Raw genomic sequence first — 115,343 nt, 5'->3', positions numbered from 1 at the left:
ACCGACTCGCGCGTCTACCGGACCGACGACGGCGGCGCGCACTGGCGCCAGACCTTCCAGAACACCGACGCCGCGGCGTTCTTCGACTGCCTGGCGTTCTTCGACCCGTGGCGCGGGCTCGCGATGAGCGACCCGGTCGACGGGCGGTTCCGCGTCCAGGCCACCTTCGACGGCGGCCGGAGCTGGCGGCAGGTCCCCGACAGCGGCTTCCCACCCGCGTTGCCCGGTGAGGCCGGGTTCGCGGCCAGCGGGCAGTGCCTCACCACGGCCGGGCCGTTCGACGCGTGGCTCGCGACCGGCGGCGGCGCGACCGCCCGCGTCCTGCACTCCGGAGACGGCGGCCGCCACTGGAGCGTCTCCGACACGCCGTTGCCGAGCAGCCCGTCGGCCGGCGTGTTCGCCCTCGCGTTCCGGGACCCGCGCCACGGCGTCGCGATCGGCGGCGACTTCGCGAACCCCACGGCGCCCGGCCCGGCCGTCGCGCTGACCGGCGACGCCGGCCGGACCTGGCGCACCCCGGAGCGGTACCCGGCCGGGTACCGCTCCGGGGTGGCCTGGCGCGGCGGGACGCTGCTCGCCGTCGGTCCGGGCGGCAGCGACTACAGCCCGGACGGTGGCCGGCACTGGACGTCGTTCGACACCGGCAGCTTCGACAGCGTCGACTGCGCCGGGGCGAGCTGCTGGGCGAGCGGTGCCCAGGGCCGCGTGGGCCGGCTTCGCTAGAGCCCCTGGCCGGTCGGGCGGACCATGATCTCGTTGACGTCCACCGAGGGTGGCTGCGACAGCGCGTAGAGCACCGCGCGGGCGATGTCGTCCGGTTCGAGGTGCGGCTTCTCGCGCTGCTCGTCGGTGAGGATGTCGGTGTCGGTGATGCCGGGGTTGATCAGCGTGACGCGCACACCGGTGCCGACGGCCTCCTCGCGGATCGCGCCGGCCATTCCGGTGACGGCCCACTTCGTCACCGAGTACAGGCTGGCGTTGCGGATGTAGCGGCCGGCGACCGACCCGGTGATCAGCAGGTGCCCGGCCGACTCCCGCAGGGCGGGCAGCGCGGCGCGGGCGGTGTAGGCCGCGCCGAGGACGTTCGTGCGGACCATCGCCTCCCAGGCCCGCGGGTCGGGGTCGTCGTCGCCGAAGAACGACGTCCCGATGCCGATCCCGGCGTTGGCGAAGGCCGCGTCGAGCCGGCCGAACCGCTCGACGGCCCGCTCGACGGCACCGGAGATGGCCGGCCAGTCGCCGACGTCGGCGCCGAGCGCGAGGGCGTTGTCCTCGCCGAGTTCGGCGGCGAGAGAGGCGACGGACTCGGCCTGGCGAGCCACGAGAGCGACTTTGAACCCGGAGGCGGCGGCCAGCCGCGCCGTGGCGGCGCCCAGGCCGCGCGAGGCACCGGTGACGAGAAGTACGCGATCATCCATGGCTCCAGGCTAGGGAGTCAGGACGAGCCTGCCGCGCAGCCCGCCCGCGGCCAGCCGTTCGTGCGCGGCCGCGGCCTCCGGCAACGGCAGCACGCCGGCCACCCGCGGCGGAAGGAGGCGGGCCAGCTCGGCGAGCCGGTCGCCGTCGGCGCGGATCCACACGTTCCGCACGCGGATCCCGCGCAGGGGGATCGGCGCGGCGCCGGCGGCGAAGGCGACGAACTCGCCGCCGCCCCGGACCGCGTCGAGCGCGTCGAGGCCGAGGAGCGCGGTGTCGAGGGCGGCGTCCACGCCACCCGGGACGAGCGCGCGGACCCGGTCGCCCAGCGCCGGGCCGCGGGGCAGGAACTCGTCCGCGCCGAAGCCGCGGACGAGGGTCTCGTCGGCCGCGGAGGCGACGGCGACCACGCGGAGCCGCCGCGCGCGGGCGAGGGTGACCGCGTAGCCGCCGACCGCGCCCGCCGCGCCGGTGACCAGGACGGTCCCGCCGGTTTCGACGAGGTCGAGCGCCTGGGCGGCGGTGAGGGCGTTGAGGGGGAGGGTGGCCGCTTCGACGGGGGACATGCCGACGGGCGCAAGCGCGACCGCCGACGCGTCGAGGACGATCTGCTCGGCGTAGGCGCCGAGGGGGAGGGCGATGCGGTCGCGCAGCCCGAGTACGGCATCCCCGACGCGGAAGGGCGCCCTCTCGCCAGGCCGGTCGCCGGTCCCGCTCGCCCCGCCGACCGCATCGACCACCCCGGCCACATCCCACCCCAGCCCGAGCACCTCCCGCGGCGGGATCACCCCGGTCGCCGTCAGCAGCCCCGCCCGGGTCGCCAGGTCCACCGGGTTCACCGCGGCCGCCGCCACCCGGATCCGCACCTGTCCCGGACCGGGCTCCGGCACCGGGACCTCCACCGGCTCCAGCACCTCGGGCCCCCCGAACCGCCGGACCACGATCGCGCGCATCGAACTCCCCTTCACCGACCGGAACCTTCCCGGCGAACGTAGGGGGAGCTACTCTCCAACGGGAAGTACGCACTCGCAGGTTCCCCCCTCACCAGGAGGTTCGCCCGGTGCCCACGCGCACGGCGGAACAGCGGCGCCAAGCCGAAAAGGCCGCCTACGACGCCTATCTGGCCGCCTGTCCCACCCGGAAGCTGCTCGACGAGATCGCCGGCAAGTGGGTCAGCCTGATCCTCGTCGCGCTCGGTGACGGGCCGCAGCGCTACAGCGACCTTTCGCGGCGCATCGCCGGGGTCAGCCAGAAGATGCTCACCCAGACGCTTCGGGTGCTCGAACGCGACGGGCTCGTCCGCCGCGAAGTGACCCCGTCGGTGCCCGTCCGCGTCGACTATTCCCTTACGCCGCTTGGCGAAAGCCTCCGCGCGCTGATGGCGGGCTTCAAGGACTGGGCCGAGGCGAACTTCGACGCCGTCAGCACCGCCCGCGCCGATTACGACGCGCGCACCCCGGACCTCACGATCGGGCCGGGCGGCGCGGGCTAGGCTCTACCGGGTGTCCACCGCACGCGCCGAACGGCTGGTCAATCTGGTACTGGCCCTCCTGTCCACCCGGCAGTACCTCACTGCCGAGCGGATCCGCGGCATCGTGCCCGGGTACGGCGACGCGGCCAGCGACGACGCCTTCTTCCGGACGTTCGAACGGGACAAGACCGAGCTGCGCGAGCTCGGCATCCCCCTGGAGACCGGCCGGAACTCCGCCTTCGACGCCATCGAGGGCTACCGCATCGCCCGCCGCGACTACGAACTCGGCGAAATCGACCTCGCGCCCGACGAAGCCGCCGCCGTCGCGCTCGCGTCCCGGCTGTGGGACTCGCCGGAGCTGACCGGGCAGGCCCAGGGCGCCCTCGTGAAGCTGCGCGCCGCCGGCCTGGAGGTCGACGACCAGGCGCCCACCGTCGTCGAGCCGCGGGTGCGCGCCGAACCGGCGTTCGGGCCGCTGCTGGCGGCGGTGCAGAACGGCCAGGCCGTCCGCTTCGAATACCGCCGCAGCGGCTCGCCCGAACGCATCATGCGCACCCTCGAACCCTGGGGCGTGGTGTCGTGGCGGGCCCGCTGGTACGTCGTCGGGCACGACCGCGACCGCGGCGCCACCCGCTGCTTCCGCCTCTCCCGCGTCACCGGCCAGGTCCGCACCGTCGGCAAGCCCGGCGAGGTGCAGCGCCCGGAGGGCGTGAACCTGCTCAAGCTCGTGTCGGTGACGGGGGAGTCCGAACCGGCCCCGGTGACCACCGCGCGGCTGTGGGTCGCCGACGGCCGCGCTGCCGGGGTCCGCCGGCGCGGGACCGTCGTCGGCCGGTCCGTGCTCGACGGCGAGGAGGGCGACCTCGTCGAGATCGGGCTCTACTTCCCCGAGTCGGCGGCCGACTGGATCACCGCGCAGGGCCCGGACGTCGTCGTGCTCGAACCCGACGTGCTGGCCAAGACCGTCCAGGACCGGCTCGAAGCCGTCGTGGCCCGGCAGGGGAGCGGCCGGTGAGCGGGTCCACCGACCGGATGCCGAGGCTGCTCGCGCTGGTGCCCTACCTGCTCGCGCGCCCCGGCGTCCGCGTCGACGACGCGGCGCAGGACTTCGACGTCACGCCCAAGCAGCTGCGCAAGGACCTCGAGCTGCTGTGGATGTGCGGGCTGCCCGGGTACGGGCCCGGCGACCTGATCGACCTGTCCTTCGAGGGCGACACGATCGTCGTCACCCACGACGCCGGGATGAACCGCCCGCTGCGGCTCACCGGCGGAGAGGCGACCGCGCTGCTGGTCGCGTTGCGGGCACTGGCCGAGACGCCGGGGGTGCTCGACGGCGACGCCGTCCGCCGCTCCATCGCCAAGATCGAGGCCGCCGCCGGGCAGGCCCAGCCGGCCGGCGTGGTCGTCGGCGGCGGGGTGCGCGAAGGCAAGAAGACCGCGCGGACCCGCGAGGAGGTCGCCCGGGCCCTGCAGGACGGGCGGGCGCTGCGGATCCGCTACTACACCGCGTCCAAGGACCAGATCACCGAGCGCACGGTCGACCCGATGCGGCTGCTGATCGTCCAGGCGGTCGGCTACCTCGAGGCCTGGTGCCGCCGCGCCGAGGGGGTCCGGCTGTTCCGGCTCGACCGCATCGACGACCTGGCGATCCTCGACGAGCCCTCGCGCCCGCCCGCGCACGCCCACCCCACCGACATCTCCGAAGGTGTCTTCCGCGAGCGTCCCGACCAACGGGAGGCGGTGCTCGTCCTCGACCCGGACGCACGCTGGGTAGCCGAGTACTACCCGTGCGAGGAGCTCGACGAGCTCGACGGCGGCCGGCTGCGGATCCGGATGCGCTACGCCGACCAGTCCTGGATGGTGCGCCTGGTGCTGGGCCTCGGCGGAGAAGCGCTGGTGGAGAGCCCGGCCGACCTCGCTTCGGACGTCGGACGCCGCGCGGCCGACGCCGTGGCCCGAGCCCGTCACCTTCCGTCAACCTGCGACCACTAGGGTGATCGACGTGCCGTACCTGCCCACCGTCGTGCTCACCGCCCTCGGCCTGCTGGTGCTCGTGGTCCTGCTGGTGCGGACCGTCAAGGTCTTGCGTGGTTTCAAGCAGACCGCAAGCATGGTGGCTACGAACACCCAGGACCGGGCCGGATTGCTCCGCGCGCGGTCGGCCGCGCTGTGCGTCGCCTTCGCGGAGCGCCGCCGGAAACCGGAAAACCAGTAACATCCCTACCAGACGCAGATAGGAGGCCATCTTGTTCGCCAACGGATTGCAAGGATGGCATTTGATCATCTTGGTGCTGCTCGTCGTGCTGCTGTTCGGGGCCAAGCGGCTTCCGGATGCGGCTCGGTCGATCGGCAAGTCCATGAAGATCTTCAAGGCCGAGACCAAGGACCTCGCGGGCGACAAGAGCACCTCGCACGAGGACGCCGAGCCGGTCGAGACGAAGCAGATCCCGGCCACGCCCGCTCCCGCGGCCCCCGCCGGCGCGACCGACCAGCAGGTCGCCGACCTGCAGCGGCAGCTCGACGAGCTGAAGAAGCAGCAGGCGGCCGACCAGCCGCAGAAGAACGCCAGCTGACGGCTGGGCCACACCCGGTCCCTGGTCCACGGAGCGCGCCGGTCCGGCGCGCTCCGGCGGACTCCGACGAGAACGGAACACCCCGTGGCGGAACCCGCCTCCGGAAACGGCACCAGCCGCCGGTCGAAGCGGCGCAAGCGCAGCCGTCGCACGAACCCCGACGGCACGATGACGCTCATCGAGCACATCTACGAGTTCCGCCGCCGGCTCGGCTTCGCGATGCTCGCCGTGGTCGTCGGCGGCATCGTCGGGTTCTTCTGGTTCAGCACCAAGGTGGGCGTGATCCCGTCGCTGGGCGAGATCATCAAGGACCCCTACTGCGCCATCCCGCCGGACCGCCGGCTCAACGGCGCCCAGGGCTGCCAGCTGCTGCAGACCGTGCCGTTCGAAGCCTTCATGATCCAGCTCAAGGTCGGCCTCGCCGCCGGTGCGGTGCTGTTCTCGCCGGTGTGGCTGTACCAGATCTGGGCCTTCATCGCTCCGGGTCTGTACTCGAAGGAACGCAAGTACGCGCTGACGTTCGTCGGCTTCGCGTCGGTGCTGTTCGCCGCGGGCGCGGTGCTCGCCTACATCCTGTTCCCGCACGCGCTGCAGCTGCTCATGGGTTTCGGCCAGGGCGAGTTCATCACCGCCCTGACCGCGGACAAGTACATCTCGTTCATGCTGTCGCTGCTGATCATCTTCGGGATCAGCTTCGAGCTCCCGCTGCTGGTGGTGATGCTCAACCGCGTCGGCGTGGTCAAGTACCGGCAGCTGAAGAAGTGGCGCCGCGGCATCGTGTTCGCGCTGTTCGTCTTCGCCGCCTTCGTCACCCCCGGTTCGGACCCGTTCTCGATGCTCGGCCTGGCCGGCGCGCTGACGGTGCTGTTCGAGCTGTCCATCCAGCTCGCGCGCATCCACGACCGCAAGAAGGACCGGGAACGCGCCGACGAAGGCTGGGACCAGCTCGACGACGACGAAGCGGCGCCGTTCCACTACACGCCGAGCACGATCGACGACGAACCGTCCACGCCGACCGCGTCCGGCGGTCGCGCGTCCGGCACCGACGACATCACGTAGTGGGGCTCCACGCCGCGCTCGCCGTGCACCCGGCCTCGGGGCACGGCGCGGCCGCCCGGATCGCCGACACCGTCGCCGACCGGCTGCGCACCGCCGTCGACCGCCTCGACGTGCTGGTCGCCAATACGGTCGAGGAGTCCCGCGCGCTGATGCGGACCTCCCACGACGCCGGCCTCGACGTCCTGGTCGTCCTGGGCGGGGACGGCGCCGCCCACCAGGGCGTCCAGTTCTGCGCGAACCACGACGTCGCGCTCGGCCTGGTCCCGGCCGGCACCGGCAACGACTTCGCCCGCGCCCTCGGCGTCCCCGGCGAGCCCCTGCCCGCGGTCGACGCGCTGGTGGCGGCCTTGAAGTCGGGTGCTCGGCGGCGGATCGACCTCGGTCGCGTCGGCGACACCTGGTTCGCGACGGTCCTGTGCGCGGGCTTCGACGCGAGTGTCAACGAACGCGCCAACCGGATGCGCTGGCCGTCCGGTCCCCGCCGCTACGACGTCGCGATCCTCGCCGAGCTGGCCGCGTTCCGCTCCCGCCCGGTCGTGGTCGACACCGGCACCGAACGCCTGGAGCTCGACGCGACGCTGGTGGCGGTCGGCAACACCCGCTTCTACGGCGGCGGCGTCCCGGTCTGCCCGACCGCCGATCCCGAGGACGGCGTCTTCGATGTGACGGTCGTCGGAGCGATGACCCGCCGCGGCCTCGTCCGCATGCTCCCGGGCCTGCGCACCGGCAAGCACCTCACGCACCCGGCGGTCCGGACGCTGCGCGCCCGGTCGGTCTCGCTGACCGGCAACAGCTGGCCGGCCTACGCCGACGGCGAGCCGCAGGGGGCCGTGCCGGTGACGGTCAGCTGCGTCCCGGGCGCGCTGACCGTGCTGGCCTAACGGTCGTAGCCGCCGGCGCGCGCCACCAGCTGCCGGAAGTGCGCCGGCGTCAGCAGCCGTCCGGCGTCCGCGAAGTACACCCCGCCGCAGCGGTGGCAGAACCAGCCCTGCTCCCACACCTGCTGCGCCGCCGGTACTCCGCGCCGCTGACGCCGGTGGGCCCGCACCCGCCGGACGTACAGCCAGACCATCACACCCGCGGCGGCGTACACGCACAACGCCGGCAACGAGATCATCGCGATCCCCAGCGCCCCGCCCGGCGGCGGATCGTCCAGCGACGAGAGCGGCAACGCGAGGAAGCAGCTCCCGACCAGCGCCAGCGCGATCACCGCCGCCACTAGGCCGCCACCTCGGCGCGGGGGAGGGAAGGGGTCCAGCGACCGGGCCACCGCCGACACCGAAACCCCGCTGACCTGGCTGCTCGTGTAAACGAGCCCGTCCCCGGTGGGCACCGCCACCGTCGGCCCCTGCCCGCGGAAGAACGAGTGCCCGCCCTGGTAGACGGCGGGCACGTGCTGCACCTGGTCCAGCTGCCGGCAGCTCGGACACGGTTCGGTCATGCAGCCTCCGACGCCGACGCACCCACCCCGGTTCCCTGTGTATAACGACCTATACGGCGGCCGGCTGGTGTGACCACCGCGCCTCAGTGGTCACACCAAAACAAGCAAGGAGCGGGGACGGTCACGCGGCGTGCGAACTGTCGGGGGCATGTGGAACCCTGACGAGGTGGCCAGTAGCTCTCCGTCCCCGGCCGAGGCCTACGCGGCCTCCTCGCGCCGGGGAAAGAACCCCCAGCTGACCCGCTTCGCCGCGGAAGCGTCCTTCGAGTTCGACGAGTTCCAGATCCGCGGGTGCGAGGCCCTCGAGGGCGGTCACGGCGTGCTCGTCTGCGCGCCGACCGGGGCGGGGAAGACCGTCGTCGGGGAGTTCGCCGTGCACCTGGCGCTCGCCGAGGGGCGCAAGTGCTTCTACACCACGCCCATCAAGGCGCTGTCGAACCAGAAGTACGCCGACCTCGTCGCCCGCTACGGCACCGACGCGGTGGGCCTGCTCACCGGTGACACCTCGATCAACGGCGGCGCCCAGGTGGTCGTGATGACCACCGAGGTGCTGCGCAACATGCTCTACGCGGGCTCCTCGACCATCACCGACCTCGGCTACGTCGTCATGGACGAGGTGCACTACCTCGCCGACCGGTTCCGCGGCGCGGTCTGGGAAGAGGTGATCCTGCACCTGCCCGAGCACGTCCGCGTCGTCGGGCTGTCGGCCACGGTGAGCAACGCCGAGGAGTTCGGCGAGTGGCTGGTCGAGGTCCGCGGCGACACGACCGTCGTGGTCGACGAGCACCGGCCGGTGCCGCTGTGGCAGCACATGCTGGTCGGGAACCGGCTGCTCGACCTGTTCGCCGGGGAGGACACCCACCTGCCCGGTGCCGAGCTGCGGATCAACCCGACCCTGCTGCGCCGTACCGAGGAGATCGGCCGCCAGTACGCGCCGGCCGGGTTCCGCGGCCCGCGCGGCCGCCGGGGCGCGCCGCCGCGGATGCCGCGGTTCCGGCCGCCGTCGCGCGTCGACGTCGTCGAGCAGCTGGACCGGGCCGGGTTGCTGCCGGCGATCGTGTTCATCTTCTCCCGGGCCGGCTGCGACGCCGCGGTGGGCCAGTGCGTGCGCTCGGGGCTGCGGCTCAACGGGCCGGGCGAGGTCGAGGAGATCCGCCGGGTGATCGACGAGCGCACGGCGGACCTGCCGGAGGGCGATCTCGGCGTGCTCGGCTACTGGGAGTGGCGAGAGGCGCTGGAGCGCGGGATCGCCGGGCACCACGCGGGGTTGCTGCCGGCGTTCAAGGAGACCGTGGAGGAGCTGTTCGTCCGCGGCCTGGTGAAGGTCGTGTTCGCGACCGAGACCCTCGCGCTCGGGATCAACATGCCGGCCCGCACGGTCGTGCTGGAGCGGCTGGTCAAGTACAACGGCGAAGCGCACGTGGACCTGACGCCGGGGGAGTACACCCAGCTGACCGGCCGGGCCGGGCGGCGGGGGATCGACGTCGAGGGGCACGCCGTCGTGGCGTGGCAGCCGGGCGTCGACCCGAAGCAGGTCGCCGGGCTGGCCTCGACGCGGACCTACCCGCTGCGGTCGTCGTTCCGGCCCGGCTACAACATGGCGGTCAACCTGGTTGCCCAGGTCGGCGCGGCGGAGGCCCGCGAGCTGCTGGAACAGTCGTTCGCGCAGTTCCAGGCCGACCGGTCGGTGGTGGGCACGGCGCGGCGGATCGAGCGGAACAAGGAGGCCCTGAAGGGGTACTCGGCCGCGATCACCGGCGACTTCGACGAGATGCTCGAGTACGTGGAGCTGCGGGCGAAGATCTCGACGCGGGAGAAGGCGTTGTCGCGGCAGAACACCGCGACCCGGCGGGCCGGGACCGCCGAATCGCTGGAGAAGCTGCGCAAGGGTGACGTCATCGCCGTGCCCGCGGGGCGGCGGGCGGGGCTGGCCGTGGTCGTCGACCCGGGGCTCGACCCGATCCGCGAGCCGCGGCCGGTGGTGGTGACCGAGGACCGGTGGTCGGGGCCGTTGTCGGTGGCCGACTTCCCGGCGCCGGTGGAGGCGCTGGGGCGGATCAAGCTGCCCAAGCACATCGAGCTGCGGTCGCCGAAGACGCGCCGGGACATCGCCTCGACGCTGCGGAACGCCGGGATCTCGTTGCCCGGCAGGCAGAAGCGGCGGTCCGGGGCGAACGAGGACGGCGAGCTGGCGGCGTTGCGCCGGGCGTTGCGGGCGCACCCGTGCCACGGGCTGGCCGAGCGCGAGGCGAACCTCCGCTGGGTCGAGCGGTACCAGCGGCTCGCGGCGGAAACCCAGCAGCTGGAACGGAAGGTCGCCGCGACGACGCACTCGCTGGCGCGCGCGTTCGACCGGATCCTGGCTTTGCTGGGGGAACGCGGGTACTTGGGGCCGGAGTCGGCGGGGGACGGCGAGGACCGTGTCACCGAGCATGGCCGGCGGCTGACCCGGCTCTACAGCGAGTCCGACCTGCTGGCCGCGGAGTGCATCCGGCACGGGGTGTGGCGCAAGCTCGGGCCGGCCGAGCTGGCCGCGGTCGTCTCGACGCTGGTCTTCGAAGCGCGGCGGGACACCGCCGGTGAGGCGCGGCTGCCGGGTGGTGCGGTGCCGGAGGCGTGGCAGGAGACGGTGAAGCTGTGGGTGGACCTCACCGAGGACGAGCGGCGGCACCGGCTCGACCGCACCCGGGAGCCGGACGCGGGGTTCGCGTGGCCGGTTTACCGCTGGGCGCGCGGGGAGTCGCTGGAGAAGGTGCTCACCGCGGCGGAGGCCAACGGGCAGGAGCTGTCGGCGGGGGACTTCGTGCGCTGGTCGCGTCAGGTGATCGACCTGCTCGACCAGATCCGGGACGTGCTCGGCAAGGGCGACCCGGTGGGCGCGGCGGCCGCCGACGCGGTGAAGGCACTGCGGCGGGGTGTCGTGGCCGCGGGCGCTGCGTGAACTCCGTGTTAGGCGTGCTCCGGCCTGGAGCGTGGACACGTGTGCTCGGCTCCGACCTGTGGTTGGATCGCCAGCAACACCGTGCGTACGCGGCTTTACGGCGGTTTCGGGGTGGACAGCGAGATGAGCGAAGCAGGCGGAGGCAGACGATGAGCACGCCGTATGGCGGCAACGACCCACAGCAGCCCCAGTACGGGCAGCAGCCGGGCGGCGCGTACCCGCCGAGCGGCCCGCAGGAGCAGCCGCAGTGGGGGCAGCAGCAGCCGCCTTCGTACGACCCGAACCAGCAGCAGTGGGGCCAGCCGCAGCAGCCCCAGCAACCGCAGCAGTGGGGCCAGCAGCCCGGGGGGTACACGCCGCCGCAGCAGCCGCAGTGGGGTCAGCAGCCGCCGCCCTACGGCCAGCAGCCCGGCGGTAGTTACCCGCAGAGCGGCCCGCAGGCTCAGCCGCAGTACGGGCAGCAGCCGGGTGGGGCGTACCCGCAGAGCGGTCCTCAGCAGCAGCCGCAGTACGGCCAGCAGCAGCCCGGTCAGTACGACTACGGCCAGCAGCAGTTCCCCGGCCAGGGCGCGCCCGAGGGCGAGCAGCCGGCGAAGTCGAAGAAGGGCCTGCTGATCGGCGTCATCGTGCTGGTCGTGGTCGTCGCGGTGGTCGGCATCCTCGGCTTCGTGGCGCCCGGGTTCTTCAAGACGCAGGTCTTCAACAACACGCAGATGCAGACCGACGTGCAGAAGCTGTTGACCGAGACGTACAAGATCGAGGGCGTCACCGGGGTGACCTGCCCGGCCGAGCAGAAGGTCGAGGACGGCGCGAAGTTCGAGTGCACCGCGACCATCGCGGGCAAGCCGACGCAGATCCCGATCACGGTCAAGGGCGACGGCGGCAACTACGAGGTTTCCCCGCCCGCCACGAAGTAGCTTCGCCACGCCGATCCGGTCGCCGCGGAATTGCGGTGGCCGGATCGCGTCGTTTCCGGAGATGATCCGGGGATGAGCGACTTCGAGATCCGGACGCTGGACCCCGGCGAGCACCGCGCGGCGAGCAACCTCTTCCGCGCGAGCCTGCACGTTCCGCCGAGCGACGACCCGGACTGGGAGCGCGCGTCCCGCGCGTTCCAGCCGGGCGGGACGATCGGTGCGTTCGACCCGGACCTGATCGGCACGGCCCGTTCGTTCGACGCCGAGCTGACGGTCCCCGGCGGCGCGCGACGGCCGATGGCGGGGGTCACCGGGGTCGCGGTCCGGGCCGACCGGACCCGCCGCGGGGTGCTGCGGGCGATGATGGCCGCGCAGCTGGAGGACTTCGCCGGGCGTGGGGTCGTGTTCGCGAGCCTGCTGGCGTCCGAGGCGCCGATCTACGGCCGGTTCGGCTACGGCCTGGCCACCCGGTACCGCACCTACACCGTCGACCGGCACCGGGCGCGGTTGCACGCCGGCGCGCCGGCGACCGGCGAGGTCCAGCTGCTGGAGCTGGACGAGGCGCTGGAGGTCCTTCCGGGCGTGTACGAGGGCCTGGTGCGGCGGCCGGGGGCGATGTCCCGGCCGGAGGTGCTGTGGCGGCTGTACGAGGGCCAGGCCCGCCGCAACCCCCAGCCGATCAAGGCGATCGTGCACCACGGGCCGGACGGGCCCGACGGCTTCGCCACCTACTACGTCGACGGCCTGCAGGTGCACCCGTGGACGAAGAGCCTGCGCCTGGTGGACCTGTTCCCGGGCACGCCGGCCGCGTTCGGCGGGCTGTGGCGGTTCCTGCTGGGGGTCGACCTCGTCGACACGATCGTCGCCGAGGCCCGGCCGCTCGACGAGCCGGTCGAGCTGATCCTCGCCGACCACCGCCGGAGCACGGTCGACCGGATCGGGGACGAGCACTGGGTCCGCCTGGTCGACGTCCCGGAGGCCCTGTCGGCGCGGACGTACGGGCACGCCGAGCCGGTCGTGGTCGAGGTGACCGATCCGGTGCTGCCCGCCAACTCCGGGACCTACCGGATCGGCCCGGACGGCGCCGGGCGCACCGACGAGCCCGCGGCGCTGCGCCTCGACGTCACGACCCTCGCGATGGTGTACCTCGGGACGTGGCGGGCGTCGGCGCTGGCGGAGGCGGGCCGGATCGAGGTGCGGGACGCGGCGGCCCCGGCGGCCGCGGACGTGCTGTTCGGGACGCGGGTGGCGGCCTGGAGCGGCACGCACTTCTGACGCCGCCGCCGGAAATGGAGATGCCGCGGCCGGTGGCGGGCGGCAGGATCGGCGGCATGACCGACTTCGACGTCCGCCCCGTGGCCGAGGACGAGCGCCGCGCCACGTTCGACCTGCTGGGCCGCTCGCTGCACACCAACCGCGTCAGCGACGAGTCCTGGGCGCGGTACGGGCGATCCTGGCCCGCGGCGCACAAGTTCGGCGCGTTCGACGGGGCGGCGCCGATCGGGATCGCCAGTTCCTACGACACGGAGATCGCGGTGCCCGGCGGCGGCGTGCTGGCCCTGGGTGCGGTCGACGGCGTCGGCGTCCGCGCCGACCGCACCCGGCGCGGGGTGCTCACCGCGATGATGGCCGCGCAGCTGGAGGACTTCGCCGCGCGCGGGATTCCCCTGGCCGCCCTGCACGCGAGCGAGCCGACCATCTACGGCCGGTTCGGCTACGGGTCGGCCACGCTCGGCAAGACCCTGCGGGTGCCGCGGCCGGCGGCCCGGCTGCACGAGCGGGTGAAGGTGAGCGGGGACGTCCGGATCCTGACGCCCGACGAGGCCGTGCGGGAGATTCCCGCGCTGTACCGGCGGATCGGGTTGCACCGGGCGGGGATGATCGGCAGGCCGGCGCTGTGGTGGCCGATCGCGCACGACCGGCTCGCGGGCCCGAACGGCAACCACGTTGTCGCCGTCCACAGTGGACCGGACGGCGACGACGGGTACGTCGTGTACGACACCGTGGACCGCGGCACGCTGGATTCGCCGGACGAGGGGGCGGTGCTGAAGGTCCGCGAGCTCAACGCGGCGGACCCGGCCGCGCACGCGGCGCTCTGGCGGTTCCTGCTGTCGGTGGACCTCGTCTCCGGGATCAGCGCCCGCTTCCGCCCGGTCGACGAGCCGCTGGCCCCGATGCTGGCCGACCACCGCCACGCGCGGACCCGCGACGTCGAGGACGACCTGTGGCTGCGGCCGGTCGACGTCGCCGCCGCGCTGGCCGCCCGCACGTACCGGGCGGCGGATCCGGTGGTGCTCGCGGTGCGCGACCGGATGCTGCCGGCCAACACCGGCCACTACGAAGTCGGCCCGGACGGGGCCCACCGCACGGACGCGGCCGCGGACCTGGTCCTCGACGTCGACACGCTGGGCATGCTCTACCTCGGTCAGTGGACGGCGACCGCGCTGGCGCACGCGGGCTGCGTCGAGGTCGTGAACGCGGGTGCGGCCGCGCGCGCCGACGTGCTGTTCACCACGATCGCCGCGCCGTGGTGCGGCACGTACTTCTAGGCGCCCGGCAGGGCCTTGAGGAGGCGGTCGACCGAGTTGCCGAGGTTCCACCGCTCGGCCAGCTCGGCGACCCGGTCCGGATCGGCGGGGGTGGCGGGCACGGTGTCGGGGCGGGACTGCTCCACCGGCGCGTCGACGGCGACCCGGACCACGGTCGGGGCGACCGCGAGGTAGTCGGCGGCGTCGGAGAGCCGCAGGCGGGTCTTGAGGGGGACGCGGTTGTCGCCGGCGGACGAGGCCTTCAGGAGCTCGTCGAGGGACCCGAACTGCGTGATGAGCTTCGCCGCGGTCTTCTCGCCGATCCCGGCGACGCCGGGCAGCCCGTCGGAGGGGTCGCCGCGCATCACCGACATGTCCGCGTAGGCGGGGCCGGCGGTCTCGCGGGGGAGTGCGTAGCGCTCGGCGATCTCGGCCGGCCCGAGCACCTCGGCCTTCGCCCAGCCCTTGCCGACGTAGATGACCGACGTCGGCGTCGGCTCGGTGCGGACCAGCTGGAAGAGGTCGCGGTCGCCGGTGATCACCTCGACGGCGTCCTGCTTCTCCTTGGTGGCCAGCGCGCCGATGACGTCGTCGGCTTCGTAGCCGGCGGCTTCGGCGGTCGCGAACCCGAAGGCCTCGAGGAGGTCGAGGATGATCGGGACCTGCGGGGTGAGCGTGTCGGGGACCTCTTCGACGTCGGGGCTGCCGCCGCCGGTCTCCTCGGCCACCCGGTGCGCTTTGTAGCTGGGCAGCAGGTCGGTGCGGAACTTGGGCCGCCAGTCGGCGTCGAGGCAGCACACGAGCCGGGCGGGGTGCCGGTCGGTGAGGATCCGCGCGATGGTGTCGGCGAACCCGCGCACGGCGTTGACCTGCGTCCCGTCGGCGGCGCGCATCGAGTCGGGCAGGGCGAAGAACGAGCGGAAGTACAGGCTCGCGGAGTCGAGCAGGGCAAGTGGTCCGGTCACCCGCACAGCCTGCCACGCCCGGCGGGCGCGCAGGGGCAGGCCACGCGCACGTGAGCACCGGGGGAGATGCGCGGAGTCACCCGGCCCGGCATGTCGCGGGCCCACGCCGACCGGGCACCCCGGTGGCCCCACTAGGCTCGCCCTCATGTCGCGCCGTTCCCTCCACACGCCCGCCCCCGACGCCGCCGCCCTCCGGGCCCGTCTGGACCGCGCCCGCTCGGCCGCGGCCGCCGCGGACACCGACGCCCTGCTGATCGCGCCCGGGTCCGACCTGCGGTACCTCATCGGCCAGGCGGGCGGTTCGTTCGAGCGGCTCACCACCCTCGTCGTGCCGGCGGACGGCACGCCCGCGCTCGTGGTGCCGAAGCTGGAAGCGCCCGGCTACGCCGACGTCCCGACCGACGAGCTCGGCGTCGAGCTGCTCACCTGGGTGGACGGCGACGACCCCTACAAGCTCGTCGCGGACCGGCTCGGCAAGCCCGGGCGGGTCGCGGTCAGCGACTTCACCCCGGCCCTGCACGTCCTCGCCCTGCGCTCGGCGCTCGGGACCGCCGAGCAGACCCTGGCCGGCCCGGTCGTGCGCGAGCTGCGCATGCGCAAGGACGCCGCCGAGATCGCGTCGCTGCGCGACGCCGGCGCCGCCATCGACCGGGTGCACGCCCGCGTCCACGAATGGCTGCGGCCCGGCCGCACCGAGGCGGAGGTCGGCGCCGACATCGCCGCGGCCATCGTCGAGGAGGGCCACACCCAGGCCGACTTCGTGATCGTCGGGTCCGGCCCGAACGGCGCCAGCCCGCACCACGACGTCTCCGACCGCGTCATCGAGAAGGGTGACGTCGTGGTCGTCGACATCGGCGGCCCGCTGCCGGCCGGCTACAACTCCGATTCCACCCGGACCTACGCGGTCGGGACGCCCCGCGACGCCGACGTGGCCGAGACCTACGCGGTGCTGCAGCGCGCCCAGGCCGCCGCGGTGGCCGCGGTGAGGCCGGGCGTCACGGCCGAGGCCGTCGACGCGGCCGCGCGCGACGTCATCGCCGAGGCGGGTTTCGGCGAGTACTTCATCCACCGCACCGGCCACGGCATCGGCCTGGACGTGCACGAGGAGCCGTACATCATCGCCGGCAACGCGCTGCCGCTGGAGCCGGGCATGGCCTTCAGCGTCGAGCCGGGCATCTACCAGCCGGGCCGGTGGGGCGCCCGGATCGAGGACATCGTGATCGTCACCGCCGACGGCGTCGAGTCCGTCAACAACCAGCCGCACGAGCTCGTCGTGCTGGACGCATGACGCCCGGCGGCCTGGAGCCGCTGGACCAGGCGATCGTCCAGGAGCTCGCGGCCGACGGACGGCGCAGCTTCACCGACCTCGCCGAGCGGGTCGGGCTGTCGGTGTCGGCGGTGCACCAGCGGGTGCGCCGCCTCGAGCAGCGCGGGGTCATCCTGGGCTACACCGCGCGGCTCGACGGCGAGCAGATCGGCCTGCCGCTGACGGCGCTGATCTCGCTGACGCCGAACGATCCGGCCGCCCCGGACGACTACCCGCAGCGGATCCAGCACATCAAGGAGATCGAGTCCTGCTACTCGGTGGCCGGCGACGAGTCCTACATCCTGCTGGTGCGCGTCCAGTCGCCACTGGCGCTGGAGGACCTGCTGCGGCGGATCCGCGAGGCCGCGAAGGTGTCGACCCGCACGACGGTGGTGCTCTCTACGCCGTTCGAGGGACGTTCGCCGACGTTCTGACACCAGCGCCCCGTCCGGCGGCCGGGGCGCTGGTACGGTAAAAGGTATGGCAACACGTAAGGTCACTCTTTCGCTGGACAGCGGCGCGCTGGAATTCGCCGAACGAGCCGCGAAAGCCCACGGAATCTCGGTCTCGTCCTGGCTCTCGAAGGCGGCCAGGCGCGAGGCGGTACGCACGGGTTACACCCCGCAGAAGCCGGAACCGGCCGTCGCGGAATCGGACGAGGCCGAGCGCAGCGCGGCGGAAAAGGATCTGCGTGCGCAGGGGTGAAGTCTGGACGTACCACCCCCCGACCGAACCGGCCCGGCAGCGCACCGTCGTGCTGCTGTCCTCGGACGGGGTGAACGAGTCCGAGCGCCCCTGGCTGCTCGGCACGGAACTCCTCGAGCGCGACCCGATGGACATCCTCGGCGTGGCGATCGACGCCCGCTACTGGGTGTCGACGCTCAACCTCACCCGGCTCTACCGGCCGTGGTTCGACGAGCGGCTGGCCGAGATCGACCAGGACGTCCAGGAGCGCATCGACATCGCCCTGCGAGCCGCCCTCGATCTCTAGGTGTATAACGCCCTATACCGCCTGGCAGGGTTTAAAAACCCATCCCGGCTACGCGCGCGACACCCAATACAGGCAAAGAAGGGCCGGGGCCCTCAGCGGGCCACGACCTCCGGGGCCGGGTGGAGCTTGCCGTCGGCGCCCGCCAGGCAGGAGGCGTTGCCTTCGCGGGCGGCGATGAACTCCGTGACGCAGTTCGCGATCGCCGTGTGGCCGGCCGCGTTGGGGTGGAACGACTCCTGCAGCGCGTGTCCCGCCCGGTCCGCCTGGCCGAGGTCGGCCAGCTGGAGTGTCAGGCGGGTGAACCACTCCGTCGCCGGATTCGCGCCGCCGCTGCACGCCTCGTGCTTGACGCCGGCCTTCGCGAGGTCGAGGAACCGGGCGCCGGTCTGCCGGGCGGCCGCCTTGAGTCCGGTCGAGAGGATGCCGATGCCGGTCTGGGAGATCCAGCGCAGGTCCTCGACCCGGAACGGGCAGCCGTTGAGGCTGCGGAGGTCCTCCGGCAGGTCCGGGCCGATCGGTGCCGCGTAGGACTGCAGGATCAGCTGGTAGTCCGCGGGCACGTAGCCGGCGGCGGCGAGCACCTTCTTGACGTCGGAGACGGCGGTGGCGACCTTCGGCACCATCGCGTCCACTTTGGACTGCCAGGTTTGCTTGAGCGCTTCGCTGCAGGCCGGGCCGCCCGGGTTGAACCACGCCTTGAAGCACTCGGTGACCTGGTTGGAGAACTTGGGTTCGTCGTTGGCGCCGACCGCGATCACGACCGCGGCGACGCGGTGGTCCTTGACCAGTGCGGCCAGCTGCTGGGCCTGGGAGGGTTCGGTCCACTGCTTGACGTCGCCGAGCGCGACCTGTTCGGCGGGTGCGCCGGAGCAGCCGAGGTTGACGTGGGCGGTGATGCCGGGGACGGCGATCTTGTCGACGAAGGCGTTGGGGGAGCGGTGGCACCAGTTGCCGCCTTGGCCGTTGGTGGCGGGGGTGTACTGGCCGGCGCCTTCGCCGGAGACGGTGCTGTCGCCCATCGCGACGACGGTGAGGGGGCCGGTGCCGGGTGGGCCCTGGCGGGGCTGGGGGCGGCCGGGTTGGCTTTCGGAGCCGAAGAAGACGAAGAATCCGGCCAGCAGGGCCACGCACACGAGGACCAGGGCCCCCCAGTACCACTTGAGTCGTCGCATCGTCGTCGATTCTACGGATGGGGTGCCCTGGCGGGTGCTGCGTTGCCGATCACGCTGTGCGGGCGATGGTGCGGCGGGGGATGAGCTCGACCGGGAGTTCGCGGACGCCGAAGATCATCGGCGAGGGGTAGCCGACCTGGACGCCGTCGCGGACGCGGATGTCGGTGAAGCGGTCGAGGAGCTGTTCGAAGACGATGCGGCCTTCGAGGCGGGCGAGCGGGGCGCCGAGGCAGAAGTGGACGCCGCCGCCGAAGGCGAGGTTGGGTTCTTGGCGGCGGGGGTCGAACCGCGTGGGGTCGGTGTGGTGGCGGGGGTCGCGGTTGGCGCCGAGGACCCAGGGGGTGACCATCGACTTGGCGGGGATGGTGACGCCGCCGAGGTCGGCGTCGGTGGTGGTGATGCGCAGCAGCCGCATGATCGGTGGGCGGTGGCGGGTGACTTCGTCGAGCAGGCCGGGGATGAGGGTGTGGTCGCGGCGGACCGCGGCGGCGGCGTCGGGGAAGTCGTGGAGGGCCAGGACGGTGTTGCCGAGCATCATGGTGGTGGTGATGTGGCCGGCGGCGAGCAGGAGTGAGGCGAAGTTGAGGACTTCGTGGTCGGCGAGCCGTTCGCCGTCGACTTCGGCGTGGGCGAGGCCGCTGAAGAGGTCGTTTCCGGGGTGCCGGCGGCGTTGGGAGAGCAGGTCGGCGAGGTAGTCCTCCATGACTTCGGTCAGTGAGGTGCCGTCTTCGCGGGGTGCGCCGCCGGTGAGCAGGTTGTCGGCCCAGCCGCGGTAGAGCGTCCGGTCTTCGGGTGGGATGCCGATCAGGTCGCCGATGACCACGACGGGGAGTGCGTAGGCGAGGTCGCGGATGAGGTCGGGGGTGTCGCGGTCGGCCATCGCGGTGATCAAGGCGTCGGTGGTGGTCCTGATCCGGGGTTCGAGGTCGGCGACGACTTTGGGGGTGAACGCTTTGCTGACGAGTTTCCGGAGGCGGTGGTGAACCGGCGGGTCGACGGCGGCCATATTGCCGCGGACGGCTTCGGCGGTGTCGGGCAGCAGTAATCCGGGGTCGGAGGAGAAGGTGTGGTGGTCGGTGAATATGCGCCGTACGTCGGCGTGGCGGAATACGTGCCAGGTGTCGTCTTCGTCCGCGATGACCGGGGAGTTTTCGCGCATTTCGTCGACCCAGCGGAACAGTGCGGTTCCGCCGTCTTCGAGGGAAGGTGGGTGGACTGGGGGCGAGGTCATCCGTGGCTCCTTTGTGTGCACCGATTTCGCCTGCCGGAATCAATGACGTGTTGACGTCGGACACGTTATGGCTGTTTTCGGTCGGTCGGCAACGGGAAAAGGTGATCGTTTTCGTCAACGAAATGGGCTTGCTGATCAACTTTGGGTGACAACGGGACGATTCAGCCCGCTTCGGTCAGATCGGTGGTCGCGGCGAGTTCGACGGCGAGGTCGGTGAGCACCGGGATCGCGGGGTTGTCGTGGCCGGGCAGCCACACCAGTTCGGTGCGGGCGAGGTCGTTCTCGAGGGGGACGAACGCGACTCCGGTGCGGCGCAGGCTGTGCGAGGAGCGGGTGAGCCGGGTGACGCCGACGCCGGCGGCGACGAGGCCGAGCAGGCCCTGGACGGTGGTGGCGCGCTGGACGACCCGCGGGGTGAAGCCGGCGGCGGCGAAGTCGGCGTCGTAGCTGCGGTGCCAGGGTTCCCAGCTGCCGCGTGGGGTGAGCACCCACGGTTCGGTCGCGAGGTCGGCCAGGGTCAGGGACGGGCGGGTGGCGAGCGGGTGGTCGGCGGGGAGGACGGCGCAGACCTCTTCGGTGATCAGGGTGCGGGTGGCGAGGTCGTCGACGAGGGGTGGGCGGGTGAAGGCGAGGTCGAAGCGGCGTTCGCGCAGGCCGTCGACGAGTTCGGCGATCGGCGCTTCGGCGGTCGTCACCGTCAGGTCGGGGTAGCGCTCGCGGACCGCGCGCAGGATCGGGGGCAGCAGGTAGTTGGCGGTGGTGGTGAGGAAGGCGAGCCGGATGCTGCCGATTTCGCCGCGCAGCGCGCGGCCGAGGGTGGCGACCGCTTCGTCGGCGCGGGCGAGGACCGCGCGTGCTTCGGGGAGGAAGAGCTTTCCGACGGCGGTGAGGCGGGTGCCGCGGGGGTCGCGGTCGAAGAGGCGGGCGCCGAGGCGGCGTTCGAGGACGGTGATCTGCTGGGACAGCGACTGCTGGGCGATGTGGAGGCCGGCGGCGGCGCGGGTGAAGCTGGTTTCGTCGGCGACGGCGACGAAGTAGCGCAGGTGCCGGAGCTCGGGGGTCACAGGCTCCGACTGTAGCCGTGGCAGGGGATCCGTGTTGGCGGCGCGGTGGTGATCGACTTCAGGATGGAGGCAGGAATCCACTGGGAGGAACGCGAAGATGACGAACACCGACGGCCGCTTGTGGCTGATCACCGGGTGCTCGGCCGGGTTCGGCCGGGAGATCGCGCTGGCCGCGCTGGCGGCGGGGGACCGGGTGCTGGCGACGGCGCGGCGGCCCGAGACCTTGGAGGGGTTGCGGGAGCGGGGTGGTGACCGGGTGCGGACGGCGGCGCTGGACGTGACCGACGCCGGGCAGGTCGAGGCGGCGGTGAAGACGGCGCTCGAGGAGTTCGGGCGGATCGACGTCGTGGTGAACAACGCGGGCAACGGTTCGGTCGGCGCCGTGGAGGAGCTGACTTTGGAGGAGCTGCGGGCGTTGCTGGAGGTGATGTTCTTCGGCGCGGTCGCGGTGACGAAGGCGGTGCTGCCGCACCTGCGGGCGCAGGGCAGCGGGACGGTGGTGCAGATCAGTTCGATGGGCGGGCAGCTGTCGATGCCGGGTTTCGGGGCCTACAGCGCGGCGAAGTACGCGCTGGAAGGGATTTCGGAGGCGCTGGCGGCGGAGGTGGCGCCGTTTGGGGTGCGGGTGCTGATCGTGGAGCCCGGCGCGTTCCGGACGGAGTTCGGCGGCGGCCGGATGCACCGTTCGCGGACGATCGACGCCTACGCGGTGTCGACGTCGGGGACGCGGGAGGCGGTGGAGAACATGGACGGCACGCAGCCGGGCGACCCGGCGAAGGCGGCCGCGGCGATCGTGCGCGCGGTGGGCAGTCCGGATGCGCCGCTGCACCTGGCGTTGGGCGCGGACGCGGTCGAGGCGATCCGCGCCCAGCACCGGGCGCTCGCGGCGGATCTGGCCGCCTGGGAGGAGGTCAGCCGGGCGACCGCGCTGGACTAGGCGTCCTGCAGGAGGCCGAGGACGTTGCCGTCGGTGTCGGTGAAGGTCGCGACCAGGCGGCCGTTGCCGACGTCTTTCGGCTCGTCCTTGACCTTGGCGCCCGCGGCCGTCACTTCGGCCAGCTTGGCCGCGATGTCGTCGACGTGCCAGTAGGTCACGGGGCCGGTCATGCCCTGCCGGTCGCCGTTGGGGACCAGGCCGATGTGCTGGCCTTCGGCGTCGTAGCCGACGTAGTAGGGCGCGTCGGCCTGGGGTTCGGTGCCGAGCAGGGCGGTGTAGACGGCCTTGGCGGCGGCCAGGTCGGTGACGGGGTGCAGGACGGTCTTGATCCCCTGGGTGCTCATCGTGGTGCTCCTGAAGTCGTGGTCTGTGGTACGGCGCCAACGCTATAGCCGGGCCGGTGACCAGCGCTTCTCGATTCCTGATCGGTTGGGGCGGTCAGTCGAGCAGAGCGGTGAGGACGCCGTCGAGGAGGCGGACGCGGCGGTCGGCGATGCGGTGGACCTCGTCGTCGTGGGTCGCGACGATCACCGCGGCTCCTTCTTCGGCGCAGCGGCGCAGCAGCCGCAGCACCCGGGGGGTGCTGCCCGCGTCGAGGTGGGCGGTCGGTTCGTCGGTGAGCAGGACGCGGGGGCGGCCGGCGACGGCTCGGGCGAGGGCGACGCGTTGCTGCTGGCCGAAGGAGACTTCCAGGGGGTAGCGGTCGCCGAGGTCGCCGATGCCGAGTTCGTCGAGCAGTTCGGTGACGCGGTCGTGGATCGCCGCGGCGGTGGGGCGGGGGACGTCGGAGCGCAGCCGCAGCGGCAGGGCGACGTTTTCGGCGACGGTGAGCTCGGTGGCCAGGCCGAGTGCCTGGGGCAGGACGGCGCAGGTGTGCCACGGTGGGGCGCCGCTGATGGGGACGCCGTCGAGCAGGACGCAGCCGGAGTCGGGGGAGTCGAACCCGCAGAGCAGGGCCAGCAGGGCGCTTTTCCCGGAGCCGGAGCGGCCGGAGACGGTGACGAGTTCGCCGGCGCCGACGCGCAGTTCGAGGCCGCGCAGCACTTCGATGTCGCCGCTGGGGTGGGCGAAGCTGCGGCGGAGGCCGACGGCTTCCACGAGGGTCACGGCAGGGGCTCCCGTTCTTCGACGCGTTCGAGGGTGCCCTTGTGGAGCCGGGCGACGCGGGCGCCGAGGTCGATGAGGCGGTCGTCGTGGGAGGCGACCAGGACGGCGAAGTCCTGGTCCACCAGGTATTGGAGGGTGTCGAGGACGAGGTCGGCGGAGGCTTCGTCGAGCTGGGAGGTGGGTTCGTCGGCGAGGATGACCGTCGAGCGGGCGGCGAGGACGCAGCCGAACGCGAGCCGTTGCTGTTGCCCGCCCGACAGGGCGGTGATCTTCCAGTCGCCGGTGCCGTGCAGGCCGAGCTGGCCGAGGATGTCGTCGGGGCGGCAGTCGGTGCCGGCGGCTTCGGCCGCGGCGCGCAGGTTGTCGGCGACCGAGAGGTAGCCGAGCAGGTTGTCGGCCGGGTTCTGGAACACCAGGCCGAGGTGATGGCGGCGGAGGGTGCGTCGTTCGCGGTGCTTGAGGCGGTGGACGTCGGCGCCTTGGAAGGTGAGGGTGCCGCGGGCGGGCTGTTCGAACAGGCCGAGCACGCGCAGCAGCGTGGACTTGCCGGAGCCGGAGGGGCCGGCGAAGACGGTCATGCCGCGGGCGGGGACGTCGAAGCTGACGTCGTCGACGCCGGTGACGACGCCGGCCGGGGTGGCGTAGTCGACGCCGATGCCGCGGAGGGTGAAGATCGGTTTGTCAGGCACGGATCAGCTCCGCGGTCCGGGCGGTGCGCACCGAGCGCACCGCGATCCAGCCGGCGAGGCCCACGACGAGGACGCCGACGAGCAGGACGGTGAGGACGAAGGGCAGGGGGTCGGGCAGTTCCGAGCGAGGGGCGAGGAAGGTCGCGGGGTCGAACCGGGGCACCGACAGGCCCGCGACGGAGACTCCGCAGACCACGCCGACGACGATCGCGAGGCCGCTGAGGGCGCCGAGTTCCATGAGGTGGCTGGCGAGCAGGGCGCGGGGGCGCAGGCCCATGCGCAGGACGAGCGCTCCGGCGAGGGCGTTCTGCCGTCGGCGGACTTCGACGGCGACGAGCAGGGCGAGGACGGCCACGACCCCGAGGACGGCGCCGAGGAGGGCGACGAAAGAGAACGTCCAGGACACGACGAAGAACGGCAGGCTGTCGAGTGCGGTTTCGCGGCTGATCCGGTTGGGGATGAAGACGCCGGCGGCGCGCAGGGCGGCGGTGGCGTCGGCCATCGGGGTGGTGGTCAGCACGCTCCACTTGGGGACGCCGTCGAGCTGGTCGTGGTCGAGGGCGGTGCGGGAGACGACGTAGCCGGGGGAGGTGCCGATCATGGGGAAGACCGGCAGGTCGGCGACGGTGACGGCGTCGCGCAGGCCGCCGGGCAGCTGCGCGGTCTGCTTGGCGGTGTGGCCGACGCGGAGCACGGGGGTGCCGCGCGGGTCGGGCCGGGCGATCGTGCGCAGGAGCCCGGCGAGGTCGTCGGCGGGGACGTCGGCGGTGGCGGCGCCGCGGGTGAAGGTTTCGGGGTCGACGACGAGCACGACGCTGCCGGTGCCGGTCAGCTCGCCGACGACGGTGCTGGTTCCGGCGAGGGGGGCGGGCATCTTGACGGTGCCCATGCCGATCGGGCTGTCGGTGTCGAGGCGGGCGTTGCTGCCGACGAAGATCGCGGACTTGGTGTCGAGGGCCTGTTCCTGGCCGTTGGCGATGCCGATGCCGGTGGCCAGGGTGCCGATGGCGAGGGTGCCGATGACGAGCACGCCGGTGACCGGGGCGCGGGCGCCGGCGAGGCGGCGGATGGCCAGTTGGAGTGCGGGGCGGGACCAGAGGCGGGCGCGGTGGGAGGCGTGCAGGGCCAGCCACGCCAGCCGGGCGGTGAGCAGCCCGACGGTCAGGACGACGAACACCGGGTAGGTCAGGGCCAGCGGGTCCACTTGGGGTAATGGATTTCCGAGGCGTGAGCCGGTGCTGTAGTGGGCGAGGCGGGTCCAGCCGAGCCACGCCATCCCGGCGGTGGCGAGTTCCCAGGGGAAGTAGCCCAGCAGCCGCATCCGGTTGCCGGCGCGGCGGACGCGGCCGAGTTCGAACTCGCGGTGCGCCCGGACGGCGACGACCAGGGCCAGCAGCACGAACGACACCGCCAGCACGCCGGCGGCGACGAGGCCGGCGCGGAGTTCGGCGCCGGGGTCGGGGGCGCCGGGCGGGCCGTAGACGCCGAGCAGCAGGCGGGCGGCGAGGGCGCCGGTTGCGCCGCCGAGGAGGATCGGCAGGCCGAGTTCGGCGACGGCGAGGCCGCCGAGGGCGCCGGGGCCGCTGCCGCGGGCCGAGAGCAGGCGCAGCTGCGCGTGCCGGCGCTGGTACCACTGCAGGGCGACGGTGCCGAGGCCGGCGCAGCCGACGAGGACGCTGATCAGGGCGAGCGGCAGGATCGAGACGAACACGTTGTCCTGGGCCTGGCGGGCGATCTGCACCGAGCGGTCGAAGGTGGGGACGTCGGCGGCGACGAGGTCGCCGAGGCCTTGGGCGGTGAGGTCGGCGCGGACGTCGGCGACGAGGTCGCGGGAGCGCTGCAGGAGGTCTTCGGCCGCGCTGAGGGTGGCCGGGGGCGGTTCGTAGAAGGAGATGTGGAAGTACTGCACCTTCGGCAGACCGATCGCCGCGACCGCGGTGTCGAAGGTCTTGCGGTCGGTGGCGAAGACGATGGAGTCGATGGGGTCGTTGGCGAGGCGGTCGACGACGGCGCCGGACTGCTGGGAGCACCACCACCGCGGTGGCGGGTCGAGCAGGTCGCGGTAGATGCCGGTGACCGGGGGGAGCGCGATGCCCTGGATGCTGGGTTTCGCGCCGACGCCGATGTGTTCGGCGTCGGCCACGACGTTGCCCAGCCACAGCCCGGGCGCGCGGGTGCCCTGCTGCAGCGTGAGGTTGTCGAGGCCGGCCTGGTCGCGGTAGGCGAGGCGGACCTTGTAGTGCGGGTCGCCGTTGAACTGCGTGCCGGGAAGCACGTTCGTGTACTCGCCGACGACGGGGGCGCCGAAGCCGTGCGCGGGGGCGTGGCGCTGGACGGCGGTGGTCAGGGCGGGGATGTCCTGGACGGGGATGTTGCCCTTGCCGAAGACCGGGCCGTAGCTGTCGGGGCAGGTGATGCCGGTCTGGTAGGCGACGGCCGCGCCGCCGGCGGCGGAGGCCTGCAGGACCGCGGCGGTGCCGAGGAAGCAGGCGAGCAGCGCGGTCACCGCGGCCACGATGAGGGTGAGCGGGCTGGAGAGGGCGGCTTTCGGCGCGGCCCGCCACGGCTTGGTCACTCTGCGCTGTCCAATCGTCCCCCAGTTCACCCGCATGGACGCGCACGCTACCGGCAGATCGCAGGATTTGGCACGTTTTTGTATCCGATCGTTGCTCACTGGCCGTTAACGGCCACGGAATGCGCGGCGAGCAACGCGTGCGGCCATCCGGCCGGTTTAGTGGTCTAGACCTTGACGCCGATATTGGTCTGATCCAATCCTGAAGGCGTTCTCGCCGTGTTACGCCGCGGCACGGCTCCCCGCCGGCACTGGAGCGCAGATGCGTCGACGCAGACCTTTCTCCCGAATGTCCGTTTTCCTTGCCCTGACAGCGATATCGGCCGGCTCGCTGGTCGCCGCCGCCGGCACCGCCCAGGCCGCCACGCCGCTGCCCGCGCACGTGTTCGCGCCCTACTTCGAAGCCTGGACGGGCGAAAGCCCCGCGGCGCTGGCGCAGCAGTCCGGGGCCAAGCACCTGACGATGGCGTTCATCCAGGCCGCCACCAAGGGGTCCTGCACCGTGTACTGGAACGGCGACACCGGGATGCCCATCTCCACCGGCGTCTTCGGCTCCGACATCAGCACGATCCGCTCCCGCGGCGGCGACGCCATCCCGTCCTTCGGCGGCTACACCGCCGACAACACCGGCACCGAAATCGCCGACAGCTGCACGAACGTGGACGCCATCGCGGCCGCGTACGAGTCGGTGATCACCACCTACGACGTGCCCCGCCTCGACATGGACATCGAGGACAACTCGCTCACCAGCTCCGCCGGGATCGACCGCCGCAACAAGGCCATCAAGAAGGTCCAGGACTGGGCCGCGGCGTCCGGGCGGTCGCTGCAGATCTCCTACACCCTGCCCACCACCACCCGCGGCCTCGCCGACAGCGGCCTGGCCGTGCTGCGCAACGCCGTCTCCAACGGCACCCGCGTCGACGTGGTCAACCTGATGACCTTCGACTACTACGACAACGCCGCCCACGAGATGGCCACCGACACCCAGACCGCGGCCACCGGCCTGGTGAGCCAGCTCGGCACGCTGTACCCGGGCAAGACGCAGGCGCAGCTGTGGGCGATGGTCGGCATCACCGAGATGATCGGCGTCGACGACTTCGGCCCGGCCGAGACGTTCACCACCGCCGACGCCTCGACCGTCTACAACTGGGCCGTGTCCAAGGGCATCAACGAGCTGTCGTTCTGGGCGCTGCAGCGCGACAACGGCAGCTGCCCCGGCGGCGCGGCCGCGGACAACTGCTCCGGCATCGCGCAGGACACGTGGTTCTTCAGCCACGCCTTCGAGCCGTTCACCGGCGGCACCACCGTGCCGGGCAACGACTTCTCCCTCACCGCGAACCCGGCCTCGGTCGACCCGGGTGGTTCGGCCACCGCGACCGTCGCCACGGCCGTCACCTCCGGCTCCGCCCAGCAGGTGACGCTCTCGGTCACCGGCGCACCGGCCGGCGTCACCGCGACGGTCAACCCGGGCTCGGTGACCGCGGGCGGCAGCGCGACGCTGTCGGTGAGCACCACCTCCGCGGCGGTGCCCGGGGTCTACCCGCTGACCGTCACCGGCACCTCGCCGTCGGCGAGCCACAGCACCACGTTCACCCTCACCGTGAAGGGCACGCCGCCCGCGGGCGGCGTCGTCAACGGCGGGTTCGAGACCGGCGCGCTGAGCCCGTGGAGCGCCGCGGGTGACGCGGTCGTGGCGTCCCCGGCCCACTCCGGGACCCACGCGCTGCAGGTGGTGCCCACGGCCTCGGCCACCGGCGAGGCGGCGCAGAACGTGACGCTCGCCCCGAACCACGCCTACACGCTCAAGGCCTGGGTGCAGGGCAGCTACGCCTACGTCGGCGTCCGCGGCGGCGCGACCGCCTCGACGTGGACCTCGAGCACCGGCTGGACCCAGCTGTCGGTGCCGTTCACCACCGGCGTGTCCGGCGCGGTGACGGTGTACGTCCACGGCTGGTACGGCCAAAGTGCCCTCTACGCCGACGACTTCACCATCGGCTGATCCTTTCGGCGGCGGCCCGGTTGAGCAAAGTGGAGGTTGGCCGGGCCGCCCTCGGCCGAAAGACTCACGGGGAGATCGTTCGCCCCGCGAGGAGGACCCCGATGCCGCACATCCCGCTCGACCCGCAGCTGCCGGGGATCTCGGCGCTCTTCGCCTACCGGCCGGAGACCGCGGTGCCGCTGGGTGCGCTGGGCGAGGTCCTGCTGCGCGGCCCCAGCACCCTCACCGTCGGGGAACGCGAGCTGATCGCGACCATCGTGTCCCAGGGCAACGAGTGCCGGTTCTGCACCGGCAGCCACGCCGCGGTCGCGGCCCAGACCATCGACGGCGGCCGGGCCGTCGTCGACGCCACCTGCGCCGGGATCGACGACGCTCCGGTATCGGCCAAGCTCAAGGCCCTGCTGCGGATCGCGCTCGCCGTGCGCGAGACGGGCCGCGCGGTCACCGAAGACCTGGTCGCCGCCGCCCGCGCGGAAGGCGCGACCGACACCGAGCTGCACGACACGGTCCTGATCGCGGCGGCGTTCTGCATGTTCAACCGGTACGTCGACGGGCTGGCCACGGTCGCGCCGGAGGACCCGGCGGTCTTCGAGCTGATCGGCAAGCGGCTGGTCGCCAACGGTTACGCCCGCTAGGGCACCAGCACGATCCGGCCCGGGCGGGTCCACGCGGCACCGGCATCGGCGAGCGGGACGCGTTCGTGGTCGACGGTCAGCTCGCCGGCGATCGCGTGTTTCACCACCGTCAGCAGCGCTTCGCGGCGCCGGTCGGTGTCGAGCTCGTTGTTCGTGTAGCCGTGGATGTGCAGCGACCGGCTGCGCAACACCGCCGAGGACACCGGGAACTCGTCACCGGCCGCGCCGCCGAGGTTCACCAGCCGCCCGCCCGGGCGCAGCGTGCGCAGCGCCGCCGCGGCCGGGAGCCCGCCCACCGGATCGATGACCAGGTCGACCGGGACGTCGCCGAGCCGCTCGGCCGGTGAACCGGTCAGCCGCACGACAGTGTCCGCGCCGAGCCGCCGGGCCCGCTCCAGCGCGGCGTCCGACCGCGCGCACGCGACGACGTGCCCGGCCCCGGCCACACGCGCCAGCTGCACGGCCGACTGGCCGACCACCCCGCCGGCGCCGAGCACCAGCACGGTCTCGCCCGGGACGAGATTTCCTCTCCACGTCAAGCACATCCACGCCGCGACCGCCGACAGCCCGAGTGCGGCGACCAGCGCGTGGTCCGCCGCGCGCGGCAGGACCACCAGGTCGGCGGGCGCGACGACAGCGTGCTCGGCCATGCTGCCGTCGCCGGGCCGCATCCCGGCGGTCGTGGCGAACCACACCGGCGTCCCGGCCGGCTCGGTCGGTGTCGGCCGGGTGAGCACGCCGACTCCCTGCACGCCGGGCACGTACGGCAGCTCCGGCAGCCCGAAGTAGGACGTGCCGGACGCGCACAACAGGTCCAGCGGGCTGACCGGCGCCGCGGTGACGCTCACCGCGACCTCGCCCGGCCCGGGTTCGGGGGCCGTCCGCTCGGTCACCACCGGGGGAGCGCCCGCCGCCCGGATCTCCGCCGCGCGCACGGCCGTCAGACGGGCTGCAGGACGAAGTCGTACCGGGCTTCCAGCCACGGCCCGGCCGACTCGCCGCCGTCGGGCGTCGGGCCCGCGTCGCGGGGTTCGAACGCCACGACCAGTTCCTGCTTGGTGCCGAACACGACGTCGCTGTCTAGGTATTGCGCGCCCTCCTGGAACAGGTGGGTGATCAGCGGCTCGTAGCCGGCGGCGTTGATCAGGAAGTGCACGTGGGCGGGCCGGAAGTGGCTGATGTCGGTGCCGCCGATGAGTGCGCCGACCGGGCCGTCCATCGGGATCGAGTAGCCCTTCGGCGCGATCGTGCGCAGGCAGTAGGAACCGTCGGGGCGGGTGGTGTACTTGGCGCGCAGCCGGGCCTCGTCGATGCCGGGGATCTGCGACTCGTAGGCGCCTTCCTCGTCGGCCTGCCAGACGTCGAGGATCGCGCCGGCGACCGGGGAGCCGTCGAGGCCGCGGACGGTTCCGGTGATGTAGAGCGGCGTGCCGGGCAGGCCGTCGGACATGTCGCCGCCGAAGTCCTTCTCCGGCGAGCCGTCGATGTGGAACGGGCCGAGCACCGTGGCCGGGGTCGCCTTGGCGTCGAAGGCGTGGTTCATCTGCACCACCAGCATGCTCAGGCCGAGCACGTCGGAGGCGAGGATGAACTCTTCGCGCTTGTCGTCGCTGATCTGCCCGGTCTTGGTCAGCCACCGCATCGCGGCCATCCACTCCGGCTCGGTCAGCCGGACCTCGCGGGCGAAGGCGTGCAGGTGCCGGACGAGGGCGGCCATGACCTGCGCCGTGCGCGGGTCATGCGCGCTCGACCACCGCTGCGCGGCGAGCTCGGTGATGTTGTCCTCGGTGACGAGCTGCATCGGCGTTCCTCTCAGCGTTGCGGGTCCGGCGGGACCGGCCGGTTGTTCAGGTCGACCGACAGGAAGACGTCGTTGGCGACCGGGTGGCGCAGCTCTTCGGCCAGCTGCCCGACGAGCCCGGCGGTCCGGGCCAGCAGCGCGAACCCGCGCAGCAGCTCCAAGGGCAGGCTGAGGTCGGCCAGCGCGGCGCCGCAGACGCCGGCGCCGTTGAGCGGCAACGTCTTCCCGAGCACCTGCGGGTGGACGCGGCCGATGGCGGCGAACAGCTGCAGGTGCGGGCCGCGCAGGCCTTCTTCGTCGGCGATCTCGAACAGCCGGCGGGTGCGGGGGTCGCCGTCCTTGTGGACGTGGTGCCCGAGCCCGGGCACGAACTTCTTCTCCGCACGGGACTTTTCGACGGTCTCGAGGGCGAGGGCGTCCCAGCCCGCGTCGTCGGTGGGGGTTCCGGCGGTGGCGAGGACGTCGTGCAGGAACCGGCCGCAGTCCTCGGTGACGCCGAGGAAGCGCGACCCGCCGCCGAGCAGCCCGGCGGCCAGCGCGCCCTGCACCGAGTCGGGCGCGGACAGGTAGGTCAGCCGCGTGACGATCGCGGTCGGCGTGAAGCCGTGGTCGGCCAGCGCCGCGAGCACCGCTTCGAAGACCCGCGTCTCCCCTGGGGACGGACGTCGTTGCGTCGCCAGCCAGAACGCCAGCTCGCCGAACCCGACCTTGCCCATGACGTCCTCGGCGAGGTCCTGGCCGAGGAGGGTGATCTTGTCCTTCGTGGACGATCCCAGCGCGGTCTCGTAGACGCGGTCAGTCATGCGGGGTCTCCGTGAGCCAGGCGCGCAGCTCGGCGCCGTGTTCGTCGAGCTCCGGCGGCGGCAGCCGGTAGGCGGCCGGGGTCGCGGAGAACCGGATCGGGTGCCGGGTCGTGGGCACGGCGCGCTCGCCTTCGCCGACCTCGACGATCGGGTCGAGGCCGAAGCGTTCGGCCATCGCGAACCCGCCGTCGATGGTGTTGATCGGTCCACACGGGACACCGACCTTCGTCAGCGCGTCGAACCACTCGACCGCGCCGCGTTCCTTGAGCCGCTCGACCAGGACCGGCCGCAGCTCCTCGCGGTTCTTCGTCCGGTCGGCGTTGCGGGCGAACCGCGGGTCGTCGGGAACGTCCGGCAGGCCGAGGACTTCGCACAGCCGCCGGAACTGCCCGTCGTTGGCCGCGGCGACGATCAGGTCGGCGTCCGCGGTCGGCAACGGCTCGTAGGGGAAGACGCTCGGGTGGGCGTTGCCCATCCGGTAGGGGACCACCCCGCCCGCGGCGTAGGCCGAGCTGTGGTTGACCAGCCCGGTCAGCGCCGAGGACAGCAGGTTCACCTCGACGTGCTGGCCCTCGCCGGTCGCGTCGCGGTGGCGCAGCGCGGCGAGGATGCCGATCACCGCGTGGTTGCCCGCCATCACGTCGAACACCGAGATCCCCGCCCGGTACGGCGGGCCGTCCGGGTCGCCGGTCAGGCTCATCAGTCCCGAGATCGCCTGCACCATCAGGTCGTAGCCGGGCACGTGCCGTCCTTCGCCCGAGCCGAAGCCGCTGATGGACGCGTAGACGACGCCGGGGTTCGCGGCCCGGACGTCAGCGAAGGCCAGGCCGTACTTGGCCAGGCCGCCGGGCTTGAAGTTCTCGATCACCACGTCCGCCCGCGCCGCCAGCTCCCGGGCGACGGCCGCGTCGGCTTCCTCGCGCAGGTCCAGCGCGATCGACCGCTTCCCGCGGTTCACGCCGAGGTAGTAGGTCGAGACGTCGCCGCGCACCGGCGGCATCCACGTGCGCGTCTCGTCGCCCTGCGGCCCCTCGACCTTGACGACCTCGGCACCCATGTCCGCCAGCAGCATCGTGGCGTAGGGGCCGGCGAGCACCCGGGAGAAGTCCGCGACCAGGAGCCCGGTCAGCGGGCCGGCCGCACTGGTGTCCACCCGGTTCCTCGCTTCCTGTCCGTACAACGGACGTCTGTCCGCAGTTTGCCCTCGCGGGCTTCGGTGGTCAAGACACCGCGGGCACCGTGACGTGCGGGACGTCGTCCAGGCGTGCGAAGTCGGCGCTGATCTCCCCGGCGGTCTGCAGCAGCAGCGGCAGGTGGTGCTCCAGCAGCCGCTCCACCGGCGTCTCGGCGGCGTGGCAGTTGACGTTGACCCCGGCGATCACCCGGCCGCTGCCGTCGCGCAGCGGCGCGGCCACCGACCGGATGCCGAGCGCGAGCTGCTCGTCGGTGAGGGCCCAGCCGCGGGCACGGACCTCGCGCAGCTCGGCGTCGCGCTCGGCGCGGCCGGGCTGCCAGCGCGCGACGAGCCCCGAGCGGGTCGGCTGGGCCAGCACCGCCTCCAGCTCGTCCGGGGCCAGCGCGGCGAGCTGGACCTTGCCCAGCGACGTCGGCAGGGCCGGGAAGCGGGTGCCGATCTGGACGGTCAGCGCGACGATCTTCGGCACCGCGACCCGGGCGACGTAGACGATGTCGGAGCCGTCGAGCTGGGCGATCGAGCACGACTCGTTCGTGCGCTCGACCAGGCGCTCCAGGTGCGGCCGGGCGACGTCCCACAGCCCCATCGACCGCACGTAGGCGACACCGAGGTCGAGCACGCGCGGGGTCAGCGCGTACCCCCGCCCGCCCGCGCGGACGTACCCGAGCTCCTCGAGGGTGAGCAGGATCCGGCGCGCGGTCGGGCGGGCCAGGCCGGCGGCGGTCGCCACCTCGGCCAGCGTCATCTCCGGCCGGTGCGGCCCGAACGCCGTGATCACCTCGAGCCCGCGCGCCAGCGCTTCGATGAAGTCGGGACCCGTTCCCTCGCGTGGCATGCACGACCTCCCTCTCCCAGTCCTGCCCGCAGCGTAGCGGCGGGGATTGACACCGGCCCGGCACTGGGCAAAGGTGACGTCACCCCTTCAGTGTCCGTAGAGCGGACGAGTGTACGCAACCGGAGGCAGCCATGTCTGGATCGATCGTCCTGCGGGGTGGCACGGTGCTGACCCTCGACGACGCCCACCGGGTCCTGCCCGGCGAAGACGTCCTGGTCGAAGGCGACCGGATCACCGCGATCGGCGCGGCACTCGAAGTCCCGGCGGGCACCGAGGAGATCGACGCGACCGGCGGCATCGTCCTGCCCGGGATGATCGACACCCACCGCCACCTGTGGCAGACGGCGATGCGCGGCTACGGCGCCGACTGGACACTGACCCAGTACTTCGTCTGGTACTACCTCGAATGGGGCAAGGTGTTCCGCCCCGAAGACATCTACGCGGGCAACCTCCTCGGCGCGTGGGAGGCGCTCGAAGCCGGCGTCACGACCACCGTCGACTGGTCCCACGGCCTGCGGACCACCCAGCACGCCGACGCGGCGGCCGACGCGCTCGAAGCCGTACCGGGGCGGTTCGTGCTGGCCTACGGCAACATCCAGGACGCCCCGGCGAACTGGACGGCCACCCCGGAATTCCGCGACTTCATCGCCCGCCGCACCGGCGGCGACCTCGGGTTCCAGCTCGCCTTCGACGTCACCGGCGACCCGGCGTTCCCCGAGAAGCCGGCGTTCGAGGTGGCGCGCGAACTGGGCGTGCCGGTGACCACGCACGCCGGCGTCTGGGGCGCGACCGGCGACGACGGCATCCGCCTGATGCACGACCACGGGTTCATGACCCCGGAGACGATCTACGTCCACAGCGCGTCGCTGTCGGCCGACTCCTACCACCGGATCGCGGCCACCGGCGGGTCGGCGTCGGTGTCGACCGAAAGCGAACAGAGCGCGGGCCAGGGCTACCCGTCCACCTGGGCGCTGCGGCAGTACGGGATCCCGGTGTCGCTGTCGATGGACACCTCGGTCTGGTGGAGCGGCGACCTGTTCTCCGCGATGCGCACGACGCTGGGCGCGGACCGCTCCCGCGAGCACCTCGAGGCACACGCGAAGGGCGAAACGGTCACGCACGCCGCGTTGCGCGCCGAGCAGGTCGTCGAATGGGCGACCCGCGGCGGCGCGGCCGCGCTGGGGCGCACGGACATCGGCAGCCTCGAGGTCGGCAAGAAGGCCGACGTGGTGCTGCTCAAGAACGACCACTCACCGGTGTCGTTCCCGCTGCTGAACCCCTACGGCCACGTGGCGTTCCAGGCCCAGCGCGGCGACGTCCACACGGTCCTGGTGAACGGCCGGGCGGTCAAGCGTGACGGACGGCTTCTCGGCGTGGACCTGCCCGCCGTCCGGCGGCGCGTCGAGGAGACCGTCGAGTACCTGCGCGGGCAGCTGGGGGAGGAGGCCTGGCTGAAGGGGATGAACCCCGACGTCCCCGAGACCAAGATCCTCGACAACCCCTACACCTACACCGACTACCAGAGCGACACCACCCACGGCGGCTGAACTACCGTGGGGGCGTGGTCCAGGTCTTCGTCCAGCCCGCCTACGGCACCGCCGACGCCCGCCGCTACGGATCGGAGACCCTCGAGCGGACCGTGGCCTTCCCCGACTACGCCGGCCTCCTCGACCCCGCCGACCTCGCCCGCCTGACGGCGGTGCACCCGGACGGCCGCGCCCGGTTCTGGGGCGCCAAGGACAAGTACGACCGCCGGATGGACACCGTGACCACCGGCGACGTCGTGCTGTTCACCGGCGGCAAGCACGTCCAGGCCACCGCGGAGGTCGGCCACGGCTTCCGCAACCCGGACTTCGCGCGCCGCCTGTGGCGCCCCGATCCCGGGAAGTGCTTGTTCAGCAACGTCTACAGCCTCCGCGACTACCGGCGCGTCGACCTGCCGTACGAAGAGCTCTGGGCCCTGCCCGGCTTCACCGCCGGCGACAACTTCATGGGCCTGCGCTTCCTCGACGGGCCGAAGTCGGCCGCGGTCCTGGAGCTGCTGCGTGGCGCGGCTCAGCCCAGCGCGGCGTCCAAAGTGACCGCCGCGTCGACGAGGGCGAGGTGGGTGAACGCCTGCGGGAAGTTCCCGAGCTGCTCGCCCGCCGGCGAGATCTCCTCGGCGTAGAGGCCGACGTGGTTGGCGTAGGTCAGCATCTTCTCGAACGCCGCCCGCGCCTGCTCCAGCCGGCCCGCCCGGGCCAGCGCGTCGACGTAGGCGAAGCTGCACAAGGAGAACGTGCCTTCCGTTCCCGCCAGCCCGTCCGGGGACGCCGCCGCGTCGTACCGGTGCACCAGGCTGTCGGTGACCAGGTCCCGGCCGATCGCCTCGAGCGTCGAGAGCCACAGCGGATCGCGCGGCGGCAGGAAGCCCGTGCGGGGCATCCGCAGCAGCGCCGCGTCCAGCTCGTCGGCCGTGTAGTGCTGCACGAACGCCTGCCGCGTCCGGTGCCAGCCCCGGTTGAGGACCTGGTCGTAGATGCTGTCGCGCTGCCAGCTCCAGTCCTCCACCGGCGCGGGACGGCCGTACCGCCCGGCCAGCCGGATGCCGCGGTCGAACGCCACCCAGCACATCAGCCTGCCGTAGGTGAAGCAGCGGCGCCCGCCCCGGGTCTCCCAGATGCCCTCCTCGGGCTGGTCCCAGTGCTCCCCGAGCCAGTCGAGCACGGACCGGACGGCCGTCCAGCCGCGGTGGGGCAGGCCGAACCCGACCTGGTCGGCGACGTACACCGCGTCCATGGCCTCGCCGTAGACGTCGAGCTGCAACTGCCCGGCCGCGTCGTTGCCGATCCGCACCGGGCTCGCCCCGCGGTGCCCCGACCAGTGCGCGAGGCTCTCCTCCCGCAGGTCCGTCGCCCCGTCCACCCGGTACAGCACCGACAACGGGCCGTTCTCACCACCGCCGCCCTCGCGGATCCGGTCACCCAGCCACCCGCCGAACCGGGCGGCCTCCTCGGTGAACCCGAGCCCCAGCAACGCCGACACCGAAAACGACGCGTCCCGCACCCAGGCGTAGCGGTAGTCCCAGTTGCGTTCCCCGCCCGGCTCCTCCGGCAGCCCCAGGGTCGGCGCCGCGACGATCGCGCCGGTCGGGGCGTAGGTGAGCAGCTTGAGCGTGATCGCCGACCGCGCCACGACCTCCCGCCACCGCCCGCGGTAGGTGGAGCGGGCCAGCCACGCGCGCCACCAGTCCACAGTGGACTCGAACAGGTCGGTGAACTCGTCGAGCCGGATCTCGCGCGGCGGGTTCGCGGCGTCGGTCTCCAGCACCACGCCCCGCACCTGCCCCTCGGCGAGCTCGAGGCTCAGGTGCAGGTCGCCGCCCTCGATGTGCGCGCGGGCGAGGCGCTCGTCGCCGGGTTCGCGGACCGCGTGCAGCGCCAGCGACGTCCCCTCGCCGAGGAAGACCGCGCCGTACCCGGCCAGCACCGCTTCGTGCGGGCGGCGGCCGTAGTTGAACCGCGGCGCGACCAGCACCTCGAACGTCATCCGGCCGCGGACGCAGCGCACCAGCCGGGCCAGCCGGTGGGTCGTGGTGGCCACCTCGTCGCACGGGGGCATGAAGTCGACCACCTCACCGATGCCGTCCGCGCCGCGGAACCGCGTGATCAGCACCGCGGTGTCCGGGTAGTACATCTGCACGGTCGTGTGCGGACCCGCCGGCCGGATCCGGAACCGGCCGCCGCGCTCGTCGTCCAGCAGCGCACCGAAGACCGACGGCGAATCGAAACGCGGGCTGCAGAACCAGTCGATCGACCCGTCGGTGGTCACCAGCGCGGCGGTCTGCAGGTCGCCGATCAGCCCGTGGTCGGCGATCGCGGTTTCGGTCATGGCTCCTCCATCGGCACGGGGTCCGGTCGCGGCCACCGTCGTCCGCGCGCGCCGGTGCTGCCTCATCCGCGCCGGGTGAGGTGGCCCCGCCGCGCGGCCGACACCGTGTGCGGCACCCGAGGAGGAAGGCCCGCCGATGACCGTGCTGCCCCTGGCCCTCGCCCAGTTCGTCGCCAGCTTCGCCGCGACGACCATGACCGTGGCCGTCACCGCGATCGCCGCGGACCTCGGCACGACCGTGCACGGCGTCCAGACCGCGATCACGCTGTTCACCCTCACCATGGCCGCGCTGATGGTGCCCGGCAGCAAGCTGACCGACGTCCTGGGGCGCAAGCGGTGCTTCGTCGCCGGGCTGACCGTCTACGGCGCCGGCGCGCTGCTGGCGGCGGTCGCGCCCGGGCTCGGCCTGCTGATCACCGGGTACTCGGTGCTGGAGGGCATCGGGTCGGCGTTGCTGATCCCGCCCATCTACATCCTGGTCACGGTGACGAGCGCGGACCTGCGGACCCGCGCGCGGCGCTTCGGCGCCGTCAGCGGCGCGGGCGCGCTCGGCGCCGCCGCCGGCCCGCTCGTCGGCGGCCTGGTGACCACCTGGTTCGGCTGGCGGGCGTCGTTCCTGCTGCAGGTGCTGCTGGTCGGCCTGATCGTGCTGCTGGCGCGGCGGATCACCGAACCGCCGCGCCGGCAGGAGACCAGGCCCTTCGACGTCGCCGGCGCCGTCCTGTCCGCCACCGGGCTGTTCTTCGTCGTGCTGGGGGTGCTGCAGGCGGGCACCTACGGCTGGTTCGTCGCGCGCGAGGACTTCGTGATCGCCGGTGTGGTCCTGCTGCCCGCCGGCGGGCTTTCGCCGCTGTGGGTGCTGGCCGGCCTCGGCGGCGGCATCCTGACCGGGTTCTTCGCCCACGTCCGCGCCCGCGAACGGGCCGGCCGGGCCCCGCTGGTGCCGTCGTCACTGCTGCGCGACCGCGTCACCGGGCTGGGGCTGCTCACCCAGTACGTGCAGTGGCTGGTCCTGCAGGGCTCCTTCTTCGTGATCGCCGTCTTCCTGCAGCAGGTGCGCGGCTACGACGCCATCGAGACCGGCCTGGCCCTCACGCCCGCCACGATCGGCATCCTCGGCGCCTCCGCCGCCGCGGGGCGGATGGCCCGGCGCCACTCACCGCGCCGCCTGATCCGCGGCGGGTTCGCCCTCACGGTCGCGGGACTGGCCCTCGTGCTGCTGCTGGTGCGGGCCGAGTCCGGCGCGGCGAGCACCGTGCCCGGCCTGTTCCTGCTGGGCGCCGGCGTGGGGATCATGCTGACCGCGTCGGTGAACCTGGTCCAGTCCCGCGTCCCGGACACCGCCCAGGGCGACATCTCGGGGGTCTCGCGCAGCGCGTCCAACCTGGGCTCGTCGGTGGGCACGGCGCTGGCCGGGTCCGTGCTGGCCGGGAGCACGCGCCCGGGTGGTGCCTCCTTCGCGCTGGCCCTGGCCACCCTGGTGGCCGCCGCCCTCGCCGGGCTGGTCGCCGCCCTGCTGCTCCCGCGGGCCGGCGCCCCGGACTGACCGCCGGTGCCGCACCGCGGTCACGATCACCCGCAGCACGACACCCAGCACCAGCAGGTCCGCGACCATCTGCACGGTCACCAGCACCCGCGCGGCGGCCGAAACCGGGACGATGTCGCCGAAGCCGACGGTCGCGAACACCGTGACCGTGAAGTACAGCGCGTCGGTCCGGCTCAGCGCCACGTCGAACGCGCCGGCCCGCTCGTGGCCGAGGACGTAGTAGACGTCGGCGAACAGCACCAGGAACAAGGGAACGATCAGCGCGAGAGCCTGCACGCCCTGCCAAGCCGGGTAGGGCGAGCGGAGGATCATCCGCACCTCGCCCACGACCAGCAGCGCCACCACGACCAGACCGCACCCGAAGACGGCGATCGTTCCGGCGTCGAGCACCGGGTCGGCCGGCAGCAGGGCGTACACGCAGATCAGCGCCGTGACCGTGAGGGCGGGCCGCAGCACGGCCAGGTGGAGGAACCGCCGCGTCACCGGGCCAGCGCCCGGCGCTTGAGGGCGTGGTACTCCTCGTCGTCGATGACACCCTGGTCCAGCAGCCGCTTGGCCTCGGCGATCTGCGCCGCGCCCGAGGAGTCCGATGCGGACACCGTGCGGACGTAGTCCTCGAACCGGCGCTGGGCGTCGCGTTCGCGGGCCACCCGCCGCGCGTTCAGGTGCCTGCCCTGCGTCATCAGGTACAGCAGGATGCCCAGGAACGGCAGCACGATCACCAGCACGGTCCAGCCCGCCTTGGCCCAGCCGGACACGTCGTCCCGGCGGAACAGGTCGCCCAGGACGACGAACAGCAGCCAGAACCAGGCCACCCAGCAGAAGAACACCAGCATCGTCCACATCAGATCGAGGAACGGGTATTCCGCGCTCGCCAACGCCATGACGTCTCCTCACACCAGGGGATCGGGATCGCGTTCACTCGACCGGATCCCCGCCCCGCTCGCCTCACCCGCGCCGGGTGAGGCGAGCCCGCGTCACCCGGTGAAGTCGCCGGCTTCGGTGTCGAGCAGGCCCCGTCGCAGCGCCGTCGCGACGGCGTCGCGACGGCTGCGGACGTCGAGCTTCGCGTAGATCCCGCGGACGTGGGTCTTGACGGTGTTCGGTGACACCGTCAGGTCCTGCGCGATCTCGTCGATCGAACGCTGGGTCGGCAACAGCCGCAGCACACTGCGTTCCCGGTCGGTCAGCGGCGCCGGCAGCGGCGGTGTGTGCAGCCCGCGGCGCAGCGCGAGCACCTGGCCGGCGAACCGCTCGCCGGCGCCCAGCCCGCCGAGCCGGGCGGTCAGGAACCCGACCACCTCGGGCGGGGCGAACACGAACGGGAACCGGACGTCGGCGGGCTCGGCCACCCGCAGCGCCTGGTCCAGCAACCGCGCCGCCCGCTCCTTCGCACCGGCCGCGAGCGCGGCCTGCACGCTGACCAGCGACGCCTCGATCGCCACCCACGGCAGCAGCATCGGCGCCTCCTCGTCCACCAGCGACCGCAGCACCGAACTCGCCGCGCCCTGCCTGCCGAGCCGCAGCTGCGTGCGGGCCCGCATCAGCAGCAGCTCACCCGAGCCGGCGAGCATCGGCTGCGCCCAGCGCACCGTCTCCCGCGCCTGTCCCGCCGCACCGAGCCGCAGCGCGGCCCGGTGCTCCAGCACCGCGCACAACGCCGCGTGCTCGGCCGGGCAGGCCCGCCCGCTGCCCAGGTGCGCGCGGGCGCGGCGCATCCGGCGCAGCCCCGCGTGCCAGGAGCCGAGTTCGAACTCCGCCGCGCCGTGCAGGGTCTCGGCGATCAGGCGCAGGGTGCGAGCGGCCCGGGCCGGCGCGTCGCCCAGCAGCCGTCCGATCCGCTTGGCCTGCTCGACGCACTCCGCGGGCTCCCCGCGCAGGAGCGCGCCGTAGGCCAGCAGCGTGCACGCCTGGGCGCCTTCGAGCGAGCGCGGCCCGTCCTGCTCCGGGCGCCGGGCCAGCACCCGGCGGGCCAGCGTGTCCATCACGCGGTAGTCGCCGTCGTGGCAGGCCAGCCCGCCCAGCGTGGTCAGGCACCGGGTGACCACGAAGCCCTGGTCACGGTCTTCCGCGGCGGCGAGCACCCGGACCAGCGCCTCCCGCGCCGGCCCGCACTCGTGGCGGGCGAGCAGCGCGAGCACCCGGTGCAGGGTCGCCAGGCCGCCGAGATCGGTGCCGGCGGCCTGGTCCTCGTCGACCTTTTCGGCCGCGCGCAGCGCCTGGGCCGGGCCGCGGTCGAGCTGGGCCAGCCGGGCGGAGACCAGCTGCCGCAGTGCGGTCAGCTCCGCCGCCGGCCGGTCCGGCCACCCGGCATCCGCGCGGGCCAGCTGCAGGCCGGCGGCCGGCGTCTCGCCCACCTCGAGGTAGAGCGCGGCCGAGATCAGGGCCGCCAGCGGATCCGCCGCGCCGCGCCGGTCTTCCAGCACCGCGAGCGCGGACCGCAGCACCTGGTGCTCCCCGGCGAGGAACAGCCGCACCGCGTGGTGCCGCAGCAGTTCGCCGACGCGGGTGGTGCTGCCCGACCGGACGCTGTGCAGCAGCGCGAGCGCGGGCCGGTCGTGCTCGGCGAACCAGCGCGCGGCGGCCGCGTGCAGGGCCCGGGTCTCCTCCGGTGCCCGGCGCAGGAGCTCCGCGCGCAGGTAGGTCCGCAGCAGCGGGGGCAGCCGGTGCCGCGGCGGGGTCCCGCGGGAACCGACGACCTGGGTGCCCGGTTCGCCGAGCTCGCGCAGCACCGCCTCCGCCTCCGGACGGCCGGTGAGCGCGGCCGCGAGCCCGGCCGGCAGCTCGTCGCAGATGCTGGTCGCCCGCACCAGGTCCCGCTGGGCCCGCGTGAGCGGGGCGAGCACCTCGTCGGTCAGGTAGTCCAGCACCGCCCGGTCGCGGCCGGCGAAGAAGTCGCGGAGGCTGCCGTGGCGGGCCGCGGACGCCGCCGCCAGGCGCAGCCCGGCCGGCCAGCCCCCGGTGCGGGCGACGAGCAGGCCGACCTGGTCCGGGGGGATGCCCACGGCGAGCGTGGCCGCCTCGTCGGCGGAGAACCGCAGCTCGGTCGCGCTGACCTCGGCGAGCCGGTCGGCGAGGCGGGCCCGCCCCAGCGGCAGGCCGGGCTCGCGCCGGCTCGCGACGACCAGGCGCAGGTTCGCCGGCTGGTGGCGGACCAGCGCCCGCAGTCCCTGCCACGTGCGGTCGGCGGTGATCTCCTGGGTGCCGTCGAGCACGAGCAGGACGGGGGACGGCAGCCCGTCCAGCGCGTCGGCGACCCGGGTGAGGAAGTCGAGGTCGGTGCCCGGGGCCTCGGGTACCGCGAGCCGGCGCAGCGGGCTGCCGTGCGGAACGCGCGGGCACCCGCCGAGCGCGGCGAGCACGGCGGACCAGAACAACCGGTCATCGTTGTCGTCGGCGTCGGCCGACACCCACGCGACCGAATCCCGGCGGCGGCGGGCCCATTCGGCGAGCACCACGGTCTTGCCGAAGCCGGCCGGCGCACCGACGAACACCACCGCCGCGTCGGGCTCCTCCGCCGCCCGGTCGAGGCGGGCGAGCAGCCGCGGCCGGGAAACGAGGTCCGCCGGCGGAGCCGGGATGGCCACCTTGGTCAGCGGCACCCGTCTTCGGGGCGCGTTCGCGATGCGGTTCGACATACGGCCTCCTTTGTTTTTCGGTCAGTTTCACACCGTCCCGGCGGATCTTGCCATGCAATTCACCCGGCTCACCCGGTGCGGGTGAGGAAATCGGTCGATACGCGCAGAATCGTGTGCCCCGTGAACGGACGTGGAGATTCCCGGAAAAGCCGCGCGCTCGGCAATCCGACGGCGCGGGGATTCGTCACCGGACAGGTCTTCTGGGTCGGGCCGGGTGAGCTCGTGCTGCTCGACGTGCTGCGGACCGGCCGGGTCAGCGCCGGGGCCGTGGCGCTCGCGCTGGTCCTCGTGCTCGCCGCGCTGACGTCGGCGGTACCGGTGCGGCTCGGCGTCCGCGCCGCCGGTGACCTCGTCGCGCGGCTGCTGTTCCTGCCGACGCACTCGTGGTCGGCGGCGATGATGCTGCTCGACGCGGTGGTGATCGCCGCGGCGTGGCGCGCGGCCGGAAAGGTGCGCCGATGACCCTCCACGGTGGACCGAAAGCCGGATCGAATTACGTCTTCCGGGGCAGTGGTCGCATTCCGGAACAGGCGGGACGCGCGGTCGCCGATTTCGGCGGAATACTCGTCGTACCGGTTCCGCCGGATACGATCGTGTTCGGCACGGTGGCCGATCAGCGCAGTATTCCGCGGATCGTGCGGCGGCTCGAAGCGCTGGGGATGCGTGTGGACTCCGTGCACCGGGTCAACGAACTCCGGCCGCGAGCGGGCCACCGAATTCCGTGAATGCGAAACCCAGCCTCACCGGCAGGAGCGCATCGCGACGGCGAAGGCCGCCACGGTCGTCCCGGCCACGGCCCGCACGTCCGCGGCGGGAGCCGCCAGCCGGCGCAGCGATCCGGCGACCTCGGTGAGCCCGGCGGGCGGCCGCGGCGCGGCGAGCCGGCGCGAGACGACGGCATCCAGCGCGGCGGCCGCCGCGCGGACCCGATCCGGCCCGCCGGTGCCGCGGGCCGTGGTCTCCAGCGCGGCCGCCGCCGAGGCCAGCTCGTCGCAGCCGGGCACGGCCAGGGCCGCGGCCGGCGGCACCGGCACGGGGGAAGCCTGGCCCGCCGAGGTCTCCGGGCGGCCGGCGCACCCGGCGAGCAGCGCCGCGGTCAGCAGGGTGGCGGCGAGGACCGTGCGGCCGGCCGACGCACCGGAGCGAGGTCCGGCCGGGGTGTCCGGACGCCGGTTCGCGGACGGGTCCGGCGACCGCGGCGTCCAGTCGTAGACGACCGACGTCCGCAGGAGCACGTCCTGGACCGAGCGCCGCTCCCGGTCGGCGAGCACCCACAGCAGGCCCAGCGGGAACACCGCGCAGCAACCCGCCCGCACCACGGCCCGGCCGGCGCGCAACGGGCGCCCCCGGGCGTCGACCACGCGCAGCCCGAGCAGCTGACCGCCCGCCGTGCGGCCGGTGACCGTCCAGCAGAGCGCCAGGTAGCCCGTGGCGGACACCGCGGCGACCGCGCCGGCGACGGGCCGGGCCGGCACCGCGACCGCGAACGCCGCCGGGGTGGCGGCGAACCGCAGCGCCACCCACGCCGCGAAGGCCACGGCGAGGCCGAACACCACCACACCGGCGTCGACCACCGCCGCGAGGCCCCGGCTGACCAGGCCGGCCCGGCGCCCCTGGTAACGCCGGACCTCCGCGGGCAGCGCCGCCGACCAGGCCGTCATTTCCGCGGCCGGCGGCCGACGGCGTCGTCGGCCGCCATGATCCGCACCCGCGTCTCGCGCAGCACCTGCCCGGCCAGCGACCCGCTCGAGACACGGATGATCTCCGGCAGGTCGATCTCGTAGACGACGCCCCGGACGATCCCGGCCAGATCCAGCTCGTCGAGCACCACGCCCACGAGCGGCGGAGCGGACCGGCGGAAGGCCCCGCCCGCCGCGGCCACCACCCGGCGCCGGTAGCGGGCACCGGCCCTGGCGAGGTCCCGCACCGGGCGGGGCCACCGGCGCGGCGCCGCCGCGGCCGCGAGCCGGGCGAGCCGGAGCCCGCCGCACACGACCCCGGCGGCCAGCGCGATCACCGCGTCGACCGGAACCGGTACCCGGTCATCCGTCTTGGCCATGGGCAAGGATCGCCACGGCCGCGACCGGCCCGCGTCACCCGCGTGGGGTGATCTCACCGTTCCGGTGCCGCCGCGACGCGGCCGTCGCGGATCGCGTCGCGCAGGACGGCGTGGTCGCGCTCGTTCTGGTCGGCGCAGGCCACCGAGAACTCCCGCACGGCCTCGGCGAACCCCGAACCCGATCCGAGGTAGGCCGCGACGGCGAGCGGATCGCCGGTGCGGGCGTGCGCCCGGGCCAGCGTCCACCCGCACAGCCGGGCGTAGGCCCGCAGCACCGGCGGCGACATCGTGGTGATGCCGGGCGTGCTCTTGGCGTCCCGCAGCCGCCGGACGTAGAAGTCCCGGACGCGCCCGTCGACGCCGGTGGTGCGGACCCACCCGAGGAACGCGTCGCCGACGGCCTGCATCAGCCGCTGCCCGGTGACCACGCGCCGCCCGGCCGGCCCGCGCACCGCCGTGCCGGTGTAGCCCTGCAGCACCGACGGGCCGGCTTCCTTCAGTTGCAGGAACAACGGGTCCCCGGCGTCCTCGCCGACGAGCAGCACCAGCCAGCACCGCGTGCCCGCACTGCCGATCCCGACGACCTTGCGGGCGACGTCGGCCAGCCGGTAGCGGTCCAGCAGCGCGCGCCGCTCGGGGCTCAAGGTGCGCTTGTAGCGCGACAGCGTGTCGCCGAGGCGGTCCTCGAGCGTGGCGGGATCGCCGTCGCCGGCGAGCCTGCTGACCGGGACGACCAGCGGCGGACGCGCCGCCAGGCGCAGCTGCCCGTCACGGACCTCGGTGAACCGGCGCAGCGCGGAGGCGTCGTCGCGGCCGCGGGCCCGGGTGAGGCCGCGGTCCAGCCGGCGCCGCCCGGACGGCCCGAGGCGGTGGGCGGCCAGCGCGCGCAGGGTCTCGGCGTCGGTGCTGGACGCGAAGATCTCCAGTGACGACCGATCGGCGAAGTCGTGCGTCGCCTGCCGGTACGACTCGACCACCGCCAGGACCGCGCGACGGCGCTGGCCGGGCGGGTGCCCGTTCTCCCGCCCGGCGACCTCGACGCTCGCGGCCAGCCGCTTGACGTCCCACTCCCACGGCGCGGGCAGGGTTTCGTCGAAGTCGGCGAGGTCGAACACGAGCCGGCGTTCCGGGGAGGCGAACAGCCCGAAGTTGCCCAGGTGTGCGTCGCCGCAGGCCTGGACCGCGAACCCCGTGCGCGGGGTCGCGGCGAGGTCGGCGGCCGCCGGCAGCGCGGCCCCGCGGAAGTAGGCCAGCGGCGAGGCCGCCATCCGCCCGTACCGGATCGGGACCAGCTCCGGGACCCGGCGGGTGTCCTGCCGGGCCAGCAACGCCAGGGGATCGGCGCGGGTTCCCGGCGCCGGGAACGCGGCGTGGCTCGCCCGCGGCACGGCCGCGCGGGCGGCCCGGCCCCTGGCGATCCGGTCTTCGCGCGTCGCGATGTCCGGTCCGGTGGGTGGGGTGTCCATCTTGGTGTGCGGCATGGGCGGATCGTCGGCCGCCGGCGCGCCGGGGGCGTCGCCCGCCGGAGGTGAAGCCCGGGTCATCCGCCACGGGTGACGACCCGGGTCCGGCCGGACCGGGAAGGTCTGCGGCGGAGGTGCGGTGATGGCGGAAGAAGCGGACGGGCGGCCCTCGGTCACCCGGCGGTTGTGCGCGGGGATCTCCCTTTCGGCACTGGTCGCGGCGGTGGCCGTGGTGCTCGGCGCCGTCTTCCGCCATCCGGTCCAGCTGGTGGTCGCGGTGCTCCTGCTCGGGGGAGTGCTCGGCGCGGGCTGGGCGGCGCTGGTGCGCCGCGGCCTCGCGAGGGTGGCCGCGGCGGCGCTCGGGGGCGCCGCCGCGGTCCTGCTCGTGCTGCTGCCGGGCCCGCACCCCTACCTCCTGCTCGCGACGGCGGCCGGACTGGCCGCGGTGTCGCTCGCGACCGCTCGAGCCGCGCTCGGCCCGGACCTGCCCCGGCCGCCGCGGACGGTCCGCGCCGCCCCGGCCCGGTGCGGGGTGCTGCTGCTCAACCCGTTGTCCGGCAACGGCATCGCGACCGCGTCGCGGCTCGGCGAGCGCGCCAGGGCGCTGGGCGTCCGGCCGGTCGAAGCGGACCTCGGCACCGATCTGCGCGAACTGGCCGAACAGGCCGTGGCCGACGGTGCCGACGTCCTCGGCATGGCGGGTGGCGACGGCTCCCAGGCCGTCGTCGCCGACGTCGCCCGCCGCCACGGCCTGCCCTTCGTGTGCGTCCCGGCCGGCACGCGCAACCACTTCGCGCGCGACCTCGGGCTGGACCGGACCGACCCCGCCGCCGCGCTCGAGGCCTTCGGCGAGGCCGTCGAACGGCGCATCGACCTCGGAACCGTGGGCGACCGGGTATTCGTCAACAACGTGTCGCTCGGTGCGTACGCGACCGTCGTGCGCGCCCCCGGCTACCGCGAGGCGAAGATCGCCACGATCGCCCGGTGCCTGCCCGACCTCTTCGGACCCGGCGCCGGGCACCCGAGACTGCGCTTTCCCGGTCCGGACGGGCGTCCCGGCCCGGGCGTGGACGCCGTGCTCGTCTCCAACGGCCCGTACCGGCTCGAGCGGCTCAGCGGCTTCGGCCGCCGCGAACGCCTCGACCGCGGGCTGCTCGGCGTCGTCACGATCGCCGTCGAGCACGCGCGGGACGTACCGGAACTGGTCGCCGCCGAACTCACCGGCACGCTGACCCGCCTGCCCGGGTACCACGCCTGGACCGTGCCGTCGTTCGAAGTGGACTCCCCGGACGCGGCCGTGGACGTCGCCGTCGACGGCGAAGCGCTGCGGTGCGCGCCCCCGGTGCGGTTCGGGCTGCTTCCCGGCGCGCTGCGAGTGCGCCTGCCGCCGGGCACCCGGGGACCGGCACCGGCCTCGGGTGCCCGGCAACCGGTGGGCGCGCTCCTGCGGGTCCTCGTGGGGCGTCCGGTCACGGGTGGACCGGCTGCGGGGTCTCGCCGAAGGCCTCGCGCAGCCGCGCCTCCTCCTCGGCGGAGAGGTTGGTGGTCAGCAGGGAAGCGCCGGTCTCCTTGAACGGCTCGATCACCCGGTCGACGACGGTGTCCTCGGCCATCACGAACAACGCCGAAGTGCCGGGCCGGACCTGCGCCCGGACGGTGTCGATGAACTGCTCGTCGATACCGACGTGCGCCAGCGACCCGGTCAGCGCGCCGATCGCCGCGCCGACGGCCATGCCCAGCAGCGGCACCAGGAAGATCAGCCCGAACAGCAGTCCCCAGAACCCGCCGCCCAGCGCGCCGGCGCCGGTCAGGGAACCCAGTTCCTCGGTCTTCGGCTTCTTCCGGTTCTCCGGCCAGCTCACGCGGGCCGCGTCCTTGATCGAGATCAGCTGCTGCTTCTGCAGCTGCTGCAGCAACCCGAGCGCGTTGTCGGCGCCGTCGGTGGTGGGGAACGCCCACACGGTCAGCGAAGTCATGGTGCTGTCCTCCTCGGTCCGGGATCGGTGGTCCGAACCGAACTGTGCTCGCGGGGGCCGCCGCGGGGCATCGCCCACGCCGTGTGAGCCGCCCGCCGGGGCCCCTGATCTCACCTGGCGCGGGCGAGGCCGGGCACGTGGCGGACCCACCATGATCGCCCCGGTCCGCAGCCAGACCGACGGAGAGAGGGACCATGAGCGAACACACGCAGCACCGGGCCGGTGCGCCCGGAGCAGGCACACCGCCGTACCCGCCGGACCGGGCCGTCGCCCGGTCGCGGCGGGTCGGCTGGATCTGGTTCGCCGGAACGATCACGGTGCTGGCCGGCCTGTTCACCGCGGTGGAGGGCCTGGTCGCCCTGGTCGACCGGGACTACTACGTGCTCGGCCCGTCGGGCCTGCTCGTCTTCGACCTCGCCGGCTGGGGCTGGATCCACCTGATCGTCGGGAGCCTGGCGGTGCTGACCGGCATCGCGCTGTTCACCGGCGCGCAGTGGGCGCGCGTCGTCACCGTCGCCCTCGCCGGCTTCAACGCGCTGGCCCAGCTGGCCTTCCTGTCCGCCTACCCGGTCTGGGGCGTCGTCGTGATCGCCCTCGACGTCCTCGTGATCTGGGCGGTCATCGTCCACGGCGACGAGGCGACCTACGAAATCTGGTGACCGGCGCGGGGGGCGCGACGGTGATCAGTACAGTCGTGCCCCCCGCCCGGCCGATCTCCTCCGACAGCCCGAGAGGTTTGACTTTGCCTGCTCCAACGACGTCGCGGTCATGGCGGATCCCCGGCGCCAAGGTGGCGGTACCGCGGGTGCCGGGCATCTTCGTCCCCCGGCCCCGGCTCGGCGAACTGTTCGACCGGGCCACGACCCGGCCGGTCACCGTGGTCCGGGCCCCGGCCGGGTCCGGCAAGACCACCGCGCTGGCCGGCTGGGCCGTCGCCGGCCCGGCCGTGGCCTGGGTGTCGCTCGACCGCGACGACAACGACGAAAGCCGGCTCTGGGCGGCGGTCCTGCGCGCGCTGCGCGACTGTCCCGCGGTACCGCCGGACAGTCCACTGCACCGCCTCGCCCCGCCGCCGCCGGGGCAGCGCACCGAGTTCCTCGCCGACCTCGTCGAGGCGTTCGGCGCCCTGCGCGAACCCGTGCGCCTGGTGCTGGACGACTTCCAGGAACTCTCCCGCCCCGAGCCGCTCGACGGCCTCGCGGCGCTGGCCCGCCACCAGCCGCCCATGCTGCGCCTGGTGCTCGCGGGCCGGGTCGAGCCCCGGCTGCGGCTGGCCCGCCTGCACGTCGAAGGCAGGCTGTCGCGGGTGGGCGCGGCCGATCTCCGGTTCGGCGCCCGGGAAACGGCGGCCCTGCTGAAGGCCACCGGGGCCGTGGTGAGCGACGAACGCGTCCGGGAACTCACCGACCGCACGGCAGGCTGGGCCGCCGCGCTCGGCTGGGCCGCGGTGTCGGTCCGCGACGCCGAAGACGCCGAGGGGCTCGTCGCGTCCGTCGGCGGCGACGAACGGGCCGTGGCGCGGTTCTTCGCCGACGAAGTCCTTTCCCGGCTCCCGGAGACCACTTCGGACCTGCTGCTGTGCATCAGCGTCTGCGACGCGGTGAGCGCCACCCTCGCGACCCGGCTGTGCGGGCGCGCGGACGCCGGCGTGACGCTGGACGAGCTCGACCGCGCGACCGGCCTGGTGGTGCGCACACCCGCCGACACCTACCGCCTCCCGCCACTGCTGCGCGGGTTCCTGCGGGCCGAGCTGGCCCGGCGGTGCCCGGCGCGCGTCCGGCGCCTGCACGGCATCGCCGCGCGCTGGTACGCCGCCGAGGGCCGCTTCGGCGACGCGCTCTCCCACGCCGTCGCCGGCCACGACCGCCAGCGCGTCCTGTCGATGGCCCGCGACCACGCCGTCCGCCAGGCACTGGCCGGCGACGGCGATTCCGTCCGCGCCGCCCTCACCTACCTCGGCCCCGGCGACGTGGCCGCGAGCCCGCGGCTGCGGCTGGCTTCGGCGCTGGAGCACGTCCAGCGCGGCGAACTCGCCGCGGCCGCCGCCGATCTCGGCGACCCCCGCGGCGACGGGGACCTGCGGTCGCTGGCCGTGCGCCACCTCGCCGTCGTGAGCGGGCGGCGGCCACCCGGGCCCGCCCCGGCACCCGCGGCGCGCCCGCCCGAACTCGACGCGTGGGAAAAGCTCGACCTGGCCTGGCAAAGCCTGCACCGCGGCGCCCGGCGCCACACCGTGACCCGGGCCGCGGAAGCGCTTCGCCTGGCCCAAGGCGAGCACCTCGACCACCTCGTCCTGCACAGCAGGCTCGCCCTCGCCGTCGCGAACGCGGTGAACGGCGACCACGCCGCGATGCGGCGCGCCTGCACCGGAGCGCTCGCCGTCGCGCGCCGGCACGGCTGGCGCCGCTCGCCGGGCGTCGCCGAGTGCCACCTGATGCTGGCCTACGACGACCTCATGCGCGCCGAACCGGTGGCCGCCGCCCGCGAACTGGCCCAGGCCGCGCGGGCCGAAGCACCCGGGTCCGCGCCCGTGCTCGGGCCGCTGCGCTGTTTCCTCGAGGGCATGGTGCGCGTCGACCAGGGTGACGGGGTCGCGGGCTCGCAGGCGATGCGGGCGGCCCGGCACCGGCTCGCCGCGCTCGAGCTGCCCCCCGAAATCACCGGCGTGTGCGCGGTCGCCGAACACCACGCGGCCCTCGCCGCCGGTGAAGCGCTGCACGCGGCGGAAGTCCTGGCGTGGGCCCACGAACGGCTGCCCGGCACCGCCGAACTGGCGCTGCTGCAAGCCCGGGCCCTGCTCGCCGCCGGCGATCCGGAACCGGCCGAGGTCATCCTGCGTGACGCCGCGGCCGCGCCCGTGCTGCTGCCGGCCACGCCGGTCGACACCTGCCTGGCCGAGACGGCCGTCGCGCTGCGGTCGCTGCGGCGCACCAAAGCCCTGCACGCGTTGGACCGCGCGCTCACCCTCGCCCGGCCCAACGGCCTGGTGCGCCCGTTCGGCCAGGCCGAAGCGCGGGTCGGGCACCTGCTGATCGACCACTCGGGCGGCTTCGGGTCCCTCGACCGGTTCGCGCAGTCCGTCCGCGGCCGGCTCGTCCCGCACGCCCCGCCCAGCGAGCTGACCGACCGCGAGCAGGTGGTGCTGCGGCGGCTGCCGTCGCAGCGGTCGCTCGACGAGATCGCCTCGGACCTGACCGTCTCGGTCAACACGGTCAAGACCCACGTCCGCGCCATCTACGGCAAGCTCGGGGTGAACAACCGGCGCTCGGCCGTCGTGGTCGCCCGCCAGCACGGCCTCACGTGAGGGGCCCGTCCCGGCCGGGCGCCGACAGCAGCGCCTCGGCCCACCGCGCCCGCGGGTCGACGTCGACGAGCAGCGCCTTGGCCAGCAGCGTCGCCGGCACCGCCAGGACCGCGCCGAGCGGGCCCAGCAGCCAGGTCCAGAACACCAGCGCCAGCACGGTGACCACAGTGGACAGCCCGACCGAGCCCGCGACGAACCGGGGCTGGATGAGCGACTGCACGACGAAGTTCAGCACCGCGTAGACGGCCAGCACCACGAGCAGGGCACGCCAGCCGCCGTCCAGCAGCGCGATGAGCGCCGGCGGGGCCACCCCGATCACGAAGCCGACGTTGGGCACGTAGTTGGTGACGAACGCCAGCAGGCCCCACAGCACCGCACCCGGGATGCCGAGCACGGCGAGCGCGGCGGTGTCCAATGCGGCCACCAGCCCACCGAACACCGTCGTCACGAGCAGGTAGGTCCGCGTCCCGGCCGCGAACCGCCGCAGCGCGCCGCTGATCCACGGCCGGTCGTGGCCGATGCGGTTGAGCCGGTCGTCGGCCCACGCCGACTCGGTGCCGAGGAACAGCAGCAAGGCCAGCAGGAAGACCAGGTTCGTGACCAGGCCGCCGACGCCGGCCAGCAGCGAACCGGCCAGCCCCACCAGCTTCCCGGCGTCCACGGAGGACAGCATCTCCCGGATCTGCGGCGCCCCGACGCCGACGCGGCCGAGCAGCGCCATGCCGTCGCGCAGGAGGTCGTCCAGCCGGCCGGCGTAGCGGGGGAGCAGGGCCGACAGCTGCGCCAGGGACACGACCACCACCAGGAACAGCCCGAGCAGCGCGGTGTAGACGCAGACCACGAGCACGGTGACCGTCAGCCAGCGCGGGCATCCCTTGCGGCGCAACCAGCTCCGCACCGGGTCGAGGGTGATCACGATGACCAGGGCGAGGAACACCGGCCCGGCCAGCCAGGCGACGGCGCGCAGCCCGGCCAGCACGACCACCGCGGTCGCCGCGCCCAGCAGCACCACCAGCGCCCGCGGCAGCGGTTCGCCGAAGCCCCGCGCGTCCGGCGGGGGCCACGGGACCGGGGGCACGGTCCCGTGGCCGGCGAACCGCCCGGCGAGGCCGCGCAGAGAGTGCCGGGCGGTTTTGGTCTCCCGATCGGCGGGAGCCCGCCGGCGGCCGGACCGGCGGAGGGGGCGGAAGCGGTGCACCGGGAACTCGGTGAGCGAGACTCGCACCATGCGGCACCCTCCGGAGGCAGGCGGTCGGCCGTCCCACGGTGACAGTCCGCCGAGTTCCGGAGCTCACCCGTCACGGGCGAAAGCGAGTGCGGGACGTGACAGTTCCCGGTCAGTTCCCGGCCACCGGGTCCGGGCCGGGGAGATCACCTCGAAGATGGGCGCGTGGGGCGGTGGATCACCAAGGACGGCAAGAAGATCTACATCCGCGACAAGGGGACGGGTGTCGTGGTCGCGGCGGCGGTCGGGTTGACGATCGCCGCGGGCGGGGCCGGCGCGTTCGGCGGCGCGGCGGGCGGCAGCGGGGCGGCGGGGGAGGCGCTGGCCGGCAACACCGCCGGCGACGTCGTCGACGCGCTGCCGGGCCGCTTGATGAAGACCCGCCGTGCAGAAGCACGCGAGTCGGCCAAGCACGGCAGGGCGAGCGAAGCCTGGCGGCGCCTGAAGGTCAAGGAGCTCAAGCGCGCGGCCAAGCGGGAAGGCGACTGCGCCGCGGCCGCGACCGGGCGGGTGCGCGACTTCCTGCTCAGGACGCCGTGCACGTCGCTGGACCGGATGCTGCTGGCGGTCGGCGACGGGCACGGCAACGCCGCGGTGATCTCGGTCGTGCGGGTCGGCTTCCGGACCGCGAACCAGGCGACCGCGTTCGAGGAGGTCGAGGCGGTCCAGGGCAGCGGCGACGTGCGTCCCCTGGAGATCGCGGCCGTCCTCGGCCTCGCCGGGGTGCGGATGACCGGGCTGCACTACGAGCCGCGCCGCGACGGTACGGCCATGGTCGTCGCCGAGGCGGACACCGCGACCGGCCACGTCGACCGCGAGACGCTGGACGCCCTCGCCGACGTCGCCGCCTGGCTGCCGGTCGGCTGAGCCGGCTTGCCCATACGGGCAGCCCGGCGTACCCGAAGGTCTGCCGCTGCGCGGCTGTCCGGCCGGCCGCGCAGCGCTCATCGTGGGAGAACCGCCAGCCCGAGGAGGTCCGCCGGTGATCCACGAGGTCGACGAGGCGCTGCGGCGGCTGGTGAAGGACGAAGCGCTGCGCGGCAGCGAGGTCGACATCGCCTTCGAGGCGCCCACCAAGGACTGGGCGGCCCGGCGCAACGCCCCCACCGTCAACATCTACCTCTACGACGTGCGCGAGGACATGCGCCGACGCTCGCGCGGGCTGCTCAGCGAATACGACCAGCGCGGCCAGATCGCGGCGCGGCACCTGCCGCCCAAGCACGTCAAGCTGTCCTACCTGGTCACCGCGTGGACCCAGCGCCCGGAGGACGAGCACCGCGTGCTGTCGGACCTGCTGCTCGGCCTGCTGCGCCACGAAGCCGTGCCGGCCGAGGTGCTGTCGGGCTCGCTGGCCGAGATGGGGCTGCCGGTGCCGATGACCGTCGCGCTGCCGCCGCCGGAGGACCGCGCCTTCGCCGACGTCTGGACCGCCCTCGGCGGCGAACTCAAACCGTCGCTGGACGTCGTCGTGTCGGCGCCGATCCACAGTGGACGGGTCTATCCCGCCGGGCCGCCGGCGAAGGAAGGCCTCAAGCTCGACACCGGCGGCGACCGCGTCGGGCACCACGTGTCCGACGCCGGCGCGGTCGACGGGCAGCGCCGCGTCGCGATGGCGCGGGACCACCGGAAGTCCCGGTGAGCCAGGGGTACCTGTTCGAGCGGGTGGCCCGGCTCGAACAGCGCATCCGCGACGCGGTGGACAGCCGGCGCGCGGCCGACGCGAACCCCGACGACCCGTTCCGCGGCCTGTACCTCTCGCACGAGGCCATCGACGCGCTGCTGGAAAGCCACCGGGAACCGTTCACGCCGTTCGCCGATTCCGTGCCGGCCGGCAGGCTGCGCCCGCTCGCCGACCGCGCGGGCCTGACCGGCGTCGACGTCGAACTGCTGCTGGTCGCGCTGGCCCCCGATCTGGACAGCCGGTTCGAGCAGTTCTACGGCTACCTCAACGACGACGTCACCCGCCGTCGCGCGACCGCCGGCCTGGCGCTGCGCCTGTGCGGGATCCCCGAGGCCTCGGCAGCCGGCCGCGCCCGGCTCGACGCCGACTCCCCGCTGCTCACCTGCGGCCTGCTCACCGTGGGCGACGACGACCGGCCGTTCCTCTCGCGCACGTTGCGCGTCCCCGACCGCGTGGTGAACCACCTGCTCGGCGACGACCGGCTCGCGCCCGAGCTCGCCGGCTGCGCGCACCTGGGCACCGAGCTCGTCGAAGTGCCGGGCCGCGACCGGCTCGCCCGCGCGATCCGCGACCGGGTCGAGCTGGTCCACCTCAAGGAACACCCCGGTGGCGGCGCGGCAGAGCTCGGCGTCGGCGCGCTGGCCGCGGCCGGGTTCCCGGCGCTGGTGGTGGACGCGGCGCGCTGGCAGGCCGAGCCCGGGCTGACCGCGTCGCTGCGGCGGGAGGCGTTGCTGCGCGGCGCCGGGATCGTGCTCGGCCCGGTGGAGGACCCGCGGCTGGAAGACCTGGCCCACCCGTCGATCCCGCTCGTGGTGCACGGCACCGGCGCGTGGGACCCGCGGTGGAGCGCGACCGCGCCGTTGCAGCTCGACGCCGCGCCCCTGCCCGCCGCCCGGCGCGCGGAACTCTGGCGCAGCAGCCTCGAAGGCCGGCTCGCCCCCGACATCGACCCCGGTGAGGCGACCGCGCACTTCGTGCTGGGGCCGGGCCAGATCGCCCGCGCGGCGAAAGCCGCGTCGGTGACCGCGCTGGCCGACGGCGGGCTGGTGCGGACCGCGCACCTGCGCGCGGGCGCGCGCAGCCAGAACGCCGCCGGCCTGCAGCGGCTCGCGCGGCGGATCGAACCGGCGGTCGGCTGGTCCGACCTGGTGCTGCCGGCGGGTGTCCTGTCGCTGCTGGACGAGCTGGCCGCGCGGGCGCGCTACCGCGACCAGGTGCTCGACGAGTGGCGGATGCGGCCCGGCGGCGGGCGCGGCCGGGGCGTGACGGGGCTGTTCGCGGGCGACTCGGGGACCGGCAAGACGATGTCCGCGGAGGTCGTCGCCGCGTCGCTCGGCCTGGACCTCTACACGGTGAACCTGGCGACGGTGGTCGACAAGTACGTCGGGGAGACGGAGAAGAACCTGGAGCGGATCTTCACCGAGGCCTCCGGGGTCAACGCCGTGCTGCTGTTCGACGAGGCGGACGCGATCTTCGGCAAGCGGTCGGAGGTCCGCGACGCGCACGACCGGTACGCCAACATCGAAAGCGCCTACCTGCTGCAGCGGATGGAGACGTTCGACGGCATCGCGGTGCTGGCGACGAACCTGCGGGCCAACCTCGACGAGGCGTTCACCCGGCGGCTCGACGTGATCGTGGACTTCCCGCTGCCCGACGTCGAGCTGCGGCACCGGCTGTGGGACCGCTGCCTCGGCACCCGCCTGCCGCGCGACCCGGACCTGGACCTGGAGTTCCTGGCGGGGGCGTTCGAGCTGGCGGGCGGGCACATCCGTTCGGCGGCGGTGACGGGGGCGTACCTGGCGGCCGAGGCGGGCCGCCCGGTGGCGATGGGCGACCTGGTCGGCGCGGTGGCGCGGGAGTACCGCAAGCTGGGCCGGCTGTGCCTCGACCGGGAGTTCGGGCCGTACCTGGCACTGGTGACGGACGGCTGAACTGCCCGTTCGGGCAGCTTTCCCTGCCCGCGCGGCCGCGCACGCCAATCTGGTGCCGCGGTCGTCGCCACGGCAAGCTGAACGGGCGTCGGAGGGAGCGGACATGCGCGGGCACAGCCACGAGAACGACGTCGAACCGAGCCTGCGCCCGCGCGGCGACCGGGTCGAGCGCGACGACGGCGACGTACTGGGCCGCGCCGCGGCGGCCGGCCGCACCGACGTCCTCGGCCCGGCGGGCCTGCTGGGCCTGCAGCGCGCGGTGGGCAACGCGGGGACTGCCGCACTGGTGGAGGAAGAGCGGTCGCCGGTCCACGACGTCGTCTCCTCCGGCGGCGGCTCGGCGCTGGACGCCGCGACGCGCACGGACATGGAGTCCCGGTTCGGGCAGGACTTCTCCGACGTCCGGGTGCACACCGACGGCGCGGCACACGAGTCGGCGAAGTCGGTCAACGCCCAGGCCTACACGGTGGGGTCGAACATCGTGTTCCAGCGCGACAAGTACGACCCGTCTTCGGCGGGCGGCCGGCACATGCTGGCGCACGAGCTGACGCATGTCGTGCAGCAGCGCAGCGGCCCGGTGGACGGGACCGACGCCGGCGGCGGGGTGAAGGTGTCGGATCCTTCGGACCGGTTCGAGCGCGAGGCGGTGGCCAACGCGGACCGGCTGATGGCGGCGCCTGCGCCCGCCCCCGCGGTGCAGCGCTGCGAGGACGGCGGCCACTCACCGGACGACTCGGCGGCTGTGCAGCGCGAGGAAGCTCCTGAGGCCGAAGAAGGCGCCGAAGAGAAGATGGCGCAGACCTACGTGCAGCGCGAAGAAGATACCGAAGAAGAGGTTTCGTAGCGCCGCCGCGGCTTAGCGCTAGGTTCCGTCCGGGCCTTTGAACCCCGGTTCGACGATCCAGATCCCGCTGCCGCTTTCGGCCGCGCCGTTGGACTTGTTGCACGTTCCGCACATGCCGTAGAGGTTGTCGAGCTTGTTGAAGAAGGTGTTGCGAGCTTCCTGGGTCGACTTGCGACCGGTGCTGTTCCAGTGCCCGATGACGCTCGGGTCTTTGTGGTCGAGGTTGATCGCGGTCTTCCCGATACCCGGGACCAGGTGCGGTGAGTTGTAGTCCTTTCCCGGGCAGATGTAGGAGGAGCCCATCTGGTAGACCGGATCGCTCCGCCACTTCGCCGCGTCCTTGAACTTGAGACTCATCAAACGGCTCAGCTCGCTCGCCCGCTTGGCATCGGCAGCCCCGTTGAAACTGCCGTAGAACGTCGGCCTGAACTTCCCGTCCTTCCGGAATTCGGAGCGGATTTCGCCGCCCAGGACATAGGTCGACTCTTTGAGGAGGTCGAGGTCGATCTCCTGGCCGACCGCCTGGAGGGTGGAGGCGATGAGCCGCCGCTGGTCCCAGATTTCGAGCTCCGCCTTCTGAATCTCTTCCTTGGCGTTGGTGGCCAAGGCGTCCTTGAGCTTGCTCTCGTGAGCCACGACCAGCCCCCGCATGGTGGAGAGCTGCCCGGCGACCGCGGGCTTGCTCTTCACGGTGTCATGGCCGAGCGCGCGGTCGATCTTGTCGATCAGCGGGTCCGGGTGACTCGCCATCATGAGGGCCGGGCGACCACCCCGGTTGTCGAGGTAGATCGTGTGGGCATTGCCCTTCATGCTGACGGGTGTCTTCGCCCTCAGTTTCTTCAGGAACGCGTCCTTGAGACCCCGCACCCCTTCAGCGACGGCGGTACCTCCACGCTTGAGCTTCGACCAGACCTTCTTCCCCGCCTTGACGACCGTGCCCACGACCGAGTCGACCACCTTGCCCACCGGCGCCTGGATCTTCTCCAGGACCGACTTGATCTTCTCCGAAATCCCGCCCAACCCCAGCAAGCTCGCCAGGAACCCCAAAACCATCGGCAGCGCCTTGGCCAAAGTCCGCTCGATCAGCCCCGCCACGGCGCCCGCGCCACCGCGGGCGATCGACTCCACCGAGTCCAGCACCGAATCGACGAACTCCTTGATCTGCGCGGCCTTCTCGACGAAGAACATCACGATGTCGTAGATCGCCTTGCAGGCCTTGATGAACGCCGCCGCCGGGTTGAGCAGCGAAATGATCCACGTGATGCCCGCCTTGACGATCTTCTCGACCACGAACTCCTTGATCTGGCCGAGGACCAGCTCCTTCAGATCGCCCAGCTTCTCGACCACCCAGCGCCACAGTCCCGGCACGCCCTCGGTGACCAGGATCTTGACCACTTCGAGGGTCTGCTCGAGCTTGGCCAGCACCGGTTCCGGGATGAACCGCAGGATCCGGGCGCGGACGCTCGCCCAGGTCAACCCCAGGATCGACAGCACCATCTTCAGGATCCCCCTGGCGTCCAGCGCCTCCGGGATCTCGATCCCCGCGCTCGCCAGGTTGCCCAGCAACCACCCCTTCAGGCCGTTCTTGAGGTGCTCGACGATGTTGGCCCCGAAGTTCAGCACCCCGGTCTTCACCGCGTTGACGAGGTTGCCCAGGAACTCGATCGGCTTCTTGATGATCAGCTCGACCGCGTTCGCGGCCCGGGACAGCACCCCCAGCAGCATGTTCTTCAGCTGCAGGATCGTCTCGATCGCGCCGCCGACGGCCTCCTTCGCCTTGCTCCACAGGCCCTTGTTCTCCGCCTGCAGCGCCTTGATCTCCTCGTCGACGGCGGTGCGGGCTTCGGTGTACTTCTGCGCCAGGTCTTCGACCAGCGACTGCTGCTTCTCGTCGACCGACTTCTCCAGGTCGTCGAACTGCCCGCCGAACTCCTTCGCCGCCTCGCCCGCGATCTTGCGCAACGCCGCCGGCTGCGACTCCACCTTCTGGCGCACCTTCGAGCGGCCGTCGGCGATCAGTTGCTTCGCTTCGCCCAGCTTCTGCCCGACGAAGTCCGCGATCTCGCCGATGACGCCCTGCATCTTGACCTCGTAGACCTTCTTGGCCTCGAGGAAGAGGTTGTTCGCTTCGGCCGGCAGATCGGCGAAGAGGTCGTACGCCCAGCGCGCCGCGCCGGTCACCCCGTCGTAGCGCTCGGCCTTGTAGCGCTTCATCCGCGCCCGGTGGTCGGCGGTGAACGCGGCCTTGGCCTGCGCCTCGCCGGCCTCGAACTTCTTCGCCACCTGGTCGTCGAGCGCGCCCAGCACGCCCTCGACCTTCGTCTTGGTCTCGTCGAAGACGGCTTTGATCTCGCCGGTGATCCGCGCCCGGTCCTGCTCGTCCTTCGCCTTCGTGGCCGACTTCGCCGCCTGGCCCTTCTGGGCCGACGACGAACGCGCTCCCGTCATGCCCGCCAACGCGGCCTGCCCGGACGCCTGCGCCGCGCCGGTGACCGCCGCCAGCTGCCCGGCTTCGGACTCGCGGACCGCCGCCGGCGCCGCCGCCGTGTGCTGCTCGCCCGCCTGCTTCGCCGCGAGCGCGCCGGTGAACTCCGGCTCGTTGGACTGCGCCAGCTGCTGGTCGGTGACGCCCGCCGCGGCCATCGCCCCGTGCGTCTCGCACTGGTCGGCGCGCAGGTCCGTCTGCTCGGGCGGCGCCTTGTCCGGGGTGGCCTTGCGCGGGTCCGGCGCCGCCAGCGCGGGCGGGGCCGCGGCCGGCGGCAGGGGGGTGACCGGCTTTTCGACCGCCCGGCTGGGGTCCGGTGCCTCCTTCGTCCGGTCGGTGACGTCCTTGGCCGAGGCGTCCTTGCCGCTGGTGACCTTGCCCAGTACCTCGGCCTTGACCTGGTCGGCCTTGCCCGACGAGGCGAACTTGTCGGCCTCGTCGAGGTTCTTCGGCGCCTGCTTGGCGATGGCGGCGTTCACCGCGGCGACGAAGGCCGCCTTGTCGAACCCCGCCGGTTTCGCCGCCGCCATCTTGTCCGCCTGCGCGGCCTTGGCCTGGGCGTCCTTGTCGTCGGCGGGCGCGACCGCGGCGTCCTGCGCCTTCTTGACCTCCGCGCCGGCGGGCGGGTGTGCTTTCGCCGCCTTGGCCTGCGCGCCGATGTCCTGCTTCAGCGACCGGAACTTCGGGTCCGAGGCGGGCGTGACGCCGGCGGGGGCGACCGGGGGAGCGGGACAGCCCTGTCGTTGCAGCGCGACCAGTCCCGTCACCGCGGCGTTGCCGGCGGACGCCTGCAGCCGCAGCAACGCGGGCGGGTTCGTCCGGCGCGCGGGTCCGGCCGCCCGCTCGGGCTGCGCGGACGGTTCCCGTGGCGCCTTGTCCCGCCGCGTTGGCATGGAACCACTCTCGGCCCGCGGCGGCGGCTTGCCAACGGCCGGACGGGCGGCCCGGGGTGCCCGAACGGGCAGCTGCCTTTAAGGGCAGAGATCGGTTCCCGCGGGCCTATCCGTGCGGTCGTACCGCCGCGAACGCGCGGGCAGCACGATCGCCGATGTCAACACTTGTGCGTCGACCAGGGAGGCCCGCATGCCCACCTATCTCACGCCGGGGGTGTACGTCGAGGAGATCGAGGCGGGCGCACGGCCGATCGAGGGCGTGGGCACCGCCGTCGCCGCCTTCGTCGGCTTCGCCGCGGACGGTCCCTTCAACACCCCGACGCTGGTGTCCAACTGGGGCCAGTTCACGCAGATCTTCGGCGACTTCGTCGAAGGCTGCTACCTGGCCCAGTCCGTCTACGGCTACTTCCTCAACGGCGGCACCAACTGCTACATCGTCCGCGTCGGCGGATCGCGCGCCCAGGACAACGGTTCCGCGCCGAAGCGGCTCACCGCGCGCCAGGCCGTGCTCGGCGGTTACCGCTTCGTCGCCAAGGAGCTGCCGGAGGGCAAGCAGGCCGGCGAGATCACCGTCGAGGTCGCCGACCCGACCGGCGACAACCCCTCCGAAGACCGGTTCACCGTGCTCGTCAAGCAGGACGGCAAGGTCGTCGAAACCCACAACGTGACGACCAAGCGCACCAAGGAGAACGTCGTCACGGCGTTGCGCGAGAAGTCCAGCTTCGTCACCGTCGAAGAGGCGGCGGCCGGCGGCGCGGTCGCCAAGCCCGAGAAGGGCACCGCGACGCTCGCCGCGCCGCCGACGGAGCCGCAGGAGCCACCGGTGCCGCGCCGGGTCGCGGCCGGCGACTACGTCGGCGACGTCGCCGACCGCACCGGCTTCGGCGGTCTCGAAGCGATCGACGAGATCACCATGGTCGCGGCGCCGGACCTGATGGCCGCCTACCAGCGCGAGCTGCTGGACCTCGACACCGTCAAGGCCGTGCAGCTGGCGATGATCGCCCACTGCGAGCTGATGGGCGACCGGATGGCGATCATCGACCCGCCGCCCGGCCTCAACCCCCAGGAGATCCGCTCCTGGCGGATGGACGCGGCGGGCTACGACTCGAAGTACGCCGCGCTGTACTACCCCTGGGTCCAGGTGCTCGACCCCGCCACCGGTACCAACACGTTCATCCCGCCGAGCGGCCACATGGCCGGTGTGTGGGCGCGCACCGACGCCACCCGCGGTGTCCACAAGGCACCGGCCAACGAAGTCGTCCGCGGCGCGCTCGCCCTGCAGACGCACCTGACCAAGGCCGAGCAGGAACTGCTCAACCCGATCGGCGTCAACTGCGTGCGGTCGTTCTCGGGCAAGGGGATCCGGGTGTGGGGCGCGCGGACGCTCTCGAGCGACCCGGCGTGGCGCTACCTCAACGTCCGGCGGCTGTTCAACTACCTCGAGGAATCGATCCTCGGCGGCACGCAGTGGGTCGTGTTCGAGCCGAACGACGACGCGCTGTGGGCGCGGATCCGGCGCACGATCAGCGCGTTCCTGGTCATGGAGTGGCGCAAGGGCGCGTTGTTCGGGCTCACCCCGGACGAGGCCTTCTTCGTCAAGTGCGACCGCGAAACCAACCCGGCCGAGGGGATCGACCTCGGCCAGGTGATCTGCGAAGTGGGTATCGCCCCGGTGAAACCGGCGGAGTTCGTGATCTTCCGGCTGGCGCAGATGTCCGGCGGCACCAGCCTCGTCAACGAGTAGTGAAGGGACTCCACCATGGCACTTCCCGATCTCGACAAGGCGGTGGGCCACTCCTTCGGCCTGGAGATCGACGGCGTCCAGATCAAGCAGATCTCCGAGGTCTCCGGCCTCAAGATGGAGCAGGACGTCATCGAGCTCAAGCAGAACACCGTCGACGGCAAGTACGTCATCAAGAAGCTGCCCGGCCGCCCCAAGGCGGGTGAGGTCACGCTGACCCGCGGCCTCACCGAGGACAACAGCTTCGAGAAGTGGGTGAAGGACGCCCACTTCGGCAAGATGGCGACGGCCCGCAAGGGCGGCGCCATCATCGTCTACGACTACGAGGGCACCGCGCTCAAGCGCTACAAGCTCACCAACGCCTGGCCGAAGAGCCTGGAGATCGGCTCGCTGAAGGCCGGCGACACGAGCGTGCTCACCGAGAAGCTCGTCATCACCTACGAGCAGATGGAAGTCGAGTGAGCCGATGCGCAGGGTGATGGCGTCGGCCCCGGCTTCGGCGTCGGCTCCGGCCGAGGAAGCCCCGGCGGGGGAGCCGCGGCCGAAGCTGCGGACGGAGTTCGCGTTCGAGCTCCCGCGCGGGTACGTCGACGACGAGGGCAAGGTCCACCACTCCGGGGTGATGCGGCTGGCCACCGCGCGGGACGAGCTGGTCCCGCTGCGCGACGACCGGGTGCGCGAGAACTCGGCGTTCCTCACGGTGGTGCTGCTGGCCCGGGTCGTCACCCGGATCGGCGACATCACCGACGTGCACGCCGGGGTCATCGAGAACCTGTTCGCCTCGGACCTGGCGTTCCTGCAGGACATGTACCGCCGGATCAACAGCGAAGGCCACACCAGGGCGGGGGTCGCCTGCCCCGAGTGCGGCCACAGCTTCGTCGTCGACGTCGCCGGTGGCCGCCTGGGGGAATCGTGACGTACGCGGCCGGCCGGCTGCACGAGGAAGTCGCGTACGTCGCCTACCACCTGCACTGGTCGCTCGACGACATCCTCGACCTCGAACACCCCGACCGGTTGACCTACGTCGCCGAGATCGCCCGGATCAACACCCGGATGAGCCAGGGACGGTGACGCCGCGATGTGGTGGAAGCGGAAGGAGACGACTCCGGCCCCGGGGCCGGTGACCCGCGCGGAGTGGCGCGGGGTGCCGCCGATCCAGCGGGTCCTGGACGAGCACCCGCTGGTCAACCCGGTGCAGCGGTTCAGCTCGTCGTTGACGTCGTGGCAGAGCCCGGCCTACCTCGAACCGCTCGGACACCGGGTCGGCGCCGACGAGCCTGCCGGCGTCATCGGCGACCTCGCCCGCCCCCGGACGCTCGAGACGCCGGCGCCGTCGATGCCGGTGGTGCAGCGGGCGACCCGCAAGCGCAGCGGGCTGTCACGGCTGTGGAGCGGCGCGTCGGTGCAGCGCGAGGTGTCGCCGGAGCCGGTGCCCGAACCGGTTTTCACGCCGGAGCCACCCTCGGTGGTGGTGTTGCCGGCGGTGGTGTTGCCGGCGGTGGCGGCGCCCGAGGTGGTCCGGCCGCTGACATCGGCTCGGGCCACGGTCGTCCCGCCGGTGCGGACCGTGCAGGCGATCGCGGAACCGTCCCCTGTGGACACCCCGGCGGCCGAGGTGCCCGCGGCGCCGGCACCGGCGCTGCCGGTCGTCCAGCGGGTGGAGCAGGCGACCCCGCGACGACTCGGGCTCGGAGCGCCGATCGTGCGGGGCAGCGAGCTCCCTTCGGCCGGAGCGGCGGATGCGGAGCCGGTGCAACGCCTCACCGAGCCGTCACGAGCGGCGCCGGTCAACACGTTCCGCCCGCTCGGAGCCCCGGAGCCGCCCGGTCCGCCGGGCGGCTCGACGAGTGTTCCCCCGCCACCGTCGTCGCCGGCGACCGAAACCGCGGCGCTGCCGGTGAGCCGAGCAGTGCGGTCGCCGGCAGCGAGCGAAACTCCGGCACCCGAGGCGCCGGTCGCGGCTCAGACCCTCCCGGTAGCGCGATCGGTGGAGGAAGCGGCTCGCACCAGCGAGGCGAGTGAGACGGTGGATCTTCCGGCGACCCGCCCGGTGTTGGATGGCGCGAGCCCCACCAAGGCGGCCGAGACCGGGTTCCTGCCGGTGGAGGAAGGAGCTGGCCCCCTTGGTGCGGCCGAGGCCGGGCTTCTGCCGGTGGCCAGGCAGGTGGTGGATGGGCCCGGTGCCCCGAAGGCGAACGAGACCGGGCTTCCAGCGGCCAGGCAGTTGGTGGACGGCGCCGGTGCCGTTACGGCGAACCAGGCGGGGCTCTTCCCGGTGGCTAGGCAGGTAGTGGACGGTCTCGGTCCCGTCAACGCGACCGAGACCGGGCTCCTGCCGGTGGCGAGGCAGGTGGTCGACGGAGCCGGCGCCGTCAAGGCGAACGAGGCCGGCCTCCTGCCTGTGGCTAGGGAGGTAGTGGATGGTCCCGGTTCCGTCAAGGAGAACGAGGCCGGGCTCCTGCCGGTGGCGAGGCAGGTGGTGGACGAAACCGGTGCTGTCAAGGCGAACCAGGCCGGGCTCCTGCCCGTAACGAGGCAGGTGGATGGACCCGGTCCCGTCAACACGACCGAGACCCGGCTCCTGCCTGTAGCGAGGCAGGTGGTCGACGGAGCCGGCGCCGTCAAGGCGATCGGGGCCGGGAACCTTCCAGTGGCCAAACAGGTCCCGGATGGGGCCGGTCCCGCGAGGGCGGGTGAGACTGAAGTCCTCCCGGTGGCTCGGCAAGTAGTGGATGGGGCCGGCGGCCTACCGGTACCCCGGCAGGTCCCCGACGGGGTCGGTCCGACCGGGGTGGGCGAGTCCGGGGTCCTGCCAGTAGCCAGGCAGGTGCTGGATCCGGCCAGTCCCACCAAGGCCGGTGAGCCGGCACTCCTTCCGGTGGCCCGGCGAACACTCGACGGGAGGAAGGCGAACGAGATCGAGGTCCTTCTGGTGGCCAGGCAGGTACCGGAAGCGGCCGAAGCGAGCGAGACCGGGGTTCTTCCGGTCGCCCGGCTGGTGTCGGATGGGCCCGGTCCCGCGGGGGCGACCGACGCCGGGCGTCTTCCGGTAGTCCGGCAGGTACTGGAAGCAGCCAGTCCCACCACGGCGACCGGGATCGAGGTCCTGCCGGTCGCCCGGCAGGTGGCGGATGCGGCTCGGCCCGAGGCCGGGCACCTTCCGGTAGCCAGGCAGATGCCGGAAGCGACCGCTCCCACCAGGGTGAGCGAGACCGCGGGCCCCCCGGTGGCCCGGCAAGCAGTGGATGCGCCCCCTCCCGACCAGGCGAACGAGACCAGGCTCCTTCCGGTCCGGACGGCCGAGCCCACGGTCGTCCGGGTACTGCGACAGGTGGATGCCCGTCCCACCGAGCCGATCGACGCCCCGGCACTTCCGCTGGCACGGCAGCCGCAGGAATCACCGCCGCCGGCCAAACCGATCGAGACCCCGGCTCTTCCCGTAGCGCGACTGACAGCAGACGCCCCGCTCCCGCTGGCACAGCCCGCCGAAACCCCGGCCGTCCCGGTCATGCGCACCCTCGAAGCCCCGGCCGAGCCACCACCGGCCACGAACAACGTCCAACGCGACCCCGACCCGGCACCGGCACCCGCCGCCCCGCAGCAGCCGCAGCACCAGCAGCCGGAAACCGAAGAACTCGTCAAGAAACTCTTCGACCCGCTGCTGCGGCGCCTCAAGACCGAACTCCGCCTCGACCGTGAGCGCCGGGGTGCGCTCACCGATCGCCCGCACTGAAGGAGATGCCGATGCCGGACACCGAAGAGGCCGTTGCCGTGTGCTACGTCGTCAAACTGGACGACAAGAACCTCGGCAACCTCGGCGCCTTCTCCAGCTGCGACGGCCTCGGCTGCGAATTCGTCATGGAACAGCGGGAAGAGGGCGGCAACAACGGCATGGTCTGGCAGCTGCCGACCCGGATCAAGTACTCGAACATCAAGCTCTCGCGCCCCGTCACCGAGGCCAGCGCGCAGATCACCAAGTGGTTCGCCAGTCTCGCGAGCGGCATCGAGCGCAAGACCGCCACGATCGAAGCGCGCACCCTCGAAGGCAAGGTGATCGCCAGCTGGGCCCTGGAAGGCGTCGTCCCGGTGCGGTGGAGCGGGCCGCAGCTCTCGCCCGACTCGCCCAAGGTCGCCACCGAAACCCTCGAACTGGCCCACCACGGCTTCCTCAGCCCGGCGAAGAAGGGCTAGCCATGTCCTCGCCCGTCACCTTCACCTCGGCCGGCGCACCACCCCCGGCCGCCTACGGTTCCGGCGAACCGGCGCCCAACAACCTGCAGCGCGCGGTGCTGGAGGTCCGCAAGCCGCCGCAGTCCGGGGGCACCGGGCAGCCGCCCGGCGACAAGATGTTCGACATCAAGTTCCAGTTCAACCCCAAGGAACTGTCGCTGAGCAAGAACGCCAAGTGGGGCCGCGACGCCCAGCCGAACGCCAAGAAGAGCGCGCCGCCGCAGTTCAAGGGGTCCGATCCGGCCAAGCTCGCGCTCGAGATGTTCCTCGACGCCACCGACAAGATGGACGACGCCGTCGTCAAGAAGGTCGAGCAGCTGTTCACCTGCTGCGTGGCCACCGAGGACAGCCGCCAGCACCGCAAGCCCTCGCCGCCGTGGGTCATCTTCAAGTGGGGCGGAATGACCGGCTTCCCCGCCTACGTCTCCAGCGTCACCGCGAAGTACACGCTCTTCACGCCGTCGGGGACGCCGGTGCGCGCGGTCTGCACGGTGAACCTCGAGGAGATCGCGGGCGAGCTGGGCGGGCAGAACCCGACGTCGGGTGCGCTCGCGGCCCGGGACACCCACGTGCTCGTCGCCGGGGACTCGCTGCAGTCGGTGGCGTTCCGCGCCTACGGCGACGCCGGGAAGTGGCGCGAGATCGCCGACGCCAACGACATCGACGACCCGATGCGGCTGCGGCCCGGCACCCCGCTGCTGGTGCCCGCGCTGGAGGAGCTCGATGGCTAACGAGACCTTCACGAACACCCTCATGGTCGAGGTCGAGGGCACCGCGCTGCCCGACGACGTCAAGGTGATGCTCAGCTACGCATACGTCGACGACAGCCGGAACCTGCCGGACACGTTCGTGCTGCGCTTCCGCGACCCCGGGACCGTCGTGCTGGACAAGGGGAAGTTCAAGGTCGGGGCGAAGATCAAGCTCAAGGTCCAGACCTCCGACCCGGAGGGCCCGCAGGACCTGCTCTCGGGCGAGGTCACCGCCGTCGCGATCGACCTGGACTCCCGTGGCACGTTCACCGAGGTCCGCGGGTACGACCACGCGCACCGGCTGTTCCGCGGCCGCCGGGTCGCGGCCTACCCGAACATGACGGTCGCCGACGTCGTGCGCAAGGTGACGCAGCGCGCGAAGATCCCGGCCGGGAAGATCGACGACGTCAAGGGCTTCGGCGGCCGGCCGAACACCCAGCTGGGCCAGGACAACGTCAGCGACTGGGAGTTCCTGACGCGGCTGGCCGACGCGGTCGGCGCGCAGATCGCCGTGCGCGACGGGAAGCTGAACTTCGAGCTTCCCGAGAAGCCGTCCGGCGCGCCCTCGACCACCACGAAGGCGACGGCCGACCCGCTGGTCCTCGAGGCGCACGGGACGCTGGTCAGCCTGCGCGCCAGCGTCACCGCGGCCGAGCAGGTGCCCGAGGTGCGCGTCACCGGCTGGGACTACGAGAACAAGCAGGCGATCACCGCCACCGCGGTCCCGAAGAACGCGGGCGCGGACGTGCCCGGGGTGGACCCGGTCGCGCTGGCGGGGAAGTTCGCGAGCCCGCCCTTCCTCGACGCCGCCTCGCCCCGCCGGGCCCAGGGCGAGGCGGACGCGACCGCGAAGGCACTGGCCGACCGGTTCGGCGGGGCCTGCACCGAACTCGACGGCGTCGCGAAGGGCAACCCGAAACTGCGCGCGGGCACCGCCGTCACGCTCACCGGCGTCGGCCAGCCCTTCTCGGGCAAGTACACGCTCACCAGCACGCGGCACCTGTTCAACGCCGAGGTCGGCTACACCACCGAGTTCACCGTGTCCGGACGCCAGGAGCGCTCGCTCTACGGCCTGGTCGCGGGCGGGGCGCACGGCTCGTCGTGGCCGGGGGTCGTGCCCGCGCAGGTGAGCGACCTCAAGGACCCGGCCAAGCTCGGCCGCGTGAAAGTCACTTTCCCGTGGCTGGACAAGGACTTCACGAGCACGTGGGCCCGCACCGTCCAGCCCGGCGCGGGCAAGGGCCGCGGCGCGTTCGTGCTGCCCGAGGTCGGCGACGAGGTCCTGGTCGGGTTCGAACACGGCGACTTCGAAGCGCCCTACGTGCTGGGCGGGCTACACAACGGCAAGGACACCACACCGAAGTTCGCCAAGGAGGCCGTCGACGGCACCAGCGGTGAGGTCGCGGTCCGCGGGTTCGTCTCGCGGAAGGGCCACAAGCTGGAGTTCGCCGAGGACGACGGGATCACGCTGGCGTCCGGGGACGCGAAGTTCGTGGTCAAGATCGACCAGAAGAACCAGGTCATCGAGGTGACCAGCGGCAAGAGCGTCACGGTCAAGGCGCGCAACGGCGTGAGCATCGACGCCGGCACCGGGCCGCTGGAGCTCAAGGGCCAGAAGGTGACGGTGAAGTCCCAGACCGACGCCAGCGTCGAGGCCGGAGCGCAGCTGAAGCTGAACGGCACGGCGGGCGTGAAGGTCGAGGGCGCCACCGTGTCGGTCGCCGGCCAGGGCCAGACGGAGCTGACCGCCAGCGGTGTCGTCACCGTGCGCGGCAGCGTGGTCAAGATCAACTGACGGGGGAAGCGCCATGCCACCAGCCGCGAGGGTCGGCGACCCGACCGGGCACCCGGGGGTCATCGCCGGACCGGGCGTGCCGACCGTGCTGATCGGCGGGATGCCGGCCGCGAACGTCGGCACGCTGCACACGTGCTCGTTCCCGCCGCCCGCGGTGCACCCGCCGACGCCGATCGCGCCGCCGGGCTGCCCGACGGTGCTGATCGGCGGTATGCCGGCGGCGCGGATGGGCGACCTGGCCGCGTGCGGCGCGCCGATCGTCATGGGCTGCCCGACCGTCCTGATCGGAGGCTGACGTGGACTTCCTCGGCCGGGGACTGGCGTTCCCGCTGCACACCGACGCGACCGGCTCGATCGCGCTGGTCGGCGGCGAACGCGAGGTCGTCGAGAGCATCCGGCTGATCCTGGCGACCTCGCCCGGCGAACGCCCGATGCGCCCGGAGTTCGGCTGCGCGGTGCACGACCTCGTGTTCGCGCCCGCCGACGCGGCGACCGCCGGGCAGATCGCCTACGAGGTGCGGGTTTCGCTGGAGCGCTGGGAGCCGCGGATCACCCTCGACGACGTCGTCGTCAGCTTCGACCAGGCCGACCGGGGGACGCTGCTGATCGACATCCGCTACCGCCTGCGCGGCACGAACGACCCGCGCAACCTCGTCTTCCCCTTCTACGTCATCCCGCCGCACGAGCCCGCGCAGGACGGTGCCTGATGTCCCTGCCGCTGCCCAACCTCGACGACCGCCGGTTCCAGGACCTCGTCGACGAAGCCAAGTACCTGGTCCAGCGCAACTGTCCGGAGTGGACCGACCACAACGTCTCCGACCCCGGCGTCACGCTGATCGAGACGTTCGCGCAGATGGTCGACCAGCTGCTCTACCGGCTCAACCGGGTCCCCGAGCGGCACTACCTGCGGTTCCTCGACCTCATCGGGGTCCGGCTGTTCCCGCCGGCCGCCGCGCGCGCCGACGTGACGTTCTGGCTCTCGGCCGCCCGGGACGTCCCGGTGGTCGTCGCGGCCGGCAAGCAGGTCGCCAGCGCGCGCACCGAGGTCGAGGACCCCGTGGTGTTCACCGTCGAGCGGACGCTGACCATCGTGCCGTGCTCGCTCGCGCACCTGGCGACCACCACGTCCGACACCGGCCTGCCGCCGGTGGACCGCACCGACGAGCTGCTCGTCGGCGGTGGCCCCGCGGCGTTCACCGAGACCCCGGCCGCCGGGGACGCGGTCCTCTTCGGACTGTCGGACGCCGTGCCCGGCTGCGCGGTGCTGCTGCGGATGAACTGCGAGGTCGAGGGCCAGGGCGTCGACCCGCTCGACCCGCCGTGGCTGTGGGAGGCCTGGGACGGCACCGGCTGGGTGGCGTGCGAGGTCGACCGCGACAGCACCGGCGCGTTCAACCGGGCCGGGGACATCGTGGTGCACGTCCCGCACGGGCACACGATGTCGGTGTTCGCCCGCCGCCGCGCGGGCTGGCTGCGGTGCCGGCTGGTCGCGGCCAAGGAGAACCAGCCGTTTTACCAGCGTTCGCCGCGGCTGCACGCGGTCGAGGCCTCAACCATCGGCGGCACGGTGGGTGCCGTGCACGCGGAGATCATCCGCAACGAGATCGTCGGGACCTCCGACGGCACGCCGGGCCAGCGGTTCCCGCTCGGCCGTCCGCCGGTCGTCGCCGGGGACGGCGAGCTGGTCGTGGAGGTCTCCGGGCCGGACGGCTGGCAGCAGTGGACCGAGGTCCGCTCGTTCGCCGGGTCCGGGCCGGACGACCGGCACGTCGTGCTCGACCGCGTCGGCGGCGAGGTCGTGTTCGGGCCCGCGGTGCGCCAGCCCGAGGGCGGCCTCCGCCACTACGGCGCCTTCCCGGCCAAGTCCGCCGCGATCCGCGTGCCCGAATACCGCTCCGGCGGCGGGCGGCGCGGCAACGTCGCCCGCGAGGTCCTCGAGGTGCAACGGGACCCGATCCCGTTCGTGAGCAGCGTGGTGAACCGCCGTCCGGCGATCGGCGGGGTGGACGGCGAATCGGTGCAGGACGCGCAGGTCCGCGGCCCCCTGCTGCTGCGCACCCGCGACCGCGCGGTCACGGCCGAGGACTACGAGCAGCTCGCGCGCGAAGCGGCGCCGGAAGCCGCGCGCGTGCGGTGCATCCCGGCGCACGGGCCCGACGGCCGCGAGACCGGCGCGATCCGGGTCCTGGTCGTGCCGGCGGTGCCCGACACCGGTGAGCTCGCCTTCGCCACCCTGATGCTCGACGCCGGCATGCGCGCCCGGATCGAACGCCACCTCGACGAGCGGCGCTGCGTGGGCGCGCTCGTGTCCGTCGAGCCGCCGTTCTACCAGGGCGTCACGGTGGTGGCGCGGCTGCGCGCGCGGCGCCGCACGACCGCGGGCGCGCTCGGCGCCCGCGCGAGCCAGGCTCTCTACGACTACTTCAACCCGCTCAGCGGCGGCCCGGACGGCGACGGCTGGCCGTTCGGGCGGCCGGTGCAGTCGGGCGAGGTCTTCGCCGTGCTGCAACGGCTTCCCGGCGTCGAGCTGGTGGAGGACGTGCGCCTGTTCGCCGCGAACCCGATCACGCGCGAACGCGGTGACCAGGTCGACCGGCTCGACCTGCCGCCCCAGGCGCTCGCGTTCTCCTTCGGCCACCAGGTTCGCGTGCGGGAGGCGGGCGCATGAGAACGGGGATCCCGGGCCTGCCGAGTGCGCACCCGATCGGCGAGCAGCTGCCCGCGGTGTACGCCGAGGACCGGTTCGTGCGGGGCTTCACCGGCGCGCTCGACGAGGTCCTCGCCCCGGTCCTGTCCACATTGGACAACTTCGCCGGCTACCTGGACCCGGGGGTGGCCCCCGAGGACTTCGTCGGCTGGCTGGCGCACTGGGTCGCGCTGCGCGTCGACGAAAGCTGGAGCCCGGCGCAGCTGCGGCAGCTGGTGACGCGCTCGGTCGAGCTGCACCGGTGGCGCGGCACCCGGCGTGGCCTGGCCGAGCACGTGGGGCTGCTGACCGGCGGGGTGGTCGAGGTGACCGACAGCGGCGGGGTCGTCGCCTCGCCGCGGCCCGGTGCGCCGCTGCCGGACCCGGGACCGGCGTGGGTGCAGGTGCTGGTGCGGGTGCCCGATCCGGCCCGGGTGGACCGGCGGCGGCTGACGGCGGCGGTCGTGGAGGCGGTGCCCGCCCACGTGCGGGTCGCGGTGGAAGTGGTGGAGGGGTAGCGGATGGTCATCTACGCGGAGTGCGGGCACCAGGGCCCCGCCGACGTCGAGTTCTGCGGCGAATGCGGCCGCTACCTGAAGTGGGACGACGACGGCCCGGTCGCGGTGCGGGCGCAGCCGGTGGTGCAGCAGCAGGTCGTGCAGCCCGCCGAACCGGTCGCGCCGGTCCGGCAGCCGGTGCAGCAGACCGCCGAAGAGCAGGTCCTGAACCCCGGCGACCTGATCTGCGGCCGGTGCGGCAAGGGCAACGCGCCCACCCGCAACTTCTGCAGCCGCTGCGGTGCGTCGCTGGCCGAGTCCGAGGTCGTCAAGACGTCGTGGTGGCGGCGGTTGTTCGGCCGCAAACCGAAGGAGCACAAGGCGGGGGCGCGGCCGGGCAAGGACGGCGTCCGCCGCCGCACCGGCCGGGCCGGGGCCGCGCGCCGGACCGTGGGCAAGGTGATCCGCCGGACCGTCGCGGTGGCGCTCATCTTCTCGGCGCTGATCTACGCGCTGTACCAGCCGTTCCGCGGTGCGATCAACACCGCGGCGACCGGCCTGTGGAGCCAGGTGACCGGCATCTTCGAGGCCAAGCTGAACCCGATCCACCCGGTCAAGGTGACCGCGACCGCGCAGACGACCGGGCACGCGGCGCCGCTGGTCACCGACAACGCGAAGAACACGTTCTGGGCGGCCCCGGCCGACCGGGAACAGGTGCTGGTGTTCACCTTCGACCACCCGGCGGACCTGCGGAAGGCGATCGTGTACTCCGGCGACGCGGCGAACTTCCCGGCCGCGCACCGGCCGCAGAAGCTGCACCTGGTGTTCTCCACCGGCAAGACCTACGACATGACGCTGGCCGACACGCCGGACTCCCAGGAAGTCCCGATCGAAAACAGCGCCGGCGCCACGAGCGTCGAGCTGCACGTGACCGGGCTGTACCGCTCGCTCGACGGCACCGACGTCGCGATCTCCGAGATCGAGCTGTTCGAAGCCGGCTGAGTCACCGAAGTCAGTTGGGGAGGACCGACCATGCGCGCGAACCGAGCGGTGGCGGGCGTCGCGGTCGTCGCGGTGCTCGGCGGCTGGGCGATCAGCGGCGCGCTCGCGCCGACCGCGGCGCAGGCGCCCGCCCCGGCGGCGCCCTACCGCGTGGGGTACGTCAGCGACGCCACCACGGGCCTGTTCCAGGCGGCCGGGGAAGGCACGGAGCCGGCCCTGCCGCGTGGTCTCGGCGGCGTCGACTCCGACGCGTCCGCCGGCACCGGGGGCATCGTGTGGGTGAGCCACCGCGCCGCGTCCGCCGGGGGCGCCGAACGGGACGGCGAGATCTACTACCTCGCCGACGGCGCGAAGCTGCCGGTGCGGCTGACCGACGACGAGACCGTCGACACCCACCCCGCGCTTTCGCCGGACGGCCGCACGGTCGCGTTCGCCTCGGACCGCACCGGCGGCCGGCACCTGTTCGTCATCGGCGTGGACGGCCGCGGCCTGCGCCAGGTGACCTCCGGCCCGGCCGCCGACGACTCGCCGAGCTGGTCACCCGACGGCACCCGGCTGGCGTTCAGCAGCACGCGCGACGACCCGGCCGGGGACGTCTACACCGTCCCGGCCGCCGGCGGCGCCCCGATCCGGCTGACCGCGGACCCCGCGGCCGACACCCAGCCGGCGTGGGGGCCGGCGCGGATCGCGTTCACCACGACACGGTTCCACCCGGCGGGCGACGTCGTGCTGATGGCCGACACCGGCGGCGCGGTCACCCGCGCGGTGCCCGACCCCGGTGACTCGGCCGATCCCGCGTGGTCGCCCGACGGGGCCCGGCTGGCGTTCACCACCCACACGCCGGACCCGCTCGGCGACGTCAAGCAGGTCGCCGGCGGCCGCGTCTCGGTCATCTCGGCGTTGCCCGGCACCGGGGAGACCGAACCGGCGTTCCGCCCGGACGGCCGGCCGGTGTTCACCGAGCTGCGCACGGGCGGCAGCAGCGACATCTGGAGCGCGGACGCGACCGGGGGCGACCGCCGGGACCTCACCCAGCGCCCGGACGCCGACGAGTTCGATCCGGCGTTCTCCGCGGACGGCACGCTGCTGGCCTACACCCGGGCGGGCACCGGCGAGTCCCGGGAAACCGAAGTCGTCGTGGCCAACGCCGACGGCAGCGCACCCCGCGCGCTGACCGGCCCGGTGGCGGGAACCAAGCACGAACAGCACCCGGCGTGGTCCCCGGACGCGACGGCGATCGCGTTCACGAACACGGTGTTCGAGGGCGAGGGCAGCCGGGACTTCGTGCGGATCGTGCGTGTCGCGGACGGCCGGATCCTCGGCGACCTCCCGATGCCGCCCTACCTGCGCGGCGACGATTCGCAGCCGGTGTGGTCGGCCGACGGCACGAAGATCACGCTGACGCGCGCGGCCACCCGGGTCGCGCCGCCGGGACCGTCCAGAGTGGACCCGGCGGTGGTGGACATCCCGGTCGGCCAGGGCGGTTCGGCGGCGATCGACAAGACGGTCCCGACCGACCGGGTGCCGCCGCGGCCGGACATCGTGCTGCTGATGGACCAGACCGACTCGATGGGCGACATCCTCGGCCAGATGAAGACCAAGCTGCACTCGGTCATCGGCACGATCCGGGACAAGGAGCCGGACGCCCGGTTCGCGGTGGCGGCCTTCGGCGATCGCGACGACCCGATCGCGCCCCCGGACAACCCCGCGCCGCTCGGGCGGCTCTTCCAGGTCCAGCAGGACCTGATCGCGCCCGACGAGGCCGGCATGGCCAAGCTGGACGCGGCCTTCGCCCGCGTCAACCGGGGTGGCGGTGGCGACATCGCCGAAGACTGGATCTACGCGCTGCACAAGGTCGCCACGGGCGCCGTGCACTTCCGTGACGACAGCAGCCGGATCATCGTGCTGGTGGGCGACGCGGCCAGCCACGACCCCAGCGGCAACGCGGAACGCGACGCGATCGCGACGCGCCTGTCGGCCAGTGCCGAGCTGCTGGGCGCGAAGATCAAGCTGGTCGCGGTGCCCGTCCTCACGGGCGGGAGCACCGAAGACCCCGACTACGAACTGGACCGCAAGCACCAGGCCAGTGACACCGTCCGCGAAGTCGGCGGGGTCGTCACCGAGACCAGTGACGAAAAGTCGGTCGCGGACGCCATCATCGCGGGCATCGGCGATCTTCCGGTCGCCGTGCAGCCGGTGCCGTTCTGCGACCCCGGCCTCACCCTGACCTTCGACCCCGCGGCGCAGCGGGTGCCGGGCGGCACGACCGCGAAGTTCGTCGAAACCGCGTCGGTCGCCGCGACGGCACCGCCCGGAGCTTTCCTGCACTGCCGGGTCGAGTTCCGGCTCGACGGGGAACGCACGGTCCGCCCCGGCTACAGCGAAGACGTCACCGTGCGGGTCAAGGATCCGCGGTTGCCGCTGATCACCGTGCACGACCAGACGGTGCCCGGCACCGCGCCGACGGTCGTCGAGTACCCCGCGGCCGCCGTCGACGCCGACGGGGAAACCCGGATCACGCCGTTCTGCACCCCGTCGTCGGGCAGCCTGTTCCCGGTCGGGGCCACCACTGTCACCTGTACCGCGACCGGGCGCAACGGCACGGCCACCGAGACCGCCGTCATCGCGGTCGATCCGGGCGGCGAGCGGCAGGAGCTGTGGCAGGTCTCGCTCACCCCGGGACCGGACAGCGTCGGCGCGGGGACCCAGCGGGACCTGTCACCCTCGTTCGGGGAGCCGTGCGGCACCGGGCGGCAGGGCTCGGCCGACGTGTCGCCGGACGGCGCCACCCTCGCGTTCCACGACGACAACCGGCTGATCTGCGCCGCTTCCGCCGACGGCGGTCCGGGCCGGGTGCTGGTGCAGAATGCGGGGTTCGTCGACGACCCGGCCTGGTCGCCGGACGGTGGGCTGGTCGCCTTCGACAGCGCGCCCGGGGAAACCCGGCCGAGCATCCAGGTCGTGCCCTCGGGCGGCGGCGCACCCACGGTGGTGATTTCCGGGCCTGGCGGAGCGTCGCAGCCGGCGTTCCAGCGGATCGCCGACGTCGGCGTGACCGCCACCGCCGTCCCGGCCGCGATCGCGTTCGGCGGGCTCACGACCTTCGAGTTCGTGGTCACCAACCACGGGGCCGCGGCCACGTCCGGTACCGGGCTGTTCGTCCGCCTGACCGGCGGGTTGCGCCCGCAGGCGCCCCTCACCACCGCCGGCACGTGCACGCCGGAGCTGGTGTGCGCCTTCGGCGCGCTCGCGCCGGGGGCGAGCGCGCGGGTGCGGTTCAGCGCCGCCGGCGTGGTCGCCGGCCCGCAGGCCGCGACCGGCACGGTCACCACGGCGGGCGGGGACGCCGACGGACGGGACAACTCCGCCACGGCGGTCGTCACCGTCGCCGAAAAGCCGGCGCCGCCGGTCACCCCGGGGTCGCTGTCGCTGGGGATGGCGGTGTCGGCGGTGCCGCTGTTCGTCGGCGGTGACGACGTCGTGCTGACCTTCCTGGTGCACAACGGTTCCGGCGCGCCGATGCCGGACGTCCGCCTGTCGGTCCAGCTGCCGCCGCGCTTGCCCGCGACCTCGGTGTCGCCGGGGTGCGCGCCGGGCGGCGTCGGCTGCGCGCTCGGGACGCTCGCTCCCGGGCAGACGGTCGAGGTCCGGATCGCGCTGGCGGCCGCGGCGGCCGTGGACGCCCCGGTGTCGGCGACGATCGCCACGAGCGGACCGGACACCACCGCCGCCGACAACGCGGCGAGCGCGCGCGTGGTGGTCCGGCAGCCGGTGGTGACGGTGGACCCCGGGATCGGTCCGCTGGGTTTCGTCCCGCGGGTGAGCGGCACCGGCTTCCCGCCGGGCGCGACGGTCCGGCTGGCGTGGTCGGCCGGCATCTCGGCGGCCCCGGGCCTGGTCACCGTGGGCGCGGACGGGAAGTTCCAGGCGCAGTTCCTGATCTTCCACCACGATCTGATCGGGCCGCGCACGGTGTCGGTGGCGTCGGTGATCGGGCCGCAATTCGGGACCGTGCAGTCGAATCCGATCCTGGTCGTCCTGCGCACGGAGCAACCGCCGTTCATCACCCGCGGCTGACCCGCGGCCCGGGGCGGAACCGCTGCCCGTACGGGCAACCACCGGCGCACGGCCGCACACCCGTCCGCCGGTGCCGCCCCGGGGAGCGGGCGCGGAGACTTCCCTGCATGGGAGCAACGGCGACGCTGTCGGAAACCGGCCTGGTCGCGGAACCGGGCGAGGAGACGACCTGCTCGGTGACCATCCGCAACGCCGGGCAGGTCGTCGACCAGTTCGCGGTCGACGTGGTCGGCGACGCGAGTGGCTGGGCCACCGCGGAACCGGCGACGGTCAACCTGCTGCCGGGGGAGACGGGCACGGTCACCGTGCGCTTCGCCCCGCCGCGGTCCTCCGACGTCCCCGCCGGGACGATCCCGTTCGGCGTGCGGGTGTTCTCGAGCGAAGACCCCGCCGGGTCGGTGGTCGAGGAGGGCACCGTCCGGCTCGGCGCCTTCACCGAGGTGACCGCCGAGATCGTGCCGGCCAAGGTGGAAGCCGGGTCCAAGGCCGACTTCGAGGTCGCCGTCGACAACCGGGGCAACCGGCCGGTGGCGGTGGAGCTGAGCCCGCTCGACCCCGAAGACGAGCTGGAGTTCCGGCTCGAACGCGAGCGGGCGGACCTGGCGCCCGGGACGGCCGCGTTCATCCGGATGCGGGCGCGGCCGCGGAAACGGTTCCTGCGCGGGCAACCCGTGCGGCACCGGTTCCACGTGTTCGTCGTCGCCGACGGCGGCGAGCCGCTCAAGACCGAAGGCACCATGGTGCAGCGGCAGCTGCTGCCCAAGTGGCTGCTGCCCGCGCTCGCCGCGCTGCTGGTGCTGCTGCTGGCCCTGGTGACGCTGTGGTTCACCGTGCTGCGCCCGGCGGTGAAGTCCGCCGCCCGGGAGGCCGCCCAGGAGCAGAACCAGGAGATCGTGAAGGCCGCGCAGGACGCCGGCGCCGGGGCCGATCAGGCGAAGAAGAACGCCGACCAGGCCAAGCAGAACTCCGAGCAGGCGATGAAGGCCGTCGGCCTGACCCCGCCGGGTGAGACCAGCGGCGGCGGCACCGCCAACGACGGCACCACCCCCAATCCGAGCCGGGGCAACGCCGCCACCGGGACGCCGACGGACTTCCGGGTGGCCGCGGACGCGAACATCGACTCGAACGTCAACCGGTTCGCCGAGTTCCCCTACACGATGCCCGACCCGGGCAAGACGCTGGTGATCACCGACCTGATCCTGCAGAACCCGCGCGGGGACACCGGAACCCTGCGGCTGCTGCGGGATTCCGGTGGCACCAAGACGGTCCTGCTGGAGGTCGGCCTCGCGAACTTCCGCGACCTCGACCACCACTGGCTGCAGGCCTGGCGGTTCCAGCCGGGAGAGAAGATCGTGCTCGCGGTCAGCTGCCAGAACCCGGGCGATCGCGGCCGCTGCACGCCGTCGGTCTCCTTCTCCGGCCGGGTCGAGTAGGCCGTGTCAGATCAGGCCTTCGCGCAGGGCGAACGCGACCGCGTGGGCGCGGTTGCGCAGCTGGAAGCGGTTGGTGATGTCGTGCAGGATCGACTTGACCGTCCGCTCGGAGTAGCTCAGCTGGTCGGCGATCTCCTTGGTCTCGAACCCGTCGGCGACCAGCCGCAGCACCCGGGTCTCCCGCTGGGACATCCCGGCCAGGTCCCACCCGTTGGGGTGCAGCACGTCCCGCTGCAGCCGAGACACCCGCGACAGCAGGCGGCCGAGCAGGTCGGGGGGCAGCGCGCCTTCGCCGGAGGCCGCGGTCTTGACGAGCCGGACGAGGGTGTCGGGGGTGGCGTCGGCCCGGCGGACGATCGCCGACACGCCGTTGCCGACGACGTCGAGCAGCTCGGAGTCCTCCACTTCGCCGGCGACCAGGACGACGCCGGCGTGGTTGGCGCACTGGAGGCTGCGCAGCAGCTGCCGGGCTTCCTCGTTCAGGCGCTCCACGATGACCAGCACGACGGCGGGCTCGCCGCCTTCCTCGTCGGCGAAGCGGATCTCGGGACGTGAACGCAGCGCGGCCGTGACTCCGGCACGGGTGATGGTGTCGGTGGCGTGCAGCAGCACCGGAACCTGGTCGGTGAGCATCGGTGAACCCCTCCCTCGAACGATGTCGGATCCCAGGATCGTGGGTGCGGGGGCTCGCCGAACAGGGAGGAGGAGTCCCGATATGTCCCGCTTTTCTTACTCCGATCGGGCAATGCCGGCTTCTCGGGCCTTGGCGATGGCCTGCGCGCGGTCGGTGACCCGGAGCTTGCGGAAAATGTGGGACACGTGGTTGCGCACGGTTTTCTGGCTCAGCACGAGCTGGTCGGCGATGGAGGCGTTGCCCATGCCGCGCGCGATGAGCTGCATGATTTCCTTCTCGCGCGCGGTGAGCCGCGGGAACGATTCGTCGCGCGGGGTCGCGGTGCCCAGCAGGGACAGCACCCGGGTGGCGATCGCCGGGCTGAAGATGGCCTCGCCGTCACCGATCACCCGGACGGCGCGGATGATCTGCTCGTTGCGCGCGCCCTTGAGCAGGTAACCGCGGGCGCCCGCGCGCATGGCGGCGAAGACCGCGGCTTCGTTCTCGAACATGGTCAGCATCAGCACGCCGGTGTGCGGGGCGGCGGTCACGATCCGCCGCGTCGCCTCGACACCGTCGAGGTCGGGGAGGTTGAGGTCCATCAGGACGACGTCGGGCGCGAGCTGCGCGGCCAGTGCCACGGCGGTGCGGCCGTCGGCGGCTTCCCCGGCGACCGTCACCCCGTCGGTGCCGTCGAGCAGTGCGTGCAACGCGGCCCGGAAGACGGGGTGGTCGTCGACGACGAGGACCCGCAGGGTGGCGAACATCGCCTCACGCCTTGGCGAGCGGGAGCCAGGCGGCGATCCGCGTGCCGCCCGAGGGAACCGGCTCGACGCGGCAGCCGCCGCCGAGGTCGCCGGCGCGTTCCCGCATCGACCGCAGCCCGCTGCCGCCGACCGCGGGCAGCACTTCGCCGTCGGTGCCGACGCCGTCGTCGACGATTTCCACGTGCAGGTCTCCGTCCCGGGGCCAGAGGTGGACGGTGCACTGGCGGGCACCGGAGTGGCGGGCGACGTTCACCAGTGCCTCGCGGATGATCCGGTAGGCGGTGACTTCGACTTCGGCCGTCAGCGCCGGCAGTTCGGCGTGCACCTCGACGTCGACCCGCAGCGGGCCGTGCTCGGCGGGCACCCGGTCGCTGAGCGCTTCGGCGTACCGGCGCACCGCCAGGACGAGACCGGCGTCGTCGAGTGCCGGCGGCCGCGCGTCGGCGACGATGCGGCGCAGGTCGGTGATCGCGCGGTAGAGCTCGTCTTCGAGCCGGGCCAGCAGATCCCCGGCGGCCGCGCGGTCGCGGGCGATCAGATCGCGGGCGGCCCGCAGCCCGAGCACCGCGACGGCGAGTGTGGGCCCGAGGCCGTCGTGCAGGTCGGTGAGCACCCGTTTGAGCCGGTCTTCGTACCCGGCAGGCGGGACGAAGTCGGCGACGACGAACGTCCGGCGCACTTTCACCCCCGTCCGGCGAAATGGCCTGGAACCCCGGTCGAAAATCGGGGCAACCAGCTCTCGTGCGGGTAGTCCAACCGGCTGCGCCGTTTCGCGTAGCGAATTGGTCACCCGCTGTACTAGTCGTTGCGTCCGGCCCGGACGTTTCATTCCCGGCCCCCGCTCGAGGTCACAGTATGGTCCCGATGCGAAAGCCGTAGTAACAGAGTGGACCCGGTGAGCGTCTTGGTCCGCCCGGCCGGACCGGTTCGCCAAAAACGATTCATGAACTGCGTCGGAAATTGGTCGAAGTTCGACAAAGCCCAGGTGCTGCACGTTCGTGAAGTCGCACAGCGAACGGGGTAAACGGTCGGTGACGATCGGCGGAAAGGAAACCTCGGACAACCAGCCGAATGGCTTCATTCCGGCACCGGGTCGGGCTACGGCCGGCGGTAGAGCGTGATGGAGTGCCCGACGTCGTCGATCGGCGTGCTGCCGGAGATCAGCGCCGCGAGGCGATCATCGGCCTTGGCGATGGCGGAGTCCGACACGGCGAGCAGTCCGTGCACCTGCTCCGGGGGCACGGCGAGCGGGTCGGCCGCGTCGATGCCGTAGTGAGACGGCACCCCGCTGCCCTTGTAGACGAGCCAGATCCGCGCGCCCGGGCGAAGGCGGCCGGCCAGCCTGCCCAGGTCCTGGCCCCAGTCGACGTTCGAGTCGTGCAGGCGCAGGTGGGTCTGGGCCGGGCCGCCGAAGGCCTCGTTGGAATAGGGCAGGTAGTACGGGAACGTGCGCAGGGAACTGACCGCGGTGAAGGCCACCAGGACCGCGGCGCCGGCGGACCCACCGGCGGTGGACGGCGACCACGCCGGCGGCGGCGACCGCCAGGAACACCGGGACGAAGATCGCGTAGCGGACGCCGAGATCGCGTTCACCGGTCATGGCCGCGGCCAGCAGCACGGCCGGGGGCGCGAGGACGTAGACCGCCGCCGCGCGCAGCCGGGGGAGCACCAGCAGCACGACGGCACCGGCGAACCCGAGCGCGAGCACGCCCAGCGGCGTTTTCACCAGCAGCGCCGCGGGCAGGTAGTACCACAGCGAGCCGAAGTAGTGCCTGCCGAACAGGAAACCGCTCCACACCTGGTCTTCGAAGCCGAACTGGACGTGCATCCCGTCCCGGTACGGCCGGGGGAACGGCAGCCAGTCGACGAGCCCGCGCAGGCCTTCGACACCGGGCAGGTCGGCCGGCGGGTCCCAGCGCAGCCGCGGATCGACGGCGAGGTAGGTGGCCCACACGACGGTGACGGCGATCAGCGCGAAAGCGGTGGCCGCGACCAGACCGGGGAGCCAGGCGGTCCTGTGCGGGTCGAGACGCCGGGCGTGGCGGACCGACAACACGACCAGGAGCAGCAGCACGGGCACCGCCGCAAGGGCGCTCATCTTGGTGGCCAGGGCCGCGCCGAGTGCCAGTCCGGCGAAGGGGAGGTAGCGGGCGGGACGCTGCCGGGCCCGCCACAGCAGCCAGACCGACGTCAGCAGGAAGCCCGTCACCGGCACGTCGAGGGTGGCCAGCGACCCGTGCGCGATGACGTCGGGGGAGAACGCGTACAGGGCGAGCGCCACCAACCCGCCGGCGGACCCGGTGAGATCGCGCGCGAACGCGAAGACGACCAGCCCGAACAGGAGCGTGAGCACGATGACCGGCAGCCGGGCCGCCATCATCAGCCTTCCCGGGTCGTTGCCGGACTCGTACAGGACGTGCCGGCCGAGCTGCGTCTGGTCGCCGGCGAAGGCGGGGTCGAGGTGGACGTCGGCGAAGGCGAGTCCGGTGGCGATGAGCAGCTTGCCCAGCGGTGGGTGCTCCGGGTTGTAACGCAGGCTGTGCTGCTGCAGGTAGACGACCGCGGTGCCCACGTAGACCGGCTCGTCGATGGTCGGGGTCTGCTCCACGGCCGTCGTGATCATCGCGACCGCCATCTCGGCGAGCAACGCGAAGGCGATGAGCGCGACCCACCGCCGCCGTCCGGCGCGGCTGCGCGGACGGCGGCCTGGCGGGGGCAGCTCCTGCGGGGCCGCCTCCGCCAGGCTCGAAAGCCCGCTCGTGCCGTGCGACAACCCGGACATCCTTTCGCGGGGAGCAGGTCCGCAGCGATCGTGGGACGCCTCGCCTGTGCTCGGGGTTGCCCGCTCGAGTGTGGACCCGCGCCCGCCGTCACACCGCCGACGGGTCGCCTCCGGCCGCGGCGTGCGTGCCGATGACCGCCGCGGCGACCTCGCGGAGGACGTCGATCGGCGTTTCGCTCACCGGGTGCACGCCGACGTGGTCGGCACCGGCTTCGAGTTCGGCGCGGAGCCCGGCCGCGATGCCGGTGGGCGCTCACCGTCGCCGGGCAGCGGGTGCTCGACGCGGCGCGCCGGACGCTCGCCGCGGCCGAGCAGGTCCGGGCCGCGGCGGGCGAGGTCACGGCGACGGTGCGCATCGGCGCGGCCGCCGGCCTGACCGCCCGTCTGGAACGGGGTATCGACGCGCTGCGCGAGCGGGCGCCCGAGTTCGACGTGGTGCTCGTCGACCTGCCCGCCGAGGCCCGGTTCAACGCTCTCCGGCAGGGCGACCTCGACCTGGTACTGGCTCGTGGCGTGGTCTCGGTACCGGGGCTCGTCGTGCTGCCGGCATGGACCGAACCGCTGCTCGCGGTGGTGTCCCGGCACCATCCGGTCGCGGATCGCGACACGGTCGGCCTGGCCGAGCTGGCCGGTCACCCGCTGCGTTACCCCGCCCGCAGGAGCGACCCGCTGCTGCACGACGCCGTGGCCGGGGCCCTGCGCGACGCCGGGGTCTGCCCGGGCGCGAGCCGGGAGACCGGCACCATCCAGGACACCGTCGTCGAGGTCGGGTCGGATCCGCGGAGCTGGACGGTGCTGCCCGCCGACCAGATCGCCGAAACCCGCTCCACGCGGGTCCGCGCGATCCCGTTCGCGCCGTCGATCACGATCGCCGGCAGCGTCGTCGTTTCCGAGGACACCGCGAGCAGGGCGGCCGCCTGCGCGGTGGCGGCCTTCCGCGACGACCACGACGGTCACTGACCGGAAGTCAGGCGGCCGCTGCCCGTTCGGGCAGCGGATGGGGCGTCCGCGACGCGAACCGCCCCCGCACACCGCTCCGCCCGTATCAGCGGTCCTGGTTGGCCCACCAGGTCCGGCCGGCCTCCGGCAGCGTCGAGATCGGGTCGTAGTACGGGTACCGCCGCTGCAACGCCTCCGGGTCCTCCAGCTCGATCCCGGTCCGGTAGTTCTTGGTCCAGTAGGAGATCCCCAGCTCCCGGTCGTACTCGGCGAGCTGGTGCACCCACCGCTTCCCGACGTAGGGCACGTCGCAGACGATCCGCGGCGTCGCGTACCCAGGCAGGTACCCCATGATCGCGTGCTGCAGCTCCTGCGCCTCCCACACCGCAACCCGCCAGTGCTCCGCGTTCGGGATCATGTCGCACGTATGTCAAAGCTCTGGAATTTGCTCTGCCAAGCACGGGTTTAGCTGCGGCGTTAGCGAACGTGAACGTCCTTAGTGGAACCCTGGGCCGTTTCTGGGCCGTTTGCGGAAGAGGTGATCCGGTCAACGTCGGCAGACAACTAGCGTCAGCCCCGCATGCGCGGTCAAGCTCGCCGGGCGACCGGACTCTTGAAGCATAGGAGCTGCCGCGTGCCTGCGCCACCACCGGACCAGGTGCAGACGAGGCCAAATGTGGCGATCTTGTTTGTCAACGTTGCGGCCGATGGGCGTTGCGCCCGTGGCATGCATCAGCTGCCTGAGTTCGCGGACGGGTAGTCGTGGCTGCCTTGGTGCGAGGCCCGATGGCCGCTGACGGCACTACCGACAGCTAGATCACGCTGAGTATCCGAGTGATCTGCGCCACATGTGGATGCGCTATGGAGGACTCGGCGATGCCCGTGCGAGGAGCCTGCGTCGCACGCGCGCCTGCGGGAAGCTTGGGAAGCAACGGTTGGCGCCGACGCTGGCCGAACCGACCGCGGGCTTCGCGCGCGGGGCGGATGTCCTCTTTCCGCTGAAGCCGGTCAGTCGCGTGCCGGTGCCGACAGTCAGGCCGGAGACTTGGCTGCCGTCATGCGGCTGTGGAACGGGGGAGCATCGCGGCCGCGTGGACAGGCAGTTGGGAGGCAGGCTGCAGGCGCGTTGCGCTCCTGCACCGCTGCGGGGCGCCGCAGGAGATGATCACCGTCCACGCCGGCACGGCTTCGGCGAATGCGACGAACATCGCCGCGACGAGCAGGCTGGGCAGCCTCGGCTTGTGCGAGGAAGAGGTCACCTGCCCGCCGGGGCGCCTGTCGCCCCGTGTTGCACGAAAGTGTCGGGCGCCACTGATATGCTGCCACGCAGCTAGATGGCCCGATGCTGTTGCTTGATCGACTCCCCCAATGGCCGGATATACCTGCGGTCGGGGGAAGCTCGCAATGCCTACGAAGACTTCCTGAGTCAGTGGGTGCGGCGTCGTTCGGGGAACGGAACGGGATTACGGTGCCCGCTCTGTCACGCCACGCGTGGCCGCGGTGCCGTGACAGACGCTCTGCACAGAGCGGTCGGGCCCTCGTGCCTCGTCGCGGTCGTCTGGCTGCGGCGACCGCCAGGCCCTCGGCTGCCCAGGCCGATCGGCCGATGCTGTGCATGGAGCGCAGATGACTGCAGTTCAGCCACGTCCCGCCGGTGATACGCCCGCCGATCCGGACGGCGCGTCGCTCGTCCCCGAAAGCGAAACCCCGAACCCGTACCCGGGCTCGGACAACCGGATGTGGACCGACCGGTTCTCGACCGCGCTGGCCGACCGGAGCGGCATGCCTCGCGACGTCACCGACCTCATCGCCCCGGTCGTCTCGAAGCCGAAGGATTACCTCCAGCGCAAGAACGGCGAGTTCGTACTCGCGCCAGAGGCGCTCGGTCACACCGATACCGGCGAAGAAACGATCACCGTCAAGGTGCACGGCTTCGTCGGCAACGCGGGCGAGTACAACGAGCGCATCAACAGCTTCTTCGCGGCGCCGTTCCAGCCACACCTCAACGGCCGCCTGGTGCGGCCGCGCCTGGCTACCGGCAGGACATCGAGCGGAACGTTCGCTCCGTTCATCACCACCGCGGACCCCGTTGGGCACGATGACGTCAACGCGCTGCTTGGCGTGATGACCAGGGCGTTGCTCGAAGTCAACGCCGACCGTACCTACGACCTGCGCGAGGACCTTGAGGTCCACGGCCAGCAGCAGGCCACGACCCACGTCGCGCTGCTGAGGCTGATCAGCGAGCCGGACGGCAAGGGCGGAACGCGGATCCGTGAACTGGTCGACCTGACGGCCGTGCAGGGCGCGAACCGTACGGTCGCGCGGCTGGACCTGTTCGGTCTGACCCCGGCAGACGTCGTCTTCGGCGTTCGCCCCAGGACCGTCCTGGGCGTCGGCCCGAAGGTCGGCCGGGAGACGCGGGTCGCTGACCCGCGTCGGTGGGTGCCCCAGCTAGCCGATCTCCTCCGAGAGGCATTCGCTGACCCCACCCACCCGGGCCACGACCTCGCCCGCCGTGCCTCCAAGCTCGCCACGGTGCAGATGCGGATCATCATCGGTGCGGCGAAGACGGGATCGGTCGAGGACTTCCACTCCGCGGTGTTCGACGCGAACCGGACCGACCATCGGCGGCCGCCGCTGGAATACCGAGTCGGCGACCGATCGGCCGCCGACTTTCGAGCCCTGCTCCGGGACTACAAGCAGCACGGCTTGATCGACGAGCCGACCCGGGCGTGGCTGGCTGGGGAAGGGCCGGACCCGGCCGCGCGGGCGGGCGAGTCGATCATCGACGCCCGCGACCGCCGGGATCGGGCGTTGTTGACGGTTGTGTTCCCGGCCGACGACCTCGACTCCGGGGTGTCGCGGTGGCAGCGGGCCCGCATCGTGCTGGGGGAACCGTCCCGCACCCGGACTACGAGCAAGCACGTCAACGCACGAGCCCGGATGTATTCGGCAGCGGCCAGCGACTTCTACGGCCGCCGCTGGAACCCGCGCGTGATGGACAGTGTCTTCCCAGCAAAGTCCATCAAGGACCGGATTTCATACACCGAACTGGCGCCGTGGCACGACGTCCGTGCAGCCGCGGAAGCGGGGGACTTCTCACTGCTCGAGGAGTTCATCCAGACGCGCGGCATCCACTGGCTCGTGGACGCCGGCCTGGTCGAGGCCGACCGTGGATCGGTCGGTGCCCAGACGGCGGCGGACGAGGAGGAAGACGATGACATCCGCGAACAGCTGGAACGGCGGTCGGTCGCCAATGTCCGTGCCGCGCTGATCCTGAAGCCGGTCGCGGCCTTCGGTCTGCTTCTCGAGCTGGCGTACGCCGCCGAGCAGAACACAACGCCCCGGCGGGTCGACGAGAGCGGCGCGCCCGAAGCCGAAACCAAGGCCACCAAATTGTGGCTGCAACACACCTTCCCCAAGCGGACCGGCCGCGGGAGTAGGAACAAGCCAGGCGGCTTGCCGCCGGAGAACCCACCCGCTGAACCGGCACCGGACCCACAGAGCATCCGGCTTGTGGCGCAGACCAAGTTCGAGCAAGCGATCACGGTCGACGTGATCGGCGCCGTCTCCGACGTCTTCGACCGGGCCGGCGACTTGGTGATCGCCGCGGAGGCCGCCGGGATGCTGCCCCTGGCCACAGCAACCGAGCCGACCGTCGAGACGATCGAGAAGGCGCTCATCGCCATCGGCGAGGACATCGAGACGCTCGTGAGGAAGCTGACCAGGCTCAAGCACGGCAAGGCCACGAGCGAGGACTTCGCGCAGTCGCACGCGGCCCTGTACGCCGAAGAGGTCGCGGAATGAAAACCGCGACACCCCTCGAGGCTGGCCCGGTGCTCCGAACCCGCGCGCTTAGGAGCCTTCCGATGGCAGCCGGCCGCTGGTTGGTCGCACCCCGCCTGAAGCCCATGCTCTTCAGCGACCACCCCTTACTGGCCGACGCTGGCATCGTCTGCGGCGTGTACTTGATCACCGACGAGGAGGCTCGAGTGCGGTGGCTCGGGCAAGCGTCGCGCAGCGCTGGGCTCCTGCAGCGGCTCGCCGATCACGACCGCGACGAGGCCCGACACGCCGTGTTCGCGACAGTTCGGATCCTGCACCTCGACGATCACACACCGCCTCTGGCGCTCGACGCGATCGAAGGCCGGTGCGCCGACCTGCTTGAGCTACGAGGCCGCATGGGTAGCCGGCGATGGCCCAGCAGCGCCAACTGGCCTGCGGCCGTGGTCTGAACCCGCAAGGGCGTCGAAGCGGGACCGTGGGCCCGCGGGAACGGAACGCCGTCGACGGGCCCACGGTTGTGTGGTGGGAGGTAATGCGGTCCTCGGCGTGGCGTTCTGCGGACCGCGTCGGACAGGTTGGCGGTCTCTCTAGGCTTCGTCCTGGTCCTGGTCCTGGTCCTGGTCCTGGTCCTGGTCCTGGTCCTGGTCCTGGTCCTGGAGCGTGGGCGTCGGCTCGCGCACAAGCAGTTCTCCCAGGTGGTTCGCCGCGATGGGGGACAGCTCGGTGTGCTCCGCGGCGATGACCATCTGGCAGATGGCCACGAGGTTGTGCGCGTGGACGATCCGTATGACCGGATTGGGGGAGCTTTTCAGCTGGTCCTCGATGGCCTCGACGATCCGCATCGCCCTCGTGGCCCACACCTCCGGCGGCAGTACGGACCCGGCGTAGGCCAGCATGGGCAGGACATCAAGACGGAGGTCTTTCTGCGCGGCTTCCAGTGCCCGTATCAAGACCGCGTCCGGCCGGAGGTCTACCGTGGGCAAGCTGTCGGCGTAGCCGTCCGGCACGCCCGGTGGTTCGAGACCGGCGAAGTACTCCAGTAGCAGTCGGTGGAGGAACGTGTGGCCGCCGCCGGTCCGGAGCAGGAGCGCGCGGTCAACGGTGACGTCGAGGAACGGCCGCAGCCGTAGCGGCATGATCCCCGCGCGGACCAGCAGGATCCGCGTGACCCAGTACTCGACCAGGCTGCGGCCGCTGCGCGTGTAGCCGAAGGCCAGGGCCAGCAGGAGACCAGCGAGCAGCCCGGGTGATCCGAAGGAACCCCCCATCATCACAGTGGCCGGCAGGCCGGTCACCGCCGTGATGAGGCCACACGTCCACGCCGTGTCGCGCAGACCCGCGCCGATCGGACGGCCGCGCAGGGCGCTCCGGTCCGCGGCTTCGGCCTTGTGGACGGCGGAAACCACCGCTCCTGTCAAGGCCTCGGCGACCGCGGCGACGTACGCCCAGGAGCTGAGCACATCGATGAACGATCCGCCCGCGATCAGCGCGACGACTCCGGCGGCTATCCCCAGCAGGGCGCCGCTCAGGCCGGCGATGAGTCCCAAACCAACGCCCGCGACCACGGCGCCGACGGCCAGCTTCGTGAGGTGGTGGACCATACCGACGACCCGGTTGCCGGGGTCGCCGTAGGTCAGAGGCGGGTTTTCCTGCGCCAGCACCAGCACGGCAGCGGTCATGGCGGCGGCGAGCCCGCCCGCGGCGATTCCGGCGGGCAGGCCGAGGACCAGGCCCGCAAGCATCCCGGCCGCGCCTCCGACGAGCATGACAGCCGGGATCGCGGTCGCCATCTTCAGCACGCGCCGGCGTCGCGCCGGAAGCCACGTCGGGTCTACCGATTCGAGGAAGAACGACGTCTCCAGCTTCTGCCCCAGTGCCCGCGCAATGAGCGCGAGCATGCGGACGACGTCCGGAGCCTCAAGCTCCGGGCCGGTATCCCGGCGCCGCAACGCACGGTTGACGAACGTGGCGAACAGGGTGGCCTGCCACTGCTCCGGGCCGGTCCGGTCCGGGACCTCCGAAGTGGGGAAGTCCTGATAGGCGCGGATGGCGACGTCGAGCAGGAACGGGGAGCTCAGCAGTTCCGCGAGTGGTGGCTGGCGGCGGATCGCCTCGCGGAGACCGGCCAAGCGCTCGCCGAGGTGGGAGAGGTGCTGGTCGATCTGCGTCGGATCCAGCGGCTTGATCACCAGCGCGGCGCCGAGGGACATGCGAAGGCCGAGGGCGTCGTAGTCCGTGCTGCGGCTGGTGACGAGCAACGGCAGCAACCGGTGCGAGCGGTGGAAGGTGTCGATGGCCCTAGCGCATGCGAGGCGGCGGTCTAGTGGCACTTCGTCGAGTCCGTCCAGCAGCGGGAGCACGCGGTCGCTGGCGATCCAGTCGAGGGCGAGGTCCGGCGGCAGGCCGTAGCGGGGGCCGGAGAGCTCGTCGGCGAACCACTCGGCCATGGGCTTGCCCTCCGGCGCCCACGACGCGAGCTGGAACACCACCGGGATCGGGACGATGTGATCCTGCTCGGCCCGATCCAGCTGGTCCCGCAGGAAGGCGAGCAGCATGGTCGTCTTGCCCGCGCCGGGGGCACCGAGGACGAGCAGGCCCCGGTGGCGTTCGACGACGTCGGCGAGGGCGATATCCCGGCTGAGCGGGCGCGGTTCCTCGTCGGGGACCTCCACGACGACGTCCCACGACCGTTGCAGCAGGTCGGGCCGCTCGGTGAGCCCGAGCTCGACGAGCGTGCGCCGGAACAGCGTCCGCTCTAGCACGTCTTCGACCCAGACCCGGCGCAGCCGCGCGACCATCGCACGGCGGTAGTACACGGTCCGTTCGGGAGAACCCGGACCCCGCACCGAATCGGCGCGGTGGGCGAGGACCGCGAGCGCGATGCCGACGGCGACCAGCACGGCTAGCACGGGCCAGGCGATCCACAGATACGGCCGCCACGAGTCGGGCAGGACGTTCGTGGCCACGTTCGTCGTCACGGCCGCCAGTGCAGCCAGCAATTCGGCGGCGAGGATCAACCGGACGCGACTGCCCATGCACCATCCTCCCAGACCGGCCCTCGATCGGTAATCGTCCGGACGTGCCCTTTGGATTCCTCGGCGCCCGCCGATCATCGCGGGCGGGCGATCGGTTGTGCTCGGCCGCGTTCCAGACCGGTACCGCTACAGGGCGCGCGAGACGCCGGTGGAGATTGCGGTCGCGACGTCGGGTGGCCCGGCGCTCTGGTGCAGTGGGCCAGCACCGCCGAGCGGTTGGCGGGGCGACCTCGGGATCAACTCGGTGTGCAGTACGGACGTGCGGTTCCTGGCCGGGGTCGAGCTCCACGTCGGGCGCCGGTCCTTGGGATCGGCCGCATCTGTTGGACGTCACCAGGAAGGTCGCGTCCCTTCTAGGGACCGACGAGATGACTCGCCGCGGGCTCACCGGCCTCAGGGTGCGCGGCAACGCCTACTTGGAGCGGGAAACCCGCAGCCGACCGGGTTCCGGCAGTCATCTACACCAACCGCTAAAGCAGCTGCAACAGCAGCACGAACGCGCCCTGGACAGCTTCGTTCCCGCTCGTGGACCAGCGACTGCAGCAGGTCGAGGCGAAGCGAGCCAGGCCGGAGCCGCTGCGCGGTCGTCTACGCCGAGCCCGGCTCGCTTCGCCTCGACCTGCATTGCGCTTCTCGGTCCACGAGCTTCGCGAAGACCAGGAGGGGCGATGTCCTCACGACATGAACCAATGCAGGTCCCAGATGTCGGGACGACTGTGCGATGAAGCGAATCGAGTGGGGTATGCGTCGCCGCGCAGGCCGCGTGAGGTCAGATCTATCCGCGCAGGCGGTCGATACCGAGATCCGGCTCGCCGATAGTGACCTGGAACGAACGATCCGAGCTCGCCACGCAGACTTGATCTCGCCGAACGCGAGCGGGCCGCTGCGGCGTTGCGAGCACAGCAGCTGCGAGACGAGAGCCGCCGCGAGGCTCAAGTGCGTTGGGATTGGCGTAGGCGTGACCGGCGGATCAAACGGCGGACCCGTCGTATGAAGCGGGCCGCCTTGCGCACGCGGTTCGAAAGGGCTCTGTCAGGCCGCTTGGTGATGCTGTTGGTGGCGATGGCCGCGGCGACGGCGTGGTACGGCCAGTATCGGTACCTTCGTGAGACTCAGGCCTTGGGCGTGGTGTTCTCGGCTGCTGGCGCGACGGCCCTTGAGCTTTTCGGTCTCAGCATGTTCGCCAATGCCCGGCAGCTCGGGAAATTCCGCGATCGGGCGGTTCGTGTTCGGGGTTTCGGGTGGATGGTGATCGTGTTCTCGGCGTATAGCAACTGGGTGCATAACGGTCTGGTGTTGGCGGCAATGTCGGTCGCAGGGCCGGTCGCGTGGGAGTTGCACGAGTGGACCCAGCAGCGAGTCAGGCTCCACAATCTTGGCAAACTCACTCCACGACCTGTACGGCCGCGGTTCCCGATCGATCAGGTTCTTCTCTTCCCGCTCTGGTCGATGCGTGCGTACCGGTGCGCAGTGCGAGATCGAATCGAGTCTGCCGCCGAAGCCCTTGCGGTCGCGCGCAAGGATCGACTTGAACCTGTCGGCGTCCAGCGAATCGGGAGTCGATCGTGGCGCCGGACGGTGCGGCGATCGATCGCTCGGCATCGAACGTCATCGACCGGCGCAGCCGGTGTGAAGTCTGTATTGATCGATCGACTGATCGGGCGTTCCGATCTGATGAGCGTCGACACGTCGAGGCTGATCCGCTACGACAACCCGACGCACGGAGCAGGCACCGAACCGAGGTTTCGTGGTGGCGAGTCGATGCCGATCGCCGAGCCAGGTCGATCGACGTGGTCTTGGCTGAGGCGAGGTAAGGAGGTCACGATCGGCTCGACCGAGACCCGCCTCAGAGGCAGTCGACCTCACCACGATCGATCTATCGAGCGACCGTCGGCATCATCGATCGACGAGCAGTGTGAGACCGAGGCACCTTGTCGTCAGCCGTCACCTGATCTTGGCGAGCAAGTCGGATCGATCAAGCCGGCGCGGAAAGCCACCGTGTCTGGTGGCGGGGACGACTCGCGATCGAGTACAGGAGAACCGTCTCGATCCACCGATCGACGGCCTGTGCCTGCAGTCGCACGATCCGTCAATCAGCTGGGAAAGCGGCGGGCACTGTCGATCCCGGAGTTGTTACCACTCGCGCGCCAGGTGGCGAGTGCCAAGGGATGGACGACGGTTGAGCAGGTTAAGGCAGAGCCGCTACGTATCGCCCTACGTATTAGCCCGAAGCGGTCACGCACGCTCAGGTCGGAGTTGAGGAAGGAAATTGAGAACAAAGGATCCGTCAGCTGGACGACATAGTGTGAAGTGGGGGGCCAGGATGCGTGACGAAAAGAAGAGGTAGAATCGTCGCGCGGTTTCACTCGCGAGAGTAGAGCCTTGATCGCTTTCGACCCCTGCGCCATCGGGCGAAAGACATTCGAATCGTCCGCCCGATGGCGCCAAGGGGTCGCTCTGACGTGCACGTATGTCGAAATTGGTGACGACGACGCGCTCTTGCGGATTCTGTCGCGAACCGGCGAAATTCCGCTGGTTCGTGCCTCGCGCGTGAGTCAGCGACCGGGCCGTCGAATGCCCGCTACGCGACGATTTCCTACCGGTGCGCGATGCTGGTATTGCACGCTTTCAGGCTGCGCGGCGGTACGAGCCGCCGGTGGGAAAATAGTGTCAGTCGCTAGGCGTGCCCGCTCATAACCCGACGGCATCAGGTGGACGTACGTCCGCAAGGTGAAACCCTCGCTCTTGTGGCCGAGGAAGATCGCAAGTTCCTTGATGCTCACACCTTGGGCAAGCATATAGGAGGCGTACAGGTGACGCAGGGCGTGCAGCCCGTCCTCCCGCCCACGGTACTCTACGCTGGCGGCTTCAAATCCTTTCTTCCAGATCTCGTCACTCCATACGCTGGGACGCCAGGCATTGTTCCGGTCGTCGGTGATGAGCAGGTTTACGGTCATGGTCTTGACGCCGTCCTGCTCCGCCCACGGCAGAGAAACCTGGACCGACGGGAACCGTTCGGAGTACTCGTCGATTCGCTGCAGAACACCGGCGCTGATCGGAATCTCGCGCTCTCTGTGGTTTTTAGGAAGTTTGAACTTCAGAATTCCGTTTCTGTATACAAGTTGCCGGGCGCAACGGTACATCATTCGTTTTCGGTCGATGAAGTCGGGAGAGAACGCGAGAGTCTCGCCGAGTCGAAGGCCTAGACCACCTGCAATGGGCACGCTGACCTTGTCGCGTTCACGGAGTCCACCCTCGACCGCGTACATCTTTGACTCTGGCCACGGCGTCACCAGGCGGGTGGTGCGCTTAGGGCCGGTGATGGACTTGCTTTTGAAAGGATTACTGTAGATCTTCCTCGCGTCGACAGCTGCGTCAAACATGAGACTAGCAACTTCCCAGGCATCCGCCTGATAGTTGGCCGACGCCCCGCTCACATTGGCAAGCCAATGCTTCCATTCGCGAATCAGAGTTTCGTCAACCTCGTTGAGTCGATACCCGCCGAGGAACTTCACAATTTGATTTTTAATCATGTTGCCTAGGGTCAACTGGCTGGATTCGTCCTGTGATCTGCCCTGCAGGTAGGACCTTCCCCAGCTCACCACGAGAATCTCGCCGGCACGCGGATCGATGAACGTCTTGATGCGAAGCTCGTGTTCGACCTTTGTTGCGAAGTCGCGAGCTGCTGTCAGAGCCTTATCGGGGAAGGATAGAGATTGCTCGTCGTTCTTCCCGACGCGCCCGACACGGAGGACGGCGTAGTGGCCTCCAGCATGCCCGGCAACCCCGGCGAGATCATCACTACGCGGGTGTTTGTCCGCGCCGAGAATGTGCCCGACCAGCCGAAGTGACGGAACTGCAGCTCTATTTCGCACACCGGGCTGGCTGCACCTCGAGGAAGTTGAACCCGGCCGGGTGACCCGGCCGCAGCGGCCCGCGGTCATCGGTGGCCGGGATCAAGCTCCGGAACTCGGCAGAGAGATCTCTGCTGGTCACCTGGTGGTTAGCGAGGTGTGTCGCCCGCGCTCGGTGTGGCGGGTGACAGTTCGGCCCCTCCAGGTGCGCGCTCGGGCTCTGGCGCTCGTCGCCGACGCCCTGCCGCCGTATGACCTCGGAGTGCTCGCTCTGCACAGCTGTCGACCACGACACGGGGAAGCTCCGGCGCAAGTGCCGTCAGGTCCACCGCCCACTAACCGTTTGGGGCGCGTGTCGTCAGTGGGGCGAAGGTCGAAGCAGCGACGATGGGTCATTCGAGCCGAAGGAGAGCTGCATGCCGACCGAGGACGAGGAGCGGGCGTGGCTGGCCCGCATCGAGAGGATGTTCCCGACGATCGAGGCGTGGTTCAAGCGCACCGGCGAGGTGCCGCCGATGCCGGTGCCGGGCAGCAGCTTGGCGCGAGACGATCAGGTTTACGGTCGCCTGCCACCGTCCCACCTGGCCTACGGCGGCATCGTCACCGCTACTGAGCACCTCGAGCTGTTCCGCGTCGGACTGACGGCCAGCAGGATCCGCTACCCGTCGTCGTACTTCACGCTGTTGCGCAGCGCGCTGATGGGCTCCACCCAGGCCATGTGGGTGCTCAAACCGCGGCTGCGGGCCGAGCGGATCGAGCACGCGCTGCAGCTTGTGCGCGACGACCTCCGGCAGAGCATGAACCTGCTCTTGGTCGACACGCCTGCTGAACTCGGTCTCGACGACGACGTCGACACCGCACGAGCGGGCCTGAATCGGCGACTGGTGGAGCTGCAAGCCGCAGCTGCGGCGGCCGGGCTCGACCCCGACACGGTGCCCGGGTGGCGCATCAACATGACCGAGATGATCAAGACGGTGAGTGAGCTCGTGCATGCTGATCGCCGCGGTGACGCCGACACCCGGCACGGGGCCTCACTGCTGTGGCGGCTGCAAAGCGGCCATGCGCACGCCACGCCCTCGGCCCGGGTACGGCAGATCCGGGCCGATCAGGTCCAGCGCCATCCCGATGGCACGCTCACTGGAGCGGCTACCGCGAGCTTCGCGGAGGTCGGGTCCGCTGCTGCGGCTGCGGTGCTGTTCCTCGACGAGGCGTGGCGTCTGTACGAGCTGCGTTGCGCTGCACCGTGACAAAGACGAAGCAGCCGGCCAGCGAGTCAGGAAACGCCACCTAGGCCGACACCGACGCGGAGTCTGCGTGAGCGAGCTTCGCCCGCGGCCACCGCGTACTTCCCCTTGGATGTCGCCTGCACCGTCCACGCGAGGATCCAGCTCGGCGGCCGGGTCAGCACGGGCCAGGTTGTGACTGCGTCGACCGCCGCCGGGCGGTTCCCGCACTACAGTCAGGCGCGTCAAGGTGGGCTGAGTTTGCCGGGCCACGAGAGTCTCCTTCATTCGAGGTCCGGTCCGCTGACCTGCGGGAAGTCTCGATCGCTCACGGGCGGGAGAGTCAACTTGGGTTGACGGCTTGTCGGGGGCACAGCAGGGGAGTGTCCAGCGTCCGGCTAGTAGCGGTGCCGGCGCGAGGAAGTGGAGCGAGTACGGACCGCTCGTTGAGATGGGAGCGGTATGTGCTTGCCGGGCACGATGATGATCACGGTACCGGATCACGATCAGGCTGATCCCCGTTAACTGTATAACGTCCTATGCGGCGCCGGATGGTGTGCGCCAGGTCCACGGCTGGCCTGAGTGAAGTATGCGCAGCCTGGCTACTACCCAGTCCGGACTACTTCCCGAGCGCGCCGCAGGGAGGAGGCCCCGCTGAAAGACGAGGCGACCGACTCGGACTGGCCGGTCAGCGGGATCCTGGCCAGTCCGAGTCGGTCGCTCGGCCAGCTTTGGCGGCGCCAGTTCAATGGACATGCCCGAGATGCTGATCGCGGGAGACGAACGTGAGCCGATCACCTGCGCGACCACGTTCGAGCGCGGACGCGCCGATTCATTGGAGACCACTGCAACGAGTCCCGGATGCGGCTGATGGCGCACGGCGTCACCGGACACGATCTTGCCGAGAAGTACTCGACTCGATGGCCGACGTGATCCTGTCCTGGGGGACGCCCGATGCCGGCGCACAAACGTGGGGAGGAGGACCCGATGGCCCTATGGCGGCCGCCGTGGGGGAGTGAGGCCAGGACCCGGATCATTCTGTGGCGACCGGGGAGGGTTGGTCGGCCGTCTGGCAGCGATCGTGGTCCGTGGAAACCGGATCGCCGGCATCGACAGCAGCCCGCTTATCTGTATAACGCCCTATACGGCGGGCGATGTAAGAGCCACCATTGCGATGGTTTCTATAGAGTTCGAAAACCCGCACCGAAGGAAGGTGTCTGGGTGACCAGCCAGTCCGTTTCGACCGCCTCGCCGCACTCGTAGTGCGCGCCGACGTGTGAGGTGTCGGAGTAGACCCATGAGCCACTCACGAAGTACGCGTGCACCCGCTGGCGCTCGGCTTCCCGCTGGCTTTCCCGGCCGACTTCGTCCCGAGCGATCCGCAGCGCCGCCCACGCTGCGTAGAACGCACCGAGCCCGCCGACCCACTGGCCGAGTCCTGCCCAGTCGTCGGGGCCGAGCCATGCGCGCGTGCCGATCAAAACGAGCACCGCGCCAGCAGCGCCGGCCAGGAGGTACCACGGGCGGGAGCCGGTGAACAGCCGCTTTAGGCGGAGACGCGTGATCGCCCGGTTGACGGCCGCGGTTCCTCGCGGCAGGTCGGGTTCAGGCACTGGCCAGTGTCCTCTCTTCGTTCTCGCCGGGGCGCCCCGGCGAGAAGGAAGATTACGGACGGCCGCGGCATCATCGGGCTGGCCGGGTGTTACTGGCCGTGACGCCCGTCCCCTGCGGAGTATGCAGGTGCGGTCCAGGCTGGGACCCAGGGGATGTCGTCGTCTTCGGTGGCGTCGGGTTGTGGCGGGGGTAGTGGGCGGCCGTCGGCGAGCAGGTCGAGACGGGTCACCTCGGCGTAGGTGTAGCGGGTCGCCGCGCGTGTCAGGTGCGGGCACACCGCGTCGGCGACCGCGAGGCAGCGCGGGTGCAACCCAGTGTCGGAGACCACCCTGTCGCCGTCGAGGACGACCAGGGCTCTGGTGGGCAGCGGTTCGCCGCAGACCTGACACAGCCAGGCGTCCTGGGCCAGGGCTTGGCGCGCGCCGTCCAGCAGCCGCCACCACGGCGTCCCGTTCGACACCGGCGTCACCCACGGGTGCGGGCGGCCCTGGACAAGCGGCCGCGGCCAACCCGGCCCTGGGGCGGGGCGGTCGTCGCCGCGGCGGACGCGAGCTCGTTGCGCCCGCCAGAGCGCCACCGGAGACCCGGCGGCGAAACACTGCGGGTTCGTGCAGACGAGCTGGTCGTGCAGTTCCGGGTCGTGCTTCAGATCGCCGCGGCAGTCCCGCCACCGGAACGTCGCGGGCGAGGTCGGGGCCTGCGTGGCGGCGGAGCGGCTCGTTGCCGTGCCCGCGGCCCCCGACGTTCCGGTGGTGTCGTCCGGCGAACGGCCGGTCGAGACCGAGCCGGCAGGAGCGAGACCGGCGATGTCGTATTCGTCGTCGTTGGCCAGGTCGCAGCCGACGAGGTCGACGCGTTCGTGGCGGGGGACGGCGTAGATCAGGGTTGGTGAGCCGGCGGTGGTGTAGTGCGGGCACACGGCGGCGGTCAGGCGCGCGCACTTGAGCGAGCAGACGGCGCCGCCGTACATCTCGACCATCGTGCTGGTCTGGTTCGCCGGCGCCAGGATGTACACGACCTCCGCCCGTGGTCCGCCGCAGACCTGGCAAAGATCATCCCGGCGCATGCGGCCCGCGCGATGGCCGTCGAACTTCCACGGATCCCACCCGGCCCGGCGTTCACCGTCACTCGAAGTCGCGGCGAGCCACGGTTGCGGGCGTGACTGCGGCCGCTGGGGGAGCGGGGTTCCGGCGTTATCGAGGTCGGCCGTGCACTGCATGCGTGGCCTCGGCCATCGCCCCCTCCCCGCACCGTCCACTGCTGCACCTGCTCTGTCGTGCTGGCCTAGGTGGACTGTCACGACCGCTTCATGCCCTTCACCCTGGATGATCAGCCGACGGCTCCCCCGCCGGCGTGCAGGGTAGCCGGTCCGTCCCAGCGGTCGCGGATGATGGTCGCTAGTTCGTCAAGATGCGTCCGGGCGTCCGTCGCAGCCTGAGGGTCGGCGGTCTCGAAGAGACGATCGAGTTCGAGGAGCGTCGCGTGCGCCTGGCTGGCGGCCTGCTGCGGGGGCGCCGGCTCAGGAGCCCTCATCCACTCCTCACCCCACAGCGCGGACCCGGCCTGGCTGATGGCCGAGCGGAAGATCAGCTCCTCCACGTGGTCCGCGGTCAGGTCGAGTTCCGTCGCCCGGGACGTCAGCAGCGCGACGTATCGGTCGTAGGTCGAGGGCCGCCAGTCGTCGATGTTCAGGGGCAAGCGTGCGTGGGTGACCAGCCAGCGGCGGACGACAGCGTCGAGGATCGGAGTGGCGTGCTCCGATGATTTAGCGGCGGTGACGAACCGCAGGTACTTGGTGCCGAAAGCCACGCCCAGGTACCGCAGCCGCTTGTCGGCGAGGCTGCGGAACGCCGCGGCTCCGCCGTCGTCTTGGGCGATGCAGGCGACCTCGGCCAGTCGTTCGGCGGCGCGAGTGTTGTCGGTCAGCACCCGTGCTGACCGCCAGGGGCCGTAGCCGACCGGTCCGTAGCCCCAGATCATCGCGACCAGGAAGGCCTGCTCAGCGCCCTCTGCGGTCCTGGCGTGCGCTGTATGGCGGGTGGCTTCGGCTCGGTCGATCCGCTCGGGTAGGGCGCTGAGGAACGCGTGATGCTGCGGGAAGTACCGAAGCCACGCTGGACGGGACCAGCTCGACGGCGGCTGCGGCGGTTCACCGCGTTCCCGCCATCGCTGAACGGCAGCTTTCAACGCGGCTGGAGCTGCCGTTTCGGGAAAGTCTTTCACGCGTCCCTCGTCGATTGCCGGTGTCGGGTTATGGCTTTGCGGCCAGTTCGTCGGAGTGTAGGTCGTCGAGTGGTCGGGCTTTCTGGCCTAGATGGTCATTGCGAGGATCGGAATTCAGGTGCTCGGGCGCCGCTGGGCATAGTCGCAGGCCAGGCGCCACTGCACGGCCGCGCGCAAGGTCGCGATCAAGGTCTCGCAGTGGGCGAGCTCGGCGAGGTGCCCAGCAGCACCCAGGTCTGCTCCACCGGCTGCCCGTCGTCCACGCGCACGACGCTGATGCCGGGGTGCCGCAGCACTTCGGAGTATCCCCGGCGACTGCATCTCGTCGCCGTCATCCCTCGCCATCCGAGCCGGCGCCGGGCAGATCCAGTTGAGGTGGGGCGTCACGATCTACGGCCAAGCCGAGCTGTCGCTGTGCCCGATCGAGCGGCGCGGCCTGCTACTCGGCCTGCACGTCGAGCCCCGGCTCCGACGCCGCGGCATCGGTCGCGTGCGCTCCCGAGCAACGGTGACCTGCGGAAAGTCTCAATCGCTCACGGGCGAGAGTCAACTTGGGTTGACGGTTGGTTGGGAATACAGCAGGGGAGTGTCCAGCATCCGGCTACTAGACGAGTAATGCGTAAGTCTGGGTGGTGACCGGAGACGGACGAAGGGTGTCCAAGATCCGTTTGTGACGACAGACCTGAACACCCTTCTCACCGCACTCTACGTCAAGATCGACGACCACCTCACCGGCAGGCGACGGATGGGAAGACCTCCGAAGCTGACCGACGCCGAACTGGTCACCCTGGCCGTGGCCCAAGCCCTGCTGGGATTCACTTCCGAGGCCCGCTGGCTGCGGTTCCTGCCCGCCCGGATGCCCGGCGCGTTCCGCTACCTGCCCAGCCAATCCGGCTACAACCGCCGGCTGCGTGCCGCATTGCCGCTGGTCAAGCTCGTGATGCGCTGGCTCGCGGCCGATACCGACCTGTGGACCGACGCCACCTGGATCGTCGACTCCACCCCGGTGGAGTGCGGCCGGTCCCGGCCGACGGTCAAGCGCTCGGAGCTGGCCGGCTGGGCCAAGTACGGCTTCTGCCGCTCACACTCGCGCTGGTTCTGGGGCCTGCGGCTGCACCTGGTCTGCACCCCGGCCGGACTACCGGTCGCCTGGGCCCTGGCCGATCCGAAGGTCGACGAGCGGCAGGTGCTCATGGCGATCTGCGACCACGAACCCCACCTGCTCACCGAACGACCCGGCCTGCTGATCATCGCCGACAAGGGCTACGTTTCCCGCGAACTCGACCACTACCTCATACAGCGTGGGGTCCGGCTGATCCGCCCGTCCTACCGCAACCGCACACCCCATCCCGGCAAGCCGCCGCTCAAGTCCATCCGCCAGCTCATCGAGTCAGTCAACGACACCCTCAAAGGCCAACTGAACCTCGAACAACACGGCGGACGCACCATCGAAGGCGTCGGAGTCCGCATCGCCCAACGCCTCCTGGCCCTCACCGCCGCCATCTGGCACAACCGCTCCACCGGCCAACCCATCACCCGATCCCTGACCGCCTACGACCACTGACCGAGTTACGCATTACTCGTCTAGCGGCGGCGGCGCGAGGCAGTGAAGCGAGTACGGATCGCTCGTTGTCTCAAACGGTCCAGTGCCTCTTTACTCGCGACGCGACCAGTGGCCGGTTCGCGCTGGCGTGCAGGGTAGTCGTTTCGCTGCAACGGGCGTGCACGACGTCGGCCAGATGTTCCGGTACAGGTCGACGTGGTGACGCAACGCTCGGCGCCGACAGGGGCCGCCGTTCACTCGATAGGAGTGTTGGCCCTGTCCGAGGGCCCGCGGCCGGTAGGGTTCCGGGTCGGTGTCGAAGAGAGGAGCAACGTGCTGCGTGCGGTAGCCGACCGGTACGTGATCCTTCCTCAACCAGGGCGCGCAGGCGGTGCCTCCACTGTGGTCAAAGCGACCGATCACATGACAGGCAAGCAGGTCGCGGTGAAGTTGATCCCGCGCACCGACACCGACCGAACCCATCGGGTGTTCTTCCGCCGCGAGGTCGATGCCCTGCGACGCCTGAACCACCCGAACATCGTCTCGCTGCTGGACCACGGCGAGGACGACGGCGAGAACGCCTTCTACCTCGTCTTCCCTTGGTTGGAGCAGGGCCTGCTCGACGTACTACCCGCAGCCGAGGACATCGGGTGGGACGACTTCGCCGACCAGTGGGCACTGCCCCTGGCCGACGCGCTGGCCTACGCCCACGAACAGGACGTCGTGCACCGCGACGTCAAGCCGGCCAACATCCTCGTGAGCGAGGAAGGCCAGCCCATGCTCGCCGACTTCGGCATCAGCAAGATCCGCAGCAGGATGGTCACCGAGGCGACCGTCGCCGAATTCGCCTCCCGCCCTTACGCGCCTCCCGAGCTGGACGAGATGACCAGCGCCACCCGCGACACCTGGGGCCTGGCGACCACCATCCTGCGCTGCCTCAGCACCGGCCCGTTCGAGGACTACCCGCACATCGCCACCGCGCTCGCGGAGATCGACGTGCCCCGGGAGATCGAGGCGCTGCTGCGCCGGTGCACCAGCCGCAACCGGGAGAACCGGCTCGCCAACGCCGTCGTCCTACGCGGCGAGCTGCGCGAGATCCGCAACCGGCGCAACCGCAAGTGGGTCAAACAGCGCGCAGTCCAGCTGACGATCCAGGACCAAGCCGCCCGCCGGCTCGCCCCGCCGCCCTTCGACCAGGACCCCGAGGCGATCGAAGCCGCCCTGCGCGCCGAATTCGCGCACGGCAGCCACCTCGCGCGCGTCGTCGACTCCGCCACAGGCGCCCGGCTATCCGACACGTTCGACCTGGTCGGACAGCAGCGCCGACTGCGGCTGGCGACCGCGCCCGGAGGCGGCCCGTCCTTCATCGTGACGCGGCTGATCACCTCGGACGAGAACGCACTGCACTGGGTCCGCCGGCGCGGCTGGCCGGTCGCCGACGAAGTCGTCTGGACTTCGCGCCGCCAACCGCCGGCCGAGGCCCGGCGGGCGATGGAGAGCGTTCTCGCCGCCCTCGACGACCACTACATCGCCGTCGAGGAAGCCGAGCAGCGCCGCGACGAGAACCGCGTCTTCGACGTGTGGCTCGACCTGCTCGACGCGAAAGACGACCTGGAGGACACCCGTTCCGGCCCGCTGCGTTACCGATCCGCCACGGTGGACGGCAAGCGGGTCCGCTTCAGTCTGGAGGCGGAGCCGGAGTCGGAGATCGTCGGGCAGGAACGCCTGTGGCGGTCCCGCAGCTCCGGCGAGCGCGCCATCGGGTCGGGTGTCGTCGTGGCGCAGGAAGGCAAGACCGTCATCCTCGCCTACTCACAGCGCCCGACGGGCGTTCCCCGCTCCGGGGACCTGGTGCTGGACACCCGCGCGAGCCGGGCGGCCTTGCGTCGCCAGCGTGAGGCCGTGCTCAACGTGCGCTCCGGGATCGCGGTGCGGCCGCGGCTGCGTGAGCTGCTGGTGGACCCTCGCCGGATCGCCGCGCCGGCCGCGATCGTCGAGCCGGCCTGGTTCAACGAAGACCTCGACGAGGACAAGCGCACCGCCGTGACCCGGGCCCTGGCCAGCCCGGACTTCTTCCTGCTCGAAGGGCCGCCGGGCACCGGCAAGACCAGGTTCATCACCGAGCTGGTGCGCCAGGAGCTGCGCGCCAACCCGCAGGCGCGGATTCTGCTGGTGAGCCAGACCCACGTGGCCGTCGACAACGCCCTGGTCCGGCTGGCCGATGCCGGGCTGGCGGACCTCGTCCGCCTCGGCAAGGCCGGGGACGAGCGGATCGCCCAGCAGGCCCAGCGGCACCTGCTGGATCACCGGATGCCGTTGTGGGTCGCCGACATCCGCGCCAACGCCGAGCAGCACCTGGCGCAGCTGGCCGCGGACGCGTCAGTCGAGCTGACCGACGTCAAGGGCGCGGGGGCGCTGCTGGAACTTCTCGCCGCGCTCGACGACCTGGCCTCCGCCCAGGCGAAGCTCGCCGCCCTCACCGGCACCCGCAACCACCCGGGTGCCGCGGTCTCGCCCGAGGCCGAGGCCGAGGACAACGATGCCGTGTCCGACGCCGACACGCTGCGCGAGCAGGTCGAGCGGCACACCGCCCGGATCGACGGGTTGCGGGGGCGCGCCGGCTCTCTGCTCGGACCGGACCGACTCGACAGCCTGCTGCCTCCCGATACAGCCCTGACCGCCGTCGCAGTCCGCGCGGCCGTCGACGCACTAACCGCGTCGACCCCGGGGCTCGGGCAGCTGGCCGACATCCTCACGCTGCAAGGTGAATGGTTCCAGCGGATCGAGTCCAGCCGGGATCTGGAAGGTGTGCTCCTGCAGCAGGCCCGCGTGGTCGCGGGGACCTGCATCGGGTTCCTGGCCCACCCCGCCGTCCGGGAGCTGCAGTTCGATCTCTGCATCCTCGACGAAGCGTCGAAGGCCACGGCCACGGAAACCCTGGTGCCGCTGGCCCGCTCGACGCGGTGGGTGCTCGTCGGCGACCCCAAGCAGCTCCCGCCGATGCACGAAGAGGTCCTCGACCACGAGAACATCATGCGCCGCCACGAGTTGGAACGCTCCGATGTCGAACGCACCCTGTTCCTGGACCTGCTGGGCAGCGCCCCGGCGGCGAACCGGCATCAGCTCACCCACCAGTACCGCATGCACCCCGGCATCGGTGAACTGATCTCCGACTGTTTCTACGATGGGGCGCTGCGCTCGGCGGCGAAGCCGGAACTGGCCGGCTGGGACCAGCTGTACAAGCCGGTCACCTGGCTGGACACCACCCACTCCGCACTGCGCCGGGAGGACCGCCGCGGAACCAGCCTCGTCAACCAGTACGAGACCCAAGTGATCAAGGGTGCCCTGACGGAGCTGAAGGCCGCACTGGAGAACGGCAGCGTACGCCCCGAAGACGCCCAGCCGCTGCGGATTCTCGTGCTGACCGCCTACCGCAAGCAGAAGGACGAGCTTCAACGAGCGGTCGCCGGTCTCGGCTCGGCCCAGCTGGCCATCGAGGTGAACACCGTCGACGCCGTTCAGGGCCGCGAAGCGGACGTGACCTTCTTCTCCATCGTGCGCAGCAACGACCGCGGCGACCTTGGCTTCCTCGGGCAACGCCACTGGCGCCGTATCAACGTCGCGCTGTCGCGCTCCCGGTTCGGGCTGGTCATCGTCGGCGACGCCACGTTCTGCCAGAATGCGCCCGGCCCGCTGCGGAAGGTCCTGACGCACCTGCGCAAGCACACTGACACCTGCCGGATCGGAGCGGCCCGAGCATGACCGACGCCACCGTCATCGCCGCACGCCTGCACAGCGAACTGCACCCCGGCTACCAGCTGGTCACCGCACTGGACGCTGCGGTCCCGTTCTCCTGGCTCACCCTCGAGGTGCTGGCCCAGCGACGCAAACCGCTGCCCGTGGTCGACGAGTTCGTGCTGCGCTTGTGCCAGCAGGGTGTGGACACGATCGGCGGGGTCGCCGGTGCACTGGGCATCGACGACGAGGCGGTCCGGACCGCCGTCGCTCGCCGGCTCTCCGACGAGCACCTCGACTACCGCCCCGACCTGCGCCCCGAGCACCGCGGCGGACGCCGCATCAGCCTGACCCGCGCCGGCACCGTGGCCGTCACGGACCTGCAGACCACCTCGCCGCAGCGGATCGATCACCTCCAGGCGTTCGACCGGCTCCTGTGGGAGCCGGCGTCCCGCAAGAAGTCGGAACTGCTCACCCGGGCCGAGGCCCGCGCCCGCGAGCTCCTGCTGCTCCCTGCCGCCCGAACACGGGATGTGACCACCGACGAGGTCAGCCCACGCGCAATCAACCGCCTCCTCGTACCCGCCGATCAAGGACCCGTCCGCGGGGCCGCCGGTAAGCCGGGCAGCAGCGAGCTGGTCGAAGTGCTCGCCGTCGACGCGGTCACCCGCCAGTACCTGCACTACCTGCCCGTCGTGGTCCTGGTGTTCGCCGCGATCGGTTTCGACGACATCCGGCTCACGATCGTGATCGACGACATGGTCAGCGGCCCCCACGACCAGGCTCTGGCCGAAGCTGGCGGCGCGAGCAGCTTGAAGATCAGCGTCGAGCCGCCGCGGGGCGAGCCGCCGCTTCCACCGCACCTGCTGGCGGAACGCGCTCCCCACGACACGGTGCGCGCCCTCCAACGGCGCGCCGATACGCCGCCGGCACTCGAACACGGCACCGTGGTGTCCGACGACGACAGCGCTACGGCCCGTGCCGAACTGGCCGCGCTCACCGTGCGCTGCGTACCTCCGTTCGAGCATCCTGAACTGCTCACCTCGGCCCTGACCGGTGCGCGCCGACGTTTCCTGTTGGTGACGTCACTCCTGCGTACGGCGGTCGTCACCGACGGCCTGATCGCCCAGCTGGAAGTCATGCTCCGCCGCCGTGACCTGACCGCCCGGATCGCCTACGGGCTCGGCCACCCCGACAGCGACCACGACCCCGAAGCGCTACGCCGCCTCCAGCAGCTTGCCGACTCCCACGACAACCTCACGCTGGTGCGCGTTGACGAAGCCCTCCCGCACGACCTGATCTTCGACGACACCTGGGTCAGCACCAACTTCGACTGGCTGTCCCACCACGGCGGCCCCCGCCGGGTCTACCGACGAGAAGAAGGAACCCTGATTCGCTCGGCCGCCGCGGTCAGCGATCGTCATGCCAGCTGCGCCGCCGTCATCGACTCGGCAACGACCAGCTAACTTCGGAACCTGCACTCGTGCCCTGGCCGACGCGCCATGAGGTCGCCCCGACACACCCGTGCCGCCCCAGGAAGGTCCTCCGCTCGTCAGGGACAGCGCCGAAACGATCCCGCAGCCAAGCCGGTTCCGTCAGGAGCCCATGACCGTGGTGCGATGGCACACCGGCACCGTCCACATCAGCGAGGACGCCCGCACCACGGTGTGCCGCAGGCCGATCCGACGCGACCTCGTCCGCATCCTCGACTCGAACAGCACCACGTGGGGCCAGCTGATCAGCTGCTACAACTGCGCCCACACGTACCCCCCGGCAGGCTACGTCCCGGCGCGCTCCAGCCGGGACTTCCCCCTGAAACCCGAATGCCCGCACCACCCCCGAAGCGGCCTGCCCGAAGGCGCCTGCCACCACTGCGATTCCGCGCACCTCAACCCCTACAACTGGCCATGCCCCAACGGCTGCATCGATCCCTTCGACCACGCCCCTCGGACCCGGTATCCGCGCTGCACCGTGCATCCGGCCACCCGCGAACCCGGCCCGGACGGCCGCTGCCGCGGCGAATGCGAATCAGTCGAACGCGCGATCCGGCGCGCGAAACCCGAACCTGACGTTCGACCTCGCCGACAGCGCCTCGAGCACCTGCTACCACTGCGACCAGTACGTCTGCGTGGGATGCCAGCGCGGCCCCGTCAGCGGCTACCTTGACCTGTGCGATCGCTGCGCCGGAGGATGATCCGCTCACCGTGAGGCCAGGCCGCCGACGTCCTCGCTCCGGCGTGTGACCGCCCAGCGACGCGGGCCCGCGGGCGCGGCGGGTGCAGCAAAAACGTGGTCTCGCGCGACTGTCGTGTATGAGTTCGGTGCACCTTGAGATCCTCAAGCTGCTGCAGCAGGGCGCGACGAGCTGACCATGCCGATCGTCCTGCTCGCGTTGCAGGCCCGGCAGCAGTACAAGGCGCTGCGGTTTCCCATCGTCGCGAACGCGGTCGAGCAGGTCCGCGCGACCGTCCTGCGGGAATCGTCGTTCCCGCCGATCGAGGTCGTCGCCGCGGCCGCCTGCGTGGATCCTCGACGAGCTCTACCCATACCCAGCCGCCAGCTGAGCCTCATCGCGTCGACCTCGTGCCCTCGTCCGGGAACGTGGCCAGGCGTGCGCTCGGTGTCTTCGCCGACGCCAAGGACATCTGCCCCGCGCGCGGCGCCCCTGCGCCAGCGCGCTCTGTGGTCGACGGAGCGGTCTCCCGGTGCTGACGCGAACGAGCCGGACCAGCGCCGGAGACCGACCACCCACCGCCCGGGCTGGTACCCGGGGCAAGAAACATCCAGCTCACGTGCGACGCCGCCGCGCGTGCGAGGTCACGAGCGCCGTCCCTGCGGTCACTCTCGTACGCGCGGCGAGCCGGTTGAACGTCGCCTTCGACGGCTCGGCGGCCAGGCGTGCATCATCGCCCCACCGCCGCAGCCCGGTCGTGGCCTCGCTCGACTCGCCGGTCGCCGCCTCGATCGCGGCTGCCATCGCCGTCACAGCTGACTCGTCGGCCCCCGCCCGAGCTGTGTGTCGGACCTCGCAGGCCGAAATGGTGGCAGCGCCCAACCGCTGAAGCTCGCGGAGATGGTCTCCGGCTCTTATCCCGGGCCCGAACCCCCATCGGGATCAGGCTCATCGGAATGCTGGGGTACTCCATGCTCGGCCGGATCGAATGCGCGTCCCTCGAATATTGCCTCGTCGAACACGGCTTTGTCGCCGAACTCCGCCTCAGCGAACCCGGTGTTGCCGCCGAACTTCGCCCTGCCGAACGATGCGTGGCCGCCGAACTTCGCCGCGGCGAACGAGGCCGTGCTGCCGAACTCCGCTTGACCGAACAGGGCGTAGTCCCCGAACTCCGCCCTGTCGAAGCGTGCGTCGCCGCCGAACGTCGCCCTGTCGAACACGGCGCGGACGCCGTACTTCGTCCCGTCGAAGCGCGCGTCGCCGCCGAACTTCGCCTTGTCGAACGAGGTTTGGACGCCGAACTTCGCCCCGAAGAATTGCGCGTCGCCGTCAAACGTCGCCCTGTCGAACACGGCGTGGCGGCTGAACTTCGCCCCGCCGAACTTGGCGACGCCGCAGAACGTGGCCTCGTTGAACCAGGCGTCGGTGACGCTGCAGTTGGCGATCGAAAAGTCGATGAGGGTGGCGCCGGTGAGGTCGATGCTGATGTCGGGCCAGAAGTGGGGTCGCGGGCGATCGGGGTCCTGACCGGGTCCCAGGTGCTCAAACAGGATGCGTTGAGCGGTCAGGCGTACTTCTCGTTCTTGAATTTGGGTTTCCCGGCCCGCGGCGCTCGGATGGCTCGAGCGGGGGCGGTCGGTGGTTTTCAACAGGGGACGGCGTACCCCTAGCGGCCGTGGCCCGCTGGTTTCCGGTGGTGGCGTGTAGGGATTGCGGAGGTAGGCGCAGATGACGCTGACTACTGTCTGCCGCTGCTCGGGGTTGTCCTGTGCGACCTTTTCAAGGCCGTAAAGGCCACCGTGGCGGACCGCGGCCTGCGGCGCCCCGAGCTGCTCGACGGCCTTGAGGTACAGCTCGCTCAGCCGCCGCTGGGCGGCGTCATGTTCGGTGGCTGCGGCAACTCGGTCCTGGTGAGCCATCGTGGCCGCGTGGGCTTCTTGCTGATGGGTAAGGGTGCGCTCGGTGGAGTCCTGACGGCGCCAGGACAGGTACAGAGCGACGGCGCCGCCGCTGCCGACGCTGATGCTCAACCCGATCTTGAGCGCGTCCAGCCGCGCGGTTACCAGGTCGGCGCCGTTGAGCCCGGAGGTCGCTGCCCACCAGAGCACCACGACGATCGCAGAGGTCAAGACCGCGATCGCAGCCGCGGTCAGCCACATCGCCTTCGGTGAGAGCTCACGCAACCGTGCCCGTGGCACGACTGCGGACAGCTGCTGCGAAGCCGGCGCTGCCGAGGACGGCGGCGTGGTGTCGTTGGTCATGTTCGTCTACGTCGCCGGAGGCAGCCCGGATGTTGCAGACGTGCCGCCGCCAGTCCGGCTTGGCCCCAGCCGGCGGTGTCGAGCTCGCCGTGGGCGCGGATGCCGGGTGCCTAGTGGGAAGTCCGCGGTCGATGCCGAGACCGATGATTTCGACAGGGGAGCAGGGTGTGCCGTGGGTGTCGGGTTTCGCGGTACTGGCCCCTGGGTAAGCCATGCCGTGATTGGCCCACCGGCCTGACGGGCTGGCCCTGGCGGGTGGAACGCCCGATGAAACCTAGTCCCGATCCAAAGGATCCCAATCGAGCTGCTCGGTGAATAGGATTTCGCGAAAGTCCCGCCCGCCATCAGGAACTGGCTGCGGATGCCTCAGTATTGCAATGAGAGGAATACCGTCCTCCCCCAGGCGTGACTTGAGGGAACGGACGGAGTCTTCGGACTCGTCTCCGTTTTCCTTGGCGTCGCCGCGGCTGCGTGCAAGGTGCTTTATCCGTGCGGATATTCCTTCGAACGCGATCGTGACGATCTGGCTGGCGATCCAGAGTATACGTTCCTTGTACGGGACCTCGAAGATCTCGGCGACAAGCTCTCGTCTACGGGGATGATTCGGCGGGTAAAGGAGGACGGCGACACGAAGCACCAGCATGGGGGCCGTACCGAAAATGAGGGCCGCTCCGGCCAGGGCAGGAAGTCCGTAGGTGACAACAAGGTCGGCAAGTTCGCTGATCACGCCCACCCCAGCACTGGCGACTGGAAACGCCGATCCTGCTGCGCTTTCTCGAGAAGGACACCGAGGTCGACTTTGCCTTTCTCGGTCAGCGTGTAGTACCGGCGCGGTGGTCGACCAGCTGCTTCCTCCTGCGTCTGCCAGCCGTCTTCGAGCCAGCCCTCTTCCAACATCGACGTCAGGCGGGGGTACATCGCTCCCGAGCGGACCCCTGACTTCTTGGACAACTGGTAGCCCCAGTGTCGGTCATCTGGCGCTGCCATCAGTGCAGCGGCGAGCTGCACCAGAGCATGCGTGACTCTCATCGCCCTTGATTGACATGTGTCGCGTAAGTGCGCAACGTCCGTCGCATCAAATCCGAGCAGGCGGGTACGTCGTCAGGCAGGACGCTCGCCGCTGCGCGCCGCGGCCGTTGCGTAGCCGGACCGGGCAGCTCGGTTCGCCCTCGTCGTCGTGTAGCGGATGCTAGCGCTTCGACGATCTCACTCAGGGTGGTGAGGACCTTGAGCGCTGCCCGCCGGCGACGAGCGGATCCCCACACTGCCGGCAGCAAGACACCTACTACGAAGACCAGCAGGACGAGGGGCCAGGTGATCTCGGGGACGATGCCGTCGATGACTGTTCTGAGGTTTCCCAGTGCCCGCCGAGGTCGTAGAAAGTCGAACGCCTCCGCGATCCGGCCCGCTTCCTGCTCCGGCGTCCGAACCGCCGGCGCGCTCACGCTCGCGCCGTGGTCGTTGTCGGCCATGGCCTGCCTCTCACCCCATCCGCGCGCGTCTGGCCTGCGCGGCTCCGCCGTCAGCGACCCTAATGTCCGCCACCGACACCACCGGGCGCACCCGGCATACACGGCGTGTCTGAACCGCGGCCCGGGATCCGGCCGCGCGCGGTCCGCCACCTCGACCACCGCAGCGTCGCCGACCAACCGGACACCCGCCTGAGTCCGCGACCTGGTTCCCAGGCTCGGTGTCGCCACTCCCGCAGCCGGTCGCGGCTCAGCTCGGTCAGCGGGTTGAGCCCGGCCGCTGGCACCAGGGGAAGAAGCCAACGGGTTCGGCGCAGCCGCGGCGCCCGGGGCCGGGCTGGTGCGCCAGCGCTGGTCGGCGCGGGGGATGCCGAGCGCGTTGGCCGCGGTGGTGCGGGAGGCCTCGCTGGTGTAGCCGGCGAGCGGCCGGTTCGCGGTGTCGTCGACCGGTGGCCCGCCTTCAGGTCAGATCGGCCCAGCTCCAGGAAACCGACGGGCGTCCGTCTGGCTCGCGGCCGTATCGGAACCGGCCTGCGTGATCGTCCCAGCGCAGGAAGGTGGCGAAAGCGCCTGCGGCGGGGAATCGGTCGATGAGCTTGGCTCCCTGTTCGATCGCGCCCATCTCTTCGAGCGCACGCACGAGTACTTCCTGGTCGAGGCTGTCCGGTCCACTCCGGCCGAACGGTACGCGGTCGGCCCGAGCCACCAGAATCCGGACGAGGTCTGCGGCGCCAGCTTCGTCCAGCTTGCGCAGGAGCCGGGCAGCAGTCCTGTGGTCCGGGAGTTCCAGGGCGATCCGCTCGGCAAATGCGGTGGCGTGTCCAGGCATACCGATTTCTCGCAGCTGGGTGAGGATGTTCACGAGGCCGTCCAGGTCGTAGAAGGAGAGCGGCATGACGGCAATGCGGGCAAGCAGTACGTCGATTTGCTTGGCTTTGCCCGCCTCTTTCACGTTCTTGATCATCAGCGAGACCCAGGATGGACCGTCCAGCGGAGTCTGGTGGACGACTCGAGCGGCCAGGACAGAGAGTGGCCGTTCTGCATTTACTCGGCGAAAGCAGGACAGGAGATGGGTCGCGGCGGCCATCCCTTCCGGCTGGCTGTCTGAGGCTCTGTCGGACAGTGCTTTGACCTGCGCCAAGACTCCCATCTTGTACAGTTGTAGGAGAAGATAGCCGACCCCAAACGGGTCATCGAGTGAAACGTGCGCTGCTGGTTCGCGAGCGACCACAGTAGCGGCAAGCGCGACGCATCCGGTGTCATGGAGGTAGGTCAGCAAATGTGCGACGCTTCGAGCGTCGCTGAGTGGCATCTCGTTGGCGGCGCGTGTCAGTAGGACGGCCGCCTGATCGCCGTCACCGGTTTCACGCAGCTTCGCCACAAGACCCACCAGTGACTCGAGGTCGTCCAACGATGTTCCGGTCGCCAGCCGACCGGCCAGTGCCCGCGCCTGCTCGTCCGCGCCGACGTTCCGCAGGCAGGTCAGCACATCGCTTATGGTGAATGGGTCGTCGAGTGGAGCCTGGGTGGCGACTCGGTCAGCGAGCGCGCGAGCCGTATCGTCGGCTCCAATCCGGTGTAGTACGGGAAGGTATTGAACGACTTTGGGAATGTCGTCGAGCGGCATGCGGAGGATGCGCTCTGCCAGTACGCCGGCCTGGCCGGCCGCCCCCGATCTGCGCAAGGCCACTGCTAGGCGTTCCACCGGCTGCGAACGATCGAGAGAGACCTGCGCGGCAGTGCGAGAGGCCAATGTGGCGATATGCTTGACGGCGCCCATCTCGTGGAATCGCAGCACTAGCCGCGCCGCCCCGTCGGGTGCTGTGACATCCACTTGCGCCGCCGGGTCGCGTGCCAGAAGGGCGGCGGTCAGGTTGGTCTCGTCGGACTCACTGAGGTTCGTCAGCAGGGTGGTCACCGCATCGATGCTGCGGAGCAAACTGTGGGCCACCGTCCGCGCGAGGTACCGTCTCGCCTCCTCGCGGGCGCCGACCTTTCTTAACCCTTCGAACAAGGTGTTCGCTTGGCTCAAGGGGTTGACCGGAGCGTGGGTCGCGGCCCCGTCGGCCAGTGCGGCTACCTGTTCTGCAGCGCCAGCCGCGTGCAGTTCCCACAGTAGATAGGCCACGTCGTAGGGATTGTCGAGCTTGGTGCAGGAGGCGGGATTGCGAGCCAAGAGTGCGGCGAACTGTTGCCTGAAACCCATACGGTGCAGGGCAGCTATCAGGACACGTGTCAGAACGGGGTCGTCGAGACGGACGTGGTGCGCGATCCACGTGACGGAGTCGGTATCGTTGAGTAACCCGGGGAACAGGATGTGTTCGTCCACCTGCGCGTAGCCAGCGATTACGGCGTTCTTGCGAATTTGCGCTGCGATGCGGTAGAGACCTCGGTCCCAGGCGGCTTGACCGAGTTCGTTGAGGTCGCCGGGGTGCGCGTAGGTGGCTACAGCTAGCCAGAAAGCGTTCGGGGGCAGCTGCTCGGTGCGCTGAGTGCGGCCGGCTTGCTCGAGGTAGTCGGCCAGCTGATACACCGGTTGCGACTCTGAGGTGACCGGAGTGAGAGGGCCGAGTGCGCCCTTTGCGGGCCGGGCCGTGTAGGCCAGGGCTTGGTCCAGCCAGTCCGGGCGGAGTTGCGACCGCTGGGCCTGGGTCAAATAGGCGTCCGCCGCGTACTCGAGCAACTTCTGAGGCAGGGCGTTGCGATGTCCGAAGCGCCGAAGATCCATGGCCGCCCAGAGAACTGCCTTGGCAGGGGCGGGGGCGGTGTTGAACCGGATCATCAGCTCCGGAGCCCCGGCCAGGTACTGGGTGATCTGTCCGTCGTCGGCGTGCTTGACGGCCCACTCCAGCCGCGGGTCCACCGAAGCTGCCGCTTCCATGGCTGCCAGGTCGTGGCCGGCGAAGAATTCGGGTACCTCGATCACAGCGTCGTGAAGCACCAGCTGGACCTGCGTTCCGGGGAGTTGCGTCAGAACGGCGTGGTGTTCAGGCCACAGTGTCCCTAACACCAGGATCGGCGCCCGCGATGGATCGGCAAGCAGGGTGCGCACCTTGGCTGCGATTCGCTCGGCGTCGTCTTTGAGGTACTCCTGGGTTTCGTTGAGCCACACGACGGTGTGCGGCCCCACTCGGTCCAGCGCCGCCACGGCTGCGTCGCGGCGTGTCGGGTCGTACGGGTGCCACAGTCGCCACCCGCCAGCGTCGCGTAGCGGCTGCAGCGCCTCCCAGCAGGCACGAGTCTTGCCAGCCGACGAGCCACCCACCAGCACCACAGCCGCACTCGAACCAGCCACCGCCTGTTCGACGACGCGGCTGAGACGATCATCATGCGCACGCCGGACATAGGGAGGTAAGCCGGTCACGTCGTCCAACGCGATCGGCCGGTGCACCTCCAGCGCGTACGGGTCACGCACCTCATCAAGCGGCACTCCCGGGGCGACCTCCAGGCGCGCGGCCACCCACAGGTCGCGGCTCACGCCAGCAGCGGTGTCACGGTCCCGCCCGGCCGCCGTTGCCAGGACGCTGACCAGCGCGACAACGTCGGCCTGCGACGGCGGCGTGACCGGGTCGCGAATGATCCGCCGGATCGTGTCACGCCCGGGCGCGCCCGGGAGGTCATCGTCGATGGCCACCCAGCCTGCGATCTCGTCCAACGATGGTGCCCCTGCCGCGAGATACAGCTCGTGAACGTGTGCTTTGAGATCATTCAACGCGCCGGGCTGGACGGGCAGCCTGTTGATTGGCCGCGGTCGCCTCATCTCGTCGCCACTCATCGCCACCCCGCCGTTCCTACCCAAGCCAGCCTGCCGAATCACCCTGGCGGCCCCACAGGTTTATCGCAATCCGGAGCGGTCGCATTTCGTCCAGCGATCCTGGAGCCGCCAAGTACAACGACCAGAGGAGGACCCGATGACGCGAGCTGAACGACTCGTCCTGGTGGCCGCTGCCCTCCGCGGCATACTGTCGGGAGCTGTGAGCGCCGCTGTGCTGTGGTTATTGGATCACGTGCTCCAGTGATACGTCTTGGACGCCTGCCGGACGCCGCGCTGTCAGTTGCCAACGGGGGGTGCCGCGGCGGCATCGACGAGCTGGCGCGCCTCAGCGCGGCGACGAGGTCAGCGTGCGGGAGGGACGGGCCCGCGATCTTGCCGCGGATGCGGCGGGCCCGGATCTCGTGGTGCTTGCCGAGCTGGGTGAGCGCCGTGGCCCTTCCAGTCGCGGCGCGCCCGGAGCCTTGCTGCAGGCACACGAGTTCGACTTGGCCGACCGAGTCCGGCGACCAACGATGCTGCAGCCGATCCCCGAAGCCATCGAGCTCATGCGAAGCCTGGGCCCTGACCCGGTGCGGGGTATCTCCTGCCCACATGGCGAAGACTCTGATCGACGCGCAGAAGCTCATCTGAGATTTGGATGATGCTGGCGAAGCAATCGCAGCGTCGTCATCGAAGGCAGTGGACTAGGGCGTGTCTGACAATGCTTTGGTCCAGGTGATCACGGCGTGGAGGAGGACCGCGGCCCGGTAGACGATGGCAAGCTTGTCGTAGCGAGTTG

Annotated in this window: 93 protein-coding genes and 2 pseudogenes (1 of these 95 running past the window's edge); 54 read left to right on the top strand and 41 right to left on the bottom strand. The window is 71.7% G+C overall.

What is annotated here, in order from left to right:
* A protein-coding gene (locus tag ACWEVP_RS36245; protein WP_452067088.1) for a WD40/YVTN/BNR-like repeat-containing protein crosses the window boundary here: on the top strand, positions 1–723 show its 3' portion. Its footprint begins 300 nt before the window's first position; the window shows 723 of its 1,023 coding nt (coding positions 301–1,023); the start codon falls outside the window, past its left edge; it ends in the stop codon at positions 721–723.
* On the opposite strand, the gene ACWEVP_RS36240 is transcribed toward ACWEVP_RS36245, so the two are convergent.
* Together ACWEVP_RS36240 and ACWEVP_RS36235 are read right to left on the bottom strand one after the other, a co-directional pair.
* The gene (locus tag ACWEVP_RS36240) at positions 720–1,418 is read right to left on the bottom strand and encodes an SDR family oxidoreductase (RefSeq protein WP_452067087.1); all 699 of its coding nucleotides are present in this window, start codon (positions 1,416–1,418) and stop codon (positions 720–722) included. The genes ACWEVP_RS36245 and ACWEVP_RS36240 overlap by 4 nt on opposite strands.
* Before the next feature lie 9 nt (positions 1,419–1,427).
* Positions 1,428–2,369 carry an NADP-dependent oxidoreductase gene (locus tag ACWEVP_RS36235; RefSeq protein WP_452067086.1) on the bottom strand — a complete coding sequence of 314 codons (942 nt, stop codon included), beginning with the start codon at positions 2,367–2,369 and terminating at the stop codon, positions 1,428–1,430.
* Positions 2,370–2,476: 107 nt separating this feature from the next.
* On the opposite strand from ACWEVP_RS36235, the gene ACWEVP_RS36230 reads away from it, so the two are divergent.
* The 7 genes from ACWEVP_RS36230 to ACWEVP_RS36200 all read left to right on the top strand — a co-directional run bounded on the left by ACWEVP_RS36230 (position 2,477) and on the right by ACWEVP_RS36200 (position 7,400).
* Entirely contained in the window at positions 2,477–2,908 is a 432-nt protein-coding gene (locus ACWEVP_RS36230; protein ID WP_452067085.1) for a winged helix-turn-helix transcriptional regulator, read from the top strand.
* A gap of 10 nt (positions 2,909–2,918) precedes the next feature.
* Positions 2,919–3,902 carry a helix-turn-helix transcriptional regulator gene (locus ACWEVP_RS36225; RefSeq protein WP_452067084.1) on the top strand — a complete coding sequence of 328 codons (984 nt, stop codon included), beginning with the start codon at positions 2,919–2,921 and terminating at the stop codon, positions 3,900–3,902.
* The gene (locus tag ACWEVP_RS36220) at positions 3,899–4,879 is read left to right on the top strand and encodes a helix-turn-helix transcriptional regulator (protein WP_452067083.1); all 981 of its coding nucleotides are present in this window, start codon (positions 3,899–3,901) and stop codon (positions 4,877–4,879) included. Before ACWEVP_RS36225 ends, ACWEVP_RS36220 begins: the two co-directional genes overlap by 4 nt.
* Before the next feature lie 10 nt (positions 4,880–4,889).
* Positions 4,890–5,102: a bacteriophage holin gene (locus ACWEVP_RS36215; protein WP_452067082.1), complete on the top strand. Its 213-nt coding sequence runs from the start codon at positions 4,890–4,892 to the stop codon at positions 5,100–5,102.
* 31 nt (positions 5,103–5,133) lie between these two features.
* On the top strand, positions 5,134–5,460 hold the full coding sequence (gene tatA, locus ACWEVP_RS36210) for a Sec-independent protein translocase subunit TatA (RefSeq protein WP_452067081.1): 327 nt from the start codon (positions 5,134–5,136) through the stop codon (positions 5,458–5,460).
* Between the two features lie 84 nt (positions 5,461–5,544).
* The gene (gene tatC / locus ACWEVP_RS36205) at positions 5,545–6,519 is read left to right on the top strand and encodes a twin-arginine translocase subunit TatC (protein ID WP_452067080.1); all 975 of its coding nucleotides are present in this window, start codon (positions 5,545–5,547) and stop codon (positions 6,517–6,519) included.
* The gene (locus ACWEVP_RS36200) at positions 6,519–7,400 is read left to right on the top strand and encodes a diacylglycerol/lipid kinase family protein (RefSeq protein ID WP_452067079.1); all 882 of its coding nucleotides are present in this window, start codon (positions 6,519–6,521) and stop codon (positions 7,398–7,400) included. The genes tatC and ACWEVP_RS36200 overlap by 1 nt, the downstream gene beginning before the upstream one ends.
* Here ACWEVP_RS36200 and ACWEVP_RS36195 read toward each other — a convergent pair.
* Positions 7,397–7,960: a hypothetical protein gene (locus ACWEVP_RS36195; protein WP_452067078.1), complete on the bottom strand. Its 564-nt coding sequence runs from the start codon at positions 7,958–7,960 to the stop codon at positions 7,397–7,399. The genes ACWEVP_RS36200 and ACWEVP_RS36195 overlap by 4 nt on opposite strands.
* Positions 7,961–8,126: 166 nt before the next feature.
* Between ACWEVP_RS36195 and ACWEVP_RS36190 the strand changes: the two genes are divergently transcribed.
* The 4 genes from ACWEVP_RS36190 (at position 8,127) to ACWEVP_RS36175 (ending at position 14,367) form a co-directional block, all read left to right on the top strand.
* Positions 8,127–10,901: a DEAD/DEAH box helicase gene (locus tag ACWEVP_RS36190; protein ID WP_452067077.1), complete on the top strand. Its 2,775-nt coding sequence runs from the start codon at positions 8,127–8,129 to the stop codon at positions 10,899–10,901.
* 149 nt (positions 10,902–11,050) lie between these two features.
* A complete protein-coding gene (locus ACWEVP_RS36185; protein ID WP_452067076.1) occupies positions 11,051–11,818 on the top strand; it encodes a DUF4333 domain-containing protein in 768 nt (255 codons plus the stop codon).
* A 72-nt stretch (positions 11,819–11,890) separates the two neighbouring features.
* Positions 11,891–13,093, top strand: a complete 1,203-nt coding sequence (locus ACWEVP_RS36180; RefSeq protein ID WP_452067075.1) for a GNAT family N-acetyltransferase — start codon at positions 11,891–11,893, stop codon at positions 13,091–13,093.
* Positions 13,094–13,149: 56 nt separating this feature from the next.
* Positions 13,150–14,367 (top strand): GNAT family N-acetyltransferase, encoded by a 1,218-nt coding sequence (locus ACWEVP_RS36175; protein ID WP_452067074.1) that lies wholly within the window; start codon positions 13,150–13,152, stop codon positions 14,365–14,367.
* Here the strand turns inward: ACWEVP_RS36175 and ACWEVP_RS36170 are convergent.
* A complete protein-coding gene (locus ACWEVP_RS36170) occupies positions 14,364–15,311 on the bottom strand; it encodes a 5'-3' exonuclease (RefSeq protein ID WP_452067073.1) in 948 nt (315 codons plus the stop codon). The two genes, ACWEVP_RS36175 and ACWEVP_RS36170, sit on opposite strands and share 4 nt — an antisense overlap.
* Before the next feature lie 145 nt (positions 15,312–15,456).
* On the opposite strand from ACWEVP_RS36170, the gene ACWEVP_RS36165 reads away from it, so the two are divergent.
* The 4 genes from ACWEVP_RS36165 to ACWEVP_RS36150 are packed head-to-tail and all read left to right on the top strand — an operon-like array spanning position 15,457 to position 17,608.
* Positions 15,457–16,599, top strand: coding sequence for a M24 family metallopeptidase (locus ACWEVP_RS36165; protein ID WP_452067072.1), 1,143 nt, complete (start codon positions 15,457–15,459; stop codon positions 16,597–16,599).
* A complete protein-coding gene (locus tag ACWEVP_RS36160; protein WP_361102323.1) occupies positions 16,596–17,051 on the top strand; it encodes an Lrp/AsnC family transcriptional regulator in 456 nt (151 codons plus the stop codon). Before ACWEVP_RS36165 ends, ACWEVP_RS36160 begins: the two co-directional genes overlap by 4 nt.
* A gap of 46 nt (positions 17,052–17,097) precedes the next feature.
* Complete coding sequence (locus ACWEVP_RS36155; protein ID WP_206788328.1) at positions 17,098–17,322, top strand: hypothetical protein; 225 nt, start codon at positions 17,098–17,100, stop codon at positions 17,320–17,322.
* On the top strand, positions 17,309–17,608 hold the full coding sequence (locus ACWEVP_RS36150) for a hypothetical protein (RefSeq protein ID WP_086682453.1): 300 nt from the start codon (positions 17,309–17,311) through the stop codon (positions 17,606–17,608). The genes ACWEVP_RS36155 and ACWEVP_RS36150 overlap by 14 nt, the downstream gene beginning before the upstream one ends.
* 92 nt (positions 17,609–17,700) lie before the next feature.
* On the opposite strand, the gene ACWEVP_RS36145 is transcribed toward ACWEVP_RS36150, so the two are convergent.
* The 3 genes from ACWEVP_RS36145 to ACWEVP_RS36135 all read right to left on the bottom strand — a co-directional run bounded on the left by ACWEVP_RS36145 (position 17,701) and on the right by ACWEVP_RS36135 (position 21,075).
* Positions 17,701–18,780, bottom strand: coding sequence for a GDSL-type esterase/lipase family protein (locus tag ACWEVP_RS36145; protein ID WP_452067071.1), 1,080 nt, complete (start codon positions 18,778–18,780; stop codon positions 17,701–17,703).
* A gap of 49 nt (positions 18,781–18,829) precedes the next feature.
* The gene (locus tag ACWEVP_RS36140; RefSeq protein ID WP_452067070.1) at positions 18,830–20,011 is read right to left on the bottom strand and encodes a cytochrome P450; all 1,182 of its coding nucleotides are present in this window, start codon (positions 20,009–20,011) and stop codon (positions 18,830–18,832) included.
* Between the two features lie 161 nt (positions 20,012–20,172).
* On the bottom strand, positions 20,173–21,075 hold the full coding sequence (locus ACWEVP_RS36135) for a LysR family transcriptional regulator (RefSeq protein WP_452067069.1): 903 nt from the start codon (positions 21,073–21,075) through the stop codon (positions 20,173–20,175).
* A gap of 97 nt (positions 21,076–21,172) precedes the next feature.
* Between ACWEVP_RS36135 and ACWEVP_RS36130 the strand changes: the two genes are divergently transcribed.
* Positions 21,173–22,012: an oxidoreductase gene (locus tag ACWEVP_RS36130; RefSeq protein WP_452067068.1), complete on the top strand. Its 840-nt coding sequence runs from the start codon at positions 21,173–21,175 to the stop codon at positions 22,010–22,012.
* Here ACWEVP_RS36130 and ACWEVP_RS36125 read toward each other — a convergent pair.
* The 4 genes from ACWEVP_RS36125 to ACWEVP_RS36110 form a co-directional block, all read right to left on the bottom strand.
* On the bottom strand, positions 22,009–22,356 hold the full coding sequence (locus ACWEVP_RS36125) for a VOC family protein (protein ID WP_452067067.1): 348 nt from the start codon (positions 22,354–22,356) through the stop codon (positions 22,009–22,011). The genes ACWEVP_RS36130 and ACWEVP_RS36125 overlap by 4 nt on opposite strands.
* Before the next feature lie 94 nt (positions 22,357–22,450).
* Positions 22,451–23,119, bottom strand: a complete 669-nt coding sequence (locus ACWEVP_RS36120; RefSeq protein WP_452067066.1) for an ABC transporter ATP-binding protein — start codon at positions 23,117–23,119, stop codon at positions 22,451–22,453.
* Positions 23,116–23,808 carry an ABC transporter ATP-binding protein gene (locus ACWEVP_RS36115; protein ID WP_452067065.1) on the bottom strand — a complete coding sequence of 231 codons (693 nt, stop codon included), beginning with the start codon at positions 23,806–23,808 and terminating at the stop codon, positions 23,116–23,118. The genes ACWEVP_RS36120 and ACWEVP_RS36115 overlap by 4 nt, the downstream gene beginning before the upstream one ends.
* Positions 23,801–26,383: an FtsX-like permease family protein gene (locus ACWEVP_RS36110; RefSeq protein ID WP_452067190.1), complete on the bottom strand. Its 2,583-nt coding sequence runs from the start codon at positions 26,381–26,383 to the stop codon at positions 23,801–23,803. Before ACWEVP_RS36110 ends, ACWEVP_RS36115 begins: the two co-directional genes overlap by 8 nt.
* Positions 26,384–26,669: 286 nt before the next feature.
* On the opposite strand from ACWEVP_RS36110, the gene ACWEVP_RS36105 reads away from it, so the two are divergent.
* Together ACWEVP_RS36105 and ACWEVP_RS36100 are read left to right on the top strand one after the other, a co-directional pair.
* Positions 26,670–28,379: a glycosyl hydrolase family 18 protein gene (locus ACWEVP_RS36105; protein ID WP_452067064.1), complete on the top strand. Its 1,710-nt coding sequence runs from the start codon at positions 26,670–26,672 to the stop codon at positions 28,377–28,379.
* A gap of 101 nt (positions 28,380–28,480) precedes the next feature.
* Positions 28,481–29,014: a carboxymuconolactone decarboxylase family protein gene (locus ACWEVP_RS36100; RefSeq protein ID WP_452067063.1), complete on the top strand. Its 534-nt coding sequence runs from the start codon at positions 28,481–28,483 to the stop codon at positions 29,012–29,014.
* On the opposite strand, the gene ACWEVP_RS36095 is transcribed toward ACWEVP_RS36100, so the two are convergent.
* From ACWEVP_RS36095 to ACWEVP_RS36075, 5 genes are all read right to left on the bottom strand, one after another.
* Positions 29,011–29,949 carry a quinone oxidoreductase family protein gene (locus ACWEVP_RS36095; RefSeq protein ID WP_452067062.1) on the bottom strand — a complete coding sequence of 313 codons (939 nt, stop codon included), beginning with the start codon at positions 29,947–29,949 and terminating at the stop codon, positions 29,011–29,013. The two genes, ACWEVP_RS36100 and ACWEVP_RS36095, sit on opposite strands and share 4 nt — an antisense overlap.
* Before the next feature lie 5 nt (positions 29,950–29,954).
* Positions 29,955–30,815 carry a dioxygenase family protein gene (locus ACWEVP_RS36090; protein WP_452067061.1) on the bottom strand — a complete coding sequence of 287 codons (861 nt, stop codon included), beginning with the start codon at positions 30,813–30,815 and terminating at the stop codon, positions 29,955–29,957.
* 11 nt (positions 30,816–30,826) lie between these two features.
* Positions 30,827–31,618: a citryl-CoA lyase gene (locus ACWEVP_RS36085; RefSeq protein WP_452067060.1), complete on the bottom strand. Its 792-nt coding sequence runs from the start codon at positions 31,616–31,618 to the stop codon at positions 30,827–30,829.
* Complete coding sequence (locus ACWEVP_RS36080; protein ID WP_452067059.1) at positions 31,611–32,771, bottom strand: CaiB/BaiF CoA transferase family protein; 1,161 nt, start codon at positions 32,769–32,771, stop codon at positions 31,611–31,613. The genes ACWEVP_RS36085 and ACWEVP_RS36080 overlap by 8 nt, the downstream gene beginning before the upstream one ends.
* 67 nt (positions 32,772–32,838) lie before the next feature.
* Positions 32,839–33,648 carry an IclR family transcriptional regulator domain-containing protein gene (locus tag ACWEVP_RS36075; protein WP_452067058.1) on the bottom strand — a complete coding sequence of 270 codons (810 nt, stop codon included), beginning with the start codon at positions 33,646–33,648 and terminating at the stop codon, positions 32,839–32,841.
* A 131-nt stretch (positions 33,649–33,779) separates the two neighbouring features.
* Here ACWEVP_RS36075 and ACWEVP_RS36070 point away from each other — a divergent pair, with 131 nt between their 5' ends.
* Together ACWEVP_RS36070 and ACWEVP_RS36065 are read left to right on the top strand one after the other, a co-directional pair.
* Positions 33,780–35,195, top strand: a complete 1,416-nt coding sequence (locus ACWEVP_RS36070; RefSeq protein ID WP_452067057.1) for an amidohydrolase family protein — start codon at positions 33,780–33,782, stop codon at positions 35,193–35,195.
* Between the two features lie 14 nt (positions 35,196–35,209).
* A complete protein-coding gene (locus tag ACWEVP_RS36065; RefSeq protein ID WP_452067056.1) occupies positions 35,210–35,815 on the top strand; it encodes a hypothetical protein in 606 nt (201 codons plus the stop codon).
* On the opposite strand, the gene ACWEVP_RS36060 is transcribed toward ACWEVP_RS36065, so the two are convergent.
* Positions 35,704–37,518 carry a glycoside hydrolase family 15 protein gene (locus tag ACWEVP_RS36060; RefSeq protein WP_452067055.1) on the bottom strand — a complete coding sequence of 605 codons (1,815 nt, stop codon included), beginning with the start codon at positions 37,516–37,518 and terminating at the stop codon, positions 35,704–35,706. The two genes, ACWEVP_RS36065 and ACWEVP_RS36060, sit on opposite strands and share 112 nt — an antisense overlap.
* Before the next feature lie 136 nt (positions 37,519–37,654).
* Between ACWEVP_RS36060 and ACWEVP_RS36055 the strand changes: the two genes are divergently transcribed.
* On the top strand, positions 37,655–39,064 hold the full coding sequence (locus ACWEVP_RS36055; protein ID WP_452067054.1) for an MFS transporter: 1,410 nt from the start codon (positions 37,655–37,657) through the stop codon (positions 39,062–39,064).
* Between the two features lie 72 nt (positions 39,065–39,136).
* Here the strand turns inward: ACWEVP_RS36055 and ACWEVP_RS36050 are convergent.
* The 3 genes and pseudogenes from ACWEVP_RS36050 to ACWEVP_RS36040 all read right to left on the bottom strand — a co-directional run.
* Positions 39,137–39,376: pseudogene (locus ACWEVP_RS36050) on the bottom strand (potassium channel family protein); the annotation flags it as partial.
* Between the two features lie 167 nt (positions 39,377–39,543).
* Positions 39,544–39,948 carry an SHOCT domain-containing protein gene (locus tag ACWEVP_RS36045; RefSeq protein WP_452067053.1) on the bottom strand — a complete coding sequence of 135 codons (405 nt, stop codon included), beginning with the start codon at positions 39,946–39,948 and terminating at the stop codon, positions 39,544–39,546.
* A 93-nt stretch (positions 39,949–40,041) separates the two neighbouring features.
* The gene (locus tag ACWEVP_RS36040) at positions 40,042–42,702 is read right to left on the bottom strand and encodes a LuxR C-terminal-related transcriptional regulator (RefSeq protein ID WP_452067052.1); all 2,661 of its coding nucleotides are present in this window, start codon (positions 42,700–42,702) and stop codon (positions 40,042–40,044) included.
* Between the two features lie 120 nt (positions 42,703–42,822).
* On the opposite strand from ACWEVP_RS36040, the gene ACWEVP_RS36035 reads away from it, so the two are divergent.
* Both ACWEVP_RS36035 and ACWEVP_RS36030 read left to right on the top strand, forming a co-directional pair.
* Positions 42,823–43,164: a hypothetical protein gene (locus tag ACWEVP_RS36035; protein WP_452067051.1), complete on the top strand. Its 342-nt coding sequence runs from the start codon at positions 42,823–42,825 to the stop codon at positions 43,162–43,164.
* Positions 43,161–43,427, top strand: coding sequence for a hypothetical protein (locus tag ACWEVP_RS36030; protein ID WP_452067050.1), 267 nt, complete (start codon positions 43,161–43,163; stop codon positions 43,425–43,427). Before ACWEVP_RS36035 ends, ACWEVP_RS36030 begins: the two co-directional genes overlap by 4 nt.
* Before the next feature lie 15 nt (positions 43,428–43,442).
* Here the strand turns inward: ACWEVP_RS36030 and ACWEVP_RS36025 are convergent, their stop codons facing one another.
* From ACWEVP_RS36025 to ACWEVP_RS36015, 3 genes are read right to left on the bottom strand one after another with little or no spacing between them, the layout of a single operon-like run.
* A complete protein-coding gene (locus ACWEVP_RS36025; RefSeq protein WP_452067049.1) occupies positions 43,443–44,363 on the bottom strand; it encodes an RDD family protein in 921 nt (306 codons plus the stop codon).
* Complete coding sequence (locus ACWEVP_RS36020; RefSeq protein WP_452067048.1) at positions 44,360–44,761, bottom strand: hypothetical protein; 402 nt, start codon at positions 44,759–44,761, stop codon at positions 44,360–44,362. Before ACWEVP_RS36020 ends, ACWEVP_RS36025 begins: the two co-directional genes overlap by 4 nt.
* Before the next feature lie 53 nt (positions 44,762–44,814).
* Positions 44,815–46,242 carry a DUF2252 domain-containing protein gene (locus ACWEVP_RS36015; RefSeq protein ID WP_452067047.1) on the bottom strand — a complete coding sequence of 476 codons (1,428 nt, stop codon included), beginning with the start codon at positions 46,240–46,242 and terminating at the stop codon, positions 44,815–44,817.
* 124 nt (positions 46,243–46,366) lie between these two features.
* On the opposite strand from ACWEVP_RS36015, the gene ACWEVP_RS36010 reads away from it, so the two are divergent.
* Complete coding sequence (locus ACWEVP_RS36010; RefSeq protein ID WP_452067046.1) at positions 46,367–47,797, top strand: diacylglycerol/lipid kinase family protein; 1,431 nt, start codon at positions 46,367–46,369, stop codon at positions 47,795–47,797.
* Here the strand turns inward: ACWEVP_RS36010 and ACWEVP_RS36005 are convergent.
* Positions 47,694–48,200 (bottom strand): DUF1269 domain-containing protein, encoded by a 507-nt coding sequence (locus tag ACWEVP_RS36005; protein ID WP_452067045.1) that lies wholly within the window; start codon positions 48,198–48,200, stop codon positions 47,694–47,696. The two genes, ACWEVP_RS36010 and ACWEVP_RS36005, sit on opposite strands and share 104 nt — an antisense overlap.
* A gap of 194 nt (positions 48,201–48,394) precedes the next feature.
* Between ACWEVP_RS36005 and ACWEVP_RS36000 the strand changes: the two genes are divergently transcribed.
* On the top strand, positions 48,395–48,859 hold the full coding sequence (locus ACWEVP_RS36000; protein ID WP_452067044.1) for a DUF7144 family membrane protein: 465 nt from the start codon (positions 48,395–48,397) through the stop codon (positions 48,857–48,859).
* 83 nt (positions 48,860–48,942) lie between these two features.
* The gene (locus tag ACWEVP_RS35995; protein WP_452067043.1) at positions 48,943–51,504 is read left to right on the top strand and encodes a LuxR C-terminal-related transcriptional regulator; all 2,562 of its coding nucleotides are present in this window, start codon (positions 48,943–48,945) and stop codon (positions 51,502–51,504) included.
* Here the strand turns inward: ACWEVP_RS35995 and ACWEVP_RS35990 are convergent.
* Positions 51,497–52,732, bottom strand: a complete 1,236-nt coding sequence (locus ACWEVP_RS35990; RefSeq protein WP_452067042.1) for an AI-2E family transporter — start codon at positions 52,730–52,732, stop codon at positions 51,497–51,499. The genes ACWEVP_RS35995 and ACWEVP_RS35990 overlap by 8 nt on opposite strands.
* A 162-nt stretch (positions 52,733–52,894) precedes the next feature.
* Between ACWEVP_RS35990 and ACWEVP_RS35985 the strand changes: the two genes are divergently transcribed.
* The 4 genes from ACWEVP_RS35985 (at position 52,895) to ACWEVP_RS35970 (ending at position 57,185) form a co-directional block, all read left to right on the top strand.
* Complete coding sequence (locus ACWEVP_RS35985; RefSeq protein ID WP_452067041.1) at positions 52,895–53,596, top strand: hypothetical protein; 702 nt, start codon at positions 52,895–52,897, stop codon at positions 53,594–53,596.
* Positions 53,597–53,711: 115 nt separating this feature from the next.
* On the top strand, positions 53,712–54,368 hold the full coding sequence (locus ACWEVP_RS35980) for a DUF4255 domain-containing protein (RefSeq protein WP_452067040.1): 657 nt from the start codon (positions 53,712–53,714) through the stop codon (positions 54,366–54,368).
* Positions 54,365–56,341 (top strand): ATP-binding protein, encoded by a 1,977-nt coding sequence (locus tag ACWEVP_RS35975; RefSeq protein WP_452067039.1) that lies wholly within the window; start codon positions 54,365–54,367, stop codon positions 56,339–56,341. Before ACWEVP_RS35980 ends, ACWEVP_RS35975 begins: the two co-directional genes overlap by 4 nt.
* Positions 56,342–56,444: 103 nt before the next feature.
* Positions 56,445–57,185, top strand: coding sequence for an eCIS core domain-containing protein (locus ACWEVP_RS35970; RefSeq protein WP_452067038.1), 741 nt, complete (start codon positions 56,445–56,447; stop codon positions 57,183–57,185).
* An 18-nt stretch (positions 57,186–57,203) separates the two neighbouring features.
* Here the strand turns inward: ACWEVP_RS35970 and ACWEVP_RS35965 are convergent, their stop codons facing one another.
* Positions 57,204–60,563, bottom strand: coding sequence for a phage tail protein (locus tag ACWEVP_RS35965; RefSeq protein WP_452067037.1), 3,360 nt, complete (start codon positions 60,561–60,563; stop codon positions 57,204–57,206).
* 190 nt (positions 60,564–60,753) lie between these two features.
* Between ACWEVP_RS35965 and ACWEVP_RS35960 the strand changes: the two genes are divergently transcribed.
* From ACWEVP_RS35960 to ACWEVP_RS35890, 15 genes are all read left to right on the top strand, one after another.
* A complete protein-coding gene (locus ACWEVP_RS35960; protein ID WP_452067036.1) occupies positions 60,754–62,307 on the top strand; it encodes a phage tail sheath family protein in 1,554 nt (517 codons plus the stop codon).
* Between the two features lie 15 nt (positions 62,308–62,322).
* The gene (locus ACWEVP_RS35955) at positions 62,323–62,766 is read left to right on the top strand and encodes a phage tail protein (protein ID WP_091311556.1); all 444 of its coding nucleotides are present in this window, start codon (positions 62,323–62,325) and stop codon (positions 62,764–62,766) included.
* A gap of 4 nt (positions 62,767–62,770) precedes the next feature.
* Positions 62,771–63,220: a hypothetical protein gene (locus ACWEVP_RS35950; RefSeq protein ID WP_452067035.1), complete on the top strand. Its 450-nt coding sequence runs from the start codon at positions 62,771–62,773 to the stop codon at positions 63,218–63,220.
* Positions 63,217–63,375 carry a DUF6760 family protein gene (locus ACWEVP_RS35945; RefSeq protein ID WP_086682608.1) on the top strand — a complete coding sequence of 53 codons (159 nt, stop codon included), beginning with the start codon at positions 63,217–63,219 and terminating at the stop codon, positions 63,373–63,375. The genes ACWEVP_RS35950 and ACWEVP_RS35945 overlap by 4 nt, the downstream gene beginning before the upstream one ends.
* A gap of 7 nt (positions 63,376–63,382) precedes the next feature.
* Complete coding sequence (locus ACWEVP_RS35940) at positions 63,383–66,037, top strand: hypothetical protein (protein ID WP_452067034.1); 2,655 nt, start codon at positions 63,383–63,385, stop codon at positions 66,035–66,037.
* Between the two features lie 11 nt (positions 66,038–66,048).
* Positions 66,049–66,495 (top strand): phage tail protein, encoded by a 447-nt coding sequence (locus ACWEVP_RS35935; protein ID WP_086680386.1) that lies wholly within the window; start codon positions 66,049–66,051, stop codon positions 66,493–66,495.
* Positions 66,496–66,497: 2 nt separating this feature from the next.
* Positions 66,498–67,265, top strand: coding sequence for a CIS tube protein (locus tag ACWEVP_RS35930; RefSeq protein ID WP_452067033.1), 768 nt, complete (start codon positions 66,498–66,500; stop codon positions 67,263–67,265).
* Complete coding sequence (locus tag ACWEVP_RS35925) at positions 67,258–69,078, top strand: VgrG-related protein (protein WP_452067032.1); 1,821 nt, start codon at positions 67,258–67,260, stop codon at positions 69,076–69,078. The genes ACWEVP_RS35930 and ACWEVP_RS35925 overlap by 8 nt, the downstream gene beginning before the upstream one ends.
* Positions 69,079–69,091: 13 nt before the next feature.
* Positions 69,092–69,373 (top strand): PAAR domain-containing protein, encoded by a 282-nt coding sequence (locus ACWEVP_RS35920; protein ID WP_364268765.1) that lies wholly within the window; start codon positions 69,092–69,094, stop codon positions 69,371–69,373.
* 1 nt (position 69,374) lies between these two features.
* The gene (locus ACWEVP_RS35915) at positions 69,375–69,785 is read left to right on the top strand and encodes a GPW/gp25 family protein (RefSeq protein WP_452067031.1); all 411 of its coding nucleotides are present in this window, start codon (positions 69,375–69,377) and stop codon (positions 69,783–69,785) included.
* Entirely contained in the window at positions 69,785–71,746 is a 1,962-nt protein-coding gene (locus ACWEVP_RS35910; protein WP_452067030.1) for a putative baseplate assembly protein, read from the top strand. The genes ACWEVP_RS35915 and ACWEVP_RS35910 overlap by 1 nt, the downstream gene beginning before the upstream one ends.
* Positions 71,743–72,282: a phage tail protein gene (locus ACWEVP_RS35905; RefSeq protein ID WP_452067029.1), complete on the top strand. Its 540-nt coding sequence runs from the start codon at positions 71,743–71,745 to the stop codon at positions 72,280–72,282. The genes ACWEVP_RS35910 and ACWEVP_RS35905 overlap by 4 nt, the downstream gene beginning before the upstream one ends.
* 3 nt (positions 72,283–72,285) lie before the next feature.
* A complete protein-coding gene (locus ACWEVP_RS35900; RefSeq protein WP_452067028.1) occupies positions 72,286–73,263 on the top strand; it encodes a zinc ribbon domain-containing protein in 978 nt (325 codons plus the stop codon).
* Positions 73,264–73,293: 30 nt separating this feature from the next.
* Entirely contained in the window at positions 73,294–77,340 is a 4,047-nt protein-coding gene (locus tag ACWEVP_RS35895; RefSeq protein WP_452067027.1) for a VWA domain-containing protein, read from the top strand.
* 107 nt (positions 77,341–77,447) lie between these two features.
* Entirely contained in the window at positions 77,448–78,773 is a 1,326-nt protein-coding gene (locus tag ACWEVP_RS35890; RefSeq protein WP_452067026.1) for a COG1470 family protein, read from the top strand.
* Between the two features lie 6 nt (positions 78,774–78,779).
* Here ACWEVP_RS35890 and ACWEVP_RS35885 read toward each other — a convergent pair whose 3' ends face one another.
* The 4 genes from ACWEVP_RS35885 to ACWEVP_RS35870 all read right to left on the bottom strand — a co-directional run bounded on the left by ACWEVP_RS35885 (position 78,780) and on the right by ACWEVP_RS35870 (position 82,926).
* Positions 78,780–79,406: a response regulator transcription factor gene (locus tag ACWEVP_RS35885; RefSeq protein WP_452067025.1), complete on the bottom strand. Its 627-nt coding sequence runs from the start codon at positions 79,404–79,406 to the stop codon at positions 78,780–78,782.
* A 96-nt stretch (positions 79,407–79,502) separates the two neighbouring features.
* Positions 79,503–80,153, bottom strand: a complete 651-nt coding sequence (locus ACWEVP_RS35880) for a response regulator (RefSeq protein WP_452067024.1) — start codon at positions 80,151–80,153, stop codon at positions 79,503–79,505.
* 4 nt (positions 80,154–80,157) lie between these two features.
* A complete protein-coding gene (locus ACWEVP_RS35875; RefSeq protein ID WP_452067023.1) occupies positions 80,158–80,832 on the bottom strand; it encodes a sensor histidine kinase in 675 nt (224 codons plus the stop codon).
* 498 nt (positions 80,833–81,330) lie between these two features.
* The gene (locus tag ACWEVP_RS35870; protein WP_452067022.1) at positions 81,331–82,926 is read right to left on the bottom strand and encodes an ArnT family glycosyltransferase; all 1,596 of its coding nucleotides are present in this window, start codon (positions 82,924–82,926) and stop codon (positions 81,331–81,333) included.
* Between the two features lie 282 nt (positions 82,927–83,208).
* Here ACWEVP_RS35870 and ACWEVP_RS35865 point away from each other — a divergent pair, with 282 nt between their 5' ends.
* Positions 83,209–83,895, top strand: a complete 687-nt coding sequence (locus ACWEVP_RS35865) for a LysR substrate-binding domain-containing protein (RefSeq protein ID WP_452067021.1) — start codon at positions 83,209–83,211, stop codon at positions 83,893–83,895.
* A gap of 85 nt (positions 83,896–83,980) precedes the next feature.
* Here ACWEVP_RS35865 and ACWEVP_RS35860 read toward each other — a convergent pair.
* Positions 83,981–84,304, bottom strand: a pseudogene (locus ACWEVP_RS35860) (lysine 2,3-aminomutase); the annotation flags it as partial.
* A 1,307-nt stretch (positions 84,305–85,611) separates the two neighbouring features.
* Here ACWEVP_RS35860 and ACWEVP_RS35855 point away from each other — a divergent pair.
* Both ACWEVP_RS35855 and ACWEVP_RS35850 read left to right on the top strand, forming a co-directional pair.
* Positions 85,612–87,681: a hypothetical protein gene (locus tag ACWEVP_RS35855; RefSeq protein ID WP_452067020.1), complete on the top strand. Its 2,070-nt coding sequence runs from the start codon at positions 85,612–85,614 to the stop codon at positions 87,679–87,681.
* Between the two features lie 62 nt (positions 87,682–87,743).
* Positions 87,744–88,109 (top strand): hypothetical protein, encoded by a 366-nt coding sequence (locus ACWEVP_RS35850; protein ID WP_452067019.1) that lies wholly within the window; start codon positions 87,744–87,746, stop codon positions 88,107–88,109.
* Between the two features lie 138 nt (positions 88,110–88,247).
* Here the strand turns inward: ACWEVP_RS35850 and ACWEVP_RS35845 are convergent, their stop codons facing one another.
* The gene (locus ACWEVP_RS35845) at positions 88,248–90,695 is read right to left on the bottom strand and encodes an NACHT domain-containing protein (RefSeq protein ID WP_452067018.1); all 2,448 of its coding nucleotides are present in this window, start codon (positions 90,693–90,695) and stop codon (positions 88,248–88,250) included.
* 990 nt (positions 90,696–91,685) lie between these two features.
* Here ACWEVP_RS35845 and ACWEVP_RS35840 point away from each other — a divergent pair.
* Positions 91,686–92,999: a DUF2637 domain-containing protein gene (locus ACWEVP_RS35840; RefSeq protein WP_452067017.1), complete on the top strand. Its 1,314-nt coding sequence runs from the start codon at positions 91,686–91,688 to the stop codon at positions 92,997–92,999.
* Positions 93,000–93,250: 251 nt separating this feature from the next.
* On the opposite strand, the gene ACWEVP_RS35835 is transcribed toward ACWEVP_RS35840, so the two are convergent.
* A complete protein-coding gene (locus tag ACWEVP_RS35835) occupies positions 93,251–94,570 on the bottom strand; it encodes a tyrosine-type recombinase/integrase (protein ID WP_452067016.1) in 1,320 nt (439 codons plus the stop codon).
* Between the two features lie 395 nt (positions 94,571–94,965).
* Between ACWEVP_RS35835 and ACWEVP_RS35830 the strand changes: the two genes are divergently transcribed.
* Positions 94,966–95,796 (top strand): hypothetical protein, encoded by an 831-nt coding sequence (locus tag ACWEVP_RS35830; RefSeq protein ID WP_452067015.1) that lies wholly within the window; start codon positions 94,966–94,968, stop codon positions 95,794–95,796.
* A gap of 1,157 nt (positions 95,797–96,953) precedes the next feature.
* Here the strand turns inward: ACWEVP_RS35830 and ACWEVP_RS35825 are convergent.
* The 3 genes from ACWEVP_RS35825 to ACWEVP_RS35815 all read right to left on the bottom strand — a co-directional run bounded on the left by ACWEVP_RS35825 (position 96,954) and on the right by ACWEVP_RS35815 (position 99,609).
* Positions 96,954–97,385, bottom strand: coding sequence for a hypothetical protein (locus ACWEVP_RS35825; protein WP_452067014.1), 432 nt, complete (start codon positions 97,383–97,385; stop codon positions 96,954–96,956).
* An 89-nt stretch (positions 97,386–97,474) separates the two neighbouring features.
* Positions 97,475–98,401 (bottom strand): hypothetical protein, encoded by a 927-nt coding sequence (locus ACWEVP_RS35820; protein WP_452067013.1) that lies wholly within the window; start codon positions 98,399–98,401, stop codon positions 97,475–97,477.
* Between the two features lie 314 nt (positions 98,402–98,715).
* A complete protein-coding gene (locus ACWEVP_RS35815; RefSeq protein ID WP_452067012.1) occupies positions 98,716–99,609 on the bottom strand; it encodes an 8-oxoguanine DNA glycosylase OGG fold protein in 894 nt (297 codons plus the stop codon).
* 670 nt (positions 99,610–100,279) lie between these two features.
* Between ACWEVP_RS35815 and ACWEVP_RS35810 the strand changes: the two genes are divergently transcribed.
* The 3 genes from ACWEVP_RS35810 to ACWEVP_RS35800 all read left to right on the top strand — a co-directional run bounded on the left by ACWEVP_RS35810 (position 100,280) and on the right by ACWEVP_RS35800 (position 106,353).
* Complete coding sequence (locus ACWEVP_RS35810; protein WP_452067011.1) at positions 100,280–101,173, top strand: IS982 family transposase; 894 nt, start codon at positions 100,280–100,282, stop codon at positions 101,171–101,173.
* Positions 101,174–101,368: 195 nt separating this feature from the next.
* Complete coding sequence (locus tag ACWEVP_RS35805; protein ID WP_452067010.1) at positions 101,369–104,914, top strand: AAA domain-containing protein; 3,546 nt, start codon at positions 101,369–101,371, stop codon at positions 104,912–104,914.
* Positions 104,911–106,353, top strand: coding sequence for a hypothetical protein (locus tag ACWEVP_RS35800; RefSeq protein ID WP_452067009.1), 1,443 nt, complete (start codon positions 104,911–104,913; stop codon positions 106,351–106,353). Before ACWEVP_RS35805 ends, ACWEVP_RS35800 begins: the two co-directional genes overlap by 4 nt.
* A gap of 1,322 nt (positions 106,354–107,675) precedes the next feature.
* Here the strand turns inward: ACWEVP_RS35800 and ACWEVP_RS35795 are convergent.
* The 5 genes from ACWEVP_RS35795 to ACWEVP_RS35775 form a co-directional block, all read right to left on the bottom strand.
* Positions 107,676–107,873, bottom strand: coding sequence for a hypothetical protein (locus ACWEVP_RS35795; RefSeq protein WP_452067008.1), 198 nt, complete (start codon positions 107,871–107,873; stop codon positions 107,676–107,678).
* A gap of 101 nt (positions 107,874–107,974) precedes the next feature.
* The gene (locus tag ACWEVP_RS35790) at positions 107,975–109,321 is read right to left on the bottom strand and encodes a pentapeptide repeat-containing protein (RefSeq protein WP_452067007.1); all 1,347 of its coding nucleotides are present in this window, start codon (positions 109,319–109,321) and stop codon (positions 107,975–107,977) included.
* Positions 109,322–109,595: 274 nt separating this feature from the next.
* The gene (locus ACWEVP_RS35785; protein WP_452067006.1) at positions 109,596–110,048 is read right to left on the bottom strand and encodes a hypothetical protein; all 453 of its coding nucleotides are present in this window, start codon (positions 110,046–110,048) and stop codon (positions 109,596–109,598) included.
* Positions 110,045–110,329, bottom strand: coding sequence for a PadR family transcriptional regulator (locus ACWEVP_RS35780; protein WP_452067005.1), 285 nt, complete (start codon positions 110,327–110,329; stop codon positions 110,045–110,047). The genes ACWEVP_RS35785 and ACWEVP_RS35780 overlap by 4 nt, the downstream gene beginning before the upstream one ends.
* A 921-nt stretch (positions 110,330–111,250) precedes the next feature.
* Positions 111,251–114,445 (bottom strand): hypothetical protein, encoded by a 3,195-nt coding sequence (locus ACWEVP_RS35775; RefSeq protein WP_452067004.1) that lies wholly within the window; start codon positions 114,443–114,445, stop codon positions 111,251–111,253.
* Positions 114,446–115,343: the final 898 nt, after the last annotated feature.

It is taken from the genome of Amycolatopsis sp. NPDC003865 (genome assembly GCF_053605345.1).
This window is presented reverse-complemented; position numbering and strand designations above follow the sequence as displayed.

Bases quoted from the DNA above. Each gene is read 5' to 3' on its own strand.
- ACWEVP_RS35790 (WP_452067007.1), bottom strand. From the start codon at position 109,321: ATGACCAACGACACCACGCCGCCGTCCTCGGCAGCGCCGGCTTCGCAG.
- ACWEVP_RS36055 (WP_452067054.1), top strand. From the start codon at position 37,655: ATGACCGTGCTGCCCCTGGCCCTCGCCCAGTTCGTCGCCAGCTTCGCC.
- ACWEVP_RS36040 (WP_452067052.1), bottom strand. From the start codon at position 42,702: ATGTCGAACCGCATCGCGAACGCGCCCCGAAGACGGGTGCCGCTGACC.
- ACWEVP_RS36235 (WP_452067086.1), bottom strand. From the start codon at position 2,369: ATGCGCGCGATCGTGGTCCGGCGGTTCGGGGGGCCCGAGGTGCTGGAG.
- ACWEVP_RS36180 (WP_452067075.1), top strand. From the start codon at position 11,891: ATGAGCGACTTCGAGATCCGGACGCTGGACCCCGGCGAGCACCGCGCG.
- ACWEVP_RS36155 (WP_206788328.1), top strand. From the start codon at position 17,098: ATGGCAACACGTAAGGTCACTCTTTCGCTGGACAGCGGCGCGCTGGAA.
- ACWEVP_RS35840 (WP_452067017.1), top strand. From the start codon at position 91,686: ATGAAGCGGGCCGCCTTGCGCACGCGGTTCGAAAGGGCTCTGTCAGGC.
- ACWEVP_RS35955 (WP_091311556.1), top strand. From the start codon at position 62,323: ATGGCACTTCCCGATCTCGACAAGGCGGTGGGCCACTCCTTCGGCCTG.
- ACWEVP_RS35960 (WP_452067036.1), top strand. From the start codon at position 60,754: ATGCCCACCTATCTCACGCCGGGGGTGTACGTCGAGGAGATCGAGGCG.
- ACWEVP_RS36060 (WP_452067055.1), bottom strand. From the start codon at position 37,518: ATGACCGAAACCGCGATCGCCGACCACGGGCTGATCGGCGACCTGCAG.
- ACWEVP_RS35950 (WP_452067035.1), top strand. From the start codon at position 62,771: ATGCGCAGGGTGATGGCGTCGGCCCCGGCTTCGGCGTCGGCTCCGGCC.
- ACWEVP_RS36125 (WP_452067067.1), bottom strand. From the start codon at position 22,356: ATGAGCACCCAGGGGATCAAGACCGTCCTGCACCCCGTCACCGACCTG.
- ACWEVP_RS36145 (WP_452067071.1), bottom strand. From the start codon at position 18,780: ATGCGACGACTCAAGTGGTACTGGGGGGCCCTGGTCCTCGTGTGCGTG.
- ACWEVP_RS36010 (WP_452067046.1), top strand. From the start codon at position 46,367: ATGGCGGAAGAAGCGGACGGGCGGCCCTCGGTCACCCGGCGGTTGTGC.
- ACWEVP_RS36130 (WP_452067068.1), top strand. From the start codon at position 21,173: ATGACGAACACCGACGGCCGCTTGTGGCTGATCACCGGGTGCTCGGCC.
- ACWEVP_RS36175 (WP_452067074.1), top strand. From the start codon at position 13,150: ATGACCGACTTCGACGTCCGCCCCGTGGCCGAGGACGAGCGCCGCGCC.
- ACWEVP_RS35990 (WP_452067042.1), bottom strand. From the start codon at position 52,732: ATGGTGCGAGTCTCGCTCACCGAGTTCCCGGTGCACCGCTTCCGCCCC.
- ACWEVP_RS35850 (WP_452067019.1), top strand. From the start codon at position 87,744: ATGGCAGCCGGCCGCTGGTTGGTCGCACCCCGCCTGAAGCCCATGCTC.
- ACWEVP_RS35800 (WP_452067009.1), top strand. From the start codon at position 104,911: ATGACCGACGCCACCGTCATCGCCGCACGCCTGCACAGCGAACTGCAC.
- ACWEVP_RS35845 (WP_452067018.1), bottom strand. From the start codon at position 90,695: ATGGGCAGTCGCGTCCGGTTGATCCTCGCCGCCGAATTGCTGGCTGCA.
- ACWEVP_RS36045 (WP_452067053.1), bottom strand. From the start codon at position 39,948: ATGGCGTTGGCGAGCGCGGAATACCCGTTCCTCGATCTGATGTGGACG.
- ACWEVP_RS35900 (WP_452067028.1), top strand. From the start codon at position 72,286: ATGGTCATCTACGCGGAGTGCGGGCACCAGGGCCCCGCCGACGTCGAG.
- ACWEVP_RS35895 (WP_452067027.1), top strand. From the start codon at position 73,294: ATGCGCGCGAACCGAGCGGTGGCGGGCGTCGCGGTCGTCGCGGTGCTC.
- ACWEVP_RS35940 (WP_452067034.1), top strand. From the start codon at position 63,383: ATGTGGTGGAAGCGGAAGGAGACGACTCCGGCCCCGGGGCCGGTGACC.
- ACWEVP_RS36105 (WP_452067064.1), top strand. From the start codon at position 26,670: ATGTCCGTTTTCCTTGCCCTGACAGCGATATCGGCCGGCTCGCTGGTC.
- ACWEVP_RS36140 (WP_452067070.1), bottom strand. From the start codon at position 20,011: ATGACCTCGCCCCCAGTCCACCCACCTTCCCTCGAAGACGGCGGAACC.
- ACWEVP_RS36015 (WP_452067047.1), bottom strand. From the start codon at position 46,242: ATGCCGCACACCAAGATGGACACCCCACCCACCGGACCGGACATCGCG.
- ACWEVP_RS35910 (WP_452067030.1), top strand. From the start codon at position 69,785: ATGTCCCTGCCGCTGCCCAACCTCGACGACCGCCGGTTCCAGGACCTC.
- ACWEVP_RS36030 (WP_452067050.1), top strand. From the start codon at position 43,161: ATGACCCTCCACGGTGGACCGAAAGCCGGATCGAATTACGTCTTCCGG.
- ACWEVP_RS35925 (WP_452067032.1), top strand. From the start codon at position 67,258: ATGGCTAACGAGACCTTCACGAACACCCTCATGGTCGAGGTCGAGGGC.
- ACWEVP_RS35905 (WP_452067029.1), top strand. From the start codon at position 71,743: ATGAGAACGGGGATCCCGGGCCTGCCGAGTGCGCACCCGATCGGCGAG.
- ACWEVP_RS35890 (WP_452067026.1), top strand. From the start codon at position 77,448: ATGGGAGCAACGGCGACGCTGTCGGAAACCGGCCTGGTCGCGGAACCG.
- ACWEVP_RS35830 (WP_452067015.1), top strand. From the start codon at position 94,966: ATGCCGACCGAGGACGAGGAGCGGGCGTGGCTGGCCCGCATCGAGAGG.
- ACWEVP_RS36240 (WP_452067087.1), bottom strand. From the start codon at position 1,418: ATGGATGATCGCGTACTTCTCGTCACCGGTGCCTCGCGCGGCCTGGGC.
- ACWEVP_RS36020 (WP_452067048.1), bottom strand. From the start codon at position 44,761: ATGGCCAAGACGGATGACCGGGTACCGGTTCCGGTCGACGCGGTGATC.
- ACWEVP_RS36090 (WP_452067061.1), bottom strand. From the start codon at position 30,815: ATGCAGCTCGTCACCGAGGACAACATCACCGAGCTCGCCGCGCAGCGG.
- ACWEVP_RS36070 (WP_452067057.1), top strand. From the start codon at position 33,780: ATGTCTGGATCGATCGTCCTGCGGGGTGGCACGGTGCTGACCCTCGAC.
- ACWEVP_RS36025 (WP_452067049.1), bottom strand. From the start codon at position 44,363: ATGACGGCCTGGTCGGCGGCGCTGCCCGCGGAGGTCCGGCGTTACCAG.
- ACWEVP_RS36005 (WP_452067045.1), bottom strand. From the start codon at position 48,200: ATGACTTCGCTGACCGTGTGGGCGTTCCCCACCACCGACGGCGCCGAC.
- ACWEVP_RS36165 (WP_452067072.1), top strand. From the start codon at position 15,457: ATGTCGCGCCGTTCCCTCCACACGCCCGCCCCCGACGCCGCCGCCCTC.
- ACWEVP_RS36100 (WP_452067063.1), top strand. From the start codon at position 28,481: ATGCCGCACATCCCGCTCGACCCGCAGCTGCCGGGGATCTCGGCGCTC.
- ACWEVP_RS35935 (WP_086680386.1), top strand. From the start codon at position 66,049: ATGCCGGACACCGAAGAGGCCGTTGCCGTGTGCTACGTCGTCAAACTG.
- ACWEVP_RS35965 (WP_452067037.1), bottom strand. From the start codon at position 60,563: ATGCCAACGCGGCGGGACAAGGCGCCACGGGAACCGTCCGCGCAGCCC.
- ACWEVP_RS35930 (WP_452067033.1), top strand. From the start codon at position 66,498: ATGTCCTCGCCCGTCACCTTCACCTCGGCCGGCGCACCACCCCCGGCC.
- ACWEVP_RS35885 (WP_452067025.1), bottom strand. From the start codon at position 79,406: ATGCTCACCGACCAGGTTCCGGTGCTGCTGCACGCCACCGACACCATC.
- ACWEVP_RS36085 (WP_452067060.1), bottom strand. From the start codon at position 31,618: ATGACTGACCGCGTCTACGAGACCGCGCTGGGATCGTCCACGAAGGAC.
- ACWEVP_RS36160 (WP_361102323.1), top strand. From the start codon at position 16,596: ATGACGCCCGGCGGCCTGGAGCCGCTGGACCAGGCGATCGTCCAGGAG.
- ACWEVP_RS35920 (WP_364268765.1), top strand. From the start codon at position 69,092: ATGCCACCAGCCGCGAGGGTCGGCGACCCGACCGGGCACCCGGGGGTC.
- ACWEVP_RS35880 (WP_452067024.1), bottom strand. From the start codon at position 80,153: ATGTTCGCCACCCTGCGGGTCCTCGTCGTCGACGACCACCCCGTCTTC.
- ACWEVP_RS36075 (WP_452067058.1), bottom strand. From the start codon at position 33,648: ATGCCACGCGAGGGAACGGGTCCCGACTTCATCGAAGCGCTGGCGCGC.
- ACWEVP_RS36000 (WP_452067044.1), top strand. From the start codon at position 48,395: ATGAGCGAACACACGCAGCACCGGGCCGGTGCGCCCGGAGCAGGCACA.
- ACWEVP_RS36195 (WP_452067078.1), bottom strand. From the start codon at position 7,960: ATGACCGAACCGTGTCCGAGCTGCCGGCAGCTGGACCAGGTGCAGCAC.
- ACWEVP_RS35970 (WP_452067038.1), top strand. From the start codon at position 56,445: ATGCGCGGGCACAGCCACGAGAACGACGTCGAACCGAGCCTGCGCCCG.
- ACWEVP_RS35855 (WP_452067020.1), top strand. From the start codon at position 85,612: ATGTGGACCGACCGGTTCTCGACCGCGCTGGCCGACCGGAGCGGCATG.
- ACWEVP_RS36185 (WP_452067076.1), top strand. From the start codon at position 11,051: ATGAGCACGCCGTATGGCGGCAACGACCCACAGCAGCCCCAGTACGGG.